Origin of the sequence: Actibacterium naphthalenivorans (assembly GCF_014196965.1) — a bacterium.
Classification (GTDB): Bacteria; Pseudomonadota; Alphaproteobacteria; order Rhodobacterales; family Rhodobacteraceae; genus Actibacterium_A; species Actibacterium_A naphthalenivorans.
Genome location: NZ_JACIEQ010000001.1, coordinates 733,434 through 841,706, shown reverse-complemented (window position 1 = coordinate 841,706; position 108,273 = coordinate 733,434). Strand labels below are relative to the sequence as shown.

The following is a 108,273-nucleotide window of genomic DNA, read 5'->3' as shown; positions in this document are numbered from 1 at the left end:
CCGAGGCGGCGATTGACATGACCCATCTTGCGGCCCGGCTTTGCCTCGGCCTTGCCGTAGAGGTGGATCGCCACATCGCTGTCCTTGGCCAGCGCGGGCACCTGCGCCACGTCATCGCCGATCAGGTTGAGCATTTCGATATCCGAATGGCGGCGCCCGTCGCCAAGGGGCCAGCCGGCGACGGCGCGGATATGCTGTTCGAACTGGTCGATCAGGCAGCCATCCTGGGTCCAGTGGCCCGAGTTGTGCACGCGCGGAGCGATCTCGTTCACGATCAGCCCGCCGGGGGTCACGAACAGCTCCACCCCCATCACCCCGACATAGTTCAGCGTGTTCAGCACCTTGGCGGCCAGCAGCACGGCATCGGTGCGCTGGGAGGCCGAAAGCTGCGCCGGAATCGTGGTGGTGTGCAGGATGCCGTCTCGGTGGACGTTCTGGCCGGGATCGAAACAGGCGGTTTCGCCATCCAGCCCGCGCGCGGCGATGACAGACACCTCGTGCGAGAACTCGACGAAGCCTTCCAGAACGGCGGGCGCACCGGCCAGCGCGGCAAGCGCGGCTTCGGCATCGGCGGGCGCCATGATGCGGGCCTGGCCCTTGCCGTCATAGCCGAAGCGCCGGGTTTTCAGGATGGCGGGGGTGCCGATCTCGTCAATCGCCTCGGCCAGGTCGATCTCGTCATCGACCGCCGCGAAGGCGGCGGTTTGCAGCCCGATGCCGCGCAGAAAGGCCTTTTCCGCCAGCCTGTCCTGCGACACGCGCAGCGCCTTGCGGCCGGGGCGGATGGGTTTCAGCGTTTCGAGGAAATCCAGAGCCGAGGCCGGAATGTTCTCGAACTCGTAGGTGATGACGTCGACGCTACCGGCGAAAGCGCGCAGCGCGGCCTCATCCTCATAGCTGGCGGTGGTCAACCGGTGCGCTACATGGCCCGCCGGCGGCTCTGCGCCCGGTTCGTAGATGTGGCAGGTGAACCCGAGGCGCGAGGCCGCGACAGAGAGCATCCGGCCGAGCTGTCCGCCGCCCAGAATGCCGATCACCGCGCCGGGAAGAAGCATCTCAGTCATCCGAAGGCTCATCCGGGATCGAGGCCGACAGCGCGGCGCGCCAGTCATCCAGCCGCTTGGCCAGCGCGGGGTCGGTCAGCGCCATGATGCCGGCCGCCAGCAGCCCGGCATTGGCGGCGCCGGCCGAACCGATGGCCATGGTCGCCACCGGAAAACCCTTGGGCATCTGCACGATCGAATAGAGGCTGTCGACCCCGGAGAGCGCCTTTGTCTGCACCGGCACGCCGATCACCGGCACGCGGGTCTTGCTGGCCATCATGCCCGGCAGATGCGCCGCCCCGCCGGCGCCGGCGATGATCACCTGCAGGCCGCGTTCCACCGCCGTGCGGCCGTATTCCCACAGCCGGTCGGGCGTGCGATGCGCCGACACGATCCGGGCCTCGTAAGCCACGCCAAGTTCATCCAGAATTTCCGTGGCAAGCTTCATGGTCGGCCAGTCGGACTGGCTGCCCATGATGATGCCCACTTTCACGTTGCTCATTGTGCCCTCTTATTTCGGAAGCGGCACTATAGCGGGATCAAAGGGTTACGCAATAATGTCGGGGGTCAGCTGATCCTCGAGCGCGGCGATCCGGTCTTTCAGGGTGAGTTTCTGCTTTTTCAGCCGCCGGATGGTGAACTGGTCGGCCACGCCGCCCTTGTCCTCCAGCGCGCGGATGGCATCGTCCAGGTCGCGATGTTCGCGCCGAAGCACCTCCAGCTTCACGCGCAGCACCTCTTCGCTTTTCATTTCGCTGGCAATATTCATGCTTTTCCACTGTTCGTGAGTCGGCGCTTTCCCGGTTCGGGGAACATAGCGTTTTTCGCCTCTTGCGGGAAGGGTGCCCTTGCATGGCGGCCCCGGCCCGCCCATATCTTGTGCAGGTCGCCGAGAACGGGGCCGCACGGATCATCAGGTCGCTTCATCAAGGACTTGCACAAAATGACAAAACTTACCTTGGGATCGCACCCCTACCTTCTGGGCTTCGAACAGCTCGAGCGCTTGCTGGAGCGGAACGCGAAATCCGGAAACGAAGGCTACCCGCCCTTCAATATCGAGCAGACCAGCGATCACAGTTACCGCATCACCCTTGCCGTGGCCGGGTTCGGCGACGAAGAGCTTTCGATCACCGTGGAGGATCGGCAGCTTCTGATCCGCGGCCGCCAACGGGACGAGGACGAGGGCCGGGTGTTTCTGCACCGTGGCATCGCCGCGCGTCAGTTTCAGCGGTCCTTCGTGCTGGCCGACGGGGTCGAGGTGGCGGGCGCGGCCCTGGAAAACGGGTTGCTGCATGTCGATCTGGAACGGGCCGAGCCCGAGAAGATGGTGCAGACCATCCGGATCAACCGAACTTAACGCTCAGGAAGGGGAACCCAATGGATACCAAATACGATTTTCTGCCGAAAGACGCGAACAACATCGTCTATGTGCGCCCCGTTGCCGTGGCCGACCTGCCCGAGGAGGTGCGCGACCAGATGGTCGGGGTTGAACGGCTCTATGCTGTGCATGACACCAAGGGCGAACGTCTGGCGCTGGTGAAAGACCGCAAGCTGGCCTTTGCGCTGGCGCGCCAGCACGATCTTGCGCCGGTCAACGCGCACTGATGCCGGCCGCCGTTGCCTTCGACTGGGTTGACGCCTTTACCGATCAGCCTTTCGGTGGCAACGGCTGTGCCGTGTTTCACGACGCGGCCGCGCTTGACCCCGAGACCTGCGCCGCCATCGTGCGTGAAACCAGCCTGACGGAATGCACCTTTCTGGGGCGCTCCGACGCGGCCGATGTGCGGGTGCGCTATTTTCTGGCCAGCCGCGAAATCCCGTTTGCCGGGCATCCCACCATTGCCACCGTCGCCTCGCTGATCGAGCGGGGCATGGTGACGGGGGAGCGCCTGACGCTGGAGACGCTGGCCGGCGTCATTCCCATCGAGATCGAGTACGGACGCGGCGCGCCGCGCATCGCGATGATGCAGAACGCGCCGGAGTTCGGCGCGCCTGTCCGGGCCGCGCTGGTGGCCGATGCGGTGGGTCTGAAGCCGGCGGATATCATCTTTCCGCCGCAGGTCGTATCGACCGGCCTGCCGTTTTGCGTCACCGTCGTCAGCGGCCATGAGGCGCTGCGCCGCGCCACGCTGAACCCGCGCGGGCTGAAGCATTTTCAGGATATCGTCGGCGGCGCGGATGCGGATGTGATGGAACCGTTCCTTGTGACGCTGGAAGGCGCGACGCCCGCGGGGCAGACGTTTTCACGCCTGCTGCTGGCGCCGCCCGCCCCGGTCGAAGACCCGTTTACCGGATCGGCCACGGGCTGCATGGCGGCCTATCTGTGGCATAACGATCTGATCGACACACCGCGCTTCACGGCCGAGCAGGGCCACTGGATGAACCGCCCCGGCCAGGCCGAGGTTTCGGTTCTGGGCCCGCGCGAGGCGATCACCGGCGTGCGCGTCGGCGGGCAGGGCCGGGTGCTGATGCGTGGGGAAATCCTGCTGTGACAGGCGGCGCCCCTGCCGGGCGCCCATCGGCCGAAACGCAAACGGCCCCGGAGATTTCCGGGGCCGTAAACGTTTTGGAAGATAGCGGGATCAGCCGGCGACGAGGCCCATCTGTTCCAGCTTCAGCAGAACCTGATGGGCGCAATTGTCCACGTCCACACCTTCGGTATCCAGCACCAGCTCGGGGGTTTCCGGCACTTCATAGGGATCGGAGATGCCGGTGAATTCCTTGATCTTGCCTTCGCGCGCCAGCTTGTACAGGCCCTTGCGATCACGCTTTTCGCATTCTTCAAGCGAGGTCGCCACATGCACTTCGCAGAAGGCGCCATAGGCTTCGATCATCTCGCGCACCGCGCGGCGCGTGGCCGTGTAGGGCGCGATCGGGGCGCAGATGGCAATGCCGCCGTTCTTGGTGATCTCGGAGGCGACATAGCCGATGCGGCGGATGTTGATGTCGCGATGCTCTTTCGAGAAGCCAAGTTCGGACGACAGGTGTTTGCGCACCACGTCGCCGTCGAGCAGCGTTACCGGGCGGCCGCCCATTTCCATCAGCTTGACCATCAGCGCGTTGGCGATGGTCGATTTGCCCGAACCCGAAAGGCCGGTCAGGAACACGGTAAAGCCCTGCTGCGCGCGCGGCGGGCGGGTCTTGCGCAGCTCCGCCACCACCTCGGGGAAGGAGAACCACTCGGGGATCTCCAGCCCTTCGGCCAGACGGCGGCGCAGTTCGGTGCCCGAGATGTTGAGCACGGTCACGCCCTCTTCGATCTCATCCGCCGGTTCGTACTGGGCGCGCTCCTGCACATAGACCATGTGCTTGAACGGCACCATCTCGACGCCGATCTCGGCCTCATGCGCCTTGTAAAGCTCCTGCGCATCGTAGGGGCCATAGAAGTCTTCGCCGGCGCTGTTCTTGCCGGGGCCGGCATGGTCGCGGCCGACGATGAAATGGGTCACGCCGTGGTTGCCACGGATCAGCCCGTGCCAGACCGCCTCGCGCGGGCCGGCCATGCGCATGGCCAGGCTCAGCAGGCTCATGGATGTGGTGGCGGCCGGGTATTTGTCCAGCACCGCCTCGTAGCAGCGCACGCGGGTGAAGTGATCGACATCGCCCGGCTTGGTCATGCCGACGATCGGATGGATCAGCAGGTTGGCCTGTGCCTCTTTCGCGGCGCGGAAGGTCAGTTCCTGATGCGCGCGATGCAGCGGGTTGCGGGTTTGAAACGCAACGACGCGGCGCCAGCCCAGCTTGCGGAAATGGGCGCGCAATTCGTTGGGCGTATCGCGGCGGCCGCGGAAATCGTAATGCATCGGCGGCTGGATGCCGGTCACGGGGCCACCCAGATAGACCGGGCCGGCCTCGTGGTGCAGATAGTTGACGGCGGGGTGGGCCAGATCATCCGCACCGAAGACCTTTTCGGCTTCTCGTGCCTTGTTCGGTGTCCAGCTGTCGGTCACCGACATGATCGCCAGGATCACGCCTTCCTGATCGCGCAGGGCGATGTCCTGCCCCGGCTCCAGGCTGTCGGCGAAGGCCTGGCTGACGTCGAGGGTGATCGGCATCGGCCAGAGCGAGCCGTCGGCGAGCCGCATATTCTCGACAACGCCGTTATAGTCCTCTTCGTTCAGGAACCCCTTGAGCGGATTGAAGCCGCCGTTCATCAGAAGCTCGAGGTCGCAGATCTGACGCGGTGTCAGATCCCAGCTGGGCAGATCGCCGGCTTCGACCTTCAGTTTCTGGGCGCTTTCGTAAGAAACATAAAGCTCCGGGACGGGAGCGAGGTTGGGCATGGACATGTTTTTCAACTCGGCTTCTTGTCATTCACAAAAGACCGGTTCCCCCGCCCGGTCGTTTGGGGCGTAGCCCTTTAATGTGACAGAATTCAAGCTTTGGCAGCGTTCTTTTTGCAATTGCGGCGAAAAGGTCGCGTAATGGGCATCCGCGCGGGAAATTATCCCTGTTCCTGCTCCGCCAGCCACCGTTCCGCCTCCAGCGCGGCCATGCAGCCCATTCCGGCCGATGTGACCGCCTGGCGGTATTTGTGGTCGGTCAGGTCGCCCGCGGCGAAAACGCCGGGGATGGAGGTTTCGGTGCTGTCGGGTTTCGTCACCACGTAGCCGCCCATATGGGTTTCCAGCACGTCCTTGACCAGTTCGGAGGCCGGCGCATGGCCGATGGCGACGAAGAAGCCCTTGCACGGCACTTCGGTGATCTGCCCCGTCTCCACATGCCGGGCGCGCACGCCTTCGACGCCCCGCGGGTTGTCGCCGCCCACGACCTCTTCGATCGCGTGGTTCCACAGGATTTCCACCTTGGGATTCTTGAACAACCGGTCCTGCAGGATCTTTTCCGAGCGCAGGCTGTCGCGGCGGTGGATCAGCGTGACCTTGCTGGCGAAATTGGTCAGGAACAGCGCCTCTTCCACGGCGGTGTTGCCGCCGCCGACCACGACCACCTCCTGCCCGCGATAGAAGAAGCCATCGCAGGTGGCGCAGGCCGAGACGCCGAAGCCCTTGAATTTCTCTTCCGAGGGCAGGCCCAGCCATCTGGCCTGGGCGCCGGTCGCGAGAATCAGCGCGTCGCAGGTGTAGGTGGTGCCGCTGTCGGCACTGGCGGTAAAGGGGCGTTTGGACAGGTCCAGCGCATTGATGTGATCGGCGATGATTTCGGTGCCGACGGCGCGGGCGTGGGCCTCCATCTTGATCATCAGGTCGGGGCCCTGGATTTCCACCTCGCCGGGCCAGTTCTCCACCTCGGTGGTGATGGTCAGCTGGCCGCCCGGCTGGATGCCCTGAATGAGCAGCGGCTCCAGCATCGCGCGCGATCCGTAGACGGCGGCGGTATAGCCCGCCGGGCCGGAGCCGATGATCAGAAGTTTGGTGTGACGTGTGTCGGTCATGGCGAAGCCCTCTTGCGCAGCACTGCTTACTTAGACATCCGCCAAAACCTGCGCAACCGCCGTCGGGGCGCGGAGTGTCGCGGGGTGGCGGCGGGAGGAAAAGCTGCTTCTGTCATGTATTATAATAATTGCGCAAGCGTGAAATATAATTGCGCTTCCGGTGCCCGCTGCGTATCATCTGCCAAATTTCAGGAGAACGCACATGTCTGGGGCCAAGCTTGATCCCATAGATCGAAAGATCCTGGCCGAGTTGCAGGCCGATGGCCGGATGACCAATGTCGAACTTGCCCGGCGCGTCGGCATTTCGGCACCGCCCTGTCTGCGCCGTGTCCGGACGCTGGAAGAGGCGGGGTATATTCGCGGATATCACGCCGATGTCGATGCGCGCAAGCTGGGCTTCGAGGTGCAGGTCTTTGCCATGGTGGGGCTGCAGAGCCAGGCGGAGGTCGATCTTTCGGCCTTCGAGGCACGCTGTCGCGGCTGGCCGCTGGTGCGTGAATGCCACATGCTGAACGGCGAGGTCGATTTCATCCTGAAATGCGCCGCGCCGGATCTTTCGACCTTTCAGACCTTCCTGACCGAAGAACTGACTGCGGCCGAGAATGTGGCCAGCGTGAAAACCTCGCTGGTGATCCGCTGCGCCAAGGATCAGCCCGGTGTGTCGTTCGATGTTCTGGAGGCGCGGCTGGGAAGCGACGGCTGAGATCAGGCCGCGCGCATCCCTTCGAACTCATGCTCCGTCAGGCGCGGGATGTGCATCGGGCCGAAGTCGGTCAGGTTGCGGACATGGGGAAACAGCCCCAGGAACAGCTCGCGCATCTCCAGATCGACCATCACATCGGCGGGGGTGCCGGGGTGATAGCTTTCAACCTCGATGCCGTTGGCAAGCAGGATCTGCTGGCCATCGAGCACCAGATGGTAGACGCGCACCGGCGCGGCGGGGCGGACGGACACCATGTTGACCCCGTCGGTATAGCTGCGTGCCGGGGCGAAGGCCGAGCGGGTTCCGAACATCTGCTTGCAGCCGGTGTGGCGGAACAGAACCCGTGCGCGGGGGCCAAGCACCAGGTCATGCGCGGGCCGGGCCAGGCCGAAACTGTCGGCCGTCACCCGGATCAGGCGCACCGCGTCTTCGGCGACGTCGGGCAGGCTGGGGAAGATCATCATCGAGCCGACCCAGAGCAGCGGCATCGGCCCGTTGTCGGCGGTTTCGATCATCGTGCCGGGTATCAGATCCTCTACCGCGACGGGACCGTCGGCGGTGGCGATCAGCGTGCCGCGGGCGAAGGCGGCGAATGCCTCTTCGAAGGCTGGGGTCGCGGGGGCGACGCTGGTGAAATCGATCAGGGCGCCGGAGCGCGTCAGACCGGCAACCTCATATCGGCGCGTAAGAGGCGTTGCGCGCGGAGGCCGCCGGTCGGAACGAGCTGGCGAAAGAGAGCCTTTCATGGCCCGGGATGCCGCAATACCCGCGGCGGTCTGGTGGGGATAACCCATGCGATCAGTCCTTCAGGTCTGGTCACATCTGCTTCGGCCCCCACCGAAGTACTTGCAGAGGACATTCGTTACCGTTACGTCACCATTTGCACCAATCGTTAACGGACTGTCAAAAACTTCCTGTGATTTCAGCGCGCTTTGGCGCCAATGCAGGGTTCAGTGGCGGGATTGTTTCCGATGCTTCGCAAGAACTGCCACATTTCGGCGAGATTGGAAACGGAGATCGCCCGAATCAAAAAACCCCGCGCGTGATGCACGGGGGCAGGTCGATGTTTCGCGGGGCGCTCTGGCCCTGCCTGCGCGGCTTCAGGCGCGCGCGGCTTTGCGGGGTGCGATGGCGCGGGCGCGCGCCGGCCGGGTTGCCCGGGCCCAGGGCAGCTGCGTCTCGGCCTTGGCGCTGTCTTCGAGGATCCATTTCATCCAACGGCGTTTGGCTTTCATCTTGCGCACTCCTTGGTCTGTCATCGCTGCCCCTTTGCGGGGCTTGAGCGGTATGTCTGTGTCCCCCGGCCGTGACTGACCGAATGAGATGAACCTGACAGGGGAATCTGGCAGACATGTGGCTTTGGTTGTGTCCTTTCGTGGTCATGACAGGATGGAATTGTGGCGGCCATCGCGCGCCCGCTACAGCCGGATCGCGGAAATCAGCCGGCCATAATCCACTTCGCCCGCATGAGTGGCCCGCCGGTAAGAGAAGAACCGGCCGGGGTCTGAGTAAGTGCAATGGCGTGTCCATTGCGCCTGCCCGACGCCGGCTTCGCGCAGGCGGTGCAGGCCGAAGCCCGGCAGATCAAACTGCACCCGGTCGCCGTTGCCGCCCGAGAAGAAGCGGCCATAGGCCGGGTCTTCGTCCAGGAACGCCTCGAGGAATTCGGGGCCGACCTCATAGGCGCGCTGGCTGATGGTCGGGCCGATGACGGCGGCGGTATCGGCGCGGCGGGCGCCCAGCCTCTCCATCGCGTCGAGCGTGGCTTCCAGAATGCCGCCAAGCGCGCCGCGCCACCCGGCATGGGCTGCCCCGATCACCCCGGCGCGCGCGTCGGCGAACAGAACGGGCTGGCAATCGGCCGTCAGGATCGCCAGCGCGAGGCCGGGCGTGGCGGTCACCAGCGCGTCGGCGCGGGGCTTTTCGTCCGGCGGCCCCTCGATCACGGCGACATCCGCCGAATGCACCTGATGGATCGAGATCAGCGCCTCGGGCGCCACGCCCATGGCGCTGGCCACGCGGGTCCGGTTGATCTGCACCACCTCGGCCTGATCGGACGAGCCCTGACCGCAGTTCAGCCCCTGAAACACGCCCGAAGAGGCCCCGCCGCGCCGGGTGAAGAAGCCGTGCCGCAGCGGGGATAGCGCGTCTGAGGTGAGGATTTCCAAAGTCATGGCGTGAATCCGGGTGGGGGGGCAGAGCCCTTTGGTGTCAGGGCGATTGTTTTGAAGAGCGTTCCCATTTCCTGTGGGTGGGTCAAGCGGCGATGTGCGGCGACGTGGTTTTCCAGTGCAGTTCCGCTCAGCGCCCCTGCCAGCGCCTGCGCGCGGGCGGTAATCCCCAGCCGCTCCAGAAACACACCCTGAGGTGTCAGGTTTGTATGCGCAACGCCGGTGGCGGCCCGTGCAAGAGCTTCGAAATCGACATGGGCGGTGAGGTCGGCCTCACCGGAATGTGATAGCGGATCGACCGGCTGATGCGCTTTCAGCGCCTGCAGCGTGTCACCCAGAGAGCGCCAGCCGCCATAATCGATGATCAGCGCGGTGCCGCCATGCCTGGCGATGCGGCGGGCCAATTCGCCGATCATCGGCGCGGCGGCGGGGCAAAGCTCGACCACGTCGCCCGGCCGGGTGTCGGCCAGCCGATGGTCCAGCGCGGCGAGCGGTGCGGGCGCGCCAAGGGCGAAGGTCAGCCGCTGGCCGTCTTGCGCCACCTGCACCTCGCGCCAGCCGGCGCTGTCGCGCTGAAACTGGCGGATCGGCAGCGCGTCGAAAAACTCGTTGGCCACGAGGAAAAGCGGGGCCTCGGGCAGGGCGGCGATACTGTCGGCCCATGTCACGGCGTGCGTGGCCAGCCTGTCGCGCTGGGCCTCGCGCAGGGTGGCGGAGGCCTCGATCAGGTGCACCCGGGCGGCATCATGAAAGCCCGGCACCTTTGCCGTGGCGCGCAGGATGTCGGCCATCAGCGTGCCGCGCCCCGGCCCCGGCTCGGCCAGGGTGAAAGGGGCCGGGCGGCCCTGATCCATCCAGACCTGGGCCAGAAACAGGCCCAGCATTTCGCCGAACATCTGGCTGATCTCGGGCGCGGTGGTGAAATCGCCGCCGGCGCCGAACGGATCGCGTGTGGCATAATAGCCATGGGCGGGGTGCAGCAGGCATTCGGCCATGTAATCGGCAAGCGTGATCGGCCCGGTCGCCGCGAGGCGCCGCATCAGCAGATCGGTGAGCGGGGTCACGCCCGGCGCCGCGCGATCATGATCAGCGCGATCCCCAGCGCCACCATCGGCAGCGACAAGAGCTGGCCCATCGTCACGCCGATCCCGTGCCAGTGCAGGGCGAAGCCGATCGGATTGTCCGGGGTGATGAACTGATAATCCGCCTGCCGGAAATACTCGACGAAGAACCGCGCGATGCCGTAGCCGATAAAGAACATGCCCGTGATCTGCCCCGGCACCTTCAGCCAGCCGCTGCGATAGACCAGAACCAGCAGCACCGCGCCCAGCACCAGCCCTTCCAGCCCCGCCTCGTAAAGCTGCGAGGGGTGGCGGGCGCAGGGGCCTTCCCAGCCCGGCGGGCATTGCGCGGCAAGATCACCGGGAAAGACCATGGCCCAGGGTACGGTGCTGGGCCGGCCCCAGAGTTCGGCATTTATGAAATTGGCCAGCCGCCCGAAGAACAGACCCGGCGGCGTGGCCAGCGCCAGCGCATCGGCGGCCGAGAGCAGCATGATGCCGTGTTTGCGGCAAAACAGGATCAGCGCCACCATCACCCCCAGCAGCCCGCCGTGAAACGCCATGCCGCCATGCCACAGCATCGGGATTTCGGCCGGGTTCTGCAGGTAATAGCCGGGTTTGTAGAACAGCACGAAGCCCAGCCGCCCACCGAGGATCACCCCCAGAATGACCCATGTCAGCAATTCCTCGACCTGCTCGGGGCCCATCGGGGCGCGGCCGCCGGGCCAGAGCCTGTCGGTCTTGACCAGCCGCACCACGAGCCGCCAGCCCAGCAAAAGCCCCGCGATATAGGCCAGCGCGTACCAGCGCAGGGCAAGTTCGATGCCGAAAACGGAGATCGAAAAGATCTCGGGGCTGATGTTCGGGAAATTCAGGACTGCCTGCATGATGGCCTTTCTTGTGCTTTGCGCCACGGCGAAGTCAAGCTTGAGCTTCGCGCCTGCGCGGCCCATATAAGGGGAGAATGTAACGCCGGAGGCGCAGATGCAGACCCGCAACAAGTTTTTCGACGATATGTCCCAGTTGATGACCAACGCCATGGGTGTGGCGCAGGGCGCAAAGGACGAGGCCGAGACCGCGTTCAAGGGGATGATCGACCGCTGGCTGGCCGAGCGTGATTTCGTGACCCGTGAAGAATTCGACGCCACCCGCGCGATGGCGCAGAAAGCCCGTGAAGAGAACGAGGCGCTGAAAGCCCGGCTGGACGCGCTGGAGGCTGCGGCGAAGGCGTGAGCGTGGCGCGGATTTTCCGCTAGCCCCTGTCATTGCGGGTTTCCAGCAACGCCTCCAGTGTGGCCAGCGCGCCGGTCTGGCGCATAAGCCTGAGTTCATCGAAGATATCCTCCAGCGCGCGGGAATAGGCCGCGATCGCGATGTCGCGCGATCTGCCGTCGGTGCTGTTGTGCATGCGCTGGTAATGGTTCTCGGCCGCGGCCACCATCGCGATCAGCCTGCGGAAGCGTGTGGCGGTGTTAGGCATCGGGCTTGCCCTTGCGGGGAGGGCGAGGGCGGGCCCGCTGCGGCTCGACTAAAACATTCATCATAAATAAACGGCTTGTTTGTTGCATGGGTTGGTGCCGCGTCGACAGCCAGAGCGGGATTCGGTAACGGGTCTGTTTCCGCTTAAGATGAATAAATCTCGATAAGTCAAGATAAATTTGCCTTACCGTCGCATTCAGATTTAAACGTCCTGAAACGCGTGCCATTCTTCGGCGAAATGATGCTGAACTCCGCAAAATCTGCTGCGCTGGGCGCAAGGATACGCGACCTCGTCGAAGACGGGTTGCAGCGTCAGGGCGTGTCTGCCCGGCGGGCGTCGATGGATGTTGTGGGGCATGACGGGCTGATCCGGGATATCCGCGCCGGGCGCATCCCGAGCTTTGACCGTCTGGTCTGCCTGTTCGAATATCTGGCGATTCCCGTGGAATTCGGGGGGCCGGCCGCGCCCACACCCGGTGTGGCCGAGGATGACGGCTCCGGCGCGCCGGGGTTCGCCGGGCCCGAGGCGTTGCGCGCCGGGTTTCTGCCCTTTCCCTGGCACCGGATGGCGGGCCGGCGGGGCATGGGGCCGGTGGCATTTTCGGGTGACTGGCTGACGGAACGCCAGCTCGCGCCCGATACCCTGAGCTTTGTCGCGCCCGATCTTCTGATCGCCGATCCGACGGGCGGGCACAGGCCGCTTGCGCTGGTCGATCAGGCGGCGCGGCGCACGGGCGGGCCGGCGCTGTGGTGTTATGTCGAGAATGGCAAAACCGCGCTGGCACGGGCGCATTGGCAGAACCGGAGCATTCTGGTTCTGTCAGGTGACGGGCCGCAGGCCATCGCGCGGGTTCTGATCGGCGCAGAGCACGAGAGGGTGCAGTTTCTGGGCCGTGTCGTCTGGCTGGGAAGCTTCGTTCAGGGGGCGTGAGGGGCGCGCGGTTCGGACAGGTGATTCAGGTGGGGCGCTTTCAAACGCGCGCCCCAGCGAATTTTTCCTGCCAGCCTTCACGCTCTTCATCGGTGATCTTGCGGAACAGGACATCGGGCACGGTGAACGCATGGCCCGAGGGCAGGGCCGCCAGCGCGGCCGGCACATCATCGGGCCAGCTGTCATCTCGCGTCTGCATCGCGGCCAGCATCGACGCGGCGGCATCGGGAATGAACGGGCGCGACAGCACCGCGTAAAGCCGGATCAGGTTCAGCGCCAGGCGGATCTGCGCGGCGGCGGTCTCGGGATCTGTCTTGAAGGCCGACCAGGGCGCCGCCGACTGCAGGTATTCGTTGCCCGCGACCCAGATCGCGCGCAGCTCGCCCGCGGCCTTGCGGATTTCCATCGCCTCCATATGCGCCTCATAGGCGCGGATGCGGGGGGTCAGATCAGCGATCAGCGCTTCTTCGGCCGGGCCGAAGGTGCCGCCCGCGGGCACCGCCTCGCCGAATTTGGAGCGGCAGAACTTGGTGACGCGCGACACGAAATTGCCCAGCACGTCGGCCAGATCCTTGTTCACGCTGGCCTGGAAGTTTTCCCAGGTGAATTCACTGTCGGAGTTTTCCGGCGCATGGCTGAGCAGCCACCAGCGCCAGTAATCGGCCGGCAGGATCTCCAGCGCCTGATCCATGAACACACCGCGCCCCTGGCTGGTCGAGAACTGGCCGCCGTCATAGTTCAGGTAGTTGAACGACTTGATGTAATCGACCAGCTTCCACGGCTCGCGCGAGCCCATGATCGTGGCCGGGAAAGACAGCGTGTGGAAGGGCACGTTATCCTTGCCCATGAACTGCACATAGCGCACGTCGTTCCCGCCCTTGTCGGTGCGCCACCAACGTTCCCAATCGGCATCGGATTTGCCGTTCGCATCCGCCCATTCGGCGGTGGCGGCGATATATTCGATCGGCGCGTCGAACCAGACGTAGAAGACCTTGCCCTCCATGCCGGGCCAGTCCGCATCGCCCTTTTTCACCGGTACGCCCCATTTCAGATCGCGGGTGATGCCGCGATCCTGAAGCCCGTCACCGTCATGCAGCCATTTCCGGGCGATGGATGTGGTCAGGATCGGCCAGTCGGTCTGGCTGTCGATCCACCGGTCGATTTCGTCCTTCAGAAGCGACTGACGCAGGTAGAGGTGCTTGGTCTCGCGCACCTCCAGATCGGTCGAGCCGGAAATGGCGCTGCGCGGGTTGATCAGGTCGGTCGGGTCGAGCTGTTTGGTGCAATTCTCGCACTGATCGCCGCGCGCCTTGTCATAGCCGCAGTTGGGGCAAGTGCCCTCGATATAGCGGTCGGGCAGAAAGCGGCCGTCGGCGTGGGAATAGACCTGCTTTTCGCTCACCTCCTCGATCAATCCGTTTTCGGCCAGCTTGCCGGCGAAATGCTGGGTCAGCGCGTGGTTGCGCGCCGATGACGAGCGCCCGTAGTGATCGAACGACAGGCGGAAGCCCTCGGCCAGTTCGGCCTGCACGTCATGCATCCGGGCACAATACTCGGCCACATCCTCGCCCGTCTTGGCGGCGGCCAGTTCGGCGGGGGTGCCGTGTTCGTCGGTGGCGCAGATGAACATCACCTCATGGCCGCGCTGCCGCATGTAGCGGGCATAGAGATCGGCCGGAAGCTGCGAGCCGACCAGATTGCCCAGATGCTTGATGCCATTGATATAGGGCAGGGCCGAGGTGATGAGGATGCGTGCCATGTGGGGTATGCCTTTGTCCCGGTTTGCCGTCCCGTTTAACGCCGCGATGCAAAAAGGGCCAGAGGGCGTGTACCGGGCGCCGCGCGGTGCCGCTCAGAATTTGCTGATGGAGTTGCCTCCGTCGGCGATCAGCGCGGTGCCGGTTACGAAAGACGACGCGTCGGAGACCAGAAACAGCGCCGCTTGCGCGATTTCCTTCGGGCTCGCCATGCGTTTGAGGGCATGCAGGCCGCGCACGATGTCATGATAGGACGGGTCATCGCCCGCCATCGGCGTGAGTGTGCCTCCGGGCAGCAATGTATTCGCGCGCAGCCCCTGTGGCCCGTGCTCTGCCGCCAGCACCTGAGCCAGGCCTATGAGGCCCGCCTTTGCCGCCGCATAGGCGCCCATGCCCGGCAGCCCGACCGTGTGGCCGACGAAGGAGGAGGTGAACACGATCGAGCCCCCGCCCGCGTCAAGCAGCGCGGGAACCTGATATTTCGCGGCATAGAAGGCGGCGGTCAGGTTGGTTCCGATCACGCGGTCCCAGGTTTCGGTTGCCATCGCGGGGATGGGGCTCATCTCTCCGGTGATCCCGGCATTGTTGAAGGCGGCGTCCAGCCGGCCGAACCGGCGCCGGGCCAGCGCGACAAGCGCTTCCGCGTAGCCTTCATCCTCGACATCGCCGGCAAGAACGGCGGCATTTCCGCCCGCGCGGATGATTTCGGAGGCATGTGTCTCGAGCAATTGACCGCGCCGCGCCCCCAGCACGACATTGGCGCCCTCGGCGGCGAAGAGTTTCGCGGCGGCTTCGCCGATACCGCTGCTTGCGCCCGTGACGATGATGGTTTTTCCTGCCAACTGCATTGGTGCCTCCATGCTCCACAGATCGGGATGGCCTACACCTAAAGCGGGCGATTATGCCGCTCGACCCGGATCTTGCGGCTTCGGCGGGATGGGCCGCCGGGGGGGTGCGAAATCACAAGTTCCGGGGCGCAAAGGGCCAGAGGCGGTGTGCCCCCGGCCCCCTCACGCGCGCAGGCTTACTGCGCGGTATAGCCGCCATCGACCAGGTGATAGCTGCCGGTGACGAAGCTGGCCCTGTCCGACAGCAGGAAGGCGACAAGCCCGGCCACCTCTTCGGGGGTGCCCAGCCGCCCGGCCGGGTGCATCCCCGCCAGCGCGGTCAGCTGTTCGGGGGACATGGTGTCATCGACCATCGGGGTGTGGATGAAGGCCGGGCCGACCGCGTTGACGCGGATGCCCTTGGGCGCATATTCGATGGCCGCGTTTTTCGTCAGACCGACGACACCGTGCTTGGCGGCGACATAGGCGCCGGCGGTGGCAAAGCCCACGCTGCCCAGGATCGAGGCGATATTGACCACCGCGCCGCCACCGGCCGCCTCGATCGCGGGAAGACCGAAGCGCAGCCCGTAGAAAACCCCGCTCAGGTTTATGTCTATCACCTTGTGCCAGCCGTCGAGCGGATAGTCCGCCACCAGATCCGCCGGCCCGGCGATCCCGGCGTTGTTCACCAGATAGTGCAGCGCGCCGGTCTGCTCCACGGCGAAGGCGATCATCGCCTCGACGGTCTCGGGGCGGGCCGCGTCCACCGCAACGGGCAGCGCCGCCCCGCCCGAGGCCTTGATTTCATCGGCGATTTCCTGGGCGTGGGCCTCATTCAGGTCGGCGACGATCACTGTCGCGCCCGAGGCGGCAAGCTCCCGCGCGATCGCCGCGCCGATACCAGAGCCGCCGCCGGTGACGATGCCGGTTTTGCCGTCAAAACGGATGTCCATGTCACATCTCCAAATTGCACCGCGTTCCCATAGTGCAGATGGGGAATGCGCCGGGCCGGAGCAAGGGCAGGCGGGGGCCGGTTTGCCCTACGGCTCGTGCCGGTCACGGCTGCCTTTCATCAGGCGGCCGACGGTGAAAGAAGTGCGCGGCGACCAGACATAGGGCGTGCGCGTCTCGACCGTGGGGCGCACGCGCATCCGGGCCAGGCCGAAGACGACCAGAACGATATGCCCCACCGCGATCAGCAGGAACAGCGCGGAAGGGCCGAACCGGGTGATCAGCGCCGATGCCGCAAGCGGCGACGCGATGGCGCCCACCGCATAGAAGAACATCAGCGCGGCCGAAAGCTCTACCCGTTCGTGGCTTTCGGCGAAGTCATGGGCATGGGCGGCGGCGACCGAATAGATCGGGAAGGTGCTCATCCCGAACAGGCCCGCCGTCAGCAACACGCCAACCGTGCCCACGCCGCCCGCGGCGGTGCTGACGGCACAGGATACCGTGGCCGCGACCGACAGCCAGATCAGCACCCAGCGGCGATCGTATTTATCCGCCAGCCAGCCGATCGGATATTGCGCCAGCGCGCCGCCCAGCACGTAAACGGCCAGAAACAGGCCGATCTGATTGGCGGCCAGGCCCACCTCCTGGCCATAGACAGGCCCGACCATGCGGAACGCGGCGCTGGACAGGCCAGAGACAACCACCCCCGCCGCGGCCAGTGGCGAGCGTTCGACCGCCAGCCACGGGCGCAGCCGCGGCGTGTCGGGTGTTTCGGGCTGGCGCACGGTGGTCAGGGCCAGCGGCAGCAGGGCCGCGCAGCAGACGATCGTCAGCAGGTTGTATGACACATAGGCGGCCGGTTCGAGAATGCCGATCATGAGCTGCGCGCAAAGCGCCGCACCCATATCGACCAGCCGGTAGATGCCCATGGCCCGGCCCCGCGTCTCGTTCGTCACCTTGGCCTGCAGCCAGGCCTCGATCACCGTGTAGCAGCCGGCGATGCACAGGCCCGTCGCCACCCGCATCAGCGCCCAGGCCAGCGGATCCACCAGCATCATATGCGCCAGCAGGCCGATCGCCCCCGCAGCGGTGAAGGCGGCAAAGGCGCGCGAATGGCCGACCGACCCCATCAGGCGCGGCGCCCACCAGCAGCCGATGAAGAACCCGAAGAAATGCGCCGAGCCGAGCAGCCCGACCTGGGCGGTGGTAAAGCCGAGCGACAGGCCCGAAAGCGCGTCGAGCGGCCCGACGGCGCCTGACGAGAGCTGAAGCAGGGCCGCGGACAGCAGCAGGGCGGCGAAGGAGATGATCAGGCGCATGCGGGGGTGCTAGCCCGGCGGTTTGCGCCGGGCTGGCCCGTTCTCGACATGCGATGTCGTTTTGCTCTGTTCGCCCGTGGCATGTGCGGGGCCGGATCAGAACAGGAAGTTGTCCACATCGTCGAGCTGGCCGAGCCTGATATCCTCGACCGTGATCTCGACATTGCGAAAGCTGATGATCACGTCGCTGCCGCTCTTGTCGAAGTCGAGCTGGCCGATGTGAGACGCGCCCCTGCCGATCTGGATCAGATCCTCGCCGAGGGTGAAGTCCTTGATCGTGTCCTTGCCGTCGCCCTTGCTGAAAAAGAACGTATCCGCGCCGGCCCCGCCGAACAGCTTGTCGTTGCCGGCATCACCGCGCAGCAGGTCATCGCCGCCGCGGCCGAACAGAACATCCCGCTTGGCGCCGCCGAACAGCTTGTCCTTGCCGGCGCCACCGTCGAGCTTGTCGGTGCCGTTGTCACCATAGAGCCGGTCCTTGCCGTTGCCGCCTTCCAGGCGATCGGCCCCGCCGCCGCCAAAAAGCTTGTCATTGCCGCCATTGCCCCGCAGCAGATCGTTCTGCGACAGGCCGAAAAGCTCGTCGCCGCCGCCATTGCCCGAGATGCGATCCTTGCCATGCAGGCCATAGACACGCTCGCCGCTGTTGCCGCCATTGAAGACGAGATCTTCCGACAGCCAGATGTCGGGCACCTTCACGCCGTCGACCTTCAGCGTGGCATTGTCGAAAGAGGCCTCGTTTTCGATCGGGCCGGTGATCCTGGCCAGGGTGGTTCCATCGGGGTCTTTGAAGGTGATGCCGTCGACCGCGAGGTTGGGAATGGTCGTCAGGTCAACCGCGCCGGTGGCGAACGCCTGGGCGATTTCGACGACTTCCGCGAAATCCTCGGGCGCGGTGCCATCCACCGTCAGGCTGTAGCCGTCGAGTGTCACGCCAAGCTGCGTGGGGGTCAGGCTCAGCGCGGCAAGCTCTGTGCCGCCGTCCAGTATGGAAACGCCGCTGATGGCATAGTCATCGAGCGTGGTGTAGATGCTGTTCAGCTCCTGGCTGGACAGGTTGGCCATGTCCGACAGCATGCTGAGCGCGCCGACGAGGGCATAGAACTGCGCGAAACTGTTGAGCAGCGCGCCGTCGACCTGAAAGCTCTGATTGCCCGAGCTTAGCGTGTAGGCGGACGAAGACATCTGAAACGACAGGATTTCGGTTCCCGAACGGGTGACGGATATGCCGTCGAACGTGCCCTGGGCGAGGCCGGCGAAGATCGCGTCTTCGAGTTCGGAGATGCTGGAAATCGGGGAGATACCGCTGCCGCTGATGGTCAGATCGAACGCGCCGGAAGACAGGACGATCCTGGAGGCCGACAGTTGTGTCGGTGTCCAGCCAGAGGCGGAAACCTGATCGTCGAGCGCATCAAGCGCGGCCTGATGATCCAGTGCGAAATTGTCGACAGCGGCCAGATCTGGGGGTGTGTCGAGCAGATTGAAAAACGCGGAGGTGAAATTTGCAGTTGTCATTTCGGTACCTTTGGGAACATCAAGCATCGCGCCGGAACTCTATGAGTTTTTGACAAAAGGGAAAGCGGTTTGGCCGGGAGGATCATCGTATCTGGCATCTGGGATTGGTTTTTTTCATTCTATCGTTCGGCTTGGGCGGGTGCGGGCATCCGCTGGTAACAGATGCGAAAACCGCCCCGGTTTTCGGATATCGAAACGGTGAGGATATTTTCTATTCATTGGCGCTTCTGGACGAAACAGCGCGCCGGTTTCTGGCCCTGCCGCCGGCATCCACGCCTTCGGCGGAGCCCTCGGCGACGACAGGTGGAACCGGGCAGGGCGGGGTGGGGCCGGTCTCTCTGGGCGGCTCGGTCGATTACGACATCCGCCATTCGTCCGAGGTTTCGCTTGGCGTGGTGACCACGCTTCCGGTAACGCCGCGACTGGCGGTCGAAGGGCGGGTGGCCTTCGCCTATGGCCAGAGCCTTTATGTGCTGCCGGAGGGGATCGACATCCTGACCGATCCGATCGACATCGATCTGCGATCCAGATCCCTGGAGGCCGAGCTTGGCCTGCGGCTGCGACAACCCCTGGGGGGAAAGCTGGCCGGGTATCTGTCCGCCGGGGCCGGCCGGCGGATCGCGCGCGCGGACATGTCGCTGACCTCGGCGCTGCTGGATACCGGCGGGCAGATCACCGAGCATCAGGATTTCTTCGCGGTCGGGGCCGGGGTCGACCTGCCGGTGCTGGCCCGCAGCCGGGCCGCCCTTGGCACGGCCGTCAAGCACTACCCCGGTATCGGCACCAGCCTGCTGCTTGGTGTGGACATCAGTTTGCGCTGATCCTGTTTTAAGGGTTGCCCTGACGCGCGGCGGCAATAACTGTGCGCCCGGAACGTGGATATTCAGGGGCATCCCATGCAAAAAGTCAAACTCGGCCGCTGCGGTCTTGAGGTTTCCGAGATCTGCCTGGGGTCGATGACCTGGGGCAACCAGAACACGCTGGACGAAGGCCATGCGCAGATCGACATGGCACTTGATCGCGGCGTGAACTTCATCGACACGGCAGAGATGTACCCGGTCAATCCCGTGCTGCCCGAAACCGTGGGCCGCACAGAAGAGATCATCGGCGAATGGTTCGCCCGCACCGGCCGCCGCGACGAGGTGATCATCGCCACCAAGATCACCGGCGCGGGCAGCAAGGCCACGCGGGACGGCGCCCCGATCAGCCGTGCGAGCATCACCGAATGCGTCGAGGCATCGCTGAAGCGGCTGAAGACCGATGTGATCGACCTCTATCAGTTTCACTGGCCGAACCGGGGCTCGTATCACTTTCGGCAGCAATGGGCCTATGACCCGTCGAAGCAGGATCGCGCCGAGACGCTGGCGCATATGGAAGAGGCGCTCGATACGCTTCAGACCCTTGTTCAGGAAGGCAAGCTGCGCCAGTTCGGCCTGTCGAACGAAACCGCGTGGGGCACGGCCGAATGGCTGCGTCTGGCCGAGGCGAAGGGCGCGCCGCGCGTGCAATCCATCCAGAACGAGTATTCGCTGCTGTGCCGCCTTTACGATCTGGATCTGGCAGAGCTTGGCGTGAACGAGGATGTGACGCTGCTGGCCTATTCGCCGCTGGCCAACGGGCTTCTGAGCGGCAAATACGCGGGCGACGTGACGCCCGAAGGCACCCGCCGCGCGCGCAGCGCCACGCTGGGCGGGCGCGTCACGCCTTTTGTGTGGGAGGCCGTCTCGGCCTATATGGGCATCGCCAACGCGCATGGGCTGGACCCGGTGCAGATGGCGATCGCGTTTGTGATGGCGCGGCCCTATCCGGTGATCCCGATCATCGGCGCCACCTCGCTGGCGCAGCTGGATACCGTTCTGGGCGCGGCGGAGCTGACGCTGGGCCAGGAGGTGCTGGAGGATATCGCCGCCGCCCGCATGGCGTATCCGATGCCGTTCTGACGGGCCGGCGCGTGTGATCAGGTGATTTCGGCCCGGAGCGTTGCAAGATGCCCGGGCCAGTCGCGATCCGAAACCGTGGCCTCGCGCACCAGCCCGTCGAAATGGCGGGTGAACGCCTCGACCCGCTCGGTATCGCGGAAGGCAAGATAGTTCTGCCCGAGGTAAAACACCGCCAGCATCGGGCCGAAGACGGTGACGGGGGCCGAGAACACCCGCCGCGCATCGAACAGCATCAGCCGTAGCGACGGGAAAAGCTGGTCGTGCAGGGCCAGAAACCGGTCGATCTGCGCGCGCCGCAGATCGGCGGGCAGGCCGCGATAATACCCTTCGCCCCGGGCGAAGCTTTCCAGCTCGTGCAGGGGCACCGCGATCTCATAGTCGGAGCGCGCCCCGCGCATCCAGTTCAGCCGGTCTTCTGAGGCGCCGATGGCCTGTTCGGTGGTCCGGCCCAGATGGGGGCGATATTCCCAGCGCAGCACTTCATGCGTTTTCAGCATGTCGGGCAGCCCGGCCGGAACATGGCGGATCTTGTAGCCTGCCGCCTCGCGGTGCCATTCAAAGATCTGCTCGTCGATCAGCGCGCGCTGGGCCTTTGTCATGGCAAAGCTGGTGGCCAGAAGGTCTGCCGCGCTTTCGGGCCGGTCGCTGAGGCCGAGCAGCCAATCGGCCGACACGCCGAGCGCCGCCGCGCATTCCCCGACCACCTGCGCGTTGGGCAGCCGCGCGGCCCTGTCTGTCAGCAGTTGCGAAATGGTCGAGCGATCAACCCCCGCCGCGCGGGCCAGCGCGCTTTGGCTGGTGCCGCGCAGATCCATCGCGGCCAACAGGCGGGTGCGCAGCAGCCGGGCGCGGGTGTTTTTGTCGATTTTGATCACCATCGGTAAGCAAATACAGCAATTATGAAAATTTGGTAACCATTATTGGAATGTGCAGCCGCAGCATCGCCCGCTATCCCCAAGCTGTTCCGAACGGGGGAAGCGATGGAAAAACAACGGTTTCGCGGCTTGGCCGAATGGCCCACGCTGGCGCTTGCAGGCCTGTGCTATGGCGCATGGGGGCTGGGCAGCACATGGTTGGCCGACCTGTGGCTGCCGCTCGGTGTTGGTGTCACGGCCCTGGCCATCGTGCTGCATTCATCGCTGAGCCACGAGGTGATCCACGGCCACCCGTTCCGCAACCGCACCCTGAGCGCGGCGCTGGTGTTTCCGGCGTTGTCGCTTTGCGTGCCCTATCTGCGGTTCCGCGATACCCATCTGGCACATCACCGCGACGCAATCCTGACCGATCCGTATGACGACCCGGAATCCAACTATCTGGATCCGGGCCGGTGGGAGCGTCTGCCGCGCCCGGTGCAGGCCGTGCTTGGCGCGAACAACACCCTTGCCGGGCGGCTGCTGATCGGGCCGGTGATCGGGCAGGCGGCATTCATGGCTGCGGACCTGCGCGCGATCCGGTCGGGCGACCGGTCGGTGCTGGCCGGCTGGCTGTGGCACATCCCGGCGGTGGCGTTGGTGCTGTTCTGGCTGCGGGGCGCGGCGATGCCGGTTCCGGCCTATCTGCTGGCCACCTATATCGCCCTGTCGATCCTGAAGATCCGCACCTTTCTGGAACATCAGGCGCATGAGCGGGTGCGCGGCCGCACCGTGATCATCGAAGACCGGGGCCCGCTGGCCTTTCTGTTCCTCAACAACAACCTGCATGTGGTGCATCACATGCACCCCGCGGTGCCGTGGTACCGGCTGCCCCGGCTTTATGCCGGGGATCCGGGCCGCTATCTCGGCCGCAACGAGGGCTATCGCTTTCGCTCTTACGCCGAAGTGTTCCGCCGCTTTCTGTTCCGGGCGAAAGATCCGGTGCCGCATCCGCTCTGGCGGCGCTAGCACGGCCCTCGACCCGTGCCCGGCCGCATGGCATCAGGGGCCATGGAGCTTTGGGTTATCATCACACTCGCGGCTGCGGCGGTGCAGACCGTGCGCTTCATGCTGCAAAAACAGCTTCGGTCGGCGGGTCTCGGCACCGGCGGCGCGACGTTTTCGCGATTTCTGTTCGCCGCTCCGCTGGCGGCGGCGCTGGCAGGGGCGCTGATCGTGGCATCCGGGGCGCCCGCGCCCGGCATGCCTGCCCGGTTCTGGGCCTTCGCGCTGAGCGGCGGGCTGATGCAGGTCATCGCCACCTTCGCCACGGTGGCGCTGTTTGCAGAGCGCAACTTCGCCGTCGGCATCGCCTTCACGAAAACCGAAACCGTTCTGGTCGCGCTGTTCTCGCTGGCTGTGCTGGGCGAGGCGGTGAGCCTGGCGGGCTTTGCCGCCATCCTGATCGGGGTGGCCGGGGTCATCCTGCTGTCGCGCCCGCCCGGCGCGGCGGGGGGCAGCCCGTGGAACCGCGCCTCGGCGCTGGGGCTGCTGGCGGGGGCGGCGTTCGGCGCGTCGGCCATCGGCTATCGCGGGGCATCGCTGGCGCTGGAGGGCGGCGGTTTCTTCCTGCGGGCGGCGCTGACGCTGGCGGTGGTGACGGCATCGCAGACCATCGGCATGGCGCTGTGGCTGCGGCTGACCGAACCGGGCGCGTTGGGGCGGGTCATGGCAAGCTGGCGCAAGACCGCGCTGGTGGGGATCACGGGCATGCTGGGCAGCCTGGGCTGGTTCACCGCGTTCACCCTGCAGAACGCCGCCTATGTGCGGGCGCTGGGGCAGGTGGAGCTGGTGTTTTCGGTGCTGGTGGCATGGCTGGTGTTCCGCGAACGCTCTTCGGGGCGCGAGCTTGCGGGGATCGCGCTGATCGCCCTGTCGATCGCGGCCATCGTTCTGCTGGCCTAGGCGATCCGCAGAAACTCCGACGCTGCGGGGGTATTGTTGAAGAAGGGCACGCTTGCCGGTGGCAGGCCGGTTTCCAGCAGGCCCGCGATTTCCGCCAGAACGACCTCGGTGATGAAGGGCAGGTCGAAGCCGCGTGCCTTGGGCAGCGGAACCCATTGCAGATGGCTCAACTCATCCTCGGCGCGCGAGAAATCATCCAGATCGCCCACGGCCCGGTCGGCCTCGACCAGAAAGAACCGCGCATCGAACCGGCGCGGGCGGCCGAGCGGGGTGATGGCGCGAAAGATGAAATGAAACCCCTCGGGACTGGGCAGATGGCCCGAGGCGGCAAATCCGCGCCAGCCTCTGGGCGCATCTGCCGGCCAATCGCCGGGCCGGCCCAGGATCAGCCCGGTTTCCTCCCACACCTCACGGATGCCCGCGGCCACCAGCGCCGATGCCAGCGCCGGGTCGGCCCTGTCTTTGAGGCGGGCGTCGCAGGCCGGATTCAGGGGCGGCGACAGGGGCACGGCGGCATCCACATCATCCACCGCGCCGCCGGGAAACACGAACTTGTTGGGCATGAAGGCCGCCGCCGCGCCACGCTGGCCCATCAGAACCTTCGGCGCGGTGCGCGCGTCGCGCAGCATGATCACCGTCGCCGCGTCGCGCAGCGCGGATTTGTCGGGCGGGCTCAGCCCTTCGCTCCGAACCCGTGCATCTTCTTCGCCCATTGCAGCGCCACCATCAGCCCCTTCAACCGGGGAAGAAGGTAAAGCGAGAGCCCGACACAGCCAACCGAGAATATCGAGGCCAGCACCAGCGGGTCGGGGCGGAAGGTGGCGAAGGCCCACAGGATGACCGGCGCCATCAGATGGCCGACGATCAGGATCGTCAGGTAGGCCGGGCCGTCATCGGCGCGGTGATGGTGCAGCTCTTCGTGGCACACCGCGCAGGTGTCGCGGACCTTCAGATATCCGCGCAACATCGGGCCTGCCCCGCAATTTGGACAACGCCGGCGCCAGCCACGCCAAAGCGCGGGCCGCACCAGCCGTTCAATCGGCTCTGCCATATACATGCTTTCTCTTTGCGCCGACGCATCCCTCCATGCGCGGCAGACCATAATCTACAGGAAAATAGCCCGCCGCACAGGGTCGTGACAGCCGTTGCGGCGGGATGTCGCAAAAAAGATGTATCTTTGGCGACGGAAGTTTCCGCTTGGCGCGTTTGAATTTGTGAACGCGGGCGGTGGCCGGCGTTGGAAAACGCGAAGTTGAAAGCAGGAGACAATCAATGACTCGCAAGATTTTTCTGAGCACGATTTCCGCCCTTACGCTGGGGGCCGCGGTGCTGACCGCCGCCATGCCCGCAACGGCGCGCGGGCCGCAGGATGGCGCCGGGTTCGGGCCGGGGATGCAGAGCTTCGAGCAGCTTGATGCCAATAAGGACGGCGGCCTGACGATGGAAGAGTTGCAGGTGCCGATGAAAAACCGGTTCGACACGATCGACGCCGACAAGGACGGTACGATTTCGGCGGAGGAAATGCAGGCCGCGCGGCCGGCCGATGGCGGGCGTTGGGCCGACCGGATGGCCCGTCACGATGGTGGCATGCAGCGGTTCGAGGTGACGCCGGAAATGCGCGCGCAACGCGCGGCCCGGATGATCGAGCTTCTGGATCAGAATGCCGACGGGCTGCTGAGCCTTGAGGAACTGTCGCAGGCCCCGGCCGCCGACCGGATGTTCCAGATGCTGGATACGGATGGCAACGGCGCCATTTCGCCCGAAGAGTTCGACGCGGCCCGCGCGCGCTTTGCCGAAGGGCATATGGGTGGCCGGTTTCAGATGCACCACTGACGCGGCATGAAACAGCGCGGCCCCGCCCGGTATGGATGGCCGGGGCCGCGCACAGGGCCGTGATTGTCGCCGGAGACGATACAGGCTAGGCCTTCAGCAGGATGGACATGGCCTTCGACGCGCAAGATGAAGTTTCGGACGAGGCGCTGCTGGTGCTCTACGGCAACGGCGACGAGGCGGCTGCCCGTGCCCTGACGCTGCGCATGACGCCGCGCGCGCTGGGGTTCGCCATGCGCATGCTGGGCGACATGGCCGAGGCCGAGGACGTGGCGCAGGAGGCGATGCTGCGCCTGTGGCGGGTCGCACCCGAATGGCGCCAGGGCGAGGCGAAGGTCACAACCTGGCTGTTCCGGGTCGTGGCCAACCTGTGCACCGACCGGCTGCGCAAGGCGCGGGGCGTGGCGCTCGATTCGGTGCCCGAACCCGAGGATGATGCGCCGGGGGCCGAGGCCCGTCTGCTGGCCGCGTCACGGGCGCGGGCGCTGGACGAGGCGCTGCTCACGCTGCCGGAACGGCAGCGGCAGGCGGTGGTGCTGCGGCATATCGAAGGGTTGGCGAACCCCGAGATCGCCGAAGTGCTGGAAATTAGTGTCGAGGCGGTCGAAAGTCTGACCGCACGGGGAAAGCGGGCGCTGGCCGCCGTATTGGCGGAGCGGCGTGAAGAACTGGGGTATACCGATGGCTGATCTGTACGAACAGGAACGAGAGCTGGAAGATTTCTTCCAGGCCGCGCGCGATACGGCGCCGGTGCCCTCTGCAGCGCTTCTGGCGCGTGTCCTTGCCGATGCGTCGGCGCAACAGCCCGCACCCGTGGCCGCGCCGCGCCGGGGGATCTGGCGGCGCCTGTCCGGGGCGGTGGGCGGCTGGCCCGCGCTTGCCGGTCTTGCGACCGCCACGCTGGCGGGGGTCTGGATCGGCTATGCGGCGCCGGGCGCCGTCGGGGATCTGGCAATCAGCGTCTGGCCCGGCGGCGGCGTGGCCTATGACGTGGTCGATCTGATCCCGTCGATGGATGGCTATCTGACGGAGGATGGCGCATGAGCATGAGCGAACAGCCCGCGCCCAAGGGGGTTCGCTGGGGGCGTGTGATACTGGCGCTGTCGCTGGCGATGAACCTTCTGGTGCTGGGGCTGGTGGGGGGATCGGCTCTTTATCATTCAAGAAACGGGGCACCCCCGGGCCGCGAAATTCTGGAATACGGGCCCTATACGCGGGCGCTGAGCCCCGAAGACCGGCGCGCCTTGCGCCGCGCGCTCAGGCATGACGCGGGCGCGATGCGCAGCACGCGCCACGAGGTGCGGCAGGATTTCGAGCGCCTGCTGCAATTGCTGCGCGCCGAACCCTTCGATGCGGCGGCGGCGGCGGGTCTGCTCGAGGCACAGCAGGCGCGGGTGGGCGAGCAGGTCGAACTTGTGCGCCGGCTTTTTCTGGAACAGATCAGCGCGATGGAGCCCGAAGAGCGGGCCGCCTTCGCCGACCGTCTGGAACAGGTGTTGCGCCATGGCCCGCCCCGCCACGCGCCCGCGCGGGACTGAGCGGCGGGCGGATCACGCGGCGGAATTGCGGATCGTCACCTTGTTGCGCCCGTCGGCCTTGGCGGCATAAAGCGCGGCGTCGGCCTCTTCCATCAGCACGTCAACCGCGCAGCCGGGACGATCGCACAGGGTCAGCCCGATGCTGACCGAAACCGAGATCACACCTTTGCCGCCGGGCAGCAGCACCGGCGTTTCGCCGATCTGCAGGCGCAGACGCTCGGCCGTGGCGGTGGCGATCTCCAGGCTGGTTTCGGGCAGGGCGATCAGAAATTCCTCGCCCCCGATGCGGGCCACCAGATCCACGGCGCGCAATTCGGCGCTCAGCAGCCGCGCGACCTGTTCCAGTACCGCGTCGCCCGCCGCATGGCCGTGGCGGTCATTGACCTGCTTGAACCGGTCCATATCCAGCAGCATGACGGCGCAGGGCCGCCGGGTCTCACCGGCGCGGCTGACGATGCGCGCCAGATGCGGCAGCGCGTAGCGGCGGTTGAACAGGCCGGTCAGCGGGTCGGTGACAGCCAGCCGCAGCCCGTCCTTGACCGAGGCGCGCAGCCGGTCGGATTGATATTTCCGGCTGAGCTGGGTGGCCAGCCGCAGCGCCATTTCCGGCCCGTCGAACGGGCTGTTGACCAGATCGTTCGCGCCCAGATCCAGCGCCATTGCGGCGGCTTCGCGTGCGCCTTCGGGCACGACCATGAGCACGGCAGAGTGGCGCGTCGCGGCGCGCGAACGCAGATCCGTCAGCAGGCGCAGCCCGGCGCCGCTGCGCTCCAGATCGGCGGAGATCACGAACAGATCCGGCACCGGCCCGCCGTCCGACAGGGCCAGCGCCCCGTCGCGGGTCATCACCGTCAACTCGGCATTCAGATGCCGCGACAGCGCGCCCTTCCAGTGCAGCGCCTGCGCCTGCCGCGCCGCGATCAGAGCGATGCGCCCCTTGCGGGCGAAATCCTCTGCCGGTTCATCAAAGCCCAGCACCCGGCGCGTGCCGTCGCGCAGCGCCAGTTCGCGCGCGGTTTCACGGGCGCGCAACAGGCTACGGACGCGGGCCAGCAGCGTCAGCTCGTCCAGCGGCTTGGGCAGGAATTCTTCGGCGCCTGCCTGAAGCGCGCGCAGCTTTTCTTCGGAATTCCGCGCGGCGGTGACCATGATCACCGGGATCTCGGCGGTGTCCGGGTCGGCCTTCAGGCGGCGGCACACCTCGATCCCGTCCAGATCGGCCATCATGAAATCCAGCAGGATCAGATCCGGCCGTTCGCGCCGCGCCAGATCCAGCGCGGCCAGCCCGCCATCGGCCTGCAGCACCTGATAGCAGGCCTCGGCCAAGCGCACCTTCATGACAATCCTGTTCGTCGCGACGTCATCCACGACGAGGATTTTCCCTGGCATTGAGCTTTCTCCCGCGCTCTGATCTGGGTTGATTTTTCGTGTTCAGTATTGAGCAGGAAGTGTTAACAAACCCTTTAATGAGCACGGAACGGGGGCGGCGCATGCGGGCGGATCAGGCGGAAACGGTGGCGTTGAAGGCCCTGGGCTGGCTTGTCGGCAACGAAGAGCTGTTGCCGGTCTTCCTGGGCGCCAGCGGGGCCACGCCCGACGATCTGAAGGCGCGCGCGGCCACGTCCGAATTCCAGATTTCGGTGCTGGATTTCCTGACGATGGACGATGCGTGGGTGATGGCCTTCTGCGAGGCCGAGGGGCTGGCCTATGACATTCCCATGCGCGCCCGGCAGGCGCTGCCGGGCGGTGCCGACATGCACTGGACCTGAGGCCGGAACAGGCCCCTTGGCCCGGCCTTTTCCCTTTGCCGCACAGCGCGCCGGGCCGATTCCGGCCGCCGCGGCAACCGCGAGGCTGGCTTTGGGGCGGTCTGCGCGGTATTCCCCCGGTATCCGCTGAAAACAAGGGTGTGTCATGGCCGAGATCCGGGGAATCCTGTTCGACAAGGACGGCACGCTGTTCGATTTCCACGCCACCTGGGGCGCCTGGGCGCAGGGGTTTCTGAGTGATCTTTCCCAAGGCGATGCCGGCCGGGCTCAGGCCCTGGGGCAGGCCATCGGGTTTGACCATTCGGCCGGTGTTTTCGCGCCCGACAGCCCGGTGATTGCCGGCACGCCCGGCGACATCGCCGCGTTCCTGCTGCCGCATCTTCCCGGTACCTCGCCTGATGTGCTGATCGCGCAGATGAACCGGGCTGCGGCTGCCGCACCGATGAAAGAGGCCGTGCCGCTGGCGCCGATGCTGGACGGGTTGCGCGGGATGGGGCTGGCGCTGGGGGTCGCGACGAATGATGCCGAGGCCCCGGCGCGCGCGCATCTTGCCGCAGCCGGGGTGGCGGGGCGGTTCGATTTCATCGCCGGGAGCGACTCGGGCCACGGGGCGAAGCCCGCGCCGGGGCAGCTGCTGGCCTTTGCCGATGCGGCGGGGCTGGCCCCTGCATCGGTGCTGATGATCGGCGACAGCCGCCATGACCTGACCGCCGGCCGGGCGGCGGGGATGGGCACGGTCGGCGTTCTGACAGGGCCCGCGACGGCGCGCGATCTGGCCGATCTGGCCGATGCCGTCCTGCCCGATATCGGCCATCTCGGCGCCTATCTGACCGCCCGCCTGCGCTGAACGCCGGCGAAAAACGACGCCTTGCTGTCGCTTTCGATGCGGCACGGGGGCGGGGCCCGGTGTCTTCTTGGGGGAAACGCAAGGAGGCGCATCATGGCCGGTACATCCCTTCGCAGGCGACGTTCGGGCGGGCATTCGGGAAAGGCACTGCGTCAGGGCGGGGCGGTGATCGAGCAGATGCCGTGGCGCATTCCGCGCAACACCGACCGCCCGACAGAGCCGCTGACCGAAGAGGGCGTGGCCGCGATTCACGACGGCGCGATGCGCATCCTCGAAGAGATCGGCATCGAGTTTCTGAATGACGAGGCGGTCGCGATCCTGAAACAGGCGGGTTGCACGGTGGACGGGCACACCGTCCGCATGGGCCGTGATTTCGTGATGGAGATGCTGGCCAAGGCGCCGTCCAGCTTTGCCATCACCCCGCGCAACCCGGACCGCCGGGTGACCATCGGCGACGGGCATATGCTGTTCATCAACGTCTCTTCCCCGCCGAACTACTGGGATCTGCACAGCGGCAAAGTGCCCGGCACGCGCGCGCAATGCCGCGACCTGCTGAAGCTGACCCAATATTTCAACTGCATCCACATCGCCGGCGGCTATCCGGTGGAGCCGGTGGATGTGCATCCTTCCGTCCGGCACCTTGATGTGCTGTTCGACAAGCTGACCCTGACCGACAAGGTGGCGCATGCCTATTCACTGGGCCGCGAACGTGTCGAGGATGTGATGGAGATGGTGCGCATCGCCGGCGGGCTGAGCCATGACGAGTTCGAGGCGGCGCCGCGCATGTATACCAACATCAACTCCACCTCGCCGCTGAAGCATGACATCCCGATGCTCGACGGCTGGATGCGCTGCGTGCGGCGCGGGCAGGCGGTGGTGGTCACGCCCTTCACGCTGGCCGGTGCCATGGCGCCGGTGACGATGGCGGGCGCGGTGGCGCAATCGCTGGCCGAGGCGCTCTGCGCGATCGCGCTGGCGCAATATATCCGCCCCGGCGCGCCCTGTGTGCTGGGCACCTTTACCTCGAACGTGGACATGAAATCCGGCGCGCCGGCCTTCGGTACGCCGGAATACATGCGCGCCACCCAGATGACCGGCCAGATGGCACGGTTCTACGGCCTGCCGCTGCGCGCGTCGGGATCCTGCGCGGCGAACGTGCCGGACGGGCAGGCGATGTGGGAAACCTCGAACGCGCTGTGGTCGGCGGTGCAGGCGGGCGCGCATATGGTCTATCACGCGGCTGGCTGGCTGGAGGGGGGGCTGATCGCGAGCCCCGAGAAATTCATCATGGATTGCGAGATGCTACAGCAGATTCAGCGCTATTTCGACCCGGCGCTGGTGGCCACCACGCCCGATGACATCGCGCTGGAGGCCATCCGCGAGGTCGGAAGCGATGGCCATTTCTTCGGCTGTGCCCATACGCAGGAGCGCTACGCGACAGCCTTCTACCAGCCCTTCCTGTCGGACTGGCGCAACTACGAATCCTGGTCGCTGGATGGCGCGTCCTGGACGGTCGAGCGGGCGCACCGGGTGTTCAAGGAGATCGTCAATGGTTTCGAGGCCCCGCCGATGGAGGAGGACATCCGCGAAGAGCTGGAGGCCTTCGTCGAGAGGCGCAAGGCGGAGGGCGGCGCGCCGACCGATTTCTGAGCGCCGGGCGCCCGGACATCGGCCTTGTCTTGGCGAATTGTTAAGGTTTCCTCTGCAAAGCTGCCCCTACGAAAAACCGAGGGCGTTTCATGCATGGTCTGATCAACAGATCCATCCAGTGTTTTGTGCAGGATACCTACGGCGCAGAGCTGTGGGCCGATGTGGCGGCCGATGCGGGCCTCCGCGCCGAGGGGTTCGAGGCCCTGCTGATCTATGACGACGCGCTGACCGAGGCTGTTCTGACGTCGGTGTCGCGGCATCTGAAGAAATCGCGCGAGGTGGTGCTGGAGGATCTGGGCACCTTCCTGGTGTCCCACGCCAATCTCGAGCCGCTGCGCCGGCTGTTGCGCTTCGGCGGCGAAAACTTCATGGAATTCCTGCATTCGCTGGATGACCTCGCCGATCGCGCCCGGCTGGCCGTGCCCGATCTGGACCTGCCCGATATGGAGATTGTGGACGAGGGGCCATCCACCTTTCGCCTGCTCTGCCGCTGGCATTTCGCGGGCTCTGGCCATGTGATGCTGGGCATCCTGCGGGCCATGGCGGATGATTACGGCGCGCTGGTTCTGCTGGAATACCTGGGCGAGGCGGCGGGGCGCGCCGAGGTGCAGGTCGAACTGCTGGACTGCCGCTTTGCCGAGGGGCGCAGCTTCAAGCTGGCCATGCCGGCGGGGTAGGGCGGATGCGGGATGCGATGCGCCTTTCGCCCGATGCCATGGCCTGCCTGATGCCGATGCATGTCTGGGTCTGCCCGAAGGGGCTCATCCGCCGGGTCGGCCCCACGCTTCAGAAACTGCGGCCAGCGGCGCCGCTGGCCGGGCGCCGCTTCCTGGATGTGTTCGAACTGCGCCGCCCGCGCGGGGTGCACACGCTGGATGATTTCGTCGGGCCAGATGGCGCGCGGCTGCAACTCGCCTTTCGGTCCGCGCCCTGCACCGCCCTGAAGGGCCTCATCATCGGGTTGGGCGAAGGGGAGGGCGCGCTGATCAACCTGTCTTTCGGGATTTCGGTGGTCGAGGCCGTGGCGACCTACGGGCTGACCGTCGGCGACTTCGCGGCGACCGACCTGACGGTGGAAATGCTCTATCTGGTCGAGGCGAAGAGCGCGGTGATGGAGGAATCGAAAAAGCTCAACCAGCGGCTTCAGGGGGCCCGCATCGCGGCCGAGGAGCAGGCGTTCACCGACACGCTGACTGGGCTGAAAAACCGCCGCGCGATGGATCATGTGCTTGCCCGGCTGGTGGATGAGCGGCGCGCCTTCAGCCTGATGCATCTGGATCTCGATTTCTTCAAGGATGTGAATGACAATCTGGGCCATGCCGCCGGCGATCACGTGCTGCAGCATGTGGCACGCATTCTGGTGGAGGAGACGCGGGATACCGATACGGTGGCCCGCGCGGGCGGCGACGAGTTCGTTCTGATCTTTCGCGATCTGGTGGATATGTCGCGCCTGAAGGGTATCGCCCTGCGGATCATCCGGCGGCTCGAGCAACCGATCCTCTTCAACGGCGAACCCTGCCGGGTGTCGGCCAGCATCGGCACCGCGGTCTCTACGCAATATCCCGCCGCCGAGGCCGCGCAGATTCTGCATGACGCCGACATGGCGCTTTACGCTTCCAAACGCGCCGGCCGCGCCCGCGCGACCTTCGCGGGCGAGGCGCTTCGACGCGGGTCTGACGCTGCCGGAAACGGGGATGCGCCTTTGCATTGAGCGGCCCGCCGTCTGACCGGCGCGCGCGCTGCCTGGCTCCGGGCCGGGGCTGCGCCCGAGCGTCGCACTGGATGCGGTAGGGCCAAAAAGGAATTTGCGGCTTTCGCGATTCGCTATATAGGTGGTCTATATAGCGATATCCGGAACAGTCACGATGAGCATCCGCGCCGAAGTTTCCTTTGCCTCATCCGGGGCCTCCCGCATGGGAAAGGAGCGTGTTCGCCTGCTCGAGGCTGTCGGCCGCGAAGGCAGCATTTCCGCCGCGGCGCGGGCCACCGGCGTAAGCTACAAGGCCGCGTGGGATGCCATCACCGCGATGAACAACCTCGTCGGGCAGCCGCTTGTCGCGGCGCAGACCGGCGGGCGGCAAGGTGGCGGCGCGGTGCTGACCGAGGAAGGCCTGCGCGTCGTCGAAACCTTTCACCGGCTGGAAAGTGAAATCGCCCGGACCTTTCGCGCGCTCGAGCCCGAGCTGGCCGGAACAGGCGTGGCCGCGGCAGGGATGTTATGGGGGTTTTTCATGCGAACCAGCGCGCGCAATGCCCTGCGCGGCACGGTCGAGAAGGTGGTCAACGGGGCGGTGAACGCAGAGGTCACCCTGCGCGTTTCCGACCGGACCACCCTGACCGCGATCATCACCCGCCAGAGCCTGCGCGAACTGGGCCTTGTGCCCGGCCGCCCGGCGATCGCGCTGATCAAGGCGCCGTTCGTCATTCTGGCGCCAGTGGACGAGGCGCGGCGCACCTCCATGCGCAACCGGATTGAAGGCGTGGTGAGCAACCGGGAAGATGGCGCCGTGAACTCGGAGATTACGCTGGATATCGGCGGTGGCAAATCGCTGACCGCCACTGTCACCCTGGCCAGCGCAAAGCAGCTGGGGCTGGAAAAAGATGCCGCCGCCTGCGCGCTGATCGACGCCGCGCATGTCATTCTGGCCGTCGACTGAAAGGGAAACCAGTGAAAAACCTTCTGCTGGCAGTCTTTATGGCCCTCGCGGGCGGCTCCGTTCGGGCCGAAGAGATCAACGTTGCCGTCGCAGCGAACTTCACCGAAGCGGCGACCGAAATCGCGACCGCCTTTGAGGCCGCGACCGGGCACCGCGCGCTTCTGAGCTTCGGCCCGACCGGGCAATTGTTCACCCAGATCACCCAGAACGCGCCGTTCGACGTGTTTCTGGCCGCCGACAGCGCCCGCCCGGCCCGCGCCGTGGAAGAGGGGCTGGCCGTGGCCGGAACGAATTTCACCTATGCGATCGGCAAGCTGGTGCTGTGGAGCGCGGATCCCGGCCTCGTGACGGATGAAACGGTCCTGTCCTCGGATGGTTTCACCCGGATCGCGCTGGCCAACCCCGAAACCGCGCCCTATGGCGCCGCGGCGGTCGATGTCATGCGCAACCTTGGCGTCCATGATCGGCTGGAGCCGAAATTCGTGCGCGGCAACAGCATCGCGCAGACCTATCAGTTCGTGGCCACGGGCAATGCCGAGCTGGGCTTTGTCGCCCTGTCACAGCTTGCCGGGCGGACAGAGGGATCGGCGTGGATCGTGCCGGATGATCTCTATGCGCCGATCCGTCAGGATGCGGTATTGCTGAGCAACGGCGCGGGGAACCCGGCGGCGCAGGCCTTCGTCGGGTTCCTGAAGGGGCCCGAGGCGGCGGCAATCATCGCGCGCTACGGCTATGGCACCGATGCCGGCTGAGATCTGGGGGCCGGTTTTCCTGACGCTTCGGCTGGCCACCCTGTCCACCGTCATTTTGCTTGTGCTCGGCACGCCGCTGGCCTGGTGGCTGGCGCGCGCGCAGGCCCGCTGGAAAGAGGCGGTGGCAACGCTGGTGGCACTGCCGCTGGTACTGCCGCCAACGGTGCTCGGGTTCTACCTGCTGATCGGGCTTGGCCCCAGCGGCCCCGGCGGGTGGCTGGCGGGCCTTTGGGGCGGGCGCTCGCTGGCCTTCACCTTCGAAGGGCTGGTGATCGGTTCGGTGCTTTATTCGATGCCCTTCGTGGTGCAGCCGCTGCGCAACGCGTTCGAGGCGGTGGGCGACCGCCCGCTGGAGGTTGCGGCGACGTTGCGCGCTGCCCCGCTCGACCGGTTTCTGACCGTGGCGCTGCCGCTGGCCCGGCCGGGGTTTCTGACCGGCGCGGTGCTTGGATTTGCCCATACGGTGGGGGAATTCGGTGTCGTGCTGATGATCGGCGGCAATATTCCGGGTGAAACCAGGGTGCTGTCGGTCGCGATCTACGACTATGTCGAGACCCTGCAATGGCCGCGCGCGCATCTGCTGGCGGGCGGAATGCTGGTGTTTTCCTTCGTCGTCATTCTGGGCATGACGCTGCTGGAAAAGCGTATCGGGCGGGCACGCGGATGAATGCGCCGGGCCAGATATCCGCCCGTTTTCGCGGGCGGCGCGGGAATTTTCCGGTGGACCTGGAATTCCGGGCGCCCGCCCGTGGCGTGACCGCGCTGTTTGGTCCGTCGGGTTGTGGCAAGACCACGCTGTTGCGCTGCATCGCCGGCTTGCAGCGGCTGGAGGAGGGGTATTTCGCTCTCGGCGGCGCGGTCTGGCAGGATGGCCGGCGGTTCTTGCCGCCACACAAACGCCCCGTCGGCTATGTCTTTCAGGAAGCGAGCCTGTTTTCGCATCTGTCGGTGCGCCGCAATCTTCAGTACGGGCAGCGCCGTGCCGCGAAGGGCGGTGCGGATCAGCCGATCCGTTTCGACGACGTCATCGATCTGTTGGGCCTGGCCCCCATGATGGAGCGCGCGCCGGCGACCCTGTCGGGCGGCGAGCGGCAGCGCGTTGCGATGGGGCGGGCGCTGTTGTCGAACCCCGGCGTGCTGTTGATGGACGAGCCGCTGGCCGCGCTTGACCAGTTCAGCAAGAATGAAATCCTGCCCTATCTGGCGCGAATCCGCGACAGGCTCCCGCTTCCGATCCTCTATGTCAGCCATGATATCACCGAGGTCGAGCGGCTGGCCGATCACCTGATCCTTCTGCGCGCGGGCCGGGTTTCGGCCGCTGGTCCGTTGGAGGTGCTGCAGGCCGATCCCACGCTCGCGATCGCGCGGCTTCCGCAGGCGGGCGTTGCGCTGCCGGCCCGAACCATCGGCTATGATCCGGCCTATGGGCTGACCACGCTGGCCGTGGCGGGCGGAGAGATTATCCTGGCCAATGATCTACAGCCGGCGGGGGCCGAGCATCGCATCCGGATCGCTGCCGCCGATGTCAGCCTGTCACGGCAGCCGGTGCCGGGCAGCACCATCCTGAACGTGCTGCCGGGCCGCATCATGGGGGCCGAGCCGCAGGAGGAATTCATGATGCTGGTCGTGATTGGCCTGGGGGAAGACGGGGCGGGGGCGCGGATCATGGCGCGGATCACGCGCCGGTCCTGGGACCATCTGCAACTGGCCCCCGGCCAGCCGGTTTTCGCACAGGTCAAGAGCGTCTCGCTGACCCTGCCCACCGGCGGGGCGGACACGGCGTGAACTGGCACCGGGCCTGATCCGAAAGGCGCCGTGCCGCGCGGGAATTTTCGGGAAAACCCGCCGCTGCAAACATCTCTGTCAAATACTGCAAACTTTAGTGGCGAGCTACAGCAGGCACCCTGTCATGGAAGATTCGCAAATTTTGTTCTTTACAGGCTCGACCTTTCGGCACACCATATCTAGTAAGGTCACCGGCGAATGAACGCCCGACCTAGAGCAGGCACCTAGGCTTAGTGGGACTGCCATCCACGCTAAGCTACAACCAATGAGGCCGGGCATGTCACTTTCCGAAGATTTCCTTCACACCGAGGAACTGCACCCCATCGATATCGTCGAGCATATCGCCGAGCATCATGAGTGGGATTTCGATCGTGTTACCGACGATCAGATCGCCATGGCGGTCGAGGGGCAGTGGCGGACCTATTCCATCACCCTCGCCTGGTCTTGCGTCGACGAAACCCTGCGCCTGATCTGCACATTCGAGATGGAGCCGCCCGAAGACAAGCTGCCGCAGATCTACGAGACGCTGAACCGCACGAATGACATGTGCTGGGCCGGTGCCTTCACCTATTGGAACGAGCAGCGGCTGATGGTCTACCGCTATGGCCTGGTTCTGGCCGGTGGCCAGATCGCCACCGCCGAACAGATCGACCGGCTGATCGGCGCGGCCGTGGGCGCGTCGGAGCGGTTCTATCCGGCGTTCCAGCTCGTGTCCTGGGCGGATCAGACGCCGGAACAGGCGATGCAGGTGGCCATTGCCGAGGCGTACGGCCGGGCCTAACCTGCACCCGGATCACGACCGGGAGAAACTTATGAATATCAGTGACGTCAGCAGCCGGGGGCTTGTGCTTCTCGGCTGCGGCAAGATGGGGTCGGCGATGCTGGCGGGCTGGCTCGGGCAGGGGCTGCCCACCAATGCTGTCTGGGTGATGGACCCGCACCCGTCGGACTGGCTGCGCGGGCTTGCGGGGCAGGGGCTTCATCTGAACGCGGCGCTGCCGGAAAGCCCCGCCATCGTTCTTGTCGCCGTGAAACCCCAGATGATGGAACAGGCGCTGCCGGTGCTGGCGCCGCTGGGCAATGGCGCCACGCTGTTTCTTTCGGTCGCGGCCGGAACGCCGCTGTCGTTCTACGAGAGGGTTCTGGGCGCTGACACCCCGATCATCCGCGCCATGCCGAATACGCCTGCCGCCGTGTCGCGCGGCATCACCGCGCTGATCGGCAATGCCGTGGCGGGCGAGGCCCAGATGCAACTGGCCGAGGCGCTGCTTTCGGCGGTGGGTCAGACGGTGCGGCTGGAGCATGAGGCGCAGATGGATGCGGTGACGGCGGTATCGGGGTCGGGGCCGGCTTATGTGTTCCATCTGATCGAAACGCTGGCGGCGGCGGGGCAGGCCGAAGGGTTGCCCGCCGATCTGGCGATGACGCTGGCCAGGGCCACCGTGGCCGGAGCCGGGCATCTGGCGGAACAGGCGGACGAAGACCCCGCGCAACTGCGTGTCAACGTCACCTCTCCGGGGGGCACCACGGCGGCCGCGCTGGCGGTTCTGATGGACCCTGACACGGGCTTTCCCGCATTGATGCGGCGCGCGGTAAAGGCCGCCGCCGACCGCAGCCGGGAGCTGGGAAAATGAGCGTGATCAGCTTTGACGATTTCCTGAAGGTGGATATCCGTGTGGGGCAGATCACCCGCGCCGAGCCCTTCCCCGAGGCGCGCAAGCCCGCGATCAAGCTGTGGGTCGATTTCGGGCCGGGGATCGGCGAGCGGAAAAGCTCTGCCCAGATCACCGCGCATTACACGCCCGAAGATCTGCCGGGCAAGCGGGTGATGGCGGTGGTCAACTTTCCGCCGCGCCAGATCGGCAAGTTCATGTCGGAGGTGCTGGTGCTGGGCGTGCCCGACGCGGCGGGCGAGGTGGTACTGCTGACCCCCGACAAGGACGTGCCGCTCGGCGGGCGGCTGTTCTGATGGCGCGGATCCTGATCACGCGGCCGTTGCCCGAAGCCGTCTGCGACGCGGTGCGCGACTTTGCCGAGGTCGAGGTGCGGGCCAGCACCGCGCCGATGAAACCGGCGGAAATGCGCGCGTCGCTGACGGTGTTCGATGCGGTGTTGCCCACCTTGGGCGATGCGTATGACGCAGAGATTTTCGACGAGGTGCCGCACCCGCGCGCCCGGCTTCTGGCCAATTTCGGGGTGGGCTACAACCATATCGACGTGGCGGCGGCGCGCGCGGCCGGGGTGACCGTGACCAACACGCCGGGGGCGGTCACGGATGCCACCGCCGATATCGCGCTGACGCTGATCCTGATGAGCTGCCGCCGCGCGGCCGAGGGCGAGCGGCTGGTGCGCTCGGGCGCATGGCAGGGCTGGCACCCGACGCAGATGCTGGGCCAGCATGTCAGCGGCAAGACGCTGGGGATTGTCGGCATGGGGCGGATCGGCAAGGCGATCGCACGGCGTTGCCACCATGGCTTTGGCATGGACGTGGTGTTCTTCAACCGCTCGCCGGTTGATGATCCTGGCGTCCCCGCCACCCCGGTGGAGAGCATCGCAAAGGTGGCGCGGGCCGCCGATGTGCTGGTGACGGCGGTGCCCGGCGGCGCGTCGACCCGCCATCTGATCGGGGCGGAGGTGTTCGAGGCGATGAAGCCCACGGCGCATTTCGTGAATATCGCGCGCGGCGATGTGGTGGACGAGACGGCGCTGATTTCGGCGCTGCAAACCGGGCAGATCGCCGGGGCGGGGCTGGATGTCTATGAGTTCGAGCCGGAGGTGCCCGAGGCGCTGCGCGCGCTGGACAATGTCACCCTGCTGCCGCATCTGGGCACTGCCGCGCTCGAGGTGCGGGCGGCGATGGGGATGATGGCGGTGGAAAACATCCGCGCATTCCTCGCCGGCGAAACCCCGCCGAACGTCGTCTGAACCCCGGAACCCGCGGCGCCCGGGCGCGTTTCATTTCCGAACGCTTAAGGAAAGGAGCTTCGAAATGAACTGGGATATCGTTGAAGGCAACTGGAAACAGCTCAAGGGCGCCGCTCAGGAAAAATGGGGCGAGCTCACCAACGACGAGCTGGATCAGGCCGAAGGCAAGCGCGAAAAGCTGATCGGCCTTGTGCAGGAGAAGTACGGGCAGACAAGGGATGACGCCGAACGTGCCGTGGATGATTTTTACCGCGACCACACGTAACGAGCGTCGGGCGACACCCTATCTGGTCTGGGTGTCGCCCATTTCCTTGCGCCAGTGCCTGCGGCAGAGCGAAACATAGGTTTCGTTTCCGCCGACCTGCACTTGCGCCCCTTCGCGCAGCGCCGTGCCGTCAGGCCCCCTGCGCACCACCATCGATGCTTTCTTGCCGCAATGGCAGATGGTGCGTACCTCGCGCATCTCGTCGGCCAGCGCCAGAAGGGCGGCCGAGCCCGGGAAAAGCTCCCCGCGGAAATCCACCCGCAACCCATAGCACATCACCGGAATCTTAAGGTCATCGACCGCGCGGGCAAGCTGCCACACCTGCTGCTTGGTCAAAAATTGTGCTTCGTCGATGAAAATACAGGCGCATGGCCCGTGGCTCAGCCGCGCCTCAATCACCGCGAACAGATCATCTGAGGCATCGAAGGTTTCGGCGTTTTCGCCGATGCCGATGCGGGATGCGATGCGGCCGTTCCCGGCGCGGGTGTCCAGCCGGGCGGTCAGCAGGAAGGTTTCCATGCCGCGCTCGCGGTAGTTGTGCGACGCCTGCAGCAGGATCGTCGATTTTCCCGCGTTCATCGTCGAATAGTTGAAATAGAGCTTTGCCATAAACTGCTTATCCCGCTCCGGGGGCGGGCGATCAAGGGGGGCAGGGCTGGAAAACAGCGGCGCAAACGGGGTTGGAAAACAGGTCCGGCGCAAGTCTGTTCTGGGGATGACGACGGGGCCGGACCTGAGCAAGTTTATGGTGCGTGATGGGGCCGCTGCGTTGCCTCCGGTCGCCCGGAGTTGTCGCTCCCGTAAGACGAACCGCAGCGGGCCCCCCACAAAATACCAGCGCTGGGGACGCAGGTTACTCGCACCTTTTCCCTACGTTCGGGATGGTTTTAAGTATTACAAACCCGTAAGAGCAGATTAATGGGAAAAGACGGCGAGGGTTCCCCGCCCGGAATTAAATGATTAAGGTCAGGTGGATGACGAAGGCTGGAATTGGCAGTTACCTGAAAAAACACAGCGAAGCGCTGGTCAAGGATGTGGGGATCGAAGCCGCCTGCAGCCTGACCGGCCGCTCGAAGGCGACATTGGGGCGCTATTATTCAGATGCGGAGGAACACGCCGACCGGTTCATGCCGGTCGATGCGGTCGCGGCGCTGGAATCCGCCGCCCGGTTTCCGCATGTGACCACCGCACTGGCAGAGCTGCAGGGGATCACGCTGTCCTATTCGATGGAAAAGCGGAACTCGGAAGGCGGCGGGGTGAATGCCGATGTCGTCGCCCTGTCGCAGCGGTTTGCGATGCTGATGGCGGAATACAGCCAATCCATCGAGGATGGCATCATCACCTTCAACGAGGCCAAGCGGCTGCTGCGCGAAACGACGGCGCTTCAGCAGGTGTTGTTGCAGATGAAGCTGCATCTGGAGGAAGAGGCGACCTGAGCGGCCGCCCCTTCCCGATCTGAGTCACCCGTCTCAGGCGGCCATGCGCTGGCTTTTGCCGCCACGGCCACGCTGCGGGCGGCGGCTGCGGGGCTTGCCCGCGGGGCCCTTGCGGGCGGGCTTGCGTTCTTCCACCGGCGGCTGGCCCGAGGCGACGGGGATGGAAATGCCCATCACCTTTTCGATGCTGCGCAGCTCGCCGATCTCGTCAGGAGAGCAAAAGGCCACCGCGGCCCCGTCGGCGCCGGCGCGGGCGGTGCGGCCGATGCGGTGCACATAGTTTTCGGCAACGTTCGGCAGGTCATAGTTGTAGACATGCGCAACGCCCGGAATGTCGATGCCACGGGCCGCGACATCGGTTGCGACCAGTACCTTGATGCGGCCATCGCGGAAAGCCTGCAGCGTGCGTTCGCGCTGGCCCTGGCTCTTGTTGCCATGGATGGAACCGGCGGAAAACCCTGCGGCGTCAAGCTGTTTCATCAGCCGTTCGCAGCCGTGCTTGGTGCGCCCGAAGACCAGCGCCAACTCGCCCGGATGGGCGGCGAGCAGCGTTTTCAGCTTGCCCGGCTTGGCGCCCTGATCGACAAAATGCACGCATTGCGTGACCTTGTCGGCGGCCTTGCCCGGCGCGCTGACCTGCACCCGGACGGGGCTGTCCAGGTAGGTTTGGGCAAGCTCGTTCATCTGCTTGTTCATCGTCGCCGAAAACAGCAGGGTCTGGCGCGGCGTGGCCAGCATCGCGGCGATCTTGCGCAGCGCGTGGATAAAGCCCAGGTCCAGCATCTGGTCGGCTTCGTCCAGCACCAGAAACTGGGTCTGGCCAAGCGACAGGGCGCGACGTTCGATCAGGTCGAGCAGGCGGCCCGGCGTGGCGACAAGGATGTCGGTGCCGCGCGACAGCTGCTTGGTCTGGTTGAAGATCGAGGCGCCGCCGACGACCTTGGTGATTTTCAGGTGGCTGCCCTTCACGTAGACGAACAGGTTGTCGTTGATCTGGTTCACCAGCTCGCGCGTGGGGGCCAGGATCAGGGCGCGCACGGTCTTGGGCGCAGGGGCGGTGCCGATCTCCATCAACTGGTGGATCAGCGGCAGGCCGAAGGCCGCCGTCTTGCCGGTGCCGGTCTGGGCGAGGCCCATCATGTCACGGCCCTGCAGGATATGCGGGATCGCCTGAGACTGGATCGGGGTGGGGTCGGTAAAGCCTTGCTCTTCAAGGGCTTTCAGAAGGCGCGGCGCGAGGCCGAGCATGGAAAAATCGGTCAATTCAGAACCTTTCAGGGGGCAGCCGAAGCCGCCCGTCATCGAAACACGCAGCCCGACGGACCGCGCGATAGCATGGGTTGCGGACGGGGCGACGCCAAAGGACCGTATTGTCCTGAAAGCTGCCAGACCGCCGGGACCCTGCGTGAAATGGGAACCTGTTGTGCGGGGCGAATGCCCCATGATCCGGCGCCAGGTCTGGCTGCTCACGCGGCAGCGGGGCGACGGGTTGACGCACACATGAGGCTTTGGCGGCGCCAAGTCAAGGGTCGCTTGGGCGGCGGGGCGCCTTATCCCTGCAGCGCCCGCACCTCCAGCGCGCCTTCGCCGCGCGATTTCATCGCCATCGCGGCGGCGTGGCTGGCTGCGGCGGTGGTGTAGTAGGGGATCTTGTCATAAAGCGCGACCGAGCGGATGCCGCGCGAATCCTCGACCGCCTGCGCGCCCTCGGTGGTGTTCATCACCAGCGCGATGCCGCCGTCCTTCATCATGTCGACGATATTGGGTCGGCCTTCGTACACCTTGTTCACCACCTCGCAGGCAATGCCGTGTCCTTCCAGAAACGCCGCCGTGCCTCGCGTGGCGACGATGAAGAAGCCAAGATCCACCAGCGTCTGCGCGGTTTCCACAAGCTGCGGTGTCTTGTCGGAATCCTTGATCGAAAAGAACACGCGGCCCTCGGTGGGCAGCACCACGCCGGCGCCCATCTGGGCCTTCAGGAAGGCCCGTTCGAAGGTGGCGTCCGACCCCATCACCTCGCCGGTGGAGCGCATCTCGGGGCCCAGCAGCGTATCGACGCCGGGGAAGCGCGCGAAGGGCAGGACGGCCTCTTTCACGGCGAACGTGTCGATGTCGGGGTCTTTCAGTTCGAAGCCCGACAGCTTTTCGCCCGCCATCACCCGCGCCGCGATCGACGCGATGGGAGAGTTCACCGCCTTGGCCACGAAGGGCACGGTGCGCGACGCGCGGGGGTTGACCTCGATCAGGTAGATCTCGCCGTTCTTGACCGCGAACTGGATGTTCATCAGCCCGACAACCCCGAGCGCCAGCGCCAGCGCCTCGGTCTGGCGGTGCAGTTCGGTGATGATATCGGGGGCGAGCGAATAGGGCGGCAGCGAACAGGCGGAATCGCCGGAATGCACGCCGGCCTCCTCGATATGCTGCATGATGCCCGCCACATGCACCAGCACGCCATCGCACAGCGCATCGACGTCAATCTCCGTCGCGCCGGAAAGGTAGCTGTCGAGCAGGACGGGGCTGTCGCCCGACACCACGACCGCCTCGGAGATATAGCGCTCCAGATGTGCCATGTCGCGGACGATTTCCATCGCCCGGCCGCCGAGCACATAGGACGGGCGGATCACCAAGGGAAAGCCGATTTCCTCGGCGATCGCCAGCGCCTGCGCGTCGGTGCTGGCGATGCCGTTCTTGGGCTGCTTGAGCCCCAGCTTCTGCACCAGCGCCTGAAACCGCTCGCGGTCTTCTGCAAGGTCGATGGCGTCGGGCGTGGTGCCCAGGATCGGGATGCCCTCGGCCTGCAGCGCATCGGCCAGTTTCAGCGGGGTCTGCCCGCCGAATTGCACGATCACGCCGTGCAGGGTGCCGGCCTCCTGCTCGACCCGCAGGATTTCCATCACATGTTCCAATGTCAGCGGTTCGAAATACAGCCGGTCCGAGGTGTCGTAATCGGTGCTGACGGTTTCGGGGTTGCAGTTGATCATGATGGTTTCATAGCCGGCCCCGGTCAGCGCGAAACAGGCGTGGCAACAGCAATAGTCGAACTCGATCCCCTGGCCGATGCGGTTCGGCCCGCCGCCCAGGATGACCACCTTCTTGCGGTCGCTGGGGCGCGCTTCGCATTCCACATCGCCCATCACCGGGGTTTCGTAGGTGGAGTACATATAGGGTGTCTGCGCCTCGAATTCGGCGGCGCAGGTATCGATGCGCTTGAACACGGCGGTAACGCCCAGGTTCTGGCGGCCGCGGCGCACCTGCGCCTCGTCCCGGCCGGTCAGATGCGCGAGGCGGGCATCGGTGAAGCCCATCATCTTGAGCCTGCGCAGCCCGTCCTCTGTCATCGGCAGGCCGGATTTGCGGATCTCTGCCTCTGTCTCGACGATCTCGCGGATGCGGGCGAGGAACCAGGGATCATAGGCGGTGGCGGCATTGATGTCATCGTCGTTCAGCCCGTGGCGCATCGCCTGGGCGATGGTGCGCAGCCGGTCGGGCGTGGCCCTCGACAGGGCGGCGACGACGGCGGCCTTGTCGGGCGCGCCCTCGATGGTGATCTCGTCGAACCCGGTCAGGCCGGTTTCCATGCTGGCCAGCGCCTTTTGCAGCGATTCGTGGATGGTGCGGCCGATGGCCATCGCCTCGCCCACGGATTTCATCGCGGTGGTCAGCTCGGGCTTGGAGCCGGGGAATTTTTCGAAGGCGAAGCGCGGGATCTTGGTGACGACATAGTCGATGGTCGGCTCGAAGCTGGCGGGCGTGACCTTGGTGATGTCGTTGTCCAGCTCGTCCAGCGTATAGCCCACGGCCAGCTTCGCGGCGATCTTGGCGATGGGAAAGCCCGTGGCCTTGGAGGCGAGCGCCGAAGACCGCGACACGCGGGGGTTCATTTCAATGACCACCATGCGGCCGTCTGCGGGGTTCACCGCCCATTGCACGTTGGAGCCGCCGGTTTCCACGCCGATCTCGCGCAGCACGTTGATGCTGTGCGTGCGCATGATCTGATATTCCTTGTCGGTCAGGGTCAGCGCCGGGGCCACGGTGATCGAATCCCCGGTATGCACGCCCATCGGATCGACGTTTTCGATGGCGCAAACGATGATCGCGTTGTCGGCGGTGTCGCGCACCACCTCCATCTCGAATTCTTTCCAGCCCAGCAGGCTCTCGTCGATCAGGATCTGGCTGACCGGCGAGGCATCGAGCCCGGTGCGGCAGTAATGTTCGTAATCGTCGCGGTTATACGCAACGCCGCCGCCAGTGCCGCCAAGGGTGAATGCGGGGCGGATGATGGCCGGCAGGCCGATATGCTCGAGCGCGTCCATGCATTCGGCCATGGTGTTGGCGATGGTGGCCTTGGGGTTTTCGATGCCCAGCCTATCCATCGCCTCGCGGAACAGTTTGCGGTCTTCGGCCATTTCGATGGCTTCGCGCTTGGCGCCGATCAGTTCTACATTGAACTTGTCCAGCACGCCCATGTCGGCCAGCGCCAGGCTGGTATTCAGCCCGGTCTGCCCGCCCATGGTGGGCAGCAGGGCATCGGGGCGTTCCTTCTCGATGATCTTGGCGACAATCTCCGGCGTGATCGGCTCGATATAGGTGGCGTCGGCCATGTCCGGGTCGGTCATGATCGTGGCGGGGTTCGAGTTTACCAGAATCACCCGGTAGCCTTCCTCGCGCAGGGCCTTGCAGGCTTGGGCGCCGGAATAGTCGAACTCGCAGGCCTGACCGATGATGATGGGGCCGGCGCCGATGATCATGATCGAGCTGATATCGGTTCTTTTTGGCATGTCCCGTCCCTCGGATTGGCAAATTCTTGGGGGTTATAGACTTGCCGGAGTTACGCGCAAGCCCCAAGCGTGTCAGGCGGGCACCGTGGCACAGGGCGCCGGCGCGCGGCGGGTCGGGATCAGCAATCCTGCGAAGAGCAGCAGCATCATGCCGGTGTTCAGCGCCATGAACGGGATGTCGCCCGGAAAGCTGGCGTGGATGAAGTCGGCGCCTGCCTTGCTGCTAACGACCTCGACCAACAGGACAAGCGGAATCGCCCGTCGCGCGGGCAGCAGACCGAACAGGCCGGGCAGTAGCAGAAGCTGCAGCAGGAAGTAATGCGCCCAGGAAACCGGGCCGAACAGGTTCAGCAGCAACGACAGGGCGAACAGCCGCGTGGGCAGGCGCGTGGCATCGGGCAGCCTGGCGGTGGCACGGATCAGAAGGGCGATGCCGCCCAGCAGCAACAGTTTCGAAATCACGCCGACCGCAGGCGGTACCGCCGGGATGCGGATGTTATGCGGGGCTGGACCGAGCGGCGGCAGCAGCCCGGTCAGCGCCCCCGCGCCATGGATCAGGGCCGGAACCGAAAAATTGACCGGAGTGATGAACAGGCCCGCGCCGATGCGGCCGAGGCTGTGCAGGAACTCCAGATGCAGCGCGGGGCCTGCCACGGCAAGGCCGGCCAGCCCGATCAGGGCGCAGGCGCCGGCGAAGCCGGCCAGCGCGCGCCAGCGGCGGTCGAGCACGAAGATCAGAACCAGCCCGGCCGGGGCAAGCTTCAGCATCGCGGCCAGCCCCAGCACCGCCCCGGCCAGCACGAACGCGCCGGCGCGGTAGCGTTCGAAGGCCAGCAGGATCAGGAAGATCACCGTGATCTGCGGCTGCATCAGGATCAACGCGAACCATGCGATTACCGAAGACTTCAGCAAGATCACCGTCACCACCGACCATTGCCAGAACGGCAGCGCTGCGGGTCGCAGGATGCGCCAGGCCAGCACCGATGACAGCGCGATCAGTGGCACCTGCACCGTGGTTACGAGATTGAAGAACGCGTAGGGCCCGAGCATTTCGGCCAGCGGCGCCAGCAGCACCGCCCAGAGCGGCGGGTAGACATAGGGAAACGCGTCCTGTTCCGCCACGCCAAGCGCTATGAGCATATCGGTCCAGGCGGCGGGGGAGCCGCCGAAAAAGCCTTCGGGCGCGGCATAGATCAGCTCGGCCTGCCCTTCGGCATAGAGCCGCGCGGCCATGTAAACCGCCGACAGATCCGGCATCCAGATGTTCCAGTGGCCCATGACGGTCAGAACGGCCCAGCCGGCCAGAAGCATCACCCCGGCCAGGGTCGCGATATTCACCTGTCTGCTCTGCGTGCCCACGGCTGCCCCTGTTTCAACGAGGTTTCCGGCGGGATAGGCGGTGATCCGGGCGATTTTTGGGCGCGGGGCGGGTTTTGTTGCCGGCTTCGGGTGTGCGGGCTGGAAATTCAGGCGCGTCGACCGGATATCTGTGAAAACGGCAAAGAGGCGAATGATGGAACGAGCGGATCTGCCCGCCGGGCGCGATGCCAGCAGAATGCAGCTTTGGGCGGAGTTTCTGGCGCTCTATATCGTGGCGCCGGTGGCCGTGGCGATCGTGCTGCCTGCGCAGGCAATGTTTCCGGTGCTGTTTGCCGTCACCGCCTGCGGCATCGCGCTTTTGCACCTGACGGAGGGGTTCGCCTGGCATGATCTCAGCCGGAACCGGCGCGCGATCGACTGGCCCGCCGTCGCGGCGTTTTCCGGGCTCACGCTGGCGGTTTCGCTTGCCGTGATGCTGGCCACCCGCCCAGAGGCGCTGCTGTTCCTGCCGCGCCATCAGCCGCTGCTGACGCTGATGATCCTGCTGCTTTATCCGGTCCTGTCGGCACTGCCGCAGGAGCTTGTGTTCCGGCCGCTGTTCTTCCGCCGCTACGGTGCGCTTCTGCCGGGGCCGAAGCGGGCCATCGTGCTGAACGCGGCGCTGTTTTCACTGGCGCATCTGATGTACTGGAGCTGGATCGTCGCGGCGATGACCTTCGCCGGTGGGCTGGTCTTCGCCTGGGCCTATGAGGCGCGGCGCAGCTTTGCCATGGCGGTGCTGATGCATTCCATCGCCGGGGCGATCCTGTTCACGCTCGGGCTGGGCATCTATTTCTATTCGGGCAATGTGGTGCGCCCGTTCTAGGCATCACTCGGCGGCCTGCTGCGCCCTTCCGGCTTCTGCGCGGTAGAGATAATCGCGGGTCAGCGGCACGGCATCCTGTTTGCGGGCAAGCTGAAACTGGAACACAACCTGATGATGCAGACGGAAGCTCAACTCGCTGCCGACAAGATAGTAGCGCCACATCCGGCAGAACCGTTCGTCATACAGCGCCCGTGCCTCGTCGATACGGGCCACGAAGCGGTTGTACCAGTGGCGCAGCGTTTCGGCGTAGTGCAAGCGCCACACCTCGACATCGGTGGTGAAAAGCGTCTCTTTCTCGATCGCGGCCATGGCCTCCGACATCGCCGGGACATAGCCGCCGGGGAAGATGTATTTTTGAATCCACGGGCTGGTCGTGCCGGGCGGATCGGCCCGCCCGATGGTGTGGATCAGCGCCACGCCGTCATCTGCCAGCTTGTCATGCACATGGCGGAAATATTCGCGGTAATGCGGCACGCCGACATGTTCGAACATGCCGACTGACACGATGCGGTCGAACCGGTCGTTCACATCGCGGTAATCGGTCAGGCGAAACTCCACCTGATCCTGAAGACCGGCCGCGCGGGCGCGTTCGCACGCCAGTTTGTGCTGTTCCTGGCTCAGCGTCACGCCCAGCACCTGCGCGCCGTAGTCGCGTGCCAGCGTCAGCGCCATCCCGCCCCAGCCGCAGCCGATATCCAGCACCCGCATCCCCGGCTGCAGCAGCAGCTTGCCCGCGATATGCGCCTTCTTCTGCGTCTGCGCCTGTTCCAGCGTGTCCCGGGGCGTCTGGAAATAGGCGCAGGAATATTGCTTGTCTTCGTCGAGGAACAGATCGTACAGCGCGCCGGACAGGTCGTAGTGATGCGCCACATTGGCCTGGGCTTTGCCGACGGGGTTGTATTGCTGCAACCGGCGCATGAACTGGCGCAGCAGCAGGTTGAGCTGGATGGCCCAATGGGTGCCGCCGTCGCCGCGGTTGCGCAGGATCACGCCCAGAAAGCCGTAGAGGTCATCACCCTCGATGGTCAGCGTGCCGTTCATATAGGCCTCGCCCACCGCCATGTCGGGGGTCATGATGATCCGGCGGGGCAGGGTGGCGTCGTGCAGATGCACTTCGACCGCTTCGGCGCCCGCGTCGCCATAGGTTTTTACCGTTCCGTCCGGAAAATGCGCCGTCAGCCTGCCCTTGCGGATCAGGTGGGTCAGCAGTTCATCCAGTAATCGATTCCACATAAGCTCCCCCATCGGGCCGCCAGATGGCCCTCTGAATTTGCGTCTCGCGATTTCTTGGCGCCGGGCCTTCGCCCGTTCGACCTCTGCGCTCTTCGAAACTTTACGAAAAATTAATGTACTGTCCAGTTTTGTAATGCAAAAAATGGCTGGCGGTTCCCGCGAGCCTGTGCGCCGGGGGCGGGCGGACGAAGGCGGGCGGCCCGGTTTCCCTTGTAAACAAGCGCGCGGCGGGCCGCCCTCCCTTGACTTTGCCGTGCAGGACGGGTGTATCGGCGCGACACTGAATTTACCCCGAGGGACGACCATGCACGCCTTCCGCAGCCATACCTGCGCCGAACTGAACAAATCCCACGTGGGTCAGAGCGTCCGCCTGTCGGGCTGGGTCAACCGGGTGCGTGACCATGGCGGCATCCTGTTCATCGACCTGCGCGACCATTACGGGGTGACGCAGATTCTGGCCGATCCCGACAGCCCGGTGTTTGCCGGGGTGGAAAAGCTGCGCTCGGAATGGTGCATCCGCATCGACGGCGAGGTGAAGGCCCGCGACGAGAGTCTGATCAACCCGAAGATCCCGACCGGCGAGATCGAGATCTTCATTCGTGACCTCGAGGTGCTGGGCGCGGCCGACGAACTGCCGCTGATGGTGTTCGGCGATCAGGAATACCCCGAGGAAACCCGCCTGCGCTATCGCTATCTCGACCTGCGGCGCGAGGCGATGCAAAGCAACATGAAGCTGCGCAGCGACGTGGTGGCCAGCATCCGCCAGCGGATGTGGAACAGCGGCTTCCGCGAATTCCAGACGCCGATCATCACCGCGTCCAGCCCCGAAGGCGCGCGCGATTTTCTGGTGCCCTCGCGCCTGCATCCGGGCAAGTTCTATGCCCTGCCGCAGGCGCCGCAGCAGTTCAAGCAGCTGATCATGGTGTCTGGCTTCGACAAGTATTTCCAGATCGCGCCGTGCTTCCGTGACGAAGACCCGCGCGCCGACCGAAGCCCGACCGATTTCTATCAGCTCGACATGGAGATGTCCTTCGTCACCCAGCAGGATGTGTTCGACACGATCCAGCCGGTGGTCGAAGGCGTGTTCGAAGAGTTCGGCGGTGGCCATACGGTGGACAAGCACTGGCCACAGATTTCCTATGCCGATGCCGCCAAATGGTATGGCACCGACAAGCCCGACCTGCGCAACCCGATCAAGATGCAGGACGTGTCCGAGCATTTCCGGGGTTCGGGCTTCGCGATCTTCGCCAAGCTGCTGGAGCAGGAAGGCACCGAGATTCGCGCCATCCCCGCGCCGAATGGCGGCTCGCGCAAGTTCTGCGACCGGATGAACGCCTACGCCCAGAAGGAAGGTCTGCCCGGCATGGGCTATATCTTCTGGCGCGAGGGCGAGAACGGGATCGAGGCCGCCGGCCCGCTGGCCAAGAACATCGGCCCCGAACGCACAGAGGCGATCCGCCTGCAACTGAAGCTGGGCAAGGGCGACGCCGCCTTCTTCCTTGGTGGCAAGCCGCAGGCGTTCGAGGCGGTGGCTGGCCGCGCGCGTGTTGAAATCGGCAATGCGCTGGGCCTGACCGATAACAAACGCTTCGCCTTTTGCTGGATCGTCGATTTCCCGATGTACGAGAAGGACGACGAAACCGGCACCATCGACTTTTCGCACAACCCGTTCTCCATGCCGCAGGGCGGGATGGAGGCGCTGCAGGGCGATCCGCTGAAGGTGCTGGGTTATCAATACGATCTGGCCTGCAACGGGTATGAACTGATTTCCGGCGCGATCCGCAACCACAAGCCCGAGATCATGTTCAAGGCGTTCGAACTGGCCGGCTATCCGCCCGAAGAGGTTACCAAGCGCTTCGGCGGCATGGTCAATGCGTTCAGGTTCGGCGCGCCGCCGCACGGCGGCTGTGCCGCGGGCATCGACCGGATCGTGATGCTGCTGGCCGATGAGGCGAATATCCGCGAGGTCATCATGTTCCCGATGAACCAGCGCGCCGAAGACCTGATGATGGGCGCGCCGTCCGAGCCGCAGAACGAGCAGTTGCGCGAACTTTCGCTGCGGGTGATCCCGCAGGAGTGATTTCCCGCCGATCCCCGGAATGTGACCAAACCGGTTGATGAAAGACCGGTTTGGCTCTGCTATGCTGCGCCTGCACGATCTCGCGCAGGAGCGGTGCCTTGACCTTTGATCCAAAACTTGCCGAAATCAGGTTCGGCACCGGGCTGAGCCCGGTGCGCGCCGCCCCCGCCAGCACGGACGGCATGTTGCGGCGGCTGCAGGGCCCCGATGCGATGGCCGCCCGCCATCCGATTCCGCGGTTCGAAACGCTGATCCCCGCGCTGACCGAATTTTTCGAGCAGTCGCGCCTGCTGCGCCAGAAACGCGGCAGCGAAGAGGCGAAAGCGGCGCAAAAGAGGATTCGTGCCCTGCGCAAGGCGGGCCGCGAAAACCAGCAGCTTTATCTGAACGCCACACTCCGCCGCGCCGCGGGCACCGAAGACGGGCTGCGCGAGCGGCTGACCCGTTTCTGGGCCGATCATTTCACCGTCAAGGGCAAGCAGGGCATCCTGATCTTTTCCGCCGCGACCTATGTCGAAGAGGCAATCCGCCCGCACCTGACAGGCTCTTTCGCCGCGTTGCTGAAATCGGCGGTGACCCATCCGATGATGCTGGCCTATCTGGATCAGGTGAATTCCGCCGGGCCGACCTCGGCCAAGGTCAAGAAGCAGGGCGGCGGGCTGAACGAAAACCTTGCGCGCGAGGTGATGGAACTGCACACGCTGGGGGTGGGGGCGGATTATTCGCAGGCCGACGTGCGCCAGTTGGCCGAGCTGTTCACCGGCCTGTCTTACGATCCGCGCAAGGGGTTCCTGTTTCGCCCCTTTTTCGCCGAACCGGGGGCCGAATCCGTGCTGGGCCAAGAGTATGGCGGCGGCCAGCCGGCGCTGGCGGATGTGCATGCGGTGCTCGACGATCTGGCCCGTCACCCGGCCACGGCCCGGCACATCGCAACCAAGCTGGCCACGCATTTCGTGGCCGATACCCCGGAGCCGGCGCTGGTCGATCACATCGCGGCGGCCTTCCACGACAGCGGCGGCGACCTGATGGCGACCTATGGCGCGCTGCTGGATCACCCCGCCGCCTGGGATCCCCGTCTGGGCAAGGCGCGGCAGCCGTTCGATTTCGTCGCCGCCACGCTGCGGGCGCTGGATGTGCCGGGCAAGCAGATAGAGGCGCTGGGGCCAAAGGACACCGGGCTTTACCTGGCGCTGCCGATGCAGGTGATGGGGCAAAGCTGGGAGGCGCCGGTGGGCCCCGACGGCTGGCCCGAGGCGGAGGCGGACTGGATCACGCCGCAGGGCATGGCGGGCCGCATCCAGTGGGCGATGATGGTGCCCGGCCTGCTGCGCCCCGAACTGCCCGACCCGCGCGCCTTCGTCGATACGGCGCTGGGCGGTACCGCGTCCGACACGCTGCGCTTCGCGGCATCGGCAGCGGAAACCCGCGCCGTCGGGATTGGTCTTGTGCTGATCTCGCCCGAATTTCAACGGAGGTGACGATGAACCGGTCTGCCCTTACCCGCCGCGCCTTGCTGATGCGCTCGCTCGCGCTGGGGTGTTCGGCCGCGGCTTCGCCCCTGTTGACGCCGGTCACGCTGGCCGCCGCGCCCTGGGATCATCGCCTTGTCGTGATCATCCTGCGCGGCGCGATGGACGGGCTGGATGTGGTCCAGCCCTATGGTGACCCTGATTTCGCCGCCAGCCGCCCCAAGCTGAAATTCGGAGAGGCGGCGGGCGCCGCCGATCTGGACGGGTTCTTTTCGCTGCACCCCGCGCTGTCGTCGTTGGCGGGGCTGTGGCAGAAGGGCGAGCTGGGCTTTGCCCATGCGGTTTCGACCCCGTACCGCGACAAGCGCAGCCATTTCGACGGGCAGGATCTGCTCGAGGCGGGCACCGGCTTCGATCTGGGCGCGGCGCATGTGCGCGACGGCTGGCTGAACCGGATGTTGCAGGCGGTGCCGGGGGTGAGCGCCGAAACCGCCTTTGCCATCGGCCGCGACGAGTTGCTGGTGCTGGGCGGCCCCGCGCCGGTGTCGAGCTGGTCGCCCGATGCGCGGCTGTCGCTTTCGCCCCAGGCGCAGAAGCTGGTGGAAATGGTCGCCCAGAACGATCCGCTGTTCCGTGATGCGGTGGGCGAGGCGATCCATATCGCCGAAAGCCTGGAGACGGGCGCGAATATGCAGGCCATGGCCGAGCCCGGCGATGCGGAGGCGATGCGCGAGCAGATGATGGAGGCGACGCGCGGCAAGACCCATCTGAAAGTGGCCGATTTCGCGGTGTCGCGCCTGTTGGGTGAAACCCGCATCGCGGCGTTTTCGATCAACGGCTGGGACACGCATAACAATCAGGCCAACACGCTGAAGCCGCCGCTGACCCAGCTTGCCGAAACCATTCTGGCGCTGAAACAGGGGTTGGGCCCGGTCTGGAGCCAGACCACGGTGCTGGCGATGACGGAGTTCGGACGGACGGCGCGGGAAAACGGCACCGGCGGCACCGATCACGGCACCGGTGGCGCGATGGTCATGGCCGGTGGCGCGGTGCGCGGCGGCAAGGTCTGGGCCGACTGGCCCGGCCTGTCGGAGGCGGAGCTGTATCAGGGGCGCGACCTGCGGCCCACGACCGATGTGCGCGCCTATGCGGCCTCGGCGATGCGCGGGCTGTTCGGGCTGGACCGGTCGGTGCTGGAGACGGCGGTGTTTCCGGGGCTGGATATGGGCGGGATCGGCCAGATCATTCTTTAGGCGCCGGTTTTCGGGGTTTCCCTGCGGGTTTCTTTGCGGCTAGATCGCCGGAAGCCGACCAGGGGGAGCGCCGCGACATGACCCAGACCCGTCTTCCAGGCGTGCCCGTGCCCGGCTGGGCGGCGCCGCGCCGCCCCGATGCGCCGGTTCTGGAGGGGCGCCATGCCCGGCTGGAGCGGCTGGACGCCGCGCGCCACGCCGCCGATCTGTTCGCGGCCTATGACGGGCATGACGCGCTTTGGGATTACATGCTGGGCGGCCCGTTCCCTTCGGCGGCGGCGTTTCATCGCTGGGCGGCCGAGGCGGCGGCAACGGACGATCCATATTTCTACGCGATCCGCGATCTTCAGACCGGCCGCTATGCCGGGCAGGCCAGTTTCATGCGCATCGCGCCGGAAGCGGGGTCGATCGAGGTGGGCTCGATCACCTTTTCGCCCGCGCTGCAACAGACCCGCGCCGCGACCGAAGCGATGTATCTGATGATGCAATGGGCCTTCGAGACGGGCTATCGCCGGTACGAATGGAAATGCAATGCGCTGAACCTGCCCTCGCGGCGGGCGGCGCAGCGGCTGGGTTTCAGCTACGAAGGCGTCTTTCGGCAGGCGGCCGTGATCAAGGGGTGCAACCGCGATACCGCCTGGTTCGCCGCGATCGACAGTGAATGGCCCGCGCTGAAAGAGGCGTTCGGGGCCTGGCTTTCGCCCGCCAATTTCGATGCCGCCGGGCGGCAGCGTGCGCGGCTGGCCGATCTGACCGAGCCGGTGCGCGTGGCATCCGATCCGGCGTTGGCGGGCGGCGGCTGACACCACCGTTCAGATCGGTGCGGCGGTGCTGATCCGGGCCTGCAGCAGCCCGCTGACCCGAGCCAGCGCCGCCTCGGCGGCCATGCCTTGCGCGCGCCGGTCGGCCAGACCCGCCGCCGCCTGTTCCAGCGGCGCATCGCGGGCCGAACGGGCGACGCCGGCCAGAAACTGGGCAAGGTAGTCCAGTGTCCGGGCATCCGCGCCTTCGGTCAGCAGGTCGGCGGCATGGATCATGTCGTCGCGAAAGGCGAACGTGTCGGGATGTATCTCTTCGTCGGGCAGGGCGCGGAGGGCCCGCCCGCCGGCGGCCTCGGGCAGAGGTGCCAGAATCGCCTGTTGAAACGCGGCAAGGCTGGTGATGGGTTTGGCCAGAAACCCGTCGGCCCCTGCGGCGCGGGCCCGCGCCTGCGCCCCGTCATCGCCACTGGTGGCCAGGATCACACCGACCCGCGGCGTGGCCTGCGCCAGTTCCGCGATCAGCCCGTCGCCAGCGCCATCGGGCAGGCCAAGATCCACGATCACCGCTGTCGGGCGATAGACCTGCAGGTGCCGCCGGGCCGAGCGCAGGCAATCGGCCCGCCTGATCCGCGCGCCCGAGCGCAGGCACAAAAGCCGCATCGCCTCTGACGCGAAGCGGCTGTCTTCGACCACCAGAACAGTCATGCCCACCAGGGGCCGGCCGGGCAGGTCGGGGGAAAATGTCGTCAGGGTTCCAAGGTCATCTGTCATGTCACGCTCTCCTGCATCGGGGCAAGTAGAGCGCGGTGGTGCTTAATCTTCGGTAAACGTCCCGCGGCATTCCGCGCAGCCCCTTGCGGTATGGGCGCGGTGGCCGCATAACCTGCGCCAAACCGAGGTAAAGGAGTGTGCCCATGATTGGCCGGCTGAACCATGTCGCCATCGCCGTACCGGACCTGCAGGCCGCATCGGCGCAATATTCGAACACGCTGGGCGCAAAGGTCGGCGCGCCGCAGGATGAGCCGGATCATGGCGTGACGGTGGTTTTCATCGAACTGCCCAACACCAAGATAGAGCTTTTGTATCCGCTGGGCGAAGACAGCCCGATCAAGGGGTTTCTGGAAAAGAACCCCTCGGGCGGCATCCATCACATCTGTTACGAGGTGGATGACATTCTGGCCGCGCGTGACAGGCTGAAGGCGTCTGGCGCCCGCGTGCTGGGCACGGGAGAGCCGAAGATCGGCGCCCATGGCAAGCCGGTGCTGTTTCTGCACCCCAAGGATTTCAATGGCTGCCTGATCGAGCTGGAGCAGGTCTGATGTCTATCACCGCCGCCCTGGTTCTGTTCGCGGTGATCTGGTTCATGGTGCTGTTCATCATCCTGCCGATCCGCCTGCGAACCCAGGGCGACGAGGGCGATGTGGTGCCGGGCACCCATGCCGGGGCGCCCGCGAATTTCAAGGCGGGGCGCACGGCAAGGCTTGTGACGGTGATCACCGTGGTGCTGTGGGCGGTGATCGCGGGGATCATCCTGTCGGGGGTGATTTCCATCCGCGATCTGGATCCGCTGAACCGGATGACCTTGCCCGCAGCCGGTGGAACTGATGGGTGAAGGTGGCCGCGCCCAGAACCGGCACCAGCAGGTTTACGATCGGCACCGATAGCGGAATAGCCATCAGCGTTCCGGCCAGCCAGATCCGCAGCCAGTATTGGTTGCGCAGCGCCGTGGCGCCCTTGCGGCCCAGCCGCCGCATCGCCACCATCTGAAAATACTCGCGCCCCAGCAGCAGGCCGTTGACCGCCCAGAACAGCACCGGTGTGAACGGGCCGACGAAGAAATACAGCGCCAGCGCCACAAGGTTCACGGCGATCAGCACGCCGAAGAAGTTGACGCTGTCGCGGAAGATTTCATACCAACCGATGCGCGGTACCGGGGGCAGGTTCGGGTAATGCCTGTCTTCCACCGCCTGGGCCACGTCATCCAGAAACAGCCCGGTGAAGGCCGAGGCGACGGGCACCATCAGGAAGGTGGACAGGAAGATCATAAGCCCCACGGTGGCGAAAGACAAAAGCTCGCCCAGCCAGTGAACCTCGCCGATCAGGGGCAGCACCATGCCTTCGGGCACCAGCCAGCCGATCAGGGCGATGAACACCAGCGTCACGCCCATCAACAGGGCCACGGTCAGGCCCAGCCCCAGAAACAGCACGCGGCGGAAACGCGGATCGGAAAGCTGCGCCAGCGCTTTCAGGAAATCCGAAAGGATCATGCGCCGACCCAGGTGGTCAGCGCGTTGACATCCGGGCGCGGACGCTCGGGCGGCGGTGCGGTTTCGGTGCCCATATGGACGAACCCGGCCACGCTTTCGCCCGGGGCCAGCCCCAGCCCCTGTTCGGTGATGACCGGATCGTAGGCCGGCCAGCCGCTCAGCCAGTTCGCGCCCCAGCCCGAGGCCAGTGCCGCATTGACAAGCGCCAGGCAGACCGCGCCGGCGGAATAGACCTGTTCGATCTGCGGCACCTTGTCCGACTGTTTCGGCGAGGAGATCACCGCCACCGCCAGCCCGGCGTCGGCAAAGGCCTGACGTGCCTTTTCCACCTGTTCGGGCGCCATCCCCAGCGCGGCGCCGCGATCAGCCACCAGCGCCGCCAGCCGCTGCATCGCGGGCCGTTCCAGCACGATGAAGCGCCAGGGTTCAAGCTTGCCATGATCGGGGGTGCGCGCGGCGGCGGTCAGGATCGGCATCAGCGCGTTGCGGTCAGGCACCGGCGCCGTCAGCGTTTTCGCGGGGCGCGAGCGGCGGGTGAGGAGAAACTCCATCACCGCGGGATTCGGATTGGGCATGTGGACTCCGGTATTGGTTGCAACAGATTTCGGCGCTGCGGGCGTGTAATTCAACCCGAAAACAGGAAGCTCCGGGCTTTGGCACGCATGCGGCCACGGCGCCTGTGGCCAACGCGGGCGCAACCGGCCATGCTGCGCTGCGGAACAAACCATCCGGAAAGGCAGCGCCGCGTGACCATCCCCGATTTGCGCCACCTTGGCGCCCCCGGCACCGAGATCACGCTGCGCGTGACGCCCAAGGCTTCGCGCAATATGCTGAAGCTCGAGGAGGGAGGCGCGTTGCGGGCCTATGTCACCACGGTGCCGGAGGGCGGCAAGGCCAACGCGGCGGTGGTGAAGCTGTTGTCAAAGGCGCTGGGCGTGCCGAAATCGCGGCTGGCGCTGCTGCGCGGGCACAGCGCGCGCGACAAGCTGTTCCGGGTGCTGGAGTAAGCGTCAGCCCTGCGCGGGCGACAGTTTATAGACACCTTCGGGCAGGTCCAGCGCGGCGGCCAGTTCGTTCAGCTGCACCATCGACAGGGTGACCTTCATGACCGCATCGCTGCGCGGATCGTATTGCTCGATGGTCACGCATTCCTCGAACGCCTGAATGGTCACGTCTTCCTGCAGATGGCCGGGGCCTTCGTCCACAAGGGTCACGACAGTCGCGTCGAATTCATGTTCGATGGTAAACATGCCCGCAGGCTAGCGCGTGGGCCGGGCGAAGGGAATAGCGCAATTGCTTTGCCGTTGCGCCGGGGCGCTGGGCCGGGCAGAAGTCTGCCCGTGGCTTTGGGCGGTGGTTGGCCTTCGGGCGCGGACCGCCTATCTTGCCATACGGATCTTTCGGAGACACCCCATGCGCCTTTTCCTGCCGCTGATCTTTCTGGCCCTGTCGGCCTGCGTCACCACCACCACGCCCAGCACGCCAACCGCGCCGCCGGTTGCCAGATTGGCCCCCGACGTCGCCGCCCGCAATTTCATAAGCGTGGTGGAGCGGGTCGAGCCGGTGGCCGAATCGGAATGTCGCGCACGCACCGCGGGCACGAATTGCGATTTCCAGATCGTCGTCGACCGGCGCGGGGATCAGCCCGCCAACGCCTATCAGAGCCTTGACGCGCGGGGCCGGCCGGTGATCACCTTCACGCTGGCGCTGATCGCCGATGCGCAGAACCCCGATGAGCTTGCCTTCATCATGGGCCATGAGGCCGGCCATCACATCGAGGGGCATATCCCCAAACAGCAGCAGACCTCGCTTGTCGGGGCGTTGCTTCTGGGCGCCGGTGCCACGCTTTCGGGCGCCGATCAGGCCGGCGTGGACAGCGCCCAGCGGCTTGGCGCGACGCTGGGCAGCCGGGTGTTTTCCAAGGACATGGAGCTGGACGCCGACGGGCTCGGCACCGTGATCGCGCACAAGGCGGGCTACGACCCGGTGCTGGGCGCGCGCTATTTCACCCGCATCCCCGATCCCGGCGACCGTTTCCTGGGCTCTCACCCGCCCAACAGCCAGCGTCAGCAGAAGGTGGCGCAGGTCGCGGCCACGCTCTAGCGGAATTTGACACGCATCAAGGCGCGGCGGCGCCTTGTCTGCTCTTCTGAAATCGGTGGCGGATTTCGGAGAGGAGAAGTTATGTTTGGTTTCAAGAAGCTTGACGAGCACGCGGAATTGGTGACGCGCATGGCCGATACGCTTGGCGTGGATCTGGCCGAAGAAGCGCAGCGCGGCCACATGCGGCCCGAGCAGATGCGCAACACGGTGCTGCGCTGCGTCGGTTGCCTGCAGGCCGGGGCGTGCCGGGATTTCCTGGCCGAGCATGTGGACGGGGCGGATGCCGCGCCGGCCTATTGCCGGAACAAGGATCTTCTGGATTCGTTGCGCGTGGGGTGAGCCATGGAAGACCGTGGCAGACTCTCGCGGCATTTCTGGCTGACACAGGGCATGGCGCGGACCATCGGGGTGAACCTGAACGCCGCGCTGAAATCCGGCAGGTTGACGCGGGATACCTATGGCGAAACGATCGCCCATTGCTGTGCCTGCGGGCGGGCGCAGCGCTGCATGGGCTGGATGGGGCGGCAAAGCGCCGGGGCGGACCGGCTGCCGCGTTTTTGCGAGATCGCGCCCGTGCTGGAGCAGCTGAAGAGCTAGAACACAGGTTCGCTGCGACACTCCGACGTATTCATAATATTATATATATCTTTACCTTCCCTCATGGAACGCGTGGCAATTTCCCCCATGGAAGGACATCCCATGATGAAGACCGTAAAGGCCGCTTTCGCGGCGCTCGCCCTTTTGGCGACACCGGCCCTGGCCGAAGAGGCCGACAAGTTGGTCACTGTTGTCACCTCGCCCGATGCCCAGACCCAGCTCATGAGCATGGTGCTGACCATGCAGGCGGTGCAGACGGGGCGTGACGTGCAGATTCTGTTGTGCGGCCCAGGCGGCGACATCGCCCTGAAAGCGGCGCCCGAAAGCGCCACCGCGGGCCAGCCGCCCAAGGGAATGAGCCCGCAGGGCCTGTTGCAGGCGGCGATCAAAAACGGCGCGAAAGCAAATGTCTGCGCGATCTATCTGCCCGGGAAGGGGGCCTCGCCCGACGTGCTGATTGAGGGTGTGGGCGTTGCGGCGCCGCCGGCAATGGCCGGGGCCATGCTGGGCGAAGACACGGTCGTCTGGTCCTTCTGACGGCACCGCCCCAGGCGTGGCGCGGGCCGATTACATCTCGGCCTGCGTCTGTTGTGCCTCCGAAGAAATCGCTTCGCCGGCGTTTTCGATATCCTGTCCGGCGCCGTCGATGGTTTCACAGGCGGTCAGGGTCACAAGGGCGGCGATGGTCAGAAGGATGCGGGTCATTTCAGTCTCCGTTGTTGAGTGTCGCCGGCCCAACGCGCCGCGCCGCGAATGGTTCCCGCGCTACATGCCCGCCTGTGCCTCACGCGCTTCGCTGGAGATGGTTTTCCCTGCGGTTTCAAGGTCTTTGCCAACCCCTTCGACCGTCGCGCAGGCGGTCAGGGCGGCAAGGGCAGCGAATGTCAGAATGATGCGGGCCATCGGTCTCTCCTGTTTCATCATGCGCCGAGTGATAGCGCGGCGCGCGGCCCGCCGCCACTGTTCCGGCAGGTGCAATAAGCGGTCGCCAGCGTGGGCCAAACCGGCTATCCCGGCGGCACACAACAGACCGGAACCAGCATGACCATTCAGGATACCTTGATCGCCCGCAGCGGCGGCGTCTGTGAGCTGTGCGGCGGCACCGACGGGCTGGAGGATTGCGCCGTCGGCCCCGACGCTGACGGCAGCGCCGACATGGCCGCCTGGCTGTGCCAGACCTGCCGCGAACAGATCGCGGGAACGCCGGAGCCGGACCACTGGCGCTGCCTGGGCGCCTCGATGTGGTCAGAGCACGCGCCGGTGCAGGTGTTGGCCTGGCGGATGCTCGACCGGCTGAAAGACCACGCCTGGGCGCGCGACCTTTCCGATATGCTCTATCTTGAGGATGACACCCGCACCTGGGCCGAGGCCGGGGCGGCGGTGGCCGCCGTGGCGCATCGCGACAGCAACGGAACCGTGCTGGCCGCCGGCGATACCGTGACGCTGATCAAGGATCTGCCGGTCAAGGGCGCGGGCTTTACCGCCAAGCGCGGCACGGCCGTGCGCGGCATCGCACTGGTGCCCGATAACGCCGGGCAGATCGAAGGCCGCGTCGAAGGCCAGCGGATTGTCATTCTGACCGAGTTCGTGAAAAAGCGCTAACCGCCCCTGACCTGCTGCCAGGCGCCGGGATCGACCTGTTTCAGCCGCGCCAGCGCCGCTTCGGCCTGGGCACGGATGGTGCCGCGGCATTCGGCCTTTTCGGCCTCGACCCGGGCGATCAGATCGGTGATGGCGGGCAGGGGGGTGCCGGTCGCCTCTGACAGCACCTCGAGCGCCTCGAGGATCTTGCCGAGCTGCTTGCCGTAGCTGGCGACGTTCATGTGAATGCGCTCTTCCATCTCTGCGTCGCCGGCGATGTCCGGGGAAAAGACGCGCGGTTCGATGTTCTGGATCACATCGCCGGAAAACGGGGCGCAGAAATGGCTGCTCCAGTCGGGGTAGGGGGGAAATGTGGGGTAGGGGAACATGATATACCTCGATCGGGAAATGAATGCCCCAGCGTCACCCGCTGCCAGCGCGGCTGTCAATGCCCTGTGCCGCGCTGCGGCATATTTCCCGCCTGGCGAGTTTTCGTGACGGAACCCCGCCGCCGCGGCGTACAATAGGGGTGAACCGCGCCACGTCATCTGGAAGAGGAACCCCGCATGCCCAGCCCCACCGGCTATTCCCGCCTTCAAATCCGCCTGCATTGGATCATCGCCGCGCTGATCATTCTGCAATATCTGCTGCACGAGTCGATCGTCGCCGCATGGGAGCTGCTGGAAGAGGGCGGAACCGTCGACTTCAGCCCGCTGATCGCCAGCCACGTGTTCGGCGGATTGCTGGTGCTTGTACTGGCGCTGTGGCGGCTTGTCGTGCGGATGCAGCGGGGCGCGCCGGTGCCGCCGGAAGAGGAACATCCGGCGCTGAAGATGGCTGCCGCTGTCATCCATTGGAGCTTTTATGCGCTCATGATCGTGATGCCGATCACGGGCGCGCTTGCGTGGTTCGGCCGTGTCGATGCCGCCGCCGGCGTTCACAGCGCGCTGCGCATCCTGCTGCTGGCGCTGTTCCTGATCCATGTGGTCGCCGCGCTCTATCATCAGTTCGTTCTGAAAACGAACGTCATGATGCGGATGAAACAACCCGAAGCCTGACGGGATCGCAGCTATTGCGCGCCGCGGATCGCCTCGGGGTGGTCCGCGATAAAGTGTTGCAGCACCGTGAACAGCTCTCGCGCGTGCGTCAGGTTGCCCGCGTGAAGCGCCGCGCGCGCATCATCACAGATCATCCGGTTCACGGTTTGCGGGCCCTTGGGCAGATGCATCAGATATTCCGCAAGCATCGTGGCGTCGAATTCCGGCACGTGCTCATGTTCCGCGATCGCCGCGATCTCTTCGCGCGTCAGGGTGCACATGTCTTCGATGTCATTCAGGTTGATCACGCTGTGTTTCCTCCCAGGCCTTGATGCCTGGGTGGCAGCCTATCACCAGCCGGCCAGATCCCGATTGATGCGGATCAATCGCGCGCGGCCTGATCCACACCCGTTTCCCTGCGCAGCACGAAGAAGAACGGCGCCTGCGCCCCGCGCATATCCATCAGGCAGAGCAGCGTGTCGTCGTCGATCTTGCGGAAGATATCGTTGATCGGCAGCGCGTCATAGAGCATCGTCGCGCTTGTCACGCCGCGATATTCGGTCATCCGCAGCCGCGCCGCAGGTTTTCGGGTGCGCAGAAAGCTGCGCAGCGTCGGAAACAGGCACGCGGCGAGCCGGCTGTTGAAAAGGCCGGGATGGCTGGCGATCAGCCCCATTGGCACCCTGGCGGGGTTCACTGAATAAAGCTGCGTGCCGCCGCCTGAAAATACCAGCGGATGCACATCTTCCGGGCTGTCAAATCGTTTGCCATGCCAGTTGGCGCGTTCCAGCAGCCCGTCCAGCGGATGGCCGGTCGGCAGGCCCGATCCGCGCCACGATCCGATCATCGTGCCGAGCGCCACCGGCTGCAGGCTGTCGAAAAACGCCATCGCGGCTTCGGCCGTCGTTCCGGCCTCCAGCGCGGTCAGCGTTTCGACCTTGCCGGCTTCAACAGCGTTCATCTCTTGCGTTCCTGTTCTGCCGGCGGCTGTCGATCCTTGCAGTTTATTCGATCTCCGGCGCCCGCGCCACGAGATCCTTCAGCGCCACGCCGCTCTGACCCGTGCGGCGCATGTCCGACAGCAGCGCCGCGATCTGCGCGGCGGCGGCGTCGGGCGGCAGCCCGCCGTCGCGGATGTTCGATACGCAGTTGCGCCGCGAATCCGGCGTGCCCGGCGCAGGGGCCCAGGTGACATAGGCGCCAAGGCTGTCGGCCGAAGACAGGCCCGGCCGTTCGCCGATCAGCACGACAACGGCGCGCGCGCCTAGCGCCGTGGCCGCCGCGTCGCCCAGGGCGACCCGCGCCTGCTCGGCCAGGATCACCGGCCCGGCGGTCAGCCGCGTCTGCGCCAGCCGGGCCAGCAGGGCGCGCACCACCGGCGCCGCGTTCAGGTTGACGGCGGTGGCCGACAGCCCGTCGGCGACCACGATGGCGACATCCGCGCCACCCGCCCCGGCCAGCGCCGCCGCAGCGCCCGGCCCGAGCCTGCGCCCCAGATCCGGCCGGCGCAGGTATTCGGCCCGGTCCGCCGCCGCGCTGTGCAGGCGGATCGTGCGCACATCCTGCAGCGCGCGCTCCAGCGTGTCGCACTCCATGGCCGACCAGACCGCCTCGCGCGCGCGGGCGTGATCAAGCGCAAAGGCCTGAGCGGCGCGCGTGGGCTGCCCCGCGCCCGCGCGCCCCAGCGCCACGCGGGCCTGTGTCAGCGCGGCGAGCGATTTCAGCGGCGGGGCAGCGGGGGCGCGGGTCATGGCGCGGCCTCCAGCAGCCCGGTGCCCGACAGCCGCTCGGTCAGCGCCGGGGATGCCGCGCGCAACGTGCCGTCCGCCGCCGTCAGTCCCACCGTTTCCAGCCAGGTGGCGAATTCCGGCGCGGGCGGGCGGCCCAGCGTTTCACGCGCGAAGATCGCGTCATGATGCGACAGTGACTGATAGTTCAGCATGATGTCATCGGCCCCCGGCACGGTGATCACGAAATTCACCCCCGCCGCGCAAAGCAGGGTCAGCAGCGTGTCCATGTCTTCCTGATCCGCGTCGGCATGGTTGGTGTAGCAGACATCGACCCCCATCGGCAGGCCCAGCAACTTGCCGCAGAAATGGTCTTCCAGCCCGGCGCGGATGATCTGCTTGCCGTTGAACAGGTATTCCGGCCCGATGAACCCCACGACGGTATTGACCAGAAGCGGGCGGAATTCACGCGCCACCGCATAGGCGCGCGCCTCCATCGTTTGCTGATCGGTGCCGTAATGCGCCTCTGCCGACAGGGCCGCGCCCTGGCCGGTTTCGAAATACATCACGTTGTCGCCCAGCGTGCCGCGCTTCAGCGAAAGCCCGGCTTCCTGCGCCTCGCGCAGGAGCGCCAGATCGATGCCGAAGCCGGTGTTGGCCTTGGCCGAGCCGGCGACGGACTGGAAGATCAGATCGGCGGGGGCGCCGGCCTCGATCGCCTTCAGCGCGACGGTCACATGGCCCAGGCAACAGCTTTGGGTCGGGATCTCCAGATGGTTGCGGATGTCATCGAGCAACTGCACGATGCGGATGTAATCGGCCACCGTGTCGGTCGCCGGGTTCACCCCGATCACTGCGTCGCCCGATCCCATCATCAGCCCGTCCACCGCCGAAATCGCGATGCCGAGGCTGTCATCGGTGGGATGGTTCGGCTGGTTACGTGTCGAAAGCCGCCCGCGCAGGCCGATCGTGTTGCGAAACCGGGTGACGACCTGGCGCTTGGCGGCAACCGCGATCAGATCCTGCAGCCGCATGATCTTGGACACGGCCGCCACCATTTCAGGGGTCAGCCCCCATGTCAGGGCCTGAAGTTGATCGTGCTGCACCGCAGGGTCAAGCAGCCATTCGCGGAATTCGCCCACCGTCATCGACGCAATCGGCGCGAAGGCGCGCGCATCATGGCGGGCGGCGATCAGCGCGGTTACCTCGTCGTCATCGACCTGCATCAGGTCGTGGCGCAGGAACTCTGACAGTGGCAGGTCGGCCAGCGCCATCTGCGCCGCCAGCCGTTCGACCGGGCCGCTGGCGGCAATCCCTGCCAGCTCATCCCCGCTGCGCTGCGGGGTGGCCCGGGCCATCAGTGTTTTCAGATCGGGAAATACGAACCGCGTCTGTTCCAGCGTGATCCGATACGCCATGCCGTTTCTCCGTGCTGCGCCTGCCGCCTATCGGGCCATCATTCGGGCGCGGGCGCAAGGGTGCCGGGGTTGAAGGCCCCGCCGAAGGGCGACGGATTGCTGGGCGCCGCCGGTTCTGGCGCCGCGCTCTCCGGCGCAAGCCCGCCGGTGAACGCCCCGCCGAAGGGCGATGGGTTCCCGGCCCCGCCTTCCGCCGGGGTTTGCGTCTGGCCGCCGGCCTTTTTCTGTGCGTCGATCCGGCTGCGCTGCTCTTCCTGAAGCTGGCGCTGGATGGCGCGTTTTTCTTCCAGAATGCCGGCTTCGCAGACCGAACTGTCATGCTTGCTGCCCAGCCAGACCAGCCCGCCGGCGATGCAGAGCAAAAGCGCGAGCACCGCGCCCGGGTGGGTCAGCAGCCGCAGCACCGGGTTGCCGAAAATCGCCGATTGCTCTGCCTTGCCGCTGTCCAGCAGCGTTTTGCGCCGGATATACGCCTCATGCGTCAGCGCGCCGATCAGGGTGATCGAGATGATGATCACCGCCAGCGCCGAAAGCGACGGATCGGTGCCGTGCCGCACTTTCGAGGCCAGCGCGGTGGTAAAGGTGTTGCCCGACAGGATGGTGAAGACGGTGGTGTTGTAATTCTCGAACGACGCCAGCAGCGTGATGAAAGCCGCCGATCCGATCGCGGGGGCCAGAAACGGCAGCAGGATCTTGCGGAACGCCTGCCCGGGGCTGGCGCCGAGATCCAGCGCGGCCTCGGTCTGGGTGGCGTCGAACCGTTGCAGCCGCGCGATGAAGACCAGCATCGCATAGGCCGAGATAAAGGTGACCTGACCGGCGATCGTCAGAAAATAGCCGTTGTAGAAAAACGCCTGCGCCGGGCCGCCCAGCGTGCGCCCGATCTGCCCCCAGAACACGATTGTCGAAATGCCCAGCACCACGCCGGGGATCAGGATCGGCACGATCAGCACGGTGTACAGCGTCGCGCGCAGCCGCGCGCTCAGCTCCGACAGGGCCAGCGCGCCGGCCAGCCCCACGGGCACCGCCACCACGATCACGCCGATGCCGATGAACAGGCTCGACAGCAGCCCGCTCATCAGCCGGTCATTGGTGATCAGCACGTTGAACCAGCCGGTGGTGAAACATTCCCACGGCGTGACCCGCGGAAAGCGCGACGAGTTGAAGGCGGTGATCACCATAATGATCAGCGGGCCGAACAGGAAGGTGAAGAAGGCCAGCGCATAGGCCGCGCTGAAGACCGATCCGCGCGGGTTCATTTGCCGATCTCCCCGACCGAAACCTTGAAGACGCGCATCATCAGCGTCACGAAGGCGATGCAGACCAGCAAAAGGATGACCGCATAGGCCGATCCGCGCTGCCAGTTCGACGACTGGTTGAACCACTGATAGATCACCTGCGTGAACCACAGGCTGCTGGGCCCGCCCAGGATTTGCGGCGCGGCCAGCGCGCCCGAGGTCAGCATGAACACCATCGTCGCGCCCGAGGCGATACCGGGCTTGGCAATCGGCAGCACGATCCGCCAATGCACCCGCCACCAGGGCGCGCCCATGTCGCGCGCGGCCTCGATCTGGGCGCGGTCCAGCGCCTCGACGGCGTTGTAGATCGGGAAGATCATCAGCAGGATATAGGCATAGGCGAGGCCCGAATAGAGCGCGACATCGGCCCGGATGAAATCGACCGGCGCATCCCACAGCCCCATGCCCAGCCCGACCGAATTGATCAGCCCGGTCGCCCCGAACAGCACCCGGAAGGCAAAGGCGCGCAGGATCTCGTTGACCCAGAACGGAATGATCAGCCCGATCACCATCAGCCGCGCCGATACCCCGCTGGCCGAATGCGCAAGGATGAAGGCGATAGGATAGCAGATCATCACGTCCAGAATGGTCACGAATACCGCCGCGATCAGCGTGCGCAGCAGGATGCCGATATCGAGCGTGTTCAGCCCGTCGTCATTGCCGAACATGAAATAGCGATAGTTTTCCAGCGTATAGGTGTCATCCGGTCCGCCGATCTGACTGGCCGGAAGGTTGTGACGGAACGAATAATCCAGCATCGAAAGCTGCGGCAGGACGATCAGCAAGATCACCCAGGCGGCAACGGCGATGGCCACGAACAGGGCCACGCCCATGCCGTGGCGGCCTGCAAAGCTGTTGAACGCGGTGCGAAAATTTCCCATGGGTTATTCCGATGCCATCGGACCGGCGGGCAGCACGGTGGCATGCTCCGGGGCAAAGGCCAGCGTCAGCGCGGCGCCGGGGGCAAGCGGCGCCGCCGCAGCCCCGGTGTTGATCTGGCTCAGCCGCAGACGGGTGCCGGCACAATCGGCAAGCAGATGGGTGCTGGCGCCTTCGAACGCCTGGCTGCGCAACGTGGCGCTGATCGTGTTCGGCCCGGCCTCGCCGGTCAGGGTCAACTGCTCGGGGCGGATGAACAGGCTGCATTGCTCGCCCGGCTTGTACTTGCGCCCGCCCGCGGCGCGGCCGCTGACCGGGCCGACGGGCGTGTTCAGCGTGACCATCCCTTCGGTCTGGCCCGCGACCTTGCCGGAGATGGCGTTGTTTTCGCCGACGAAGGACGCGACGAAGGCCGTGCGCGGGGCGTTGTAGATCACATTCGGCGCGCCGACCTGTTCGATCACGCCGCTGTTCATCACCGCCACGCGGTCCGACATCGTCAGCGCCTCGCCCTGATCATGGGTGATATAGATGAAGGTGACGCCGACGCGCTGCTGAATCGCGCGCAGCTCGGCGCGCATGTGCTGGCGCAGTTTCAGGTCCAGCGCCGAGAGCGGTTCGTCCAGCAACAGGATGTCGGGCTCCACCGCCAAGGCGCGGGCGATGGCCACGCGCTGTTTCTGCCCGCCCGACAGTTCCGACACTTTCTTGTCGCCGATGCCGGGCAGCGCGATCATGTCCAGCAATTCATCTGCCCGCTTGCGGCGGTCTTTTTTGGATGCGCCGCGTACCTCCAGCGGGAAGGCGATGTTTTCTGCCACGCTCATCAGCGGGAACAGCGCCAGATGCTGAAAGATCAGCGCCGTGGGCCGCTTGTTGGGGCCGACGCCCTTCATGTCCTTGCCGCCGATCAGCACCTTGCCTTCGGTCGGATCGGAAAACCCCGAGATGCAGCGCAACAGCGTGGTCTTGCCGCAACCCGACGGGCCGAGGAACGAAAAGAACTCGCCACTGTCGATCTTGAGGTTGGCATTGTCCACGGCGGTGAAATCGCCAAAGCGGATGGAGACGTGATCGAGAAGGACGGTTCTGTTGCGCATGTCGGGCTTGGGTCCGCTGGGAAGGGCCGCGCCGGGGGCGGCGGCTCGGGAAAGGAAAAGGGCGGGGGTGGTCCCCCGCCCGTGGCCGGGCGCGAGGCCCGGTTTGCCCGTGTCAGGCCGACAGGAACTTGTTGGTGAATTCCGTGCGCATCTCGGAATACCACGGCCCTTCGGCCGGCCAGGCGTTCAGGTTGGCCAGTGCCTCGCCGGGGTAGGCATCGGCGAAGTTCTGGGCGTAGATCTCGCCGCCAAAGGCATCGGCGCCCAGCACCGGGCTGTTATAGCCATGGGTCTGGATCGCCGTGCCGGCCCATTCGGGGTTATAGCAGGCGTCGATGAAGGCGTAGACCTGCTCGATGTTCTTGGCGCCGGTGGGCAGCGCCATGCCGTCGACCCAGGCCATCGCCCCTTCGACCGGCGCGCGGTACATCACCGGCTCGCCTGCGGTTTTCAGCGCGATCGGCGGGCCATCCCATGTCTGGCCCACGATGACGCCTTCGTTCAGCAGCCCGTTCTTCTGGGTGTCGGCGTCGTTCCAGATCAGCTTGATGTTGCCCTTCTTGGCGATGGCGTGATCGACGACCTTGGTCCAGACCTCGGTCATCTTTTCGGGGGTGGTATAGGCCGCCCACATCGAACCCGGCTCCAGCTCGCCGATCCGCTCCAGCCCCAGGCCGAGGCCCAGCAGCATGGAATGGCCGCGGCCCATGGTCTTGCCGGCATTCGCGTCATCCCAGATGTCGTAGTAGGAGGGGAACTCGCCCGCCGGGGTGAACAGATCGGTGCGCCACGCCACGCCTTCGGTGCCCCAGATATGCGGCACCCAGTGGCTGCCCTTGCCGTCGAAATTCCAGTGGGCATCGCCCAGCGCCATCGCCGGGTTGACCTTTTCGATGGCGATCTTGCTCATGTCGAAGGGCTGCAGCAGGCCCAGTTCGGCCCAGAGCAGGTTGCGGTTCACGGTGGGCGACACGATGTCGAACCCTTCGCCGCCGGTGGCCTTCAGCTTGTTGATGATCTCTTCGTTCGAGCCGATGCCGGTGAAGTTGATCTTGATGCCGGTGCTGCCCTCGAACGCCTCGACAAAGCTGGGCGGCAGATAGTCGGACCACATCATGATGTTGATCTCGCCCGACGAGGCCAGCGCCTGTCGGCTGACGATCGCGGGTGCGGCAAGGCCGGCGGTGACAGCCGCCGAGCTTTGCAGAAAGCGCCGCCGGTTCAGGTTGCGGAGCGTTTTGGAAGGTGTGGTCATGAAGTTCCCCATTGGATTTATTCGTAACTCGTTTTTTGGGCGCAGGACCGGCACTTCGCGACGATCCGAAAGCAGAGGGGCAAGAGCGATCGCCCACAGTTTCTGCGCTTGCAAAAAGGTTAGGATAGGGTTTTGCTGAGAGCTTAGAGCCAGATAGTGAAAACTATGGTGCCAGGGCGGTTTTCGCGCGATGACGGTATTGGAGTGCCTATGTCTTTGGCACCACGCTGTGCCTTGCCGTGAAATCCAGGAAGGAAGCGGGCATCGCATGCTAGAGCGCATATTCGAAACGCCGTTCCGCGCGGATCAGACCCTGCAGCAGCAGATACAGGAACGCCTGATAGAGGCGATCCTTGCCGGCAAGGTGTCGCCCTATGATCCGCTGCCGGCAACCCGCGTGCTGTCCGAGCAGATCGGCGTGTCGCGCAACACGGTGATGCTGGTCTATGAGCGGCTGGCGCAGGACGGTTATATCCGCACCGTCAACCGCCGGGGTTATTTCGTCGACGAAAGCGTTCTGCGCGACAAGCTGAATGTCGATGTAGGTGGTCTGGTCCGGCCGGGTGAGCCGGTGGAAGCGGTTGATTTCACCGCACATATGACCGGCCGCTATTCGCGCCAGCCCAATATCGTCAAGCGGGGCGACTGGAAGGGTTATGCCTATCCGTTCATCTACGGTCAGGTCGCGGCGGACGAAACCTCGATCGCGCGCTGGCGCGATTGCGTGCGGATGGCGGGCACGCGCCGGCATGCCCATGCCTGGGTCGGCGATCTGGTGGATGGCGACGACCCGATGCTGATCGAACAGATCCAGCGCCGCATGCTGCCGCATCGCGGGTTTCGCGCGGGCCCCGAGGAATTGCTGGTAACAGTGGGGGCGCAGAACGCGCTGTTTCTGGCCGGGGGGCTGTTTTGCAGGCCCGGCGCGCAGGTGCATCTGGAAGATCCGTGCTATGTGGACGCGCGCAACATCTTTGCCGCGCAGGGCGGGCAGCTCGTGCCGCATGCGGTGGACAGCAACGGCATGCGCATGGGCGATTTTTCAGGCGCTGCGCTGGTCTATGTCACGCCGGGGCATCAGGCCCCCACCAACGTCACCATGAGTATGGAGCGCCGCCTTGCCTTGCTGGAAGCCGCCCGGCGCGACGACTTTCTGATCATCGAGGATGATTACGAACATGAGCTGAACTTCATCGGTGCCCAGCACCCGACGCTGAAAAGCCTGGATGTGTCGGGGCGGGTCATCCACATCGGCAGCCTGACCAAGCCGCTGTTTCCGGGGCTGCGGCTGGGCTTTGTCGCCGCCGCCGCCCCGGTGATCCGCGAGCTTCGGGCGCTGCGGCGGCTGATGTACCGCCACCCCTCGGCGCTGGCGCAGCGGGCGATGGCGCTGTTTCTGGCCGAAGGGCATTACGACACCCATATCCGGCGCCACCGCAAAGAGCTTGCCGCCAGGTGGAAGCTGATGATGCGCGAGCTTGACCGCCAGCTGCCCGATTGCGCGGTCACCATGACGACCGGCGGCTCCGGCATCTGGCTGGCGCTGCCCGAGGGCGTCAGCGCGCGCGCGGTGCAGCGCCGGGCCGAACAGCAGGGCCTGCTGGTCGAGGCCGGGGATGTGCATTACCACGGTACGAACGCGCCGAAAAACCGCCTGCGGCTGGGGTTCGGCGCGATCGAGGCGCGCAAGATCGCAGAGGGTATCACGCTGCTCGGGCAGGTGATCGCCCAGGAGCGGGCTCAGCCGCCACGGTAGATCTGGAACGGCGCCCAGCTTTGGCTGACGGGCATCACCTCCAGGCTGTTGATATTCACATGCGGCGGCTGGCTGGCGACCCAGTAGATGGTGTTGGCGATATCCTGCGGCTGAATCGGGTTGGCACCACCATACAGCGCATCATGGGCCGCCTGATCGCCCTTGGTGCGGACCAGCGTGAATTCGCTTTCGCACAGGCCCGGCTCGATCGAGGTGACGCGCACCCCGGTGCCGTGCAGATCCGACCGCAGACCAAGCGAGAATTGCCGCAGGAACGCTTTCGTCCCGCCATAGACATTGCCGCCCGGATAGGGGTAATGCGCCGCGACCGACGACAGGTTGACGATCATCCCCTTGCGCTCGATCAGGCCGGGCAGCATCAGATCGGTAATCGTGACCAGCCCGGTGATATTGGTGTCGATCATCCGTTTCCAGTCCGACAGGCTGGTGTTCGGGGCGGGCGCGGTGCCGAGTGCGAGGCCGGCATTGTTCACCAGAACGTCGATCCCGGCGAAATCGTCGGGCAGCGCGGCCAGCGCGGCGCGTGTGCCGGCTTCGTCGGTGATGTCGAAGGCCGCGCCGTGAAAGCTGTTGCCCAGCTCGTCGGCCAGTTCCCGCAGCCGCTCGGCCCGGCGCCCGGTGCCGACCACTTTCCAGCCTTCGGCGACGAAACGGCGGCTGGTCGCTGCGCCGAAACCGGCGGTGGCGCCGGTGATCAAAACGGTTCGGGTCATGTCTGGGCCTTTCTGCTGCTTTAACGCGCCAAGTTGAACGCCGGGGCGCGGGGCAATGCAACCCCGACGCCGGCATTGGCACCTAGGTTTATATGCTGTGGCTCTAATCCTTCGGGGTCTGATTTGGCTAGCCTGCAATCACCGCTTTATAGGAGTTGCGCGCCATGAACATGAACACGCAGGCGATGGCGATGGATCACCACTGGCTGCCCTTTACCAACAATCGCGCGTTCCGGCAGAACCCGCAGGTTTTCGCGAAGGCCAAGGGTGTGCGTTACTGGACGCCCGAAGGCGATGAACTGCTGGATGGCTCGTCGGGCCTGTTTTGCAGTGCGGCGGGCCACGGGCGCCCGGAAATCGCCGAGGCCGTCAGCCGCCAGTTGATGGAGCTGGACTACACGCCGCATTTCCAGCGCGCCGCGCCGGTTTCGTTCGAACTGGCCGAGCGGCTGGCCGCGCTGCTGCCCGAGGGGATCGACCGTGTGTTCTTCGGCGCGTCCGGGTCCGAGGCCGTGGACAGCGCCATGAAGATCGCGCTGGCCTATCACCGGGCCAGGGGGCAGGGCCAGCGCACCCGCTTCGTTTCGCGCGCCTGGGCCTATCACGGCGTCAACCTAGGCGGCACCGCCCTGGCCGGGATGGTCGGGAACCGGCGCGACTTTTCGGGCGCCACCTGCGACGTCGTGCACATGCGCCACACCTGGAGCGAGGATCAGCGCTTTACCCGGGGCCAGCCCGATGACGGCGCGCATCTGGCCGACGATCTGGAAGAGATCTGCAAGACCTACGGGCCTGAAACAATCGCGGCGGTGTTCGTGGAACCGATCGCCGGCTCGATCGGCACCATCGTGCCGCCCAAGGGCTATCTGGCACGGCTGCGCGAGATTGCCGACCGGCATGGCATCCTGCTCGTGTTCGACGAGGTGATCACCGGCTTCGGGCGCACCGGATCGGCCTTTGCCGCGCAGGAATTCGGGGTCACGCCCGACATCATCACCATGGCCAAGGCCCTGACCAACGGCGCCGTTCCGATGAGTGCCGTGGGCGTGAAAACCGAGATTCAGGATGCGGTGTTCGCCGCCGCCGAGGGCGCGGATCGGCCGGAGCTCATGCACGGCTATACCTATTCGGCGCATCCGGTGGCCTGTGCTGCGGCGCTGGCGGCGTTGAACATCTATCGCGACGACGGCCTGTTCGAGCGGTCCAGGGCGCTGTCGCCGGTGTTTCTGGATGCGGTGTTTGGCCTGCGCAACCTGCCGCAGGTCAGTGATCTGCGCGGCTATGGCATGGTGGCGGGGGTGCAGCTTGCACCGGGCGATCAGCCGGGTGCGAAAGGCATGGCGGTGCAGCGCAGGCTGTTCGACGCGGGCCTGCATGTGAAGGCCACGGGCGACGCGCTGATCCTCGCGCCCGCCTTTGTTGCCAGCGAAAGCGAAATCGGGCAGATGGCCGATATCCTGCGCGGCGTGCTGGGGCAGGCGTTCTGACCGGCAGCGCGCGCCGGAGCATCCTCAGCGCTGCCGCGTCTGCCAGTCTGGAGGTACCCAGGGCGCATCGTTCAACGGTGCAAGGGGGCGGCGGCCAAGAATATGGTCGGCCGCCTTTTCGCCTACCATTACCGAGGGTGCGTTCAGGTTGCCGTTGGTGATGCGCGGAAACACCGAACTGTCGGCAAGCCGCAGCGCATCCACCCCGATCACGCGGGCCTGGTTGTCGACCACGGCCATCGGATCGTCCCGCCGCCCCATCCGGGCGGTGCCGCAGGGGTGATAGGCGCTTTCGGCGTGGTCGCGGATGAAGGCGTTGAGCTCTTCGTCGGTCTGCGCCCCGGCGCCGGGCTGAATTTCATCGCGCACATAGGGGCGGAAAGCCTCTTGCGCGAAAATCTCGCGGGTCAGGCGGATGCAGGTGCGGAAATCCGCCCAATCCTGCGGATCGGACATGTAGTTGAAGCGGATGCACGGGTCCTCTCCCGGATCGGCCGAGCGCAGGGTCACCGCGCCACGGCTGGCCGAGCGCATCGGGCCGACATGGGCCTGAAACCCGTGCCCCTCGGCGGCGGCCTTGCCATCATAGCGCACCGCGATCGGCAGGAAGTGATACTGGATGTCGGGATATTCGACGCCGGGCCGCGAGCGGATGAAGGCCGCGCTTTCAAACTGGTTCGACGCGCCCAGCCCCCGCTTCGACAGCAGCCATTGCGCCCCGATCAGCGCCTTGGACAGGATGTTCCAGTGTTTATACAGCGTCACCGGCTGTTTGGAGGCCATCTGGATGTAAAGCTCCAGATGATCCTGCAGGTTCTGCCCGACGCCGGCACGGTCGGCCACGATGCCGATCCCGTGCTCGGCCAGATGCGCGGCGGGGCCGATGCCCGACAGCATCAGCAGTTTCGGCGAATTCAGCGATGACGCGGCAAGGATGACCTCGCGCCGGGCGTGGATGGTCTCGATGCCGCTGCCGCGTGCCACCTCGACGCCGGTGGCGCGGCCCTCCTCGATCACCACCTTGCGGGCGAAAGCGCGCACGAGGCCACAGTTTTCACGTCGCAGCGCCGGGCGCAGATAGGCATTGGCGGCAGACCAGCGGCGGCCTTTCCAGACCGTCTGTTCCATCGGGCCAAAGCCTTCCTGCCGGGCGCCGTTGTAGTCATCGGTCAGTTGGTATCCGGCTTGCCGCCCGGCCTCGACGAATGCCCGGTGCAGCGGGTTGTCGCGCGGCCCGCGCGTGACATGCAGCGGCCCGTCGGTGCCGCGCCAGGCCGCGTCGCCACCATGCCCGCCCGAATGCCAGTTTTCCATCCGTTTGAAATAGGGCAGCACATCGGCATAGGCCCAGCCCTCGGCGCCGCTTTCGGCCCAATGATCAAAATCGCGCGCGTGCCCCCGTACATAGACCATGCCGTTGATCGAGGATGATCCGCCGATCACCTTGCCGCGCGGCGTGGCCAGGCGGCGGCCGCCCAGATGCGGTTCCGGCTCCGAACGATAGCCCCAGTCGTAAAGCGGCATGTTCATCGGATAGGACAGGGCGGCCGGCATCTGAATGAACGGGCCGGCATCGCTGCCGCCATGCTCGATCACCAGCACCGATGCGCCCGCTTCCGACAGCCGGTAGGCCATGGCGCAGCCCGCGCTGCCGGCCCCGACGATGATGAAATCCGCTTCCATGTCCTGCCCTTTTCCTTGCCCGTCGCCCGCCGGTGCCCCGCCCGATCAGAACGGCGCGTCGACCTTGCCCATCGCGACATAGACGGATTTGAGCTGCGAATAGTGCTCTATCGCTGCCCTGGAGTTTTCGCGCCCCACGCCCGATTGCTTGACGCCGCCGAACGGGGCCTCGACCGGGGCGAGGTTGTAGGTGTTGATCCAGCAGCTTCCCGCCTGCAGCCGCCCGATCACCCGGTGGGCGCGGGTCAGATCGCGGGTGAACACCCCGGCCGACAGCCCATAGACGGTGTCATTGGCGCGGGCGATCACCTCGTCCTCCTCCTCGAAATCCAGCACCGACATCACCGGCCCGAAAATCTCTTCGCGGGCGATGGTCATGTCGTCGGTGACATCGGCAAAGACGGTGGGCTCCAGAAAATACCCCGGTCTGTCGATCTGGCGCCCGCCGGTAATCAGCCGTGCGCCTTCGCCGGTGCCGCTGGCGATGAAGCCTTTCACGATCTCCATCTGACGGGCGCTGACCATGGGGCCGAAGCTGGTGGCCTCGTCCATCGGGTCACCGATCACCGCATCGGCCAGCCGTTCGGTCAGCCGGTTCAGGAACGCCTCCTTGATCCGGCGGTGCACGAAAACCCGCGTGCCGTTGGAACAGACCTGCCCCGAGGAATAGAAGTTCCCCAGAATCGCGCCGCCGACGGCATCGTCCAGATCGGCGTCGTCAAAGACGATCAGGGGGGATTTTCCGCCCAGCTCCATCGTCACATGTTTCAGCCCGGCGGCTGCGGCGGCGTAAACCTTGCGCCCGGTCGGCACAGATCCTGTCAGCGACACCTTGTCGACACCGGGATCGGTGGCCAGCGCTGCGCCGACATCGCCCAGCCCCTGCACCACGTTGAACAGCCCGGCGGGCGCCCCGGCCTCGATCAGGATCTCGGCGATCCAGAGCGCGCAAAGCGGGGTCGTCTCAGAGGGTTTGAACACCATCGCATTGCCGCAGGCCAGCGCCGGCGCGGCCTTCCAGCAGGCAATCTGCGTGGGGTAGTTCCACGCCCCGATCCCGACGCAAACCCCCAGCGGTTCGCGCACCGTATAAACAAAGTCGGCGCCGAGCGGGATATGTTCGCCCGTGAGGCTTCCGGCCAGCCCGCCGAAATATTCGAGCGCGTCGGCGCCGCTGGTGGCATCCGCGACCAGCGTTTCCTGCAGCGGTTTGCCGGTGTCGAAGGTCTCTAGAATGCTCAGTTCGCGATTGCGCACACGTATGATGTCGGCCGCGCGGCGCAGCACCCGGCCGCGTTCGGTGCCGGTGCGCGCGGCCCAGGCGGCCTGCGCGGCGCGGGCACTTTCCAGCGCGGCGCGGATCACGGCGGGCGTGGCCGAATGCAGCCGGGCGATCACCTCGCCGGTGGCGGGGTAGATCACGTCGAACGGGGCGCCGGCCTCATCCTCGAAAGGGGTGCCGTTCACGAAATGGCTTGCGGTCGGTTGGCAGCGTAGGGTCACGGGGTTCTGTGCCTCCGGCGGTTTGGGGTCTGGCTATTCCCCGCGGGGAAAGCGCTGGTTCTCTTCGACCTGGTTCAGGTCCATGTGGTTGCGCATGTAGCGCTCGGATGCTTTCTGAAGCGGCTGGTAATCCCACGGATAGTAACCGCCCTTGCGCAGGGCCTCGTACACCACCCAGCGGCGGGCCTGGCTTTCGCGCACGGCGGCATCGAAAGCGGCCAGATCCCAGCGCGCCTCGGATTTCGCGCGCAGGCTGTGCAGGGTGCCCTGATGGGCCGGATCATCCGCCAGGTTCGTCAACTCGTGCGGGTCCGCCGCCAGATCGAACAGTTGATCCGGGTCCAGCAGGCAGCGGTTGTATTTCCACCGGCCATAGCGCAGCGACACCAGCGGCGCATAGGAGCCTTCGGCGGCATATTCCATCGCCACCGGGGTGTCGCGGCGCCCGCCCCGGCCCAGCGGCACAAGGCTTTCGCCATCTGTCCAGGGCATCACCTCGTCCATCGGGACGCCGGCCAGATCGCAGAGCGTGGGGGCCACATCGAGGTTGGAGACCGGGGTTTGCACAAGGCCCGGCGCCATCGACGGGGCAGCGATCATCATCGGAACCCGCGCCGCGCCTTCGTAGAAGCACATCTTGAACCACAGCCCGCGTTCGCCCAGCATGTCGCCGTGGTCGGACGCGAACACCACGATCGCCTCCTGCCGCGTCGCCGCCAGCGCGTCCAGTATCTCGCCGATCTTGTCGTCGAGGTAGGAGATATTGGCGAAATAGGCGCGGCGGGAGCGGCGGATGTCCTGCTCGGAAATGTCGAAACTGCGCCAGTCGTTCGCGTCGAAGATGCGCCGGGCGTGGGGGTCGTGATCGGCATAGGCCATGGCGGGCACCTGCGGCAGAAGGTGTTCGCAATCCGCATAGAGATCCCAGTATTTCCGGCGCGCGACATAAGGATCATGCGGGTGGGTGAAGCTGACCGTCAGCGCCCAGGGCCGTGGATCGTGCCCGCGGGCCAGATCATGGATCTTGCGGGTCGCGTGAAAGGCGACCTCGTCGTCATATTCCATCTGATTGGTGATTTCCGCCACCCCGGCGCCGGTGACGGAACCCATGTTGTGATACCACCAGTCGATGCGCTCACCCGGTTTGCGATAGTCCGGGGTCCAGCCGAAATCGGCCGGGTAGACATCGGTGGTCAGCCGTTCCTCGAACCCGTGCAGCTGATCGGGGCCGACGAAATGCATCTTGCCCGACAGGCAGGTCTGATAGCCCGCGCGGCGCAGGTGGTGGGCATAGGTCGGGATGTCAGACGCGAATTCGGCGGCATTGTCATAGACCCGCGTCCGGCTGGGCAGTTGCCCCGACATGAAGCTCGCCCTTCCGGGCGCGCAGAGCGGCGAGGCGGTATAGCAATTGGCGAACCGGGTCGAACGGGCGGCCAGCGCCCTGAGGTTCGGCACGTGAAGAAACTCTGCCGGGCCGTCGGGAAACAGGGTGCCGGCCAGTTGATCGACCATTACGATGAGGATGTTGGGCCGGGTCATGCGCCCCCCTTCAGCCGAAGCGACATGTCGAGATAGTCGATCACATAACCTTCGGTCGCCTGCGGATCGAGCGCTTCGTCGCGCAGCGCCTGACGGATGTAGAGACCGTCGATCATGGCGGCCAGCCCCTGTGCGATGGCGGGGGCCTGCGCACCGGCCAGCGGGCGCAGGTGAAACACCAGATTCGATCTCAGCCGCCGCTGATAGACCCGGAGCAAGCGCCCGGCATCGCCTGATGTTTGGGCAAGGACGTAAAAATTTAGCCATGCGCTCACGACCTCAGCCCGGAAATTGATCGGCGAGAAGCTTGCCCTGATGATCGCCTCGACGCTGGCGCGGGGCGTGTCGGCCATCGACATCGCGCCGCGCACCTCTGCCGCGTAGAGCGTGAGGATATGGCGCATGGCGGCAAGGAAGATGTTGTCTTTGCTGCCGAAATAGTGATGCGCAAGGGCGCTGGACATGCCCGCGCGCCGCGCGATCTGGCTGACGGTCACATCAAGCGATCCGGTGCGGCCGATCTCGGCGATCGTCGCCTCGACCAAGGCGCTCTTGCGTATGGGTTCCATCCCGATCCTGGGCATAAAGTCCTCGTTTCCTGTTGCCGTCTGGCGTAGTGTAGACTTAATTAACCCGTCAATCAAAATAACAGGGAGCCAGAAATGACGTACAAATCAACCGTATCTGCTGCGGCACTTTTGTTTGTCGCGGGTCAGGCGATGGCGGATTGCGGCACCGTCGTCTTTTCCGACGTCGGCTGGACCGACATAACCACGACCACATCGGCCACCAAACAGGTGCTCGAGGCGCTGGGCTATGATGTCGATGTCAAGGTTCTGTCGGTGCCGGTGACCTTTGCCTCGCTGGAAAGCGACGATGTGGATGTTTTCCTCGGCAACTGGATGCCCGCGCAGGCCGGCGCGATCGGCCCCTATATCGACAGCGGAGAGATCGAGGCCGTGGCGGTGAACCTCGAGGGCACCAAATACACCCTTGCCGTGCCGGCCTATACCTATGAGGCGGGCCTGAAGGACTATGCCGATATCGCCAAGTTCGGCGACTCGCTGGATGAAAAGATCTATGGCATCGAGCCGGGCAACGAGGGCAACGCCTATCTTGTCAGCCTGATCGAAGAGAACAAGTTCGGCCTCGAGGGGTTCGAGGTTGTCGAAAGCTCCGAACAGGGGATGCTGGCCCAGGTCGGCCGCGCCGTTGCCAAGAACGAGGATGTCGTGTTCCTGGGTTGGGAGCCGCACCCGATGAACGCGAGCTTTCCGCTGAAATACCTGACCGGCGGCGAAGAGTTCTTTGGCGGGGCGGGCGTTGTGCACACGGTCACGCGCAAGGGATATGTCGCCGAATGCCCGAATGTCGGCAAGCTTCTGACCAATCTGGAATTCAGCCTGCCGATGGAAAACGAGATCATGGGCGCGATCCTGAACGACGGCGAAGAGGCGGATGACGCGACCATGGCCTGGATGAAGGCCAATCCCGCCGTTCTCGACGGCTGGCTCGACGGGGTGACGACGCTGGATGGTGGCGAGGGCCTGACGGCCGTGAAAGCCGCGTTCGGCCTCTAACCCGGCGCACCCGCCGCTTGTCCGGCGGATGCCCCTACCTGCGCGCTACTCACCGGAGACGGAATGGACTGGCTGACAGAGGCGAAGATACCGGTCGGCAAGACCGCCAAGACCGTGTTCGACTGGTTGCAGAGCCACGGCGCGGTGTTTTTCGACGGGCTTGCCGCAGTCATGGAAGCGCTGATCGATGGCATTCTGTGGCTCATGCAAACCCCGCATCCGCTGATCGTGATCGGCTTTTTCGTGGGGCTGACATGGTTTCTTCAGCGCAGCTGGAAAACCGTGGCTCTGGTCACGCTGGGGTTCTTGTTCATCCTCAATCAGGATTATTGGGAAGAAACCACCGAAAGCCTGACGCTGGTCCTGTCGGCCTGTGTTGTCTGCATGGCCGTCGGCACCCCGATCGGGATCGCGACGGCGCATCGGCCAAGGCTGTTTCAGGCCATGCGCCCGATCCTTGATCTGATGCAGACCCTGCCGACCTTCGTGTATCTGATCCCCGCCATCGTGTTCTTCGGCATCGGCATGGTGCCCGGCCTGATCGCGACGGTGATCTTCGTTCTGCCCGCGCCGATCCGCCTGACCCATCTGGGCATCAGCTCCACCCCCACGCCGCTGCTCGAGGCGGCGCGGGCCTTTGGCGCCACTCCGCGCCAGACCCTGTGGAAGGTGGAGCTGCCCTTTGCCCTGCCGCAGATCATGGCGGGGCTGAACCAGACGATCATGCTTTCGCTTTCGATGGTGGTTGTCGCGGCCCTTGTCGGGGCTGACGGGCTGGGCGTGCCGGTGGTGCGCGCGCTCAATCAGGTGAACACGGCGCTGGGGTTCGAAAGCGGCTTCATCATCGTTGTGGTGGCGATCATTCTGGACCGCATGCTGAGGATGGAGCGCAAGTGACCAGGGCCGTGGAATTCGACAATGTGTCCATCGTGTTCGGCGAGCAGCCGGCAAAGGCCCTGCCGTTGATGGATGCCGGCCAGAGCCGCGCCGAGGTTCAGGAGGCGACGGCACAGGTGCTTGGCGTTCACAACTGCTCGCTCAGCGTGGGCGAGGGCGAGATTCTGGTGCTGATGGGGCTGTCGGGATCGGGCAAATCCACGCTGCTGCGCGCGGTCAACGGGCTGAACCCGGTGGTGCGGGGCGAGGTGCGTGTCAATGACGGCGACCGGATGGTCAGCGTCACCCATGCCGCCCCGGCCGAGCTGCGCCGGATGCGGCAGACCCGCATCGCGATGGTGTTTCAGCAATTCGGCCTTCTGCCTTGGCGCACGGTGCGCGAAAACGCCGGCCTGGGGCTGGAGCTTGCCGGGCTGGGCCGCCGCGACGTTGCCAGACAGGTTGACCGGCAACTGGCGCTGGTCGGGCTGTCGGACTGGGCGGATCGCCGCGTCGGCGATCTGTCGGGAGGGATGCAGCAGCGGGTGGGCCTTGCCCGCGCCTTTGCCACCGATGCGCCGATCCTGCTGATGGACGAGCCTTTCTCGGCGCTCGATCCGCTGATCCGCACCCGGCTTCAGGACGAACTGATCGACCTTCAGAAAGAGCTGAAGCGCACGATCATTTTCGTCAGCCACGATCTGGACGAAGCGTTCAAGCTGGGCGACCGGATCGCGATCATGGAAGGCGGGCGCATTGTTCAATGCGGCACCCCGCGCGAGATCTTCTCGGCCCCCGCCGACGAATATGTGGCCGAATTCGTCGCCCATATGAACCCGCTGGGCGTGCTTTGCGCGCGCGACGTGCTGCAGCCGTTGACGGGCGCGCGGCCGGTCACCGTGCGGGCCGACGACAGGATTCAGAAGGTGGTACGGCTGCTGGACGAGACGGGCGCGCCCGTCGGTGTGACCGAGCATGGCAAACTGATCGGTGAGGCCACGAAAGACACCATCCTGGCGGGTCTGTTCAAGTAGGGCCGGGCCGGCGTCTGAGTCAGGTTTCCACGAGCCGCTGCCGGGGTTGTTCGACCCGGCGCCATGCCAACGCTGCGCGGATCAGCGATGCCGCGACCACGCCAGCCCGCGCAGCCCGACAATGATGGCATGGGGCAGGTGGATCTAAAAGGACATGTCGCCCAGCCATGTCAGGTTGTCCGGCCGGGCAGTGGGGGCTGACCCTTCGGTCCGGGGGGCGGCGCGGAGGCGGGCGGAAAGCCGAGGTTATAGCCGAAGAAGCGCAGCAGCAGGATGCCGATATAGCCGCAGCCGATCGCGAGCATCACGTAAAATATACCGGCGAGAAAGAACCCGGACCATGCCGAATAGAGGGCCAGCCCCGCCCCGAGCGCACCAAGGCCCAGCGTGCCGATCACATAGCCCGGCAGCCGCCGGGATTTGATCAGGGCATGATGCCCGGGCGAATTCGCGGTCGTGCCGCTTTTGGGGGTCACCTCCCACACCGGCTTTTGCCAGAACCCTTCGAATGTCGCCTGGGTGAGAGGCCATAGCGTGCCCATGCTGAACAGCAGGTAGTTGAGCGGAAGGAATTTCAGAAGCGGATGCAGGGCGATCGGGGCGCGGGCGTTCGGATCTTCGATCAGCGTCTTTTGCTCGAAATGGCGCGTGACGAGCGAGATCACGAGGCCGGACGTGTAAAGAAGGGTCGCGGGCAGCGACAGGCCGTATTTCGCGGCGATCGAAAAATAGGGCAGAACGCTGAGGATCATGATCAGCGCGCCGATCGGCCCCCAGGTCAGGTGAATCCGCAGCAGCAGGTCAAGCTTGTTGCGCCAGGGGATATCGCCCCGCAGGATAAGCCCGGAGTAATGAGCCGTGACCCTGCTCCAGCCCCGCCGCCAGCGCATCTGCTGCCGCAAGAAGCCGTTGATGGTTTCGGGCAGTTCCGACAGCAGCCGAAAGTTGTCCAGATAGACCACCCGCCAGCCGGCAAGCGTGGCGCGGACCGTGATCTCCACATCCTCGACCTCGCTCATGCAATCCCAGCCACCGGCCTCGGCCAGTGCGGAGGCGCGCCAGACGCCTGCGGTGCCGTGAAAGATCACCGGACGGCCCGAACGGGCGCGCGCGGTCTGTTCGAACATCTGGTGGGCATCCAGCTTGTTCGCCTGCAGCCGAGTGAACAGCGATTTGCCTTCGTTCACATAGTCCCACCGGGCCTGTACCGCACCGACGCCCGGATCGGTGAAGAAGTGGATCGTCTTGCGCAGGAAATCCGGCGGGATGATGAAATCGGCATCGAATATCGCCATGTATTCGCCGGTGGCGCGCTCGGTGCCGTAAAGCAGCGCCCCGGCCTTGAACCCGTGCCGGTTGCCGCGCCGGAGATACTGGAAGGTGATATCGGGATATTCCTTGCGCAGCTTCTCGACAGCGGCCTTGCCGATTTCCGAAGTGGTTTCGTCATCGGAATCGTCCAGATACTGGATCTCGAGCTTGTCTCCGGGATAATCCAGCGCTGCAGCAAGGCGCAGGCATTGTTCGGCCAGCGTGCCTTCGTTGTAGACCGGAAGCTGCACCGTCACCTTTGGCAGATCGGCATCCGAAAACAGGGCGGCGGGCTCGGGGTCGGGCCCGCGCTTGGCGCGGTAGGTCAGGACCAGCGCGATATTGTACAGCGCCATCGTCAGCAGGAAGACAATGGCGACCGTCACGACAATCATGAAAAAAACTTCGAGAAAAACCACCACTATACCCCCTGGCCGCAGAAGATCGAAAGAACGGCCGAATCCATACTTTCAACTAACCCTTTCAACATAAACAGAATTGATCCCGTTTTGCCAAAAAAATGCGGTAGCTGTGCGGGGCGGAAACGGCTGCCGCACTCTTCATAGGATGGCGGTATATAAACCCCGCAACCGCAGATTGTTTTGTGCGCGGGGTTTTGCTGCACTGCCGCAAAACGGCCCAATATATTCCCAAGTTTTTCGGAAATTCAGGTCCACAACCCTTACGCAGGGTCACACAGTGCGCGCGGCTATTTCCGTTACCGCTGTTGACCTTCGTTCCGGTGCACACATGCGCATTATTCCGGAAGTCATTTTATATGCGAGGACGACGGTGGAAAATTACCGGATTTCATTCTTGTTTATCTATCTTCGGATTGCCTTTGTTGTTTTTCTGTCGGGGGCGATGACGATGGCGGCGGTGCCGCTTCTGGTGCCCTCTTTCAATCAGTTCGCGGCCGGCCAGCCCTGGGTGCTTGCGACGATCCTCGCCGCGCTTGTCGCGATCCTTTCCAGCCCGGCCCTGTATTACTGGACGGTGCGGCCGCTGAGCCTGCTGCGCGATCAGGCGATCGTGGAGGCGCGCAAGACTGTGGGCTACCTCAATGAAACCCAGAGCATCGGCAAGATCGGCTGTTGGGAAATGTCCATCGCGGAGGGTACGATCCATTGGTCGGATGAAATCTACCGGATCTTCGAGGTCGACCCGGACGGTTTCGACGGATCCTACGAAAGCTTTCTGGAACTGGTGCATCCCGACGATCGCGCCGCCAACGACAGGGACTACAAGGCGTCGCTTTCCGACGGCACGCCTTATGATGCGATTTACCGGATCGTGGTGCCCAGCGGGCGCGTCAAGTGGATACATGAGCGCTGCAACACCGCGTTCAATGACGAGGGGCAGCCGGTTTCATCCTTCGGCATCGCGCAGGACATCACCCAGATCAAGCTGGCGGAAAAGGCGAAATCCGATTTCGTGGCCACGGTCAGCCACGAGCTTCGCACGCCCCTGACATCCATCAAGAGCGCGCTGAGCATGATCCGCTCGGGCGTGACGGGTGATCTGCCCGAAAAGGCGCATGCGCTGTGCGAGATTGCCTACAAGAACAGTGATCGCCTGAGCCGGCTGGTGAACGACATTCTGGATTTCGAGAAGATCGGGGCCGGAAAGATGCGGTTCCATATGGTCGAGCTTGATCTTGTCGAGCTTATCGAAAACGCGATCGAGGCGAACAAGGCCTACGGCGATCAATACGGTATCCGGTTCGAGGCCATCGAGATCGACGAACCGGTGCGGGTGACGGGCGACCCGGACCGGCTGATGCAGGTCATGGCCAACCTGATGTCGAACGCCGCGAAATATTCGCACAGGGGCGATAAGGTCGAGGTTTCGCTGGGCAAGGGCACCTCGGGGGCCCGCATCGCCGTGCGGGATTTCGGCCATGGCATTCCCGAATCCGCCCAGGCCACCATCTTCGAACAGTTCACCCAGGCGGAGTCCGCATGGCAGCACCAGGTGGGCGGAACGGGGCTTGGCCTGAGCATCGCGAAGTCGATTGTCGAAGGCCATGGCGGCACCATCGGGTTTGCCAGCGAGGTCGGCAAAGGCACGATGTTCTTCTTCGACCTTCCGGCCTGACTCCGCTTTGGATCATCGGCCCGCGGGGCCTCATACGGTGAGGCGCAGCACGACCTCGGCCTCCTGCGCCTCCATGAGAGCCTGGGCGGTTTGCATATGCGCGACCATCGTCGTCCGGGCGGCATCGCTGTCGCCCGCGCGCAGGGCCCGCAACAGATCGCCCTGATAGGTCTTGCCCTCGGCCCAGAGCGCGTGGTTGGGCGGGTCATAGAGCTTGCGGTAGACGGTGAGATCGCTGAGCGTTCTGGTGACGAAGGCGATGATGAACGACAGCAGCGGGTTGTCCGACATCTCCGCCAGCGTGGCATGAAAGCTGAGCGACGCGATATGCTGTTCGCGTTCCTCTTCGGCGGTGCGGGCGGGGGCGTTGTAGCCGGCCATGATGTCTTCGAGCTGCTGAAGCTGGCTGTCGCTCAGCTTGCCGGCCAGGCTGGCGGCGACCTCGGGTTCCAGCGCGCGGCGGACCTGATAGATGTCGGCCAGCGACAGATCGCGGAAATAGAAATAGCTCGACAACAGCGCCCGCGCCCTGTCCGACGACATTTCATGCACAAACGTGCCGCCGCCCGGCCCCGAGCGTGTACGCACCAGCCCCTGAGCCTCGAGAATGCGGGTGGCTTCACGGATGGTGCCCTTGGACATGCCGAACCGTTCGATCAACTCGGCCTCGCCCGGCAGGCGGTCGCCGGATTTCAGCCCTTGCTCCATGACCCAGGCCTTGATCGCCTCGGCCACCATCGTGGGGCGGCTCTGGCGGGGCGCGGGCTCATCGGGTGATCGGGTGGTGGCAGGCGGCAAGCTGGGTCTCTCCCATCGGGGTCAGGGGTGGTTCGGTCGTTCTGCAAAGATCCGTCGCGTATGGACAACGCGCCGCGAAAGAGCAACCCGGCGGCGGGTTCAGCGGGTCGGGCAGCTCGGTCTCGCGGCCCTCGGGCGGGCGCAGCGGGCGGCCCACCACCGGTGCGCTGTCGGCCAGCAGCCGGGTGTAGGGATGGCGTGGCTGGCGGAAGATATCCCCGGCCCTGCCGATCTCGACCACCGCGCCGAAGTAAAGCACCGCGACACGGTCGCTCACCGCCTCTACCACCGCCAGATCGTGGCTGATGAACAGATAGGTCAGCCCGAGTTCGGCCTTCAGATCGGCCAGCAGGTTCAGAACCTGCGCCTGCACCGAAACATCCAGCGCCGAGACCGGTTCATCAAGGATCAGAATGCGCGCATTGGCAGCCAGCGCACGGGCGATGCCGATCCGCTGGGCCTGTCCGCCGGAAAACTCATGCGGATAGCGTGTCAGGAAATCTTCGCGCAGGTTCACGGCCGCAAGGATCTCGCGGAGGCGCGTATCGCGTTCGGCGCGGCCCATGCCGTGCAACAGCTTCAGCGGCGCCTCGATGATCTGGCGGATGGTCTTGCGCGGGTTCAGGCTGCTGATCGGATCCTGGAACACATATTGGATGCGCCTGCCGAAGGCGGCGGGATCGGTGGTATCCTGCGCTTCGCCCTCGATCTCGATCGAGCCGGTGCTGGCCGGCAAAAGCCCCACCAGCATCCGCGCCAGCGTGGACTTGCCGCACCCGCTTTCGCCGACAATGCCCAGCGTCTCGCCGGTTTCCACGCGCAGCGACACGGGCCGGACGGCGCGGACAATGGCCTTCGGTTTGCCGAACAGCGGTTTGCCCACCGGAAAGCTTTTCGACAGTTCGGTCAGTTTCAGCGCGTCGGTCATGGCTCCTCCACCTCGGGATAAAGGCAGCGGACGCGGCGCGCGCCGCTGCCCTCCAGGCCGATCTCTCCCGCTTCGCAAGCGGGCTGTTTCCGGCCGCAGCGTGGCGCGAAGGCACAGCCGGGCGGCAACTGGTCAACCGCCGGCGGCAGGCCGGGGATGGCGGCCAGCCGGCGCCGCCCCGCGCCCAGTTCGGGCACACAGTCGATCAGCCGCCGGGTATAGGGATGGGCCGGGCTTTCAAGCAGGACGCCGGTGGGCCCTTCCTCGACGATCCGCCCGGCATACATCACTGCCACCCGATCGCAAAGCTGCGCCACCACACCGAAATCATGGGTGATGAAAATGATCGCCAGCCCGCGCGCACGGCGCAGTTCATCCAGCAGGCTCAGGATCTGCGCCTGCACCGTCACGTCCAGCGCGGTGGTAGGCTCGTCGGCGATGATCACATCGGGATCATTGGCGAGAGCCATGGCGATGCCTACGCGCTGCCGCATCCCGCCAGACATCTCGTGCGGATAGGCTTTTGCCCGGCTCTCGGGGTTGGGAATGCGCACCGAATGCAGCAGCGCCACCGCCCGCGCCCAGGCCTCGGCCCTGCCGAGCGGGTGATGCACGCGGATCGCCTCGGCCAGCTGGTCCCCGACACGGTAGAGCGGATGCAATGTCGCCAGCGGATCCTGAAAGATATAGGCGATGCGGTCGCCGCGCAGGCTGCGCAGCGTCTCGTAGGGCGCGCCGATCAGATCGTCGCCGCGATAGCGCGCCGCGCCGCCGGTGATCACCCCCGGGGGCGAGGCGACCAGCCCCATCACGCTCAGCGCCGTCACCGACTTTCCCGATCCGCTTTCGCCGATGATGCCCAGGCATTCGCCCGGATGCACCGACAGGCTGACCTTGTTGACCGCCCTGTAAACCCGCCCGCCCACGTGAAACTGCGTCTCCAGCGCCTGCAACGTCAGGATGCCATCGCCCTGCGGCTCCGGCACGGTATCGCGCGCCACACGTGTCGCCGCCATCGGCCGGCTCAGCGCGCCAGAGCGCAGCCGGGGGTCCAGCGCATCGCGCACCCCGTCGCCCAGCAGGTTGATGCTCATGACGATGATCAGAATCATCACCCCCGGCACCACCGAGGTATGCGGCGCGGTGATCAGTGCTGCCCGCGCCTCGCCCAGCATCGATCCCAGATCGGCCTGCGGCGGCTGGCTGCCCAGCCCCAGAAACGAGAGACCGGCGGTTTCCAGGATCATCCAGCCGATGGTGGTCGACATGGCGATCACGATCACGGGCACCACATTGGGCAGGATTTCCGACCAGATGATGCGCCAATGCCCCATCCCCGCAAGCCGCGCCGCATCCACGAATTCCCGGTTGGCGATGCCCACGGTTATCCCGCGGATGTTGCGCGCGAAGAACGGCACGTTCACCGCCGCCACCGCGATCAGCGCATTCAACAGCCCCGGACCCAGCGCCGCGACAATCGCCAGCGCCAGCAGAATATAGGGAAACGCCATCAGCATATCGACGCCGCGCATGATCAGGTTATCCGTGCGCCCGCCGAAATACCCGGCCACGATGCCCAGCGCGGCACCGATCACGGCGGCAATCACCGCCGCCGCAAAGCCGACCGCCAATGACAGCCGCGTGCCCCACAGCAGCCGCGACAGCAGATCCCGCCCCAGGTGATCCGTGCCCAGCAGATGCCCCTCCGACAAGGGGCGCAGATAGCGCGCGGCTGTGTCCGTTACATTCGGCGCCCGCACCGGCAACACCGGCACCAGCAGCGCCAGAACCGCGACCGCCGCCAGAACCACCGCCCCGACCAGCGCCAGGCGGTTGCGGGCCAGCAGACCGGCAAACAGCCTCATGTCTTGATCCTCGGGTCCAGCAGGCTCTGCGCCACATCGACCACGATGTTGAACAACACATAGCACGCCGCCACGAACACCACGCCGCCCTGCACCAGCAGGATGTCGCGTTTCAGAATCGCATCAACCAGCATCCGGCCGACGCCGGGCCACTGGAACACCATCTCGATATACACCGCGCCCGACAGCACGAACCCCGCCTGGATGCCCAGCACCGGGATGATCCCCACCATCGCCGCGCGCAGCGCATGGCCCTGGATCACGCGGCGTTCGGGCACGCCCTTGGCGCGGGCGGTGCGGATGAAATCCTGCCGCAGCACCTCCAGCATGGCGCCGCGCGACAGCCGGGCGATCACGCCGGTGGCCACCACCGCCAGTGCCGAGGCCGGCATCACCAGATGGCGCAGCAAGTCCTGCAAATCGCCACCGCCATAGATCGCATACATCCCCGATACCGGCAGCCAGCGCAGCTTCACCGCGAACAGCAGGATCATCATCATGCCCAGAAAGAACGACGGGATCGAAATCCCCAGCAGCACCACGAATGTAATCGCCCTGTCGGCCGGCCCGTATTGCCGCGCCGCCGATACCACCCCGGCCAGAACACCCAGGCCCGAGCACAGCACAAAGGCAACGCCGGCCAGGATCAGCGTGGCGCCGAACCGCTCCAGTACCTCATCCAGCACCGGCCGGTTCAGCGCATAGCTCTGCCCGAAATCGCCGGTCAGCATATTGCCCAGCCAGATGAAATAGCGCTGCACCGCAGGCTTGTCGAGGCCCAGCTCCCGGTTCAGCTTCTCCACATTCTCGGGCGTCGCGTAAGACCCCAGAATGGCGGTCGCCGGATCGCCGGGTATCATCTCCATGATGGCAAACACGATCACCGTGATCCCCAGCAACACCGGGATCGCGGATATCAGCCGCCGGAGTATATAGGCGCCCATCGCCGGCCCCTTTCATCTTTCCGAAAATATCCCCGCCGGAGGCATGAAAATGCCGCGCAGCGGCGGATCGGGCCGGGCAAGCCCGGCCCGAAACCCGATCAGTTCTTGACCACATCCTTCAGCAGCAAAAAGAATGACGGTTCCAGCGCGAAATGTTCCACCTTGTCGCTCGTCACCGCATTCTGCTTCCAGTTGGCGACAAAAACCCAGGGCGCATCCTCCTGCACGATCACCTGCATCTTCTTGTAAAGCGCGGCCCGCTCTGCCTGATCGGTGGCCACCCGGGCCTCCTCCAGCAGCGTGTCCACCTCCGGGTTCGAATAATAGCCGGAGTTGAAGCCGCCCTTGTCAGGCCAGGCCTCGGTGCGCAGCGCAAGAAAGGGCAGGGTGTCCGGATCGTTGGTCATCCAGGCCATCTCGGCCATATCGGCCTTGCCCTCCAGGCCGGGGTTCACGTTGCCCAGGAAAGTGTTCCATTCATAGGTCTCGATCTTCACGTCGAATCCGACGGCCTCCAGATCGGCCTGAATGGCGGTGCCCATCGCCACCGGGTCCAGCATCCCCGAGCCGCCCTCGGTCACGTAGAAGGTCAGCGAAAGATCCTCCTCGCCCGCCTCGGCCAGCAGCGCCCTGGCCTTTTCCGGATCATAGGGATAGGGTTCCAGCGCGTCGTTATACGCCCAGGCAAAGGCCGGCGGTGTGGGGCCTGCGGCCACCTCGGCGGTGCCTTCCAGAACATCGTTCACAAGTGCCCCCTTGTTTACCGCGTAATTCGCCGCCTGGCGCACCAGCTTGTTGGCGAAGGGGCCTTCCTTGGCGTTCAGGATCAGGAACCAGACATGCGGCCCGGCCTGTTCGACCACGCTGAACGCATCGCCCTGAAACTGCGACAGGGCCACCGGCGGCACCTCGACCATCAGATCGATCCCGCCCGCCAGCATCTCCGCGGTGCGGGTGTTGGCATCGGTGATCGGGCGAAAGACGACCGCCTCGAGAGACGGCGCGCCATCCCAGTAATCGGGATTGCGCTCCACCACCACCGCTTCGTTGCTGCGCCATTCGGCGAATTTGAACGGCCCGGTGCCCGAAGGGTTGCGCCCGAAATCGGCGCCAAACTTCTCCACCGCCGCCTGGCTGACGATCAGGCCCGTAGGATAGGCCAGGTTCGACAGGAAAGGCGCGTAGGGCGCGCTGAGGGTGAACTTCACGGTCAGCGGGTCCACCACCTCGGTCGCGTCGATCGACGAAAAGAAGAAGGACAGCGGGAACGGCCCGGTATCGTGATAGGGGTGATCGTCCTGCAGCATCCGGTCGAAGTTGAACTTGACCACATCGGCGGTCAGCGCACTGCCGTCATGGAAGGTGACGCCCTCGCGCAGTTTGAAGGTGTATTCGGTGCCATCCTCGCTGATGGTCCAGCTTGTCGCCAGCGCCGGTTCCACCTCCAGCGTGCCGGATTTATAACGCACCAGCCCGTCATAGACGTTCATCAGGATGCGGAAATCGTTGACGGCCGTCACCGCCGCCGGATCCAGCGCCTTGGGCTCTGCGATCTGCCCGACGATCAGAACGCCCGGCGGCGTCTGCGCCTGCAGCGCGGGGGCAAGGCCCGACAGCGCCGCCGCGCCAAGCACCGCGATAAACCCGCGCCGCGTCCAGTCAAAGAGTTGCATTTCGGTTCCCTCTCTGTTGTGTGTTGATCTGTTATTTATCATGATAAATCGACGTCCCCGGATTTATCATGATAAATTTGGCCAAAACGAAGAAGACCACGGTGAATGACCTTTTCAATCCTCGCGTTCGATGAAGAAACAGGCATCTGTGGCGGCGCTGCCGCCACGGGCAGCCTTTGTGTGGGCGGCTGGGTGCTGCGCGGTGATTCCCGCAGCGGCATGTCTGCCTCGCAGGGCACCTCGCCGTCGACCCTGTGGGGCGAGGATGTTCTGGAGCATATGAGGAACGGCAAAAGCGCCCGCGCGGCGGTGGATGCGGTCGTCGGCCCCGACGGCGGGCGCGCGCACCGCCAGCTTGCCGCGCTGGATCTGGCCGGAACCACAGCGGTGTTCACCGGCTGTGACAGTATCGCCGAGGCCGGCCAGCGGCAGGGGCCCAAGGTGGTCGTGTCGGGGAACATGCTCAAAACCCCTGCGGTGCTCGACGCGATGCTGGATGGGTATCTGTCCGCCACCGGCGCCTTTGCAACACGTCTGCTGCGGGCGCTGGAGGCCGGTCATGCCGCCGGCAGTGACAGCCGCGGCCTGCTGTCGGCCGCGCTGCTTGTCGTTGGCCGTGACATGGCGCCGCTATCGCTCAGGATCGATTGGTCCGAGACGCCCGTTCCCGCGCTCTGGCAGCTTTACCACAAAAGCCAGGCCTCGCCCTATGCCGACTGGCTGCAGGCGGTGCCCACCCGGAATGATCCGCATCGCTCTGAAATGTAAAGCGGCACCTCGGGTGCGGTGGCCCAAGGCCGCGGCCAGATGGCTGGCCCGGGCATTGCGGCATGGTTTGCGGGGGCGGCTCAGGCCGCAGGCACGATCATGGTTTTGGGCAGATCGGCAGAGTCGAAGGCCTGCATCTGATCTTCGGCCCAGAACCGAACATCCTGTTTCCGGATGATCTCGCGCATCAGCTTCATCCGCTCCCGGCGCTCTTCCTCGGGCATTTCGAGCGCCAGGGAAATCGCGCTGTCCATGGATTTGTGCGAGAACGGGTTGGTGATGACGGCGGAATACAGTTCGACCGCCGCGCCGGCGAATTCAGACAGCACCAGCACGCCGTCGCCATCAGCCCGCGCGGCGCCATACTCCTTGCACACAAGGTTCATCCCGTCCGCCAAAGGCGTGATCCAGGCAACATCGGCGGCGCGGTAATAAGCCACGAGCTGATCAAACGGCACCGCCCGCGAAAGCAGCGCAAGCGGCTGCCAGTCGAGGCTGCCAAACCGGCCATTGATCCGCCCCGCGATATGCTCCAGCTCGCTCTGGATCTCCTCATAGGCAACCATGTTGCTGTTGGCGGCCACCGAGACATGCATCAGCCGCAGCTTGCCGCGCAGATCGGGGCGCGTTTCCAGCAGACGCTCATAGCTGTGGAGCTGTTCGATACCGCCCTTGGTGTAATCGGTGCGCCCGACCGACAGGATCAACTGCGCATCGCCCAGCTCCTGCTTGATCTGCTTAACCTTCGCGGCGGTTTCCTCGCGGGCCACGAGCTGTTCGATATAGTCCACGTCAACCCCCACGGGCGAGGCCTGAAGGTTGATCGTGCGGCCGTCGAACGTGATCTGGGTGGGCACGCTTTGCTCGGACAGGGCCGAGGTTTGCGAGGCGAGTTCCGGTTTCACCTTCTCGCGGGTCTTCGTATCGACCTCAAGCAGCGAGCGCGCGGCGGAGACGAAGTTGTTCACGTAGCGCGGAATGTGAAAACCCACGAGGTCGCAGGCCAGAAGGCTTTCGAGGATTTCATTGCGCCAGGGCAGCACGTTGAACATATCCGCGCCGGGAAAGGGGGTGTGGTGGAAGAAGCTTATCTTCACGTCCGGGCGCAGTTTGCGCAGATACCCCGGTACCAGCCACAGGTTGTAGTCATGAATCCAGACCACGGCGCCGTCTGCAGCCTCGGCCGCGGCGGCCTCGGCGAAGGCCCAGTTCACCTCGCGAAAGGTCGGCCAGTCCACCGGGTCATAGTTGTAGCGCTCCTTGAACCCGTGCAGGATCGGCCAGAATGCTTCCTTGGAACTGACGTGGTAGAAGCTCGTGATCTGTTCGGCGGTCAGGGGCAGGCGCGAGACGGTGTATTTTCCATATTGGTCGTCGATCTCGATCACCCGCTCGAAATCCGGGTGTGCGGGGTCTTCGGCCTGTTTCCAGGCAACCCAGGCGCCTTTTTCAAAGCGGCCGAAAAAGCTTTTGAGCGTGGGGACGATGCCGTTCGGGCTTTTGTTTTCCCGATATTCGATGCGGCCGTCCACCTCGACCTCCTCATAGGGCTGGCGGTGGTAAACGATGACAAGATTGGAGGACATGTCAGTCTCCTTTCGGAATGTCGTGAAGTTCAAAAGCGTCAATCGCCTCGAGAATGCCGGCAGCCCCGTGGGCGCGGGCGTGATGGACCTTGGGCAGATCCGCGAGCCGGGCCGAAAGCGCGGGTTCGGAATTTCCCACCGCCACGGCCTGCAGCCCGGAGGCGAGCATCGACAGATCGTTGAGCGTGTCCCCGGCCGTCAGCACCCGCGTCTCGTCAATCCGCAGATGGTCGATCAGCCGCCTGAGCGAGGGCCCCTTGGACACGCCCCTGGGCAGGACATCGAAATAGCGGTCGGCGGAAATGAGCCAGTCGAGCCCCATCGCGGCCACCCGATCTTCCGCGGCCGCGTCATAGGCCGCGGGGGCCAGATCATAGCTTACCCGATAGCGAAACAGGGTCGGCTGCAGGCGCAGCCCGGGATGCCCGTCAAGCATGGCGCGCACCGCTTGTCCCTTGTCGCCCCAGCGCGCGGCGATGTCTTGCTCCAGCGGTTCGATGGGCGCGATCGCGCCATCCGGGCGCACTTCGGCGATCGTAGTGCCGACATCACCGACCACATATTCGGGCCAGGGCAGATCACGCTCGGCGCACATCTCGATGATGAATTCGGGGTCGCGCCCGGTGACGAAGATCAGCCCGATCGTGTCGCGATTTGACTCGATCCAGCGGTAGAGCCGCTGCTTGTCATGCTCGGCGCCGCCGAGAAACGTGCCGTCGAGATCGGTGGCGAGGATCAGGCGCCTGTCTGCGATCGCGGGGCGGGGGGAGGTCTGCAGGTTCATGTCAGTTGCCCTCGAATTGCAGCGGCAGATCAGGCGCGGGATGATCGAGCAGCAGCTCCATGGCGCGCGGCTCGGCCTCGATGGGGCGTGCCCAGAGCGCCGAGAAACTGTCCTGAAGATTGGCGCCCCTGTGCAGGATCGCATTCACCGTTTCGCAGATCGGCATGGGCACGGCGATGCGATGGGCAAGATCGGTGACAGAAACCGCGTTGACCTCGCCCTCGACCACCACGGGGCGTCCCCCGAAACAATCCGCGCGCGCGATGCCCTGACCCAGTTGATGGCCCAGCGACATGTTGCGCGAGGTGGTGGAAGAGCATGTGAGTGTCAGATCTCCGGCCCCGGCGAGCCCTGTCACGGTTTCGCGCCGGCCGCCGAGGGCTTCGGCGAGCTGCTTCATCTCTTCGATGCCGCGGGTGATCAGCGCCGCGCGGGTGTTTTCGGCAAAGCCCGCGCCGGACATCATCCCGCAGGCGATGGCGACCACGTTCTTGACCGCGCCGCCCACTTCGACGCCGACAAGATCGTCCGAGACATAGGGCCGAAACCCGCCCCCCGAAAGCGACATGGCCAGGCGTACGGCGGGGCTTTGATGCGGCTCCAGCCGGTCGAGATAGCGAAAGGGGAAGGCCACGGTCGCCGCCGTGGGATAGTCCAGCGCCGTTTCCAGCGCGAATGTCGGCCCCGAGACGGCGCCGACCGGATGCCCCGGCAGTTCTTCGGCGACGACCTCGGACAAAAGGAAACCGGTCTGGCGTTCGACACCCTTGCAGGCGAGCGCGATGGCGGTGCCTTGCGGAAGATGCGGCGCAATGCTTCGGCACACGTCGCGCAGCGAGGAAGACGGCGTGGCGATCACAACCGCCTCGGCGCCTGCGAGCGCGGTGGCCAGATCCGAGGTCGCGCAAAGCCCGGGCGGAAGATCCAGGTCGGGCAGAAAATCGCTGTTGCGGCCCGTGGTGTTGATGGCCTCGGCCAGTGCCGGCCTGCGTGCCCAGAGCATGACGTCGCCGCCGTTGCGCGCCAGAACGGTGGCAAGGGCCGTGCCCCAGGCGCCGGCGCCCAGCACGGTGATCTTGTGAAATGGACGTGATTGCGGTTGTGCGGTTGAATCCTTGATGGAGAGCCCCTTTGGCCTGCTCGGTTTTATGTGTTTCTCGGCTTTTAACATGGATCCCAAGTGATCGTTTCGGCACCGGAGCACAAAGCCACGGGCGGGAGCCATCGCTGTCAGGCACCGCGGCGCATGGCCATCGTTCTATCCAGCTTGGTGAACACGATAGTCTTGTTGGCCAAGGATTCAAGGCAAAATGCCGCATTGCGGCACCTGGCGCGCCAGGGCGCCAGGGATTTCGCGGAAGGCGCGCGCGGTGTTTTCAGTCGCTGGCGGGATCGGTCAGCCGGAAATGCGCCATGATCTGGCCGTGGTCCGACGCCAGCTTGTTATAGGGCGCTTCGGGGTGGGAGCCATCGGTCAGATGGTCGTTGAACACACTGAAATATTCCATCTCGCCGATCCGGCGGGCGTAATCCGGGTGAAAGTGCCGCGACATCAGGATCTGGTCGATGGATTCGAACACCCCGCCGAAGGCCGAGGTATAGACCATGTCGCGCAACGATTTGCGCACAAACAGTTTTTCGGCGGAATGCAGGCGCACCCGTTCCACACTTTCAAGGATGCGCGCGGCCTCTTCCTTGGTGTAGCGGTCATTGGCGGTTTCTGCGTCGTGGCGGCGCATCCAGGCATAGTTGCGGAAGGGCCGCTCGCCGCTGATGATCTCTGACGACACGGCGTGTTCGCCATCGTTGAAATCGCCCAGAACCATCACCGGATGGCCGTGGTCCAGCTCTTCCAGGATCAGCTTGCGCAGCACCCAGGCCTCGGCCATCCGCCGCAGCCCGGCGCGCAGAAAACCCATGGCGCGGCCCTCGGCACGATAGTGCAGCAGGTCCAGTTCTGGCGAATGGCGCGCGCCGTGCGGGCGGATATATTCGCCCAGCTTCGATTTCATGTGGCAGTTGAACACGGTGATCACGCGCCCGCCCACCGGTACCCGCGCCTTCAGAATCGGGCGTGACAGGCGGTTGACGCGGTAGCTGCCCGCGTCGCCGCCGCCCAGATGGTGGAACGGGATCTCCAGTGGCGGGTCGAGCTGTTGCACCACCTCCGGTTCGGCGGCAAAGCCGAAGCGCGACAGAATGGCGATGCCCGGCCGCCGCTCTCCGGCGCCGCTGTCCGACAGGTTGGGGGCAAAAGCCAGCGCGGCGCCGTCATAGGGATCATAGGCCAGCTTGCGGAAGATCGCCTTGCGCGCATAGCGCTTGGACCGGTCGGGCAGGCTGGCGGCGTTCGAGGCCATGCCGCGCGCGTCGGTTTCGGCGATCACGGCGCGCAGGGGCGGTTCTTCGAAAATCTCCTGAAAGCCCACGATGTCGGCGTTCATCGTCATCAGCTGATCGGCCAGCCAATCCTCTTTCCAGGCGTATTCCTCGGGCGTGTATTGCTCGAACCGGTAATATTCCTTTTCGGCGCCGATCAGGTTCTTGACGTTGAAACTGGCGATGGTGAATCCGGTCACGACCCGTCTCCGAAGCGGGTGAGCGCGTCGCAGAACAGCTCGGCATCCACGTTGCCGCCAGAGGCGACAGCGATCACCGCGTCGCCGCCGATCCGGTCGCCATGATATAGGGCGGCGGCCAGCGCCACGGCGCCGCCGGGTTCCAGCACAATCTTCAGCCGGGTAAAGGCGGCGGCCATGGCGCGGCGGGCCTCATCCTCTGTCACCACGAGGCCGGGGCCGCAAAGCCGCGACAGGATCGGAAAGGTGATCTGGCCGGGCGACGGCGTGATGATCGCGTCGCAGATCGAGCCGGTGGTGCGCGGGTTGCGTTCGATCCGCCCCGACAGCAGCGAGCGGGCGGTGTCGTCGAACCCTTCGGGCTCTACCGGGCGGGCGCGCAGGCCGGGGGCCGTGGCCTCCAGCGCCAGGGCGATGCCAGAGGTCAGCCCGCCGCCGCCGCAGGGCACCAGAACATCGGCCTCGCGCACCCCCTGATCGGCGGCCTGGGTGGCGATCTCCAGCCCGGTGGTGCCCTGGCCGGCGATCACCTGGGGTTCGTCAAAGGGTTTGATCAGCGTCAGGCCGCGCTCTTGCGCCAGTCGGGCGCCGATCGCGTCGCGGTCTTCGGTGGCGCGGTCGAAATGCACCACCTCGGCCCCCAGCGCCCTGGTGTTCGCGATCTTCAGGCGCGGCGCGTCGGCGGGCATCAGGATCACGGCCGGAACCCCGTGTTCGCGCGCGGCAAAGGCCACGCCCTGCGCGTGGTTGCCCGACGAAAAGGCGATGACACCCTCGCGGCGCTGTTCCGCCGGCAGCGCGGAAAGCGCCGACCAGCCGCCGCGAAACTTGAACGATCCGGTGTGTTGCAGGCATTCCGCCTTGACCAGCACCCGCCGCCCGGCGAGTTCGTCAAGAAACGGCGACGACAAAAGCGGGGTGCGGCGGGCGTGGCCGCGCAGCCTTTCGGCGGCGGCGTTGATCATGTCGATATTCATTGGACCTCCGCCAGAAAGGCCCGGATCGCGGCCAGCGCCTCGGGTTCGTCAAGGAAGGGCACATGGGCGCGGTCGGGCACTTCGGCATGGATCATGCCGGGGTGGCGTCTTGCCATCTCTTCGACAACGCGGGGCGACAGAAGATCCGAATTGGCACCGCGGATCAGCGCCACCGGCTTGGCGGCCAGCAGATCGTAGAGCGGCCAGATATCGGGCTGCTCGACCTCATAGGCCGCCAGGAACGCGTCGCGCAGCGCCGGGTCGTAGTTGATTTTCAGCCCCTCGGGCGTTTCGGTATAGTGCCGCCGGGCCTCTTGCAGCCAGCGGTTTTCGGGCACATTGGCGAACCCTGTCATCGAATGGGCCAGCGCGGCGGCGGCCTCGGCATGGGTCTTGGCGCGGGGATTGCGGCCGATGTAATCGGAGATCCGGCCAAGGCCGATGCTTTCGACCTCGGGGCCGATGTCGTTGAAACAGACCCCGGCCACCCGGTCGGCCGCCATCGCCGCCAGCATAAGCGCCACCAGCCCCCCGCGAGAGGTGCCAAGGATCGGCGCGCTGGCAAGGCCCAGATGGGTGTAGAGCCCGATCACATCCTGCGCCTCGCGCAGCACCGTATAGCTGGCCGCGCCGGACCAGTCCGACGCGCCACGCCCGCGATAATCCATGCAGATCATCCGCACCCCATCGAGATGCGGGGCCAGATAATCGAAATCGGCGCTGTTGCGGGTCAGGCCCGAAAGGCAGATCAGCGGCTGGCCGCTGCCTGTATCGCGATAGGCGATCCGGGCGCCGTCATCGGCGGTGAAATACTCCATCAAAGTCTTCCTGCTAGTTCGGGGATGGGGGTCAGGTCGCTCAGGATATGGGCCGGAACCCAAGGCAGCCGGTCCACCGGTTCGTCCGCGCGGTTGACCCAGGCGGTGGTGAATCCGTAGCCGGCGGCCGCGGCCGCGTCCCAGCCGTTGGAGGAGATGAACAGCACCTGTTCCGGCGCACAGCCAAAGCGCCGGCCGACAAGATCATAGACCGATCTGTGCGGCTTGAAGACGCCGACACTCTCGACCGACAGCAGATCGTCCAGCATGTCGCCGATGCCGGCAGAGGTCACGGCATCGGTCAGCATCGCGGGCGATCCGTTCGACAGGATCGCGGTGTTCAGGCCCATGCCCTTCAGCCGGGACAGCATGGCGGGCACTTCGGGAAAGGCCGAAAGGGTGCGGTAAAGCGCCAGCAGCCGGTCGCGCAGGGCCGGGTCGGCCAGCCCCGCCGCCGCCATCGCCCAATCCAGCCCGTTCTGCGTGACCTCCCAGAAATCGGCATGGTCGCCGGTGACGGCGCGCAGCCATGTGTATTGCAACTGCTTTTGCCGCCAGTCCCGCGCCAGCGCGGGCCAGATATCGGCCAGTGCCGCGTTTTCGGGTTCCGCCGCGGCCTCGCGCGCGGCGGCACTGACATCGAACAGCGTGCCATACGCGTCGAAGATACAGGTTGTGAGTGTCATGGCTCCTCCCTTCCGCGCGGAGAGTGGCACAGGGCCCGGCAGGGGGAAAGACCCGATGTCTGCCACATCGGGCGGGCGCGAATCCGCGTGGATCGGCGGCGTCACGGCGCGGTTCCCGCCGATCCGGGCCGGCGGGGTTTACATCCCGGTCAGGTTTCCTAGTATCGTGGCGCACCCGGAGAACCTGCGCCCCTTGCGTGGCCTCTGCAAACCCATCCCAAGACATCAGAGAGAGACGCGATGACCCAGGTAAAAGCGGGCGACAAAGTTCGCATTCATTACACCGGCACCCTGGCCGACGGCACCACGTTCGACAGCTCGCAAGGCCGCGATCCGCTGGAATTCACCGTCGGCGCGGGCGAGATCATCCCCGGCCTCGACAAGGCGATCCCCGGCATGGCCGCGGGCGACACCAAGACCGTCGAAATCCCCTGTTCCGAAGCCTATGGCGACCACAACCCGGATGCCCGCCAGTCGGTGCCGCGCGCCCAGGTGCCCGCGGATATTCCGCTGGAACTCGGCACCCAGCTTCAGCTTCAGACACCGCAGGGGCAGGTGATGCCCGTGGTGGTGGCCGAGGTGACCGAGCAGGAGGTGGTGCTGGACGCCAACCACCCGCTGGCCGGCAAGGATCTGACCTTCGCGATCGAGCTGGTCGAGATCGCCTGACGGTTCGCCATGGCCCCGATGCCGCTTGTGTGTTGTTATGACCCGACGCCGCATGCACGAAAGGGCCGGGGCCATGGAAACCCAGATCGACAAGCTGCGCGCCCGAATCCGAGAGATGCAGGAGGCGCTGCAGGATGAGTTCGACGCCCGGCGCGAACGGTTCCGCTATCGCGTGACCCGCCGGCGGGTGATCTTCGAAGACGACGCCCGCCGCGCCCACCGCGCCGAGCGTGAAAGCCTGCGCAGTTTCCTCAGCCGGGCCCAGTTTCTGGTCATCGTGACCGCGCCGGTAATCTATGCGCTGATCATCCCCTTTGTACTGCTCGACCTTTTCGTGACCGTCTATCAGACGATCTGCTTTCCCGTTTACGGCATCGAAAAAGTACGGCGGCGCGATTACATCGCCATCGACCGGCAGCATCTGGCCTATCTGAACTGGCTGCAAAAGGTGAACTGCATCTATTGCGGCTATTGCAACGGGCTGATCGAGTTCGTGCGCGAAGTGGCGGGCCGGACCGAACAGCGCTGGTGCCCGATCAAACACGCCCGCCGTCTGGCCAGCACCCACGCCAGATATGACGGTTTCACCGATTACGGCGATGCCGCGGCGTTTCAGGCGCATGTCCGGCAGCGGGCGGGCAAGTCGGGCCCGCCCGAGCCGTGACTACAGGTTTTCCGGCTGCGGCATGCCCAGAACGTGCACGCCGCCATCCACGGTGATGATCTCGCCCGTGGTGCAGGCGCCCTGATCCGAGGCCAGATAAACCGCGGTGCCGCCGATCGCCTCCAGCGTGGCGTTGTCGCGCAGGGGCGCGTTGGCGGCGGTATAGCGGAAGGTCTTGCGCGCGCCGCCGATGGCCGCGCCGGCCAGCGTTTTCATCGGGCCGGGCGAGATCGCGTTCACGCGGATGCCGTCGGGGCCCAGATCGTTTGCCAGATAGCGCACCGCCGATTCCAGCGCCGCCTTGGCCACGCCCATCACGTTGTAGAAGGGCGTCACCCGGTTGCTGCCCTGATAGGTCAGGGTCATGATGCTGCCGCCCTCGGCCATCAGCGGGGCGGCGCGGCGGGCCACGTCGATCAGCGAATAGCACGAGATCACCAGCGAGGTCTTGAAGTTCTCGCGGGTGGTGTTGATGAACCGGCCGGTCAGTTCGTGCTTGTCGGAATAGGCGATGGCGTGCACCACGAAATCGAGCTTGCCCCAGCGGTTCTGCAACTCGGCAAAGGCGGCGTCCAGCGATGCGTCGTCGGTGACGTCGACATCGACCAGAATGTCCGAGCCCAGGCTTTCTGCCAGCGGTGCCACGCGTTTGCCGAACGCCTCGCCCTGATAGCTGAAGGCAAGTTCCGCGCCCTCTGCGTGCAGCGCCTTGGCGATGCCCCAGGCGATCGAGCGTTCGTTGGCGACGCCCATGATCAGGCCGCGTTTCCCGTTCATCAGTTCAGGCATCAGCGTTCATCCGTGATATTTGCTCAGCAGCATCGAGCCGTTGGTGCCGCCAAAGCCGAAACTGTTGGTCATCACCGTGTCCAGCCCGGCGGCATCCACGCGGGTGGTGGCGATCTCGGCCGGATTCAGCGCCGGATCCAGCGTTTCGACGTTGATCGAAGGTGCGATGAAATCATGCTCCAGCATCAGCAGGCAGTAAACCGCTTCCTGCGCGCCGGTGGCGCCCTGGCTGTGGCCCGTCATCGACTTGGTGGAGCTGATCGGGGGCGTGCTGCCCTCGCCGAAGACGCGGCGCACGGCCTCGACCTCGCCCACATCACCGACCGGGGTCGAGGTGCCGTGGGCGTTGATATAGCCGACCTTGCGATCGGGGCCCAGCGACTGCAGCGCCAGCCGCATCGCCCGCTCGCCGCCTTCGCCCGAAGGGGCGACCATGTCATGCCCGTCGGACGTGGCGGCGTATCCGGTAACCTCGGCATAGATCTTGGCGCCGCGGGCCAGCGCGTGGTTCAGGTCTTCCAGAACCACGATGCCGCCGCCGCCCGAAATCACGAACCCGTCGCGATTGGCGTCGAACGCGCGCGAGGCTTTTTCCGGCGTGTCGTTGAACTTGCTGCTCATCGCGCCCATCGCGTCGAACAGGCAGGACAGGGTCCAGTCCAGTTCTTCGCCGCCGCCGGCGAACATCACGTCCTGCTTGCCCATCATGATCTGCTCGGCCGCGTTGCCGATGCAATGCAGGCTGGTCGAACAGGCCGAGGTGATGGAATAGTTGATGCCCTTGATCCTGAACGCCGTCGACAGGTTGGCCGAGATCGTGGATGACATACACTTGGGCACGGCGAAGGGGCCGATCCGCTTGGGGCTGCCCTTTTCCAGCACGGTCTGATGCGCCGCCAGCATGGCCGAGGTCGACGGCCCGCCGGAGCCGGCCACGAGGCCGGTGCGCGGGTTGACGATATCGGCCTCTTCCAGCCCGGAATCGGCGATTGCCTGGCTCATCGCGATATGGGCATAGGCCGCACCCGGCCCCATGAAGCGCAGGGTGCGCTTGTCCACATGCTCGGTCACGTCGATCGAAAGAGCCCCGGCGACCTGGCTGCGGAACCCGTGTTCGATCATCGCGGCATTGGCGGTGATACCCGATTTCCCGGCCTTCAGCGCGGCCAGAACCTCGGCGGCATTATTCCCGATCGAGGAGACAACCCCCAGACCTGTGACGACGACACGGCGCATTGGCGTGCTCCCTCCCTGATGGTGGCTTAGCCTTCGGCTGCGGCCAGCCCGACCTTCATGTCCTTGACCTGATAAATCACTTCGCCATCCGCCTCAACACGGCCGTCGGCGACACCCATCTTCAGCCGGCGGTCGATCACGCGGGTGAAATCGACGTAATAGGTGATCATCGTGCGGTCGGGGCGGACCATTCCGGACAGCTTGACCTCGCCCACACCCAGGGCAAAGCCCTGGCCCTGCCAGCCGCGCCAGCCCAGGTTGAACCCGGTCAGCTGCCACAGCCCGTCAAGGCCCAGGCAGCCCGGCATCACCGGGTTGCCGGGAAAATGGCATTCGAAGAACCACAGATCGGGGGTGATGTCGAATTCGGCCACGACATGGCCCTTGCCATGCGCGCCGCCGTCGGCGCTGATGTCGGTGATACGGTCCATCATCAGCATCGGCGGCAGGGGAAGCTGGGCATTTCCGGGGCCGAAAAGCTCGCCCCGGGCGCATTTCAAAAGCGCGTCCTTGTCAAAACTGGTCGGATAATCGGCCATTCAGCCCTGCCCCTTTTTGGTCGGTACTCGTTGTCCCAACCCCTCTAACATCGCCCTTTGCGGGCTTGCAATAGGGCGCCGCCGCCAGTGGTGCCCCGCCCCGGGCCAGAAATTCAATTGAAAACGGTCTCTGAAAACGACTATATACAGGCCCCAAGGGAAGTGTGGATGCAAAAGATGGCACCAGAGGCGATTGATCGGGGAACCGAATGGCTGGCCGGCGCGGGTTTGCGCCCGACACGGCAGCGGCTGGCGCTTGCGGCGCTTCTGGTCGGAGACGGGCAGCACCGCCACGTGACAGCCGAAAGCCTGTTCGACGCGTCCTGCGCCGCGGGCGAACGTGTGTCGCTGGCCACCGTGTACAACACGCTCAAGGCATTCTGCGATGCCGGGCTGCTGCAGGAGGTGATGGTGGACGGGTCGAAAAGCTATTTCGACACCAATACCAGCAATCACCCGCATTTCTTCTGGGAAGACGACAGCGAACTGACCGACGCGCCCGCCGACAATCTGAAGATCGCCGGCCTGCCCGATGCGCCCAACGGGGCGGAGATCGTGAAGGTCGATGTGGTGATCCGGCTGCGCCGGGCCTGAGCGGGCCGCTTATTGCGCGCCCTGCCTGCGGTTGATCATGGCGATCAGGATCATGGCGATCACCGCCCCGCTTGCGTTGAACACCAGATCCAGGGCCGTATTGTAATACCCGCCGACATTCGTATCGGGTATCACCAGAACGGCGATGAATTCGATGATCTCGTTCACCGTGCCAAGCCCCATCGCGCCAAGCGCCGGATAGACATAGATCGAGCGCGAGTTGCGCAGCGGCGGGAAATGTGTTGCCAGAATGTGCCACAGCATCCAGGCCGTCACGCCAAATCCATAGGCGTGGACGAGCTGATCATATTTCAGCACCGTCAGCTCGCCATTGACCGCGACCGGAAGCACGACCAGCGAATAGAGCACGCCCTCGCCGACCTGAACCCCGCCGCCCGCCATATGCGCCAGCCCCCACAGGCTGAGCGACCACAGGAGTGCGGGCGAAAACTCTGCGACCCGCAGGTTGCGCGCGACCAGGGCGATGATGCCGACCATGGTGATGACGTACCAGATGAACTCGAAATTCCCCTGGGCAAAGAACCAGGCGGTGAACACGCCGACATAGGCGATCGTGAACCAGAAGACGGCCCATTCGCCGCGGTTGATGTTCATGCCGGTGCCTTTCGCAGTTTCAGAACCATTGCCCCGGTTCCATCAGCCCCAGATCCAGCAATTGCTGCGAGGTCCATTCGAACTCGGTCGAGTTGTGCCATTTGAAGGTCGGGATGTCGAAGGTCGAGCCCGCATTCGTCTTGAGCGCCTTGGCGGTGCGGAACGAACAGATGGCGGCGGTCAGGTTGTGGTGCCAGGGGCAGGAATAGGTGTTGTATTCCTCGTCGTTGAAGGTGTTGTCGCGCCGCAGCTCAAGCCCCGGTTTGGCCCGGAACAGCGCGATCCGGTCGATCTTGCGCCGGGGCTTTGGCACATGCTCTTCGAACCGCCAGCGCAGCCCGCCGAAAAAGTCGAGCTGGCGTTCCTTCGGATTACCCTCGGCATCCGCCCGCGCCAGCGCGTAATAGCCCGACTTGTCCAGCAGCGCGGTTTCCAGCGAGACCGCATCGGGAAACCTGTCCACGTCGGCGGCGTAAAGATCGATGACATAGGTCAGCATCGCGTCGCGCCGCTCTTCGCCGTGAAAGGCCAGCATCTCGCCCACCGTGCGGGTTTCGCAGAAGGGGAAGAACAGGAATTCGGCGTTGTAGCAAAAATACATCCACTGCCCGTCCGCCGCCGCGATGACCCGGTTCAGCGCGTTCTGAAACGCCTTGTCCTGAAACACGTCGATCGCCACCCGGTGCACCTTGCCGGCGATGTCGGCGGGCAGGCGCAGCTCTTCGGGGGCGAAGACGATGACGGTACGAAACCCCAGGTTCAGATGATGGCGGATCGTGGTATCGACCTCGACCAGATCCTCGACAAGGATCACGGCAATCGGCCCCTTGGCCAGCGCGTCGCCGGCTTTTGCCAGAAAATCGCTTGTCCCGTCGTAGTTCATTCCGCGCCTCGCCGCCCTGATCCCCGGGCCTTTTCCGAAACTCCTGTAAATCGGGTATCATTGCAAGCGTTGCGGCTTTTGCCGGCATTGTGTAGGAGGGCGCCTTGAATTGGCGGGGTGCGGATCATGGCGGACCAGAAGAAACTGTTCATCAAGACCTATGGCTGTCAGATGAATGTCTATGACAGCGAGCGCATGGCCGAGGCGCTGGGCGGGGCGGGTTATATTGCCACCGACACGCCCGATGATGCCGACATGATCCTGCTCAATACCTGCCACATCCGCGAAAAGGCGGCCGAAAAGGTTTATTCCGAGCTTGGCCGCTTCAAGGGGCTGAAGGCCGCCAAGCCGGAGCTGAAGATCGGCGTAGCCGGCTGTGTCGCCCAGGCCGAAGGCGCCGAAATCATGCGTCGTCAGCCGATGGTCGATCTGGTGGTGGGGCCGCAAAGCTATCACCGGCTGCCCGCGATGGAGGCGAAGGCCGGGAACGGGCAAAAGGCGCTCGACACCGATTTCCCCGAGGAAGACAAGTTCGCGCATCTGGCCGCCCGCCCCAAGGCGCAGCGCGGCCCGTCCGCGTTTCTGACCGTGCAGGAAGGCTGCGACAAGTTCTGCGCCTTTTGCGTGGTGCCCTATACCCGCGGCGCCGAGGTCAGCCGCCCGGTGGACCGCGTGCTGGACGAGGCGCGCGACCTGGTGGAGCGCGGCGTGCGCGAGATCACGCTGCTGGGCCAGAACGTCAATGCCTATCACGGCGCGGGCGCGGGGGGCGACTGGTCGCTGGCGCGGCTGATCCGCGAACTGGCCAGGATCGACGGGCTGGCGCGGATCCGGTTCACCACCTCGCACCCGAATGACATGGACGACGACCTGATCGCGGCTCATGGCGATTGCGACAAGCTGATGCCCTATCTGCATCTGCCGGTGCAGTCGGGCTCTGACCGTATCCTGAAACGGATGAACCGCAGCCATACCGCCGAGCAATATCTGCGGCTGATCGAGCGTATCCGGGCCGCGCGGCCCGATATCCTGCTGTCGGGCGATTTCATCGTCGGCTTCCCCGAAGAGACGGAAGCGGATTTCGCCGCCACCCTGGCGCTGGTGGAGCAGGTGCGCTACGGCCAGTGCTATTCGTTCAAATACTCCACCCGTCCCGGCACTCCCGCCGCCGAGCGCGCGCAGGTGGATGAGGATGTGAAAGCAGACCGGCTGCAGCGGCTGCAGGCGTTGCTGTCGCGCCAGCAGGCGGAAATCCAGGATGCGATGGTCGGGCGCGAGGTGGGCGTGCTGTTCGAAAAGCCGGGGCGCGAGGCCGGGCAGCTTGTGGGCAAGTCCGATCACCTGCATGCCGTGCATGCGCAGGCGGGCGCCGAGCGGATCGGGCAGGTCGCGCGGGTGCGGATCACCGGATCGGGGGCCAATTCCCTTGCCGGGCAGGTGGTGGAGGTTTGAGGCAACTCGCCCCTGGCGCGAGTTGGCCTGAAACGTCGGGCGGATTTCCTTTGTTTTGGCGGATAATTGCCAGATTTCGCGGCGATTGTATCGGCAACGGGGCGGTCCTTGGGATTAACCTTTCACAGAATCGGGGGAAAACGGTAATGTCTTCAGGTGTTTCAGAGTGATTGAACAATGGTAGAGATTTCAAGTTTTCCGAAATACCGGCATTGGCCTGACGGGCTTTCCTGCGGGGCGTTCCACGCGTTGCGCGGCATCGCGCTTGCGGGGCTGGCGGTTGCCGCCCTGATGCTGTCCGGCATGGCTGGCTGGGCGCAGCAGGATGTGATTCAGGGCGAACGCTATATCCCCACGATCTGGGTCGATCCCGATGGCTGTGAGCATTGGGTCATGGATGACGGCTGGGAGGGGTACATGTCTCCGCATGTCGATCGCCAGGG

General features: G+C 65.3%; 118 protein-coding genes (2 of these 118 running past the window's edge). 55 read left to right on the top strand and 63 right to left on the bottom strand.

All coding sequences use genetic code 11. The features are described from left to right. The 3 genes in view from GGR17_RS04135 to GGR17_RS04125 are tightly spaced (at most 45 nt apart) and all read right to left on the bottom strand, a layout consistent with a single transcriptional unit that may run on beyond the window. A protein-coding gene (locus GGR17_RS04135) for a 5-(carboxyamino)imidazole ribonucleotide synthase (RefSeq protein WP_054537975.1) crosses the window boundary here: on the bottom strand, positions 1-1,064 show its 5' portion. It extends 13 nt beyond the left edge of the window; only the first 1,064 of its 1,077 coding nucleotides appear in the window; the start codon lies at positions 1,062-1,064; its stop codon lies beyond the left edge, outside the window. After that, complete coding sequence (purE, locus tag GGR17_RS04130; protein WP_037205007.1) at positions 1,057-1,545, bottom strand: 5-(carboxyamino)imidazole ribonucleotide mutase; 489 nt, start codon at positions 1,543-1,545, stop codon at positions 1,057-1,059. Before purE ends, GGR17_RS04135 begins: the two co-directional genes overlap by 8 nt. A gap of 45 nt (positions 1,546-1,590) precedes the next feature. After that, positions 1,591-1,812 (bottom strand): YdcH family protein, encoded by a 222-nt coding sequence (locus tag GGR17_RS04125; RefSeq protein ID WP_037205010.1) that lies wholly within the window; start codon positions 1,810-1,812, stop codon positions 1,591-1,593. Between the two features lie 174 nt (positions 1,813-1,986). Here GGR17_RS04125 and GGR17_RS04120 point away from each other — a divergent pair, with 174 nt between their 5' ends. The 3 genes from GGR17_RS04120 to GGR17_RS04110 are packed head-to-tail and all read left to right on the top strand — an operon-like array spanning position 1,987 to position 3,535. Beyond that, positions 1,987-2,400 carry an Hsp20 family protein gene (locus tag GGR17_RS04120; RefSeq protein ID WP_037205013.1) on the top strand — a complete coding sequence of 138 codons (414 nt, stop codon included), beginning with the start codon at positions 1,987-1,989 and terminating at the stop codon, positions 2,398-2,400. Between the two features lie 20 nt (positions 2,401-2,420). Next, positions 2,421-2,648 carry a DUF1150 family protein gene (locus GGR17_RS04115; protein ID WP_037205017.1) on the top strand — a complete coding sequence of 76 codons (228 nt, stop codon included), beginning with the start codon at positions 2,421-2,423 and terminating at the stop codon, positions 2,646-2,648. After that, positions 2,648-3,535 carry a PhzF family phenazine biosynthesis protein gene (locus tag GGR17_RS04110; protein ID WP_054537976.1) on the top strand — a complete coding sequence of 296 codons (888 nt, stop codon included), beginning with the start codon at positions 2,648-2,650 and terminating at the stop codon, positions 3,533-3,535. Before GGR17_RS04115 ends, GGR17_RS04110 begins: the two co-directional genes overlap by 1 nt. A 90-nt stretch (positions 3,536-3,625) precedes the next feature. Here GGR17_RS04110 and GGR17_RS04105 read toward each other — a convergent pair whose 3' ends face one another. Both GGR17_RS04105 and trxB read right to left on the bottom strand, forming a co-directional pair. After that, the gene (locus GGR17_RS04105; protein ID WP_054540300.1) at positions 3,626-5,332 is read right to left on the bottom strand and encodes a bifunctional sulfate adenylyltransferase/adenylylsulfate kinase; all 1,707 of its coding nucleotides are present in this window, start codon (positions 5,330-5,332) and stop codon (positions 3,626-3,628) included. A 155-nt stretch (positions 5,333-5,487) separates the two neighbouring features. Beyond that, positions 5,488-6,435: a thioredoxin-disulfide reductase gene (gene trxB / locus GGR17_RS04100; RefSeq protein ID WP_054537977.1), complete on the bottom strand. Its 948-nt coding sequence runs from the start codon at positions 6,433-6,435 to the stop codon at positions 5,488-5,490. A gap of 202 nt (positions 6,436-6,637) precedes the next feature. On the opposite strand from trxB, the gene GGR17_RS04095 reads away from it, so the two are divergent. Continuing rightward, positions 6,638-7,138, top strand: a complete 501-nt coding sequence (locus GGR17_RS04095) for an Lrp/AsnC family transcriptional regulator (protein ID WP_037205032.1) — start codon at positions 6,638-6,640, stop codon at positions 7,136-7,138. A 2-nt stretch (positions 7,139-7,140) separates the two neighbouring features. Here GGR17_RS04095 and GGR17_RS04090 read toward each other — a convergent pair whose 3' ends face one another. The 5 genes from GGR17_RS04090 to lgt all read right to left on the bottom strand — a co-directional run bounded on the left by GGR17_RS04090 (position 7,141) and on the right by lgt (position 11,257). Then, on the bottom strand, positions 7,141-7,932 hold the full coding sequence (locus tag GGR17_RS04090; RefSeq protein WP_054537978.1) for a Hint domain-containing protein: 792 nt from the start codon (positions 7,930-7,932) through the stop codon (positions 7,141-7,143). 306 nt (positions 7,933-8,238) lie between these two features. Continuing rightward, positions 8,239-8,397 (bottom strand): hypothetical protein, encoded by a 159-nt coding sequence (locus GGR17_RS04085; protein ID WP_157445500.1) that lies wholly within the window; start codon positions 8,395-8,397, stop codon positions 8,239-8,241. A gap of 159 nt (positions 8,398-8,556) precedes the next feature. Further along, entirely contained in the window at positions 8,557-9,312 is a 756-nt protein-coding gene (gene pgeF / locus GGR17_RS04080) for a peptidoglycan editing factor PgeF (RefSeq protein WP_054537979.1), read from the bottom strand. Continuing rightward, positions 9,309-10,373 (bottom strand): class I SAM-dependent methyltransferase, encoded by a 1,065-nt coding sequence (locus GGR17_RS04075; RefSeq protein WP_054537980.1) that lies wholly within the window; start codon positions 10,371-10,373, stop codon positions 9,309-9,311. Before GGR17_RS04075 ends, pgeF begins: the two co-directional genes overlap by 4 nt. Beyond that, the gene (gene lgt / locus GGR17_RS04070) at positions 10,370-11,257 is read right to left on the bottom strand and encodes a prolipoprotein diacylglyceryl transferase (RefSeq protein ID WP_054540301.1); all 888 of its coding nucleotides are present in this window, start codon (positions 11,255-11,257) and stop codon (positions 10,370-10,372) included. The genes GGR17_RS04075 and lgt overlap by 4 nt, the downstream gene beginning before the upstream one ends. Before the next feature lie 97 nt (positions 11,258-11,354). Here lgt and GGR17_RS04065 point away from each other — a divergent pair, with 97 nt between their 5' ends. Further along, on the top strand, positions 11,355-11,603 hold the full coding sequence (locus GGR17_RS04065; RefSeq protein ID WP_037205035.1) for an accessory factor UbiK family protein: 249 nt from the start codon (positions 11,355-11,357) through the stop codon (positions 11,601-11,603). 19 nt (positions 11,604-11,622) lie between these two features. Here GGR17_RS04065 and GGR17_RS04060 read toward each other — a convergent pair whose 3' ends face one another. Then, entirely contained in the window at positions 11,623-11,850 is a 228-nt protein-coding gene (locus GGR17_RS04060) for a hypothetical protein (protein WP_054537981.1), read from the bottom strand. 240 nt (positions 11,851-12,090) lie between these two features. On the opposite strand from GGR17_RS04060, the gene GGR17_RS04055 reads away from it, so the two are divergent. Beyond that, entirely contained in the window at positions 12,091-12,780 is a 690-nt protein-coding gene (locus GGR17_RS04055) for a hypothetical protein (protein ID WP_157445501.1), read from the top strand. Positions 12,781-12,820: 40 nt separating this feature from the next. Here GGR17_RS04055 and metG read toward each other — a convergent pair whose 3' ends face one another. The 5 genes from metG to GGR17_RS04030 form a co-directional block, all read right to left on the bottom strand. Then, a complete protein-coding gene (metG, locus tag GGR17_RS04050; protein ID WP_054537983.1) occupies positions 12,821-14,539 on the bottom strand; it encodes a methionine--tRNA ligase in 1,719 nt (572 codons plus the stop codon). Positions 14,540-14,632: 93 nt separating this feature from the next. Further along, positions 14,633-15,385: an SDR family oxidoreductase gene (locus tag GGR17_RS04045; RefSeq protein ID WP_054537984.1), complete on the bottom strand. Its 753-nt coding sequence runs from the start codon at positions 15,383-15,385 to the stop codon at positions 14,633-14,635. A 176-nt stretch (positions 15,386-15,561) separates the two neighbouring features. After that, positions 15,562-16,317 (bottom strand): SDR family NAD(P)-dependent oxidoreductase, encoded by a 756-nt coding sequence (locus tag GGR17_RS04040; RefSeq protein ID WP_054537985.1) that lies wholly within the window; start codon positions 16,315-16,317, stop codon positions 15,562-15,564. An 87-nt stretch (positions 16,318-16,404) separates the two neighbouring features. Continuing rightward, positions 16,405-17,634 carry an MFS transporter gene (locus tag GGR17_RS04035; RefSeq protein WP_054537986.1) on the bottom strand — a complete coding sequence of 410 codons (1,230 nt, stop codon included), beginning with the start codon at positions 17,632-17,634 and terminating at the stop codon, positions 16,405-16,407. A gap of 96 nt (positions 17,635-17,730) precedes the next feature. Then, positions 17,731-19,149, bottom strand: coding sequence for a calcium-binding protein (locus GGR17_RS04030; RefSeq protein WP_162231804.1), 1,419 nt, complete (start codon positions 19,147-19,149; stop codon positions 17,731-17,733). A gap of 218 nt (positions 19,150-19,367) precedes the next feature. Between GGR17_RS04030 and GGR17_RS04025 the strand changes: the two genes are divergently transcribed. Both GGR17_RS04025 and GGR17_RS04020 read left to right on the top strand, forming a co-directional pair. Then, a complete protein-coding gene (locus GGR17_RS04025; RefSeq protein ID WP_157445502.1) occupies positions 19,368-19,970 on the top strand; it encodes a hypothetical protein in 603 nt (200 codons plus the stop codon). 75 nt (positions 19,971-20,045) lie between these two features. Beyond that, positions 20,046-21,089, top strand: coding sequence for an aldo/keto reductase (locus tag GGR17_RS04020; protein WP_054537989.1), 1,044 nt, complete (start codon positions 20,046-20,048; stop codon positions 21,087-21,089). A 17-nt stretch (positions 21,090-21,106) separates the two neighbouring features. Here GGR17_RS04020 and GGR17_RS04015 read toward each other — a convergent pair whose 3' ends face one another. Further along, positions 21,107-21,967, bottom strand: coding sequence for a helix-turn-helix domain-containing protein (locus GGR17_RS04015; protein ID WP_054537990.1), 861 nt, complete (start codon positions 21,965-21,967; stop codon positions 21,107-21,109). Positions 21,968-22,069: 102 nt separating this feature from the next. On the opposite strand from GGR17_RS04015, the gene GGR17_RS04010 reads away from it, so the two are divergent. Both GGR17_RS04010 and GGR17_RS04005 read left to right on the top strand, forming a co-directional pair. Further along, positions 22,070-22,969: a fatty acid desaturase gene (locus tag GGR17_RS04010; RefSeq protein ID WP_054537991.1), complete on the top strand. Its 900-nt coding sequence runs from the start codon at positions 22,070-22,072 to the stop codon at positions 22,967-22,969. Between the two features lie 42 nt (positions 22,970-23,011). Continuing rightward, a complete protein-coding gene (locus GGR17_RS04005; RefSeq protein WP_054537992.1) occupies positions 23,012-23,905 on the top strand; it encodes a DMT family transporter in 894 nt (297 codons plus the stop codon). Here GGR17_RS04005 and GGR17_RS04000 read toward each other — a convergent pair. After that, positions 23,902-24,618 carry an NUDIX hydrolase gene (locus GGR17_RS04000; RefSeq protein ID WP_054537993.1) on the bottom strand — a complete coding sequence of 239 codons (717 nt, stop codon included), beginning with the start codon at positions 24,616-24,618 and terminating at the stop codon, positions 23,902-23,904. The two genes, GGR17_RS04005 and GGR17_RS04000, sit on opposite strands and share 4 nt — an antisense overlap. Beyond that, the gene (locus GGR17_RS03995) at positions 24,579-24,962 is read right to left on the bottom strand and encodes a DUF983 domain-containing protein (RefSeq protein WP_037205066.1); all 384 of its coding nucleotides are present in this window, start codon (positions 24,960-24,962) and stop codon (positions 24,579-24,581) included. The genes GGR17_RS04000 and GGR17_RS03995 overlap by 40 nt, the downstream gene beginning before the upstream one ends. Positions 24,963-25,177: 215 nt before the next feature. Here GGR17_RS03995 and GGR17_RS03990 point away from each other — a divergent pair, with 215 nt between their 5' ends. From GGR17_RS03990 to GGR17_RS03975, 4 genes are all read left to right on the top strand, one after another. After that, positions 25,178-25,738 carry an EF-hand domain-containing protein gene (locus tag GGR17_RS03990; RefSeq protein WP_054537994.1) on the top strand — a complete coding sequence of 187 codons (561 nt, stop codon included), beginning with the start codon at positions 25,178-25,180 and terminating at the stop codon, positions 25,736-25,738. Positions 25,739-25,839: 101 nt separating this feature from the next. After that, positions 25,840-26,424 carry an RNA polymerase sigma factor gene (locus tag GGR17_RS03985; protein WP_054537995.1) on the top strand — a complete coding sequence of 195 codons (585 nt, stop codon included), beginning with the start codon at positions 25,840-25,842 and terminating at the stop codon, positions 26,422-26,424. Beyond that, positions 26,417-26,779 carry a hypothetical protein gene (locus GGR17_RS03980; RefSeq protein ID WP_054537996.1) on the top strand — a complete coding sequence of 121 codons (363 nt, stop codon included), beginning with the start codon at positions 26,417-26,419 and terminating at the stop codon, positions 26,777-26,779. Before GGR17_RS03985 ends, GGR17_RS03980 begins: the two co-directional genes overlap by 8 nt. Beyond that, positions 26,776-27,273, top strand: coding sequence for a periplasmic heavy metal sensor (locus GGR17_RS03975; protein WP_082386504.1), 498 nt, complete (start codon positions 26,776-26,778; stop codon positions 27,271-27,273). Before GGR17_RS03980 ends, GGR17_RS03975 begins: the two co-directional genes overlap by 4 nt. 12 nt (positions 27,274-27,285) lie before the next feature. On the opposite strand, the gene GGR17_RS03970 is transcribed toward GGR17_RS03975, so the two are convergent. Next, positions 27,286-28,662, bottom strand: a complete 1,377-nt coding sequence (locus tag GGR17_RS03970; RefSeq protein ID WP_054537998.1) for a diguanylate cyclase — start codon at positions 28,660-28,662, stop codon at positions 27,286-27,288. 77 nt (positions 28,663-28,739) lie between these two features. Here GGR17_RS03970 and GGR17_RS03965 point away from each other — a divergent pair, with 77 nt between their 5' ends. From GGR17_RS03965 to GGR17_RS03900, 14 genes are all read left to right on the top strand, one after another. After that, complete coding sequence (locus GGR17_RS03965) at positions 28,740-29,042, top strand: DUF3572 domain-containing protein (protein WP_235974401.1); 303 nt, start codon at positions 28,740-28,742, stop codon at positions 29,040-29,042. Between the two features lie 145 nt (positions 29,043-29,187). After that, on the top strand, positions 29,188-29,889 hold the full coding sequence (locus GGR17_RS03960; protein WP_054537999.1) for an HAD family hydrolase: 702 nt from the start codon (positions 29,188-29,190) through the stop codon (positions 29,887-29,889). Between the two features lie 93 nt (positions 29,890-29,982). Next, positions 29,983-31,539, top strand: a complete 1,557-nt coding sequence (locus GGR17_RS03955; protein WP_054538000.1) for a trimethylamine methyltransferase family protein — start codon at positions 29,983-29,985, stop codon at positions 31,537-31,539. An 89-nt stretch (positions 31,540-31,628) separates the two neighbouring features. After that, positions 31,629-32,216, top strand: coding sequence for a heme NO-binding domain-containing protein (locus GGR17_RS03950; protein ID WP_037205083.1), 588 nt, complete (start codon positions 31,629-31,631; stop codon positions 32,214-32,216). 5 nt (positions 32,217-32,221) lie between these two features. Then, positions 32,222-33,250, top strand: a complete 1,029-nt coding sequence (locus tag GGR17_RS03945; protein ID WP_054538001.1) for a GGDEF domain-containing protein — start codon at positions 32,222-32,224, stop codon at positions 33,248-33,250. 202 nt (positions 33,251-33,452) lie between these two features. Further along, positions 33,453-34,196 carry a TOBE domain-containing protein gene (locus GGR17_RS03940; protein WP_235974400.1) on the top strand — a complete coding sequence of 248 codons (744 nt, stop codon included), beginning with the start codon at positions 33,453-33,455 and terminating at the stop codon, positions 34,194-34,196. Positions 34,197-34,207: 11 nt separating this feature from the next. Continuing rightward, positions 34,208-34,948: a molybdate ABC transporter substrate-binding protein gene (modA, locus tag GGR17_RS03935; RefSeq protein WP_255353377.1), complete on the top strand. Its 741-nt coding sequence runs from the start codon at positions 34,208-34,210 to the stop codon at positions 34,946-34,948. Beyond that, complete coding sequence (modB, locus tag GGR17_RS03930) at positions 34,938-35,615, top strand: molybdate ABC transporter permease subunit (RefSeq protein ID WP_207642691.1); 678 nt, start codon at positions 34,938-34,940, stop codon at positions 35,613-35,615. The genes modA and modB overlap by 11 nt, the downstream gene beginning before the upstream one ends. Further along, positions 35,612-36,733, top strand: a complete 1,122-nt coding sequence (modC, locus tag GGR17_RS03925) for a molybdenum ABC transporter ATP-binding protein (protein WP_054538004.1) — start codon at positions 35,612-35,614, stop codon at positions 36,731-36,733. Before modB ends, modC begins: the two co-directional genes overlap by 4 nt. Before the next feature lie 277 nt (positions 36,734-37,010). Then, positions 37,011-37,514 (top strand): type III secretion system chaperone family protein, encoded by a 504-nt coding sequence (locus GGR17_RS03920; RefSeq protein WP_037205097.1) that lies wholly within the window; start codon positions 37,011-37,013, stop codon positions 37,512-37,514. Positions 37,515-37,545: 31 nt separating this feature from the next. Further along, positions 37,546-38,367: a pyrroline-5-carboxylate reductase gene (gene proC / locus GGR17_RS03915; RefSeq protein WP_054538005.1), complete on the top strand. Its 822-nt coding sequence runs from the start codon at positions 37,546-37,548 to the stop codon at positions 38,365-38,367. After that, the gene (locus GGR17_RS03910; protein ID WP_054538006.1) at positions 38,364-38,702 is read left to right on the top strand and encodes a tRNA-binding protein; all 339 of its coding nucleotides are present in this window, start codon (positions 38,364-38,366) and stop codon (positions 38,700-38,702) included. Before proC ends, GGR17_RS03910 begins: the two co-directional genes overlap by 4 nt. Next, a complete protein-coding gene (locus GGR17_RS03905) occupies positions 38,702-39,658 on the top strand; it encodes a 2-hydroxyacid dehydrogenase (protein ID WP_054538007.1) in 957 nt (318 codons plus the stop codon). The genes GGR17_RS03910 and GGR17_RS03905 overlap by 1 nt, the downstream gene beginning before the upstream one ends. A 64-nt stretch (positions 39,659-39,722) precedes the next feature. Further along, positions 39,723-39,923, top strand: a complete 201-nt coding sequence (locus GGR17_RS03900; protein ID WP_054538008.1) for a CsbD family protein — start codon at positions 39,723-39,725, stop codon at positions 39,921-39,923. Positions 39,924-39,941: 18 nt separating this feature from the next. Here GGR17_RS03900 and GGR17_RS03895 read toward each other — a convergent pair whose 3' ends face one another. Then, entirely contained in the window at positions 39,942-40,532 is a 591-nt protein-coding gene (locus GGR17_RS03895) for a thymidine kinase (RefSeq protein ID WP_054538009.1), read from the bottom strand. Positions 40,533-40,897: 365 nt separating this feature from the next. Between GGR17_RS03895 and GGR17_RS03890 the strand changes: the two genes are divergently transcribed. Continuing rightward, entirely contained in the window at positions 40,898-41,359 is a 462-nt protein-coding gene (locus GGR17_RS03890; RefSeq protein WP_037205204.1) for a hypothetical protein, read from the top strand. A 33-nt stretch (positions 41,360-41,392) separates the two neighbouring features. Here GGR17_RS03890 and GGR17_RS03885 read toward each other — a convergent pair whose 3' ends face one another. From GGR17_RS03885 to GGR17_RS03875, 3 genes are all read right to left on the bottom strand, one after another. Beyond that, positions 41,393-42,622, bottom strand: coding sequence for a DEAD/DEAH box helicase (locus GGR17_RS03885; protein ID WP_054538010.1), 1,230 nt, complete (start codon positions 42,620-42,622; stop codon positions 41,393-41,395). Positions 42,623-42,909: 287 nt separating this feature from the next. Further along, on the bottom strand, positions 42,910-46,137 hold the full coding sequence (carB, locus tag GGR17_RS03880) for a carbamoyl-phosphate synthase large subunit (RefSeq protein WP_054538011.1): 3,228 nt from the start codon (positions 46,135-46,137) through the stop codon (positions 42,910-42,912). Between the two features lie 72 nt (positions 46,138-46,209). Further along, positions 46,210-47,475: a glycosyltransferase family 87 protein gene (locus GGR17_RS03875; RefSeq protein ID WP_157445503.1), complete on the bottom strand. Its 1,266-nt coding sequence runs from the start codon at positions 47,473-47,475 to the stop codon at positions 46,210-46,212. Positions 47,476-47,650: 175 nt separating this feature from the next. Here GGR17_RS03875 and GGR17_RS03870 point away from each other — a divergent pair, with 175 nt between their 5' ends. Next, positions 47,651-48,322: a CPBP family intramembrane glutamic endopeptidase gene (locus GGR17_RS03870; protein ID WP_157445504.1), complete on the top strand. Its 672-nt coding sequence runs from the start codon at positions 47,651-47,653 to the stop codon at positions 48,320-48,322. Between the two features lie 3 nt (positions 48,323-48,325). On the opposite strand, the gene GGR17_RS03865 is transcribed toward GGR17_RS03870, so the two are convergent. Next, positions 48,326-49,555, bottom strand: a complete 1,230-nt coding sequence (locus GGR17_RS03865) for an SAM-dependent methyltransferase (RefSeq protein ID WP_054538014.1) — start codon at positions 49,553-49,555, stop codon at positions 48,326-48,328. Positions 49,556-49,859: 304 nt separating this feature from the next. Between GGR17_RS03865 and aspS the strand changes: the two genes are divergently transcribed. From aspS to GGR17_RS03845, 4 genes are all read left to right on the top strand, one after another. Continuing rightward, entirely contained in the window at positions 49,860-51,635 is a 1,776-nt protein-coding gene (gene aspS / locus GGR17_RS03860; RefSeq protein WP_054538015.1) for an aspartate--tRNA ligase, read from the top strand. Positions 51,636-51,733: 98 nt separating this feature from the next. Next, positions 51,734-53,113, top strand: coding sequence for a DUF1800 domain-containing protein (locus GGR17_RS03855; RefSeq protein WP_054538016.1), 1,380 nt, complete (start codon positions 51,734-51,736; stop codon positions 53,111-53,113). 2 nt (positions 53,114-53,115) lie between these two features. Beyond that, positions 53,116-54,357, top strand: a complete 1,242-nt coding sequence (locus GGR17_RS03850) for a DUF1501 domain-containing protein (RefSeq protein ID WP_054538017.1) — start codon at positions 53,116-53,118, stop codon at positions 54,355-54,357. A 77-nt stretch (positions 54,358-54,434) separates the two neighbouring features. Further along, entirely contained in the window at positions 54,435-55,160 is a 726-nt protein-coding gene (locus tag GGR17_RS03845; RefSeq protein ID WP_054538018.1) for a GNAT family N-acetyltransferase, read from the top strand. A gap of 9 nt (positions 55,161-55,169) precedes the next feature. Here the strand turns inward: GGR17_RS03845 and GGR17_RS03840 are convergent, their stop codons facing one another. Then, positions 55,170-55,889, bottom strand: a complete 720-nt coding sequence (locus GGR17_RS03840; protein WP_054538019.1) for a response regulator — start codon at positions 55,887-55,889, stop codon at positions 55,170-55,172. 143 nt (positions 55,890-56,032) lie between these two features. On the opposite strand from GGR17_RS03840, the gene mce reads away from it, so the two are divergent. Both mce and GGR17_RS03830 read left to right on the top strand, forming a co-directional pair. Further along, positions 56,033-56,437, top strand: coding sequence for a methylmalonyl-CoA epimerase (gene mce / locus GGR17_RS03835; protein WP_054538020.1), 405 nt, complete (start codon positions 56,033-56,035; stop codon positions 56,435-56,437). Then, on the top strand, positions 56,437-56,730 hold the full coding sequence (locus GGR17_RS03830; RefSeq protein WP_054538021.1) for a DUF1467 family protein: 294 nt from the start codon (positions 56,437-56,439) through the stop codon (positions 56,728-56,730). The genes mce and GGR17_RS03830 overlap by 1 nt, the downstream gene beginning before the upstream one ends. Here the strand turns inward: GGR17_RS03830 and GGR17_RS03825 are convergent. Both GGR17_RS03825 and GGR17_RS03820 read right to left on the bottom strand, forming a co-directional pair. Continuing rightward, positions 56,645-57,385 carry an EI24 domain-containing protein gene (locus GGR17_RS03825; RefSeq protein ID WP_054538022.1) on the bottom strand — a complete coding sequence of 247 codons (741 nt, stop codon included), beginning with the start codon at positions 57,383-57,385 and terminating at the stop codon, positions 56,645-56,647. The genes GGR17_RS03830 and GGR17_RS03825 overlap by 86 nt on opposite strands. Continuing rightward, entirely contained in the window at positions 57,382-57,960 is a 579-nt protein-coding gene (locus GGR17_RS03820; protein WP_054538023.1) for a nitroreductase family protein, read from the bottom strand. Before GGR17_RS03820 ends, GGR17_RS03825 begins: the two co-directional genes overlap by 4 nt. A 171-nt stretch (positions 57,961-58,131) precedes the next feature. Between GGR17_RS03820 and GGR17_RS03815 the strand changes: the two genes are divergently transcribed. After that, positions 58,132-58,392 (top strand): DUF167 domain-containing protein, encoded by a 261-nt coding sequence (locus GGR17_RS03815; protein WP_054540304.1) that lies wholly within the window; start codon positions 58,132-58,134, stop codon positions 58,390-58,392. A gap of 3 nt (positions 58,393-58,395) precedes the next feature. On the opposite strand, the gene GGR17_RS03810 is transcribed toward GGR17_RS03815, so the two are convergent. Further along, positions 58,396-58,635, bottom strand: a complete 240-nt coding sequence (locus GGR17_RS03810) for a hypothetical protein (protein WP_054538024.1) — start codon at positions 58,633-58,635, stop codon at positions 58,396-58,398. 163 nt (positions 58,636-58,798) lie between these two features. Here GGR17_RS03810 and GGR17_RS03805 point away from each other — a divergent pair, with 163 nt between their 5' ends. The 4 genes from GGR17_RS03805 to GGR17_RS03790 all read left to right on the top strand — a co-directional run bounded on the left by GGR17_RS03805 (position 58,799) and on the right by GGR17_RS03790 (position 60,622). After that, a complete protein-coding gene (locus tag GGR17_RS03805; protein WP_054538025.1) occupies positions 58,799-59,488 on the top strand; it encodes a M48 family metalloprotease in 690 nt (229 codons plus the stop codon). Between the two features lie 81 nt (positions 59,489-59,569). After that, positions 59,570-59,827, top strand: coding sequence for a DUF6455 family protein (locus GGR17_RS03800; RefSeq protein WP_054538026.1), 258 nt, complete (start codon positions 59,570-59,572; stop codon positions 59,825-59,827). A 3-nt stretch (positions 59,828-59,830) separates the two neighbouring features. After that, the gene (locus GGR17_RS03795; protein ID WP_054538027.1) at positions 59,831-60,085 is read left to right on the top strand and encodes a DUF6455 family protein; all 255 of its coding nucleotides are present in this window, start codon (positions 59,831-59,833) and stop codon (positions 60,083-60,085) included. Positions 60,086-60,187: 102 nt separating this feature from the next. Then, the gene (locus GGR17_RS03790; protein WP_054538028.1) at positions 60,188-60,622 is read left to right on the top strand and encodes a DsrE family protein; all 435 of its coding nucleotides are present in this window, start codon (positions 60,188-60,190) and stop codon (positions 60,620-60,622) included. Between the two features lie 30 nt (positions 60,623-60,652). Here GGR17_RS03790 and GGR17_RS03785 read toward each other — a convergent pair whose 3' ends face one another. Together GGR17_RS03785 and GGR17_RS03780 are read right to left on the bottom strand one after the other, a co-directional pair. Then, entirely contained in the window at positions 60,653-60,790 is a 138-nt protein-coding gene (locus GGR17_RS03785) for an entericidin A/B family lipoprotein (RefSeq protein ID WP_037205149.1), read from the bottom strand. A gap of 60 nt (positions 60,791-60,850) precedes the next feature. After that, positions 60,851-60,988 (bottom strand): entericidin A/B family lipoprotein, encoded by a 138-nt coding sequence (locus tag GGR17_RS03780; protein ID WP_081940086.1) that lies wholly within the window; start codon positions 60,986-60,988, stop codon positions 60,851-60,853. Between the two features lie 138 nt (positions 60,989-61,126). On the opposite strand from GGR17_RS03780, the gene GGR17_RS03775 reads away from it, so the two are divergent. Next, positions 61,127-61,687, top strand: a complete 561-nt coding sequence (locus GGR17_RS03775; RefSeq protein WP_054538029.1) for a PhnA domain-containing protein — start codon at positions 61,127-61,129, stop codon at positions 61,685-61,687. Here GGR17_RS03775 and GGR17_RS03770 read toward each other — a convergent pair. Next, positions 61,684-62,055: a hypothetical protein gene (locus GGR17_RS03770; RefSeq protein WP_054538030.1), complete on the bottom strand. Its 372-nt coding sequence runs from the start codon at positions 62,053-62,055 to the stop codon at positions 61,684-61,686. The genes GGR17_RS03775 and GGR17_RS03770 overlap by 4 nt on opposite strands. A gap of 177 nt (positions 62,056-62,232) precedes the next feature. Between GGR17_RS03770 and GGR17_RS03765 the strand changes: the two genes are divergently transcribed. Continuing rightward, a complete protein-coding gene (locus GGR17_RS03765) occupies positions 62,233-62,724 on the top strand; it encodes a cytochrome b (RefSeq protein WP_054538031.1) in 492 nt (163 codons plus the stop codon). Positions 62,725-62,735: 11 nt separating this feature from the next. On the opposite strand, the gene GGR17_RS03760 is transcribed toward GGR17_RS03765, so the two are convergent. From GGR17_RS03760 to GGR17_RS03725, 8 genes are all read right to left on the bottom strand, one after another. Beyond that, the gene (locus GGR17_RS03760) at positions 62,736-63,011 is read right to left on the bottom strand and encodes a hypothetical protein (protein ID WP_052071250.1); all 276 of its coding nucleotides are present in this window, start codon (positions 63,009-63,011) and stop codon (positions 62,736-62,738) included. Positions 63,012-63,085: 74 nt separating this feature from the next. Then, positions 63,086-63,664, bottom strand: a complete 579-nt coding sequence (locus GGR17_RS03755) for a DUF4334 domain-containing protein (RefSeq protein ID WP_054538032.1) — start codon at positions 63,662-63,664, stop codon at positions 63,086-63,088. 43 nt (positions 63,665-63,707) lie between these two features. Continuing rightward, positions 63,708-64,454: an ethanolamine ammonia-lyase subunit EutC gene (gene eutC / locus GGR17_RS03750; RefSeq protein ID WP_054538033.1), complete on the bottom strand. Its 747-nt coding sequence runs from the start codon at positions 64,452-64,454 to the stop codon at positions 63,708-63,710. Further along, entirely contained in the window at positions 64,451-65,848 is a 1,398-nt protein-coding gene (locus GGR17_RS03745; RefSeq protein WP_054538034.1) for an ethanolamine ammonia-lyase subunit EutB, read from the bottom strand. The genes eutC and GGR17_RS03745 overlap by 4 nt, the downstream gene beginning before the upstream one ends. Before the next feature lie 38 nt (positions 65,849-65,886). Next, the gene (locus GGR17_RS03740; protein ID WP_054538035.1) at positions 65,887-67,107 is read right to left on the bottom strand and encodes an ABC transporter permease; all 1,221 of its coding nucleotides are present in this window, start codon (positions 67,105-67,107) and stop codon (positions 65,887-65,889) included. After that, positions 67,104-68,027: an ABC transporter permease gene (locus tag GGR17_RS03735; protein WP_054538036.1), complete on the bottom strand. Its 924-nt coding sequence runs from the start codon at positions 68,025-68,027 to the stop codon at positions 67,104-67,106. Before GGR17_RS03735 ends, GGR17_RS03740 begins: the two co-directional genes overlap by 4 nt. Before the next feature lie 3 nt (positions 68,028-68,030). Then, entirely contained in the window at positions 68,031-69,125 is a 1,095-nt protein-coding gene (locus GGR17_RS03730; RefSeq protein WP_054538037.1) for an ABC transporter ATP-binding protein, read from the bottom strand. A gap of 112 nt (positions 69,126-69,237) precedes the next feature. Continuing rightward, positions 69,238-70,380: a substrate-binding domain-containing protein gene (locus GGR17_RS03725; protein ID WP_054540305.1), complete on the bottom strand. Its 1,143-nt coding sequence runs from the start codon at positions 70,378-70,380 to the stop codon at positions 69,238-69,240. A gap of 268 nt (positions 70,381-70,648) precedes the next feature. On the opposite strand from GGR17_RS03725, the gene GGR17_RS03720 reads away from it, so the two are divergent. Further along, a complete protein-coding gene (locus GGR17_RS03720; RefSeq protein WP_054538038.1) occupies positions 70,649-72,136 on the top strand; it encodes an aminotransferase-like domain-containing protein in 1,488 nt (495 codons plus the stop codon). On the opposite strand, the gene GGR17_RS03715 is transcribed toward GGR17_RS03720, so the two are convergent. Continuing rightward, a complete protein-coding gene (locus GGR17_RS03715; protein ID WP_054538039.1) occupies positions 72,121-72,870 on the bottom strand; it encodes an SDR family oxidoreductase in 750 nt (249 codons plus the stop codon). The genes GGR17_RS03720 and GGR17_RS03715 overlap by 16 nt on opposite strands. 164 nt (positions 72,871-73,034) lie before the next feature. Between GGR17_RS03715 and GGR17_RS03710 the strand changes: the two genes are divergently transcribed. Beyond that, positions 73,035-74,357 (top strand): aminotransferase class III-fold pyridoxal phosphate-dependent enzyme, encoded by a 1,323-nt coding sequence (locus tag GGR17_RS03710; protein ID WP_157445505.1) that lies wholly within the window; start codon positions 73,035-73,037, stop codon positions 74,355-74,357. A gap of 24 nt (positions 74,358-74,381) precedes the next feature. Here GGR17_RS03710 and betA read toward each other — a convergent pair whose 3' ends face one another. The 4 genes from betA to betI are packed head-to-tail and all read right to left on the bottom strand — an operon-like array spanning position 74,382 to position 79,669. Further along, a complete protein-coding gene (gene betA, locus GGR17_RS03705; RefSeq protein WP_054538040.1) occupies positions 74,382-76,040 on the bottom strand; it encodes a choline dehydrogenase in 1,659 nt (552 codons plus the stop codon). A gap of 45 nt (positions 76,041-76,085) precedes the next feature. Beyond that, complete coding sequence (gene betB / locus GGR17_RS03700) at positions 76,086-77,543, bottom strand: betaine-aldehyde dehydrogenase (RefSeq protein WP_054538041.1); 1,458 nt, start codon at positions 77,541-77,543, stop codon at positions 76,086-76,088. Positions 77,544-77,576: 33 nt separating this feature from the next. Next, the gene (gene betC / locus GGR17_RS03695) at positions 77,577-79,085 is read right to left on the bottom strand and encodes a choline-sulfatase (protein ID WP_054538042.1); all 1,509 of its coding nucleotides are present in this window, start codon (positions 79,083-79,085) and stop codon (positions 77,577-77,579) included. Beyond that, a complete protein-coding gene (betI, locus tag GGR17_RS03690) occupies positions 79,082-79,669 on the bottom strand; it encodes a transcriptional regulator BetI (RefSeq protein WP_052071423.1) in 588 nt (195 codons plus the stop codon). The genes betC and betI overlap by 4 nt, the downstream gene beginning before the upstream one ends. Positions 79,670-79,747: 78 nt before the next feature. Between betI and choX the strand changes: the two genes are divergently transcribed. The 3 genes from choX to choV all read left to right on the top strand — a co-directional run bounded on the left by choX (position 79,748) and on the right by choV (position 82,575). Beyond that, positions 79,748-80,665: a choline ABC transporter substrate-binding protein gene (choX, locus tag GGR17_RS03685; RefSeq protein WP_054538043.1), complete on the top strand. Its 918-nt coding sequence runs from the start codon at positions 79,748-79,750 to the stop codon at positions 80,663-80,665. Positions 80,666-80,728: 63 nt separating this feature from the next. Then, positions 80,729-81,562, top strand: a complete 834-nt coding sequence (choW, locus tag GGR17_RS03680; RefSeq protein ID WP_054538044.1) for a choline ABC transporter permease subunit — start codon at positions 80,729-80,731, stop codon at positions 81,560-81,562. Then, a complete protein-coding gene (gene choV, locus GGR17_RS03675) occupies positions 81,559-82,575 on the top strand; it encodes a choline ABC transporter ATP-binding protein (protein WP_054538045.1) in 1,017 nt (338 codons plus the stop codon). The genes choW and choV overlap by 4 nt, the downstream gene beginning before the upstream one ends. Positions 82,576-82,745: 170 nt before the next feature. Here choV and GGR17_RS03670 read toward each other — a convergent pair whose 3' ends face one another. Then, positions 82,746-84,281: a glycosyltransferase gene (locus GGR17_RS03670; protein WP_157445506.1), complete on the bottom strand. Its 1,536-nt coding sequence runs from the start codon at positions 84,279-84,281 to the stop codon at positions 82,746-82,748. Positions 84,282-84,702: 421 nt separating this feature from the next. Between GGR17_RS03670 and GGR17_RS03665 the strand changes: the two genes are divergently transcribed. Further along, entirely contained in the window at positions 84,703-85,983 is a 1,281-nt protein-coding gene (locus GGR17_RS03665) for a sensor histidine kinase (protein WP_054538047.1), read from the top strand. Positions 85,984-86,013: 30 nt separating this feature from the next. Here GGR17_RS03665 and GGR17_RS03660 read toward each other — a convergent pair whose 3' ends face one another. From GGR17_RS03660 to GGR17_RS03640, 5 genes are all read right to left on the bottom strand, one after another. Continuing rightward, positions 86,014-86,721, bottom strand: a complete 708-nt coding sequence (locus GGR17_RS03660) for a FadR/GntR family transcriptional regulator (protein WP_054538048.1) — start codon at positions 86,719-86,721, stop codon at positions 86,014-86,016. Positions 86,722-86,749: 28 nt separating this feature from the next. After that, positions 86,750-87,709, bottom strand: a complete 960-nt coding sequence (locus GGR17_RS03655) for an ABC transporter ATP-binding protein (RefSeq protein ID WP_054538049.1) — start codon at positions 87,707-87,709, stop codon at positions 86,750-86,752. Further along, complete coding sequence (locus GGR17_RS03650; RefSeq protein WP_054538050.1) at positions 87,706-89,574, bottom strand: dipeptide/oligopeptide/nickel ABC transporter permease/ATP-binding protein; 1,869 nt, start codon at positions 89,572-89,574, stop codon at positions 87,706-87,708. The genes GGR17_RS03655 and GGR17_RS03650 overlap by 4 nt, the downstream gene beginning before the upstream one ends. Further along, positions 89,571-90,518, bottom strand: a complete 948-nt coding sequence (locus tag GGR17_RS03645) for an ABC transporter permease (RefSeq protein WP_054538051.1) — start codon at positions 90,516-90,518, stop codon at positions 89,571-89,573. Before GGR17_RS03645 ends, GGR17_RS03650 begins: the two co-directional genes overlap by 4 nt. Positions 90,519-90,616: 98 nt before the next feature. Next, complete coding sequence (locus tag GGR17_RS03640) at positions 90,617-92,191, bottom strand: ABC transporter substrate-binding protein (protein ID WP_054538052.1); 1,575 nt, start codon at positions 92,189-92,191, stop codon at positions 90,617-90,619. Between the two features lie 105 nt (positions 92,192-92,296). Here GGR17_RS03640 and GGR17_RS03635 point away from each other — a divergent pair, with 105 nt between their 5' ends. Next, entirely contained in the window at positions 92,297-92,959 is a 663-nt protein-coding gene (locus GGR17_RS03635; RefSeq protein ID WP_054538053.1) for a DUF1028 domain-containing protein, read from the top strand. An 80-nt stretch (positions 92,960-93,039) separates the two neighbouring features. Here GGR17_RS03635 and ggpS read toward each other — a convergent pair whose 3' ends face one another. From ggpS to GGR17_RS03600, 7 genes are all read right to left on the bottom strand, one after another. Further along, the gene (gene ggpS, locus GGR17_RS03630) at positions 93,040-94,545 is read right to left on the bottom strand and encodes a glucosylglycerol-phosphate synthase (protein WP_054538054.1); all 1,506 of its coding nucleotides are present in this window, start codon (positions 94,543-94,545) and stop codon (positions 93,040-93,042) included. 1 nt (position 94,546) lies between these two features. Then, positions 94,547-95,329 (bottom strand): HAD family hydrolase, encoded by a 783-nt coding sequence (locus GGR17_RS03625; RefSeq protein WP_054538055.1) that lies wholly within the window; start codon positions 95,327-95,329, stop codon positions 94,547-94,549. Position 95,330: 1 nt separating this feature from the next. Further along, positions 95,331-96,398 carry an NAD(P)H-dependent glycerol-3-phosphate dehydrogenase gene (locus GGR17_RS03620; protein WP_255353378.1) on the bottom strand — a complete coding sequence of 356 codons (1,068 nt, stop codon included), beginning with the start codon at positions 96,396-96,398 and terminating at the stop codon, positions 95,331-95,333. Positions 96,399-96,705: 307 nt separating this feature from the next. Beyond that, entirely contained in the window at positions 96,706-97,908 is a 1,203-nt protein-coding gene (locus GGR17_RS03615) for an endonuclease/exonuclease/phosphatase family protein (RefSeq protein ID WP_054538056.1), read from the bottom strand. Next, positions 97,905-98,885 carry a threonine ammonia-lyase gene (locus tag GGR17_RS03610; protein WP_054538057.1) on the bottom strand — a complete coding sequence of 327 codons (981 nt, stop codon included), beginning with the start codon at positions 98,883-98,885 and terminating at the stop codon, positions 97,905-97,907. Before GGR17_RS03610 ends, GGR17_RS03615 begins: the two co-directional genes overlap by 4 nt. Then, a complete protein-coding gene (locus tag GGR17_RS03605) occupies positions 98,882-99,706 on the bottom strand; it encodes an alpha/beta fold hydrolase (RefSeq protein WP_054538058.1) in 825 nt (274 codons plus the stop codon). The genes GGR17_RS03610 and GGR17_RS03605 overlap by 4 nt, the downstream gene beginning before the upstream one ends. Then, the gene (locus GGR17_RS03600; RefSeq protein ID WP_054538059.1) at positions 99,703-100,389 is read right to left on the bottom strand and encodes a haloacid dehalogenase type II; all 687 of its coding nucleotides are present in this window, start codon (positions 100,387-100,389) and stop codon (positions 99,703-99,705) included. Before GGR17_RS03600 ends, GGR17_RS03605 begins: the two co-directional genes overlap by 4 nt. Positions 100,390-100,629: 240 nt before the next feature. Here GGR17_RS03600 and GGR17_RS03595 point away from each other — a divergent pair, with 240 nt between their 5' ends. Further along, positions 100,630-101,058 (top strand): FKBP-type peptidyl-prolyl cis-trans isomerase, encoded by a 429-nt coding sequence (locus GGR17_RS03595; RefSeq protein ID WP_037208709.1) that lies wholly within the window; start codon positions 100,630-100,632, stop codon positions 101,056-101,058. 73 nt (positions 101,059-101,131) lie between these two features. Beyond that, positions 101,132-101,722, top strand: coding sequence for a hypothetical protein (locus tag GGR17_RS03590; protein WP_054538060.1), 591 nt, complete (start codon positions 101,132-101,134; stop codon positions 101,720-101,722). Here GGR17_RS03590 and GGR17_RS03585 read toward each other — a convergent pair whose 3' ends face one another. From GGR17_RS03585 to fabA, 3 genes are read right to left on the bottom strand one after another with little or no spacing between them, the layout of a single operon-like run. Then, a complete protein-coding gene (locus tag GGR17_RS03585) occupies positions 101,723-102,511 on the bottom strand; it encodes an enoyl-ACP reductase FabI (protein ID WP_054538061.1) in 789 nt (262 codons plus the stop codon). Between the two features lie 6 nt (positions 102,512-102,517). Further along, a complete protein-coding gene (fabB, locus tag GGR17_RS03580; RefSeq protein WP_054538062.1) occupies positions 102,518-103,747 on the bottom strand; it encodes a beta-ketoacyl-ACP synthase I in 1,230 nt (409 codons plus the stop codon). A gap of 26 nt (positions 103,748-103,773) precedes the next feature. Next, positions 103,774-104,286, bottom strand: a complete 513-nt coding sequence (gene fabA / locus GGR17_RS03575) for a bifunctional 3-hydroxydecanoyl-ACP dehydratase/trans-2-decenoyl-ACP isomerase (RefSeq protein WP_054538063.1) — start codon at positions 104,284-104,286, stop codon at positions 103,774-103,776. A 177-nt stretch (positions 104,287-104,463) separates the two neighbouring features. Between fabA and irrA the strand changes: the two genes are divergently transcribed. Continuing rightward, positions 104,464-104,880 (top strand): iron response transcriptional regulator IrrA, encoded by a 417-nt coding sequence (gene irrA / locus GGR17_RS03570; protein WP_037208763.1) that lies wholly within the window; start codon positions 104,464-104,466, stop codon positions 104,878-104,880. 9 nt (positions 104,881-104,889) lie between these two features. Here the strand turns inward: irrA and GGR17_RS03565 are convergent, their stop codons facing one another. Beyond that, entirely contained in the window at positions 104,890-105,495 is a 606-nt protein-coding gene (locus tag GGR17_RS03565) for a hypothetical protein (protein WP_054538064.1), read from the bottom strand. A 19-nt stretch (positions 105,496-105,514) separates the two neighbouring features. Beyond that, positions 105,515-106,378: a glycosyltransferase family 2 protein gene (locus GGR17_RS03560; protein WP_037208697.1), complete on the bottom strand. Its 864-nt coding sequence runs from the start codon at positions 106,376-106,378 to the stop codon at positions 105,515-105,517. A 126-nt stretch (positions 106,379-106,504) separates the two neighbouring features. Here GGR17_RS03560 and miaB point away from each other — a divergent pair, with 126 nt between their 5' ends. Beyond that, on the top strand, positions 106,505-107,830 hold the full coding sequence (miaB, locus tag GGR17_RS03555) for a tRNA (N6-isopentenyl adenosine(37)-C2)-methylthiotransferase MiaB (protein WP_054538065.1): 1,326 nt from the start codon (positions 106,505-106,507) through the stop codon (positions 107,828-107,830). 291 nt (positions 107,831-108,121) lie between these two features. Further along, positions 108,122-108,273 carry the 5' end (the start) of an OmpA family protein gene (locus tag GGR17_RS03550; protein ID WP_157445634.1) on the top strand. Its footprint extends 352 nt past the window's final position, so only the first 152 of its 504 coding nucleotides appear in the window; its start codon is at positions 108,122-108,124; its stop codon lies beyond the right edge, outside the window.

Excerpts from the sequence above, each read along its gene's own strand:
- betI (WP_052071423.1), bottom strand. The coding sequence starts at position 79,669 with ATGCCCAGGATCGGGATGGAACCCATACGCAAGAGCGCCTTGGTCGAG.
- GGR17_RS03890 (WP_037205204.1), top strand. The coding sequence starts at position 40,898 with ATGACGAAGGCTGGAATTGGCAGTTACCTGAAAAAACACAGCGAAGCG.
- betA (WP_054538040.1), bottom strand. The coding sequence starts at position 76,040 with ATGGAAGCGGATTTCATCATCGTCGGGGCCGGCAGCGCGGGCTGCGCC.
- GGR17_RS03865 (WP_054538014.1), bottom strand. The coding sequence starts at position 49,555 with ATGTGGAATCGATTACTGGATGAACTGCTGACCCACCTGATCCGCAAG.
- GGR17_RS04010 (WP_054537991.1), top strand. The coding sequence starts at position 22,070 with ATGGAAAAACAACGGTTTCGCGGCTTGGCCGAATGGCCCACGCTGGCG.
- GGR17_RS03850 (WP_054538017.1), top strand. The coding sequence starts at position 53,116 with ATGAACCGGTCTGCCCTTACCCGCCGCGCCTTGCTGATGCGCTCGCTC.
- GGR17_RS03900 (WP_054538008.1), top strand. The coding sequence starts at position 39,723 with ATGAACTGGGATATCGTTGAAGGCAACTGGAAACAGCTCAAGGGCGCC.
- GGR17_RS03905 (WP_054538007.1), top strand. The coding sequence starts at position 38,702 with ATGGCGCGGATCCTGATCACGCGGCCGTTGCCCGAAGCCGTCTGCGAC.
- betC (WP_054538042.1), bottom strand. The coding sequence starts at position 79,085 with ATGACCCGGCCCAACATCCTCATCGTAATGGTCGATCAACTGGCCGGC.
- GGR17_RS03820 (WP_054538023.1), bottom strand. The coding sequence starts at position 57,960 with ATGCCCAATCCGAATCCCGCGGTGATGGAGTTTCTCCTCACCCGCCGC.
- GGR17_RS03950 (WP_037205083.1), top strand. The coding sequence starts at position 31,629 with ATGCATGGTCTGATCAACAGATCCATCCAGTGTTTTGTGCAGGATACC.
- GGR17_RS03795 (WP_054538027.1), top strand. The coding sequence starts at position 59,831 with ATGGAAGACCGTGGCAGACTCTCGCGGCATTTCTGGCTGACACAGGGC.
- GGR17_RS03640 (WP_054538052.1), bottom strand. The coding sequence starts at position 92,191 with ATGCAACTCTTTGACTGGACGCGGCGCGGGTTTATCGCGGTGCTTGGC.
- irrA (WP_037208763.1), top strand. The coding sequence starts at position 104,464 with ATGGCACCAGAGGCGATTGATCGGGGAACCGAATGGCTGGCCGGCGCG.
- GGR17_RS04005 (WP_054537992.1), top strand. The coding sequence starts at position 23,012 with ATGGAGCTTTGGGTTATCATCACACTCGCGGCTGCGGCGGTGCAGACC.
- GGR17_RS03785 (WP_037205149.1), bottom strand. The coding sequence starts at position 60,790 with ATGACCCGCATCCTTCTGACCATCGCCGCCCTTGTGACCCTGACCGCC.
- GGR17_RS03995 (WP_037205066.1), bottom strand. The coding sequence starts at position 24,962 with ATGTATATGGCAGAGCCGATTGAACGGCTGGTGCGGCCCGCGCTTTGG.
- fabB (WP_054538062.1), bottom strand. The coding sequence starts at position 103,747 with ATGCGCCGTGTCGTCGTCACAGGTCTGGGGGTTGTCTCCTCGATCGGG.
- GGR17_RS03770 (WP_054538030.1), bottom strand. The coding sequence starts at position 62,055 with ATGTTCCCCTACCCCACATTTCCCCCCTACCCCGACTGGAGCAGCCAT.
- GGR17_RS03830 (WP_054538021.1), top strand. The coding sequence starts at position 56,437 with ATGTCTATCACCGCCGCCCTGGTTCTGTTCGCGGTGATCTGGTTCATG.
- GGR17_RS04045 (WP_054537984.1), bottom strand. The coding sequence starts at position 15,385 with ATGCAGTTGGCAGGAAAAACCATCATCGTCACGGGCGCAAGCAGCGGT.
- pgeF (WP_054537979.1), bottom strand. The coding sequence starts at position 9,312 with ATGACTTTGGAAATCCTCACCTCAGACGCGCTATCCCCGCTGCGGCAC.
- GGR17_RS04105 (WP_054540300.1), bottom strand. The coding sequence starts at position 5,332 with ATGTCCATGCCCAACCTCGCTCCCGTCCCGGAGCTTTATGTTTCTTAC.
- GGR17_RS03940 (WP_235974400.1), top strand. The coding sequence starts at position 33,453 with ATGGGAAAGGAGCGTGTTCGCCTGCTCGAGGCTGTCGGCCGCGAAGGC.
- GGR17_RS03650 (WP_054538050.1), bottom strand. The coding sequence starts at position 89,574 with ATGAGGCTGTTTGCCGGTCTGCTGGCCCGCAACCGCCTGGCGCTGGTC.
- fabA (WP_054538063.1), bottom strand. The coding sequence starts at position 104,286 with ATGGCCGATTATCCGACCAGTTTTGACAAGGACGCGCTTTTGAAATGC.
- GGR17_RS03975 (WP_082386504.1), top strand. The coding sequence starts at position 26,776 with ATGAGCATGAGCGAACAGCCCGCGCCCAAGGGGGTTCGCTGGGGGCGT.
- choW (WP_054538044.1), top strand. The coding sequence starts at position 80,729 with ATGGACTGGCTGACAGAGGCGAAGATACCGGTCGGCAAGACCGCCAAG.
- GGR17_RS03840 (WP_054538019.1), bottom strand. The coding sequence starts at position 55,889 with ATGACAGATGACCTTGGAACCCTGACGACATTTTCCCCCGACCTGCCC.
- GGR17_RS03985 (WP_054537995.1), top strand. The coding sequence starts at position 25,840 with ATGGACATGGCCTTCGACGCGCAAGATGAAGTTTCGGACGAGGCGCTG.
- metG (WP_054537983.1), bottom strand. The coding sequence starts at position 14,539 with ATGGCACGCATCCTCATCACCTCGGCCCTGCCCTATATCAATGGCATC.
- purE (WP_037205007.1), bottom strand. The coding sequence starts at position 1,545 with ATGAGCAACGTGAAAGTGGGCATCATCATGGGCAGCCAGTCCGACTGG.
- GGR17_RS03960 (WP_054537999.1), top strand. The coding sequence starts at position 29,188 with ATGGCCGAGATCCGGGGAATCCTGTTCGACAAGGACGGCACGCTGTTC.
- GGR17_RS03745 (WP_054538034.1), bottom strand. The coding sequence starts at position 65,848 with ATGGCGTATCGGATCACGCTGGAACAGACGCGGTTCGTATTTCCCGAT.
- GGR17_RS04035 (WP_054537986.1), bottom strand. The coding sequence starts at position 17,634 with ATGCGCCTGATCATCTCCTTCGCCGCCCTGCTGCTGTCCGCGGCCCTG.
- GGR17_RS04110 (WP_054537976.1), top strand. The coding sequence starts at position 2,648 with ATGCCGGCCGCCGTTGCCTTCGACTGGGTTGACGCCTTTACCGATCAG.
- GGR17_RS04115 (WP_037205017.1), top strand. The coding sequence starts at position 2,421 with ATGGATACCAAATACGATTTTCTGCCGAAAGACGCGAACAACATCGTC.
- GGR17_RS04000 (WP_054537993.1), bottom strand. The coding sequence starts at position 24,618 with ATGGGCGAAGAAGATGCACGGGTTCGGAGCGAAGGGCTGAGCCCGCCC.
- GGR17_RS03595 (WP_037208709.1), top strand. The coding sequence starts at position 100,630 with ATGACCCAGGTAAAAGCGGGCGACAAAGTTCGCATTCATTACACCGGC.
- GGR17_RS04060 (WP_054537981.1), bottom strand. The coding sequence starts at position 11,850 with ATGCCTAACACCGCCACACGCTTCCGCAGGCTGATCGCGATGGTGGCC.
- GGR17_RS03645 (WP_054538051.1), bottom strand. The coding sequence starts at position 90,518 with ATGGGCGCCTATATACTCCGGCGGCTGATATCCGCGATCCCGGTGTTG.
- GGR17_RS03920 (WP_037205097.1), top strand. The coding sequence starts at position 37,011 with ATGTCACTTTCCGAAGATTTCCTTCACACCGAGGAACTGCACCCCATC.
- GGR17_RS04040 (WP_054537985.1), bottom strand. The coding sequence starts at position 16,317 with ATGGACATCCGTTTTGACGGCAAAACCGGCATCGTCACCGGCGGCGGC.
- GGR17_RS03775 (WP_054538029.1), top strand. The coding sequence starts at position 61,127 with ATGACCATTCAGGATACCTTGATCGCCCGCAGCGGCGGCGTCTGTGAG.
- GGR17_RS03735 (WP_054538036.1), bottom strand. The coding sequence starts at position 68,027 with ATGGGAAATTTTCGCACCGCGTTCAACAGCTTTGCAGGCCGCCACGGC.
- GGR17_RS04095 (WP_037205032.1), top strand. The coding sequence starts at position 6,638 with ATGTCTGGGGCCAAGCTTGATCCCATAGATCGAAAGATCCTGGCCGAG.
- proC (WP_054538005.1), top strand. The coding sequence starts at position 37,546 with ATGAATATCAGTGACGTCAGCAGCCGGGGGCTTGTGCTTCTCGGCTGC.
- modB (WP_207642691.1), top strand. The coding sequence starts at position 34,938 with ATGCCGGCTGAGATCTGGGGGCCGGTTTTCCTGACGCTTCGGCTGGCC.
- GGR17_RS03945 (WP_054538001.1), top strand. The coding sequence starts at position 32,222 with ATGCGGGATGCGATGCGCCTTTCGCCCGATGCCATGGCCTGCCTGATG.
- GGR17_RS03725 (WP_054540305.1), bottom strand. The coding sequence starts at position 70,380 with ATGACCACACCTTCCAAAACGCTCCGCAACCTGAACCGGCGGCGCTTT.
- GGR17_RS03780 (WP_081940086.1), bottom strand. The coding sequence starts at position 60,988 with ATGGCCCGCATCATTCTGACATTCGCTGCCCTTGCCGCCCTGACCGCC.
- GGR17_RS03910 (WP_054538006.1), top strand. The coding sequence starts at position 38,364 with ATGAGCGTGATCAGCTTTGACGATTTCCTGAAGGTGGATATCCGTGTG.
- GGR17_RS03810 (WP_054538024.1), bottom strand. The coding sequence starts at position 58,635 with ATGTTTACCATCGAACATGAATTCGACGCGACTGTCGTGACCCTTGTG.
- GGR17_RS03845 (WP_054538018.1), top strand. The coding sequence starts at position 54,435 with ATGACCCAGACCCGTCTTCCAGGCGTGCCCGTGCCCGGCTGGGCGGCG.
- GGR17_RS03585 (WP_054538061.1), bottom strand. The coding sequence starts at position 102,511 with ATGCCTGAACTGATGAACGGGAAACGCGGCCTGATCATGGGCGTCGCC.
- GGR17_RS04020 (WP_054537989.1), top strand. The coding sequence starts at position 20,046 with ATGCAAAAAGTCAAACTCGGCCGCTGCGGTCTTGAGGTTTCCGAGATC.
- GGR17_RS03825 (WP_054538022.1), bottom strand. The coding sequence starts at position 57,385 with ATGATCCTTTCGGATTTCCTGAAAGCGCTGGCGCAGCTTTCCGATCCG.
- GGR17_RS03590 (WP_054538060.1), top strand. The coding sequence starts at position 101,132 with ATGGAAACCCAGATCGACAAGCTGCGCGCCCGAATCCGAGAGATGCAG.
- mce (WP_054538020.1), top strand. The coding sequence starts at position 56,033 with ATGATTGGCCGGCTGAACCATGTCGCCATCGCCGTACCGGACCTGCAG.
- choX (WP_054538043.1), top strand. The coding sequence starts at position 79,748 with ATGACGTACAAATCAACCGTATCTGCTGCGGCACTTTTGTTTGTCGCG.
- GGR17_RS03740 (WP_054538035.1), bottom strand. The coding sequence starts at position 67,107 with ATGAACCCGCGCGGATCGGTCTTCAGCGCGGCCTATGCGCTGGCCTTC.
- GGR17_RS03870 (WP_157445504.1), top strand. The coding sequence starts at position 47,651 with ATGGAACGAGCGGATCTGCCCGCCGGGCGCGATGCCAGCAGAATGCAG.
- GGR17_RS03635 (WP_054538053.1), top strand. The coding sequence starts at position 92,297 with ATGACCTTTTCAATCCTCGCGTTCGATGAAGAAACAGGCATCTGTGGC.
- GGR17_RS03710 (WP_157445505.1), top strand. The coding sequence starts at position 73,035 with ATGAACATGAACACGCAGGCGATGGCGATGGATCACCACTGGCTGCCC.
- GGR17_RS03670 (WP_157445506.1), bottom strand. The coding sequence starts at position 84,281 with ATGATTGTCGTGACGGTCGCCATTGTCTTCCTGCTGACGATGGCGCTG.
- GGR17_RS04085 (WP_157445500.1), bottom strand. The coding sequence starts at position 8,397 with ATGACAGACCAAGGAGTGCGCAAGATGAAAGCCAAACGCCGTTGGATG.
- GGR17_RS03965 (WP_235974401.1), top strand. The coding sequence starts at position 28,740 with ATGAGCACGGAACGGGGGCGGCGCATGCGGGCGGATCAGGCGGAAACG.
- GGR17_RS03610 (WP_054538057.1), bottom strand. The coding sequence starts at position 98,885 with ATGAATATCGACATGATCAACGCCGCCGCCGAAAGGCTGCGCGGCCAC.
- GGR17_RS03895 (WP_054538009.1), bottom strand. The coding sequence starts at position 40,532 with ATGGCAAAGCTCTATTTCAACTATTCGACGATGAACGCGGGAAAATCG.
- GGR17_RS03655 (WP_054538049.1), bottom strand. The coding sequence starts at position 87,709 with ATGACCGACGCGCTGAAACTGACCGAACTGTCGAAAAGCTTTCCGGTG.
- GGR17_RS04125 (WP_037205010.1), bottom strand. The coding sequence starts at position 1,812 with ATGAATATTGCCAGCGAAATGAAAAGCGAAGAGGTGCTGCGCGTGAAG.
- carB (WP_054538011.1), bottom strand. The coding sequence starts at position 46,137 with ATGCCAAAAAGAACCGATATCAGCTCGATCATGATCATCGGCGCCGGC.
- GGR17_RS03980 (WP_054537996.1), top strand. The coding sequence starts at position 26,417 with ATGGCTGATCTGTACGAACAGGAACGAGAGCTGGAAGATTTCTTCCAG.
- GGR17_RS03790 (WP_054538028.1), top strand. The coding sequence starts at position 60,188 with ATGATGAAGACCGTAAAGGCCGCTTTCGCGGCGCTCGCCCTTTTGGCG.
- GGR17_RS04030 (WP_162231804.1), bottom strand. The coding sequence starts at position 19,149 with ATGACAACTGCAAATTTCACCTCCGCGTTTTTCAATCTGCTCGACACA.
- GGR17_RS04090 (WP_054537978.1), bottom strand. The coding sequence starts at position 7,932 with ATGGGTTATCCCCACCAGACCGCCGCGGGTATTGCGGCATCCCGGGCC.
- GGR17_RS03625 (WP_054538055.1), bottom strand. The coding sequence starts at position 95,329 with ATGAACCTGCAGACCTCCCCCCGCCCCGCGATCGCAGACAGGCGCCTG.
- GGR17_RS03990 (WP_054537994.1), top strand. The coding sequence starts at position 25,178 with ATGACTCGCAAGATTTTTCTGAGCACGATTTCCGCCCTTACGCTGGGG.
- GGR17_RS03660 (WP_054538048.1), bottom strand. The coding sequence starts at position 86,721 with ATGGTGGCCGAGGCGATCAAGGCCTGGGTCATGGAGCAAGGGCTGAAA.
- aspS (WP_054538015.1), top strand. The coding sequence starts at position 49,860 with ATGCACGCCTTCCGCAGCCATACCTGCGCCGAACTGAACAAATCCCAC.
- GGR17_RS03715 (WP_054538039.1), bottom strand. The coding sequence starts at position 72,870 with ATGACCCGAACCGTTTTGATCACCGGCGCCACCGCCGGTTTCGGCGCA.
- GGR17_RS03560 (WP_037208697.1), bottom strand. The coding sequence starts at position 106,378 with ATGAACTACGACGGGACAAGCGATTTTCTGGCAAAAGCCGGCGACGCG.
- GGR17_RS03755 (WP_054538032.1), bottom strand. The coding sequence starts at position 63,664 with ATGAACGCTGTTGAAGCCGGCAAGGTCGAAACGCTGACCGCGCTGGAG.
- lgt (WP_054540301.1), bottom strand. The coding sequence starts at position 11,257 with ATGCAGGCAGTCCTGAATTTCCCGAACATCAGCCCCGAGATCTTTTCG.
- GGR17_RS03730 (WP_054538037.1), bottom strand. The coding sequence starts at position 69,125 with ATGCGCAACAGAACCGTCCTTCTCGATCACGTCTCCATCCGCTTTGGC.
- GGR17_RS03805 (WP_054538025.1), top strand. The coding sequence starts at position 58,799 with ATGCGCCTTTTCCTGCCGCTGATCTTTCTGGCCCTGTCGGCCTGCGTC.
- modC (WP_054538004.1), top strand. The coding sequence starts at position 35,612 with ATGAATGCGCCGGGCCAGATATCCGCCCGTTTTCGCGGGCGGCGCGGG.
- GGR17_RS04065 (WP_037205035.1), top strand. The coding sequence starts at position 11,355 with ATGCAGACCCGCAACAAGTTTTTCGACGATATGTCCCAGTTGATGACC.
- GGR17_RS03970 (WP_054537998.1), bottom strand. The coding sequence starts at position 28,662 with ATGCCAGGGAAAATCCTCGTCGTGGATGACGTCGCGACGAACAGGATT.
- GGR17_RS04120 (WP_037205013.1), top strand. The coding sequence starts at position 1,987 with ATGACAAAACTTACCTTGGGATCGCACCCCTACCTTCTGGGCTTCGAA.
- GGR17_RS03800 (WP_054538026.1), top strand. The coding sequence starts at position 59,570 with ATGTTTGGTTTCAAGAAGCTTGACGAGCACGCGGAATTGGTGACGCGC.
- GGR17_RS03765 (WP_054538031.1), top strand. The coding sequence starts at position 62,233 with ATGCCCAGCCCCACCGGCTATTCCCGCCTTCAAATCCGCCTGCATTGG.
- eutC (WP_054538033.1), bottom strand. The coding sequence starts at position 64,454 with ATGACCCGCGCCCCCGCTGCCCCGCCGCTGAAATCGCTCGCCGCGCTG.
- GGR17_RS04055 (WP_157445501.1), top strand. The coding sequence starts at position 12,091 with ATGCTGAACTCCGCAAAATCTGCTGCGCTGGGCGCAAGGATACGCGAC.
- GGR17_RS03720 (WP_054538038.1), top strand. The coding sequence starts at position 70,649 with ATGCTAGAGCGCATATTCGAAACGCCGTTCCGCGCGGATCAGACCCTG.
- trxB (WP_054537977.1), bottom strand. The coding sequence starts at position 6,435 with ATGACCGACACACGTCACACCAAACTTCTGATCATCGGCTCCGGCCCG.
- ggpS (WP_054538054.1), bottom strand. The coding sequence starts at position 94,545 with ATGTCCTCCAATCTTGTCATCGTTTACCACCGCCAGCCCTATGAGGAG.
- GGR17_RS03955 (WP_054538000.1), top strand. The coding sequence starts at position 29,983 with ATGGCCGGTACATCCCTTCGCAGGCGACGTTCGGGCGGGCATTCGGGA.
- GGR17_RS04015 (WP_054537990.1), bottom strand. The coding sequence starts at position 21,967 with ATGGTGATCAAAATCGACAAAAACACCCGCGCCCGGCTGCTGCGCACC.
- miaB (WP_054538065.1), top strand. The coding sequence starts at position 106,505 with ATGGCGGACCAGAAGAAACTGTTCATCAAGACCTATGGCTGTCAGATG.
- GGR17_RS03565 (WP_054538064.1), bottom strand. The coding sequence starts at position 105,495 with ATGAACATCAACCGCGGCGAATGGGCCGTCTTCTGGTTCACGATCGCC.
- GGR17_RS03600 (WP_054538059.1), bottom strand. The coding sequence starts at position 100,389 with ATGACACTCACAACCTGTATCTTCGACGCGTATGGCACGCTGTTCGAT.